Annotated in this window: 96 protein-coding genes (2 of these 96 cut by a window edge); 53 read left to right on the top strand and 43 right to left on the bottom strand. The window is 71.2% G+C overall.

The annotated features are described in order from the left end of the window. Positions 1-629: the 3' end of an ATP-binding protein gene (locus tag ACIQWG_RS32940; RefSeq protein WP_404102318.1), read on the top strand. It extends 1,828 nt beyond the left edge of the window; 629 of the gene's 2,457 nt are visible here — the last part of the coding sequence; its start codon lies off the left edge, out of view; its stop codon occupies positions 627-629. Between the two features lie 3 nt (positions 630-632). On the opposite strand, the gene ACIQWG_RS32935 is transcribed toward ACIQWG_RS32940, so the two are convergent. Then, the gene (locus ACIQWG_RS32935) at positions 633-1,187 is read right to left on the bottom strand and encodes a hypothetical protein (RefSeq protein WP_404102317.1); all 555 of its coding nucleotides are present in this window, start codon (positions 1,185-1,187) and stop codon (positions 633-635) included. Between the two features lie 245 nt (positions 1,188-1,432). Here ACIQWG_RS32935 and ACIQWG_RS32930 point away from each other — a divergent pair, with 245 nt between their 5' ends. The 7 genes from ACIQWG_RS32930 to ACIQWG_RS32900 all read left to right on the top strand — a co-directional run bounded on the left by ACIQWG_RS32930 (position 1,433) and on the right by ACIQWG_RS32900 (position 11,422). Further along, positions 1,433-3,274 carry an APC family permease gene (locus ACIQWG_RS32930; protein WP_404102315.1) on the top strand — a complete coding sequence of 614 codons (1,842 nt, stop codon included), beginning with the start codon at positions 1,433-1,435 and terminating at the stop codon, positions 3,272-3,274. A gap of 255 nt (positions 3,275-3,529) precedes the next feature. After that, on the top strand, positions 3,530-3,619 hold the full coding sequence (gene kdpF, locus ACIQWG_RS32925) for a K(+)-transporting ATPase subunit F (RefSeq protein WP_404102313.1): 90 nt from the start codon (positions 3,530-3,532) through the stop codon (positions 3,617-3,619). Between the two features lie 7 nt (positions 3,620-3,626). Beyond that, entirely contained in the window at positions 3,627-5,288 is a 1,662-nt protein-coding gene (kdpA, locus tag ACIQWG_RS32920; protein ID WP_404102311.1) for a potassium-transporting ATPase subunit KdpA, read from the top strand. Beyond that, entirely contained in the window at positions 5,288-7,411 is a 2,124-nt protein-coding gene (kdpB, locus tag ACIQWG_RS32915; protein WP_404102309.1) for a potassium-transporting ATPase subunit KdpB, read from the top strand. Before kdpA ends, kdpB begins: the two co-directional genes overlap by 1 nt. Positions 7,412-7,416: 5 nt before the next feature. Then, a complete protein-coding gene (locus tag ACIQWG_RS32910) occupies positions 7,417-8,085 on the top strand; it encodes a potassium-transporting ATPase subunit C (RefSeq protein ID WP_404102307.1) in 669 nt (222 codons plus the stop codon). Positions 8,086-8,194: 109 nt separating this feature from the next. Then, complete coding sequence (locus ACIQWG_RS32905; protein WP_404102305.1) at positions 8,195-8,878, top strand: response regulator; 684 nt, start codon at positions 8,195-8,197, stop codon at positions 8,876-8,878. Between the two features lie 12 nt (positions 8,879-8,890). Beyond that, positions 8,891-11,422, top strand: coding sequence for a DUF4118 domain-containing protein (locus ACIQWG_RS32900; RefSeq protein WP_404102303.1), 2,532 nt, complete (start codon positions 8,891-8,893; stop codon positions 11,420-11,422). 7 nt (positions 11,423-11,429) lie between these two features. Here the strand turns inward: ACIQWG_RS32900 and ACIQWG_RS32895 are convergent, their stop codons facing one another. Both ACIQWG_RS32895 and ACIQWG_RS32890 read right to left on the bottom strand, forming a co-directional pair. Then, on the bottom strand, positions 11,430-11,765 hold the full coding sequence (locus ACIQWG_RS32895; protein ID WP_404102301.1) for a YnfA family protein: 336 nt from the start codon (positions 11,763-11,765) through the stop codon (positions 11,430-11,432). Between the two features lie 75 nt (positions 11,766-11,840). Continuing rightward, positions 11,841-12,851, bottom strand: a complete 1,011-nt coding sequence (locus tag ACIQWG_RS32890) for an Lrp/AsnC family transcriptional regulator (protein WP_404102299.1) — start codon at positions 12,849-12,851, stop codon at positions 11,841-11,843. Between the two features lie 104 nt (positions 12,852-12,955). On the opposite strand from ACIQWG_RS32890, the gene ACIQWG_RS32885 reads away from it, so the two are divergent. Continuing rightward, the gene (locus ACIQWG_RS32885; RefSeq protein WP_404102527.1) at positions 12,956-14,200 is read left to right on the top strand and encodes an amidohydrolase family protein; all 1,245 of its coding nucleotides are present in this window, start codon (positions 12,956-12,958) and stop codon (positions 14,198-14,200) included. A 12-nt stretch (positions 14,201-14,212) separates the two neighbouring features. After that, positions 14,213-15,787, top strand: coding sequence for an AbgT family transporter (locus ACIQWG_RS32880; protein ID WP_404102297.1), 1,575 nt, complete (start codon positions 14,213-14,215; stop codon positions 15,785-15,787). 93 nt (positions 15,788-15,880) lie between these two features. Here ACIQWG_RS32880 and ACIQWG_RS32875 read toward each other — a convergent pair whose 3' ends face one another. The 4 genes from ACIQWG_RS32875 to ACIQWG_RS32860 all read right to left on the bottom strand — a co-directional run bounded on the left by ACIQWG_RS32875 (position 15,881) and on the right by ACIQWG_RS32860 (position 19,555). Further along, on the bottom strand, positions 15,881-17,410 hold the full coding sequence (locus ACIQWG_RS32875) for a helix-turn-helix domain-containing protein (protein WP_404102296.1): 1,530 nt from the start codon (positions 17,408-17,410) through the stop codon (positions 15,881-15,883). 65 nt (positions 17,411-17,475) lie between these two features. Beyond that, positions 17,476-17,673 carry a DUF4236 domain-containing protein gene (locus ACIQWG_RS32870; RefSeq protein ID WP_093747609.1) on the bottom strand — a complete coding sequence of 66 codons (198 nt, stop codon included), beginning with the start codon at positions 17,671-17,673 and terminating at the stop codon, positions 17,476-17,478. Positions 17,674-17,819: 146 nt separating this feature from the next. Further along, the gene (gene argG, locus ACIQWG_RS32865; protein WP_404102294.1) at positions 17,820-19,274 is read right to left on the bottom strand and encodes an argininosuccinate synthase; all 1,455 of its coding nucleotides are present in this window, start codon (positions 19,272-19,274) and stop codon (positions 17,820-17,822) included. A gap of 14 nt (positions 19,275-19,288) precedes the next feature. After that, positions 19,289-19,555, bottom strand: coding sequence for a hypothetical protein (locus tag ACIQWG_RS32860; RefSeq protein ID WP_404102293.1), 267 nt, complete (start codon positions 19,553-19,555; stop codon positions 19,289-19,291). Positions 19,556-19,599: 44 nt separating this feature from the next. Between ACIQWG_RS32860 and ACIQWG_RS32855 the strand changes: the two genes are divergently transcribed. The 4 genes from ACIQWG_RS32855 to ACIQWG_RS32840 all read left to right on the top strand — a co-directional run bounded on the left by ACIQWG_RS32855 (position 19,600) and on the right by ACIQWG_RS32840 (position 23,579). Further along, entirely contained in the window at positions 19,600-20,457 is an 858-nt protein-coding gene (locus tag ACIQWG_RS32855; protein WP_404102291.1) for a hypothetical protein, read from the top strand. After that, the gene (locus ACIQWG_RS32850) at positions 20,454-21,149 is read left to right on the top strand and encodes an alpha/beta hydrolase (protein ID WP_404102290.1); all 696 of its coding nucleotides are present in this window, start codon (positions 20,454-20,456) and stop codon (positions 21,147-21,149) included. Before ACIQWG_RS32855 ends, ACIQWG_RS32850 begins: the two co-directional genes overlap by 4 nt. 64 nt (positions 21,150-21,213) lie before the next feature. Then, a complete protein-coding gene (locus ACIQWG_RS32845; RefSeq protein WP_404102288.1) occupies positions 21,214-22,575 on the top strand; it encodes a carotenoid oxygenase family protein in 1,362 nt (453 codons plus the stop codon). 68 nt (positions 22,576-22,643) lie between these two features. Beyond that, a complete protein-coding gene (locus ACIQWG_RS32840) occupies positions 22,644-23,579 on the top strand; it encodes an RNA polymerase sigma factor (protein ID WP_404102286.1) in 936 nt (311 codons plus the stop codon). 45 nt (positions 23,580-23,624) lie between these two features. Here ACIQWG_RS32840 and ACIQWG_RS32835 read toward each other — a convergent pair whose 3' ends face one another. Both ACIQWG_RS32835 and ACIQWG_RS32830 read right to left on the bottom strand, forming a co-directional pair. Further along, a complete protein-coding gene (locus ACIQWG_RS32835) occupies positions 23,625-24,371 on the bottom strand; it encodes a class I SAM-dependent methyltransferase (RefSeq protein ID WP_404102284.1) in 747 nt (248 codons plus the stop codon). Positions 24,372-24,573: 202 nt separating this feature from the next. Then, positions 24,574-25,308 (bottom strand): dienelactone hydrolase family protein, encoded by a 735-nt coding sequence (locus tag ACIQWG_RS32830; RefSeq protein ID WP_404102283.1) that lies wholly within the window; start codon positions 25,306-25,308, stop codon positions 24,574-24,576. Positions 25,309-25,814: 506 nt separating this feature from the next. Here ACIQWG_RS32830 and acnA point away from each other — a divergent pair. From acnA to ACIQWG_RS32810, 4 genes are all read left to right on the top strand, one after another. Continuing rightward, positions 25,815-28,532 (top strand): aconitate hydratase AcnA, encoded by a 2,718-nt coding sequence (gene acnA / locus ACIQWG_RS32825; RefSeq protein WP_404102282.1) that lies wholly within the window; start codon positions 25,815-25,817, stop codon positions 28,530-28,532. Positions 28,533-28,686: 154 nt separating this feature from the next. Next, positions 28,687-29,409 (top strand): response regulator transcription factor, encoded by a 723-nt coding sequence (locus tag ACIQWG_RS32820; RefSeq protein WP_404102281.1) that lies wholly within the window; start codon positions 28,687-28,689, stop codon positions 29,407-29,409. After that, positions 29,406-30,905, top strand: coding sequence for a sensor histidine kinase (locus ACIQWG_RS32815; protein WP_404102280.1), 1,500 nt, complete (start codon positions 29,406-29,408; stop codon positions 30,903-30,905). The genes ACIQWG_RS32820 and ACIQWG_RS32815 overlap by 4 nt, the downstream gene beginning before the upstream one ends. A 179-nt stretch (positions 30,906-31,084) precedes the next feature. After that, on the top strand, positions 31,085-31,327 hold the full coding sequence (locus ACIQWG_RS32810; RefSeq protein ID WP_404102278.1) for a DUF397 domain-containing protein: 243 nt from the start codon (positions 31,085-31,087) through the stop codon (positions 31,325-31,327). A 267-nt stretch (positions 31,328-31,594) separates the two neighbouring features. Here the strand turns inward: ACIQWG_RS32810 and ACIQWG_RS32805 are convergent, their stop codons facing one another. Both ACIQWG_RS32805 and ACIQWG_RS32800 read right to left on the bottom strand, forming a co-directional pair. Beyond that, positions 31,595-32,023, bottom strand: coding sequence for a hypothetical protein (locus tag ACIQWG_RS32805; protein ID WP_404102276.1), 429 nt, complete (start codon positions 32,021-32,023; stop codon positions 31,595-31,597). 45 nt (positions 32,024-32,068) lie between these two features. Next, positions 32,069-32,929, bottom strand: coding sequence for a helix-turn-helix domain-containing protein (locus ACIQWG_RS32800; RefSeq protein WP_404102275.1), 861 nt, complete (start codon positions 32,927-32,929; stop codon positions 32,069-32,071). A gap of 725 nt (positions 32,930-33,654) precedes the next feature. Between ACIQWG_RS32800 and ACIQWG_RS32795 the strand changes: the two genes are divergently transcribed. Both ACIQWG_RS32795 and ACIQWG_RS32790 read left to right on the top strand, forming a co-directional pair. Then, positions 33,655-34,623, top strand: coding sequence for a lytic polysaccharide monooxygenase (locus ACIQWG_RS32795; RefSeq protein WP_404102273.1), 969 nt, complete (start codon positions 33,655-33,657; stop codon positions 34,621-34,623). Positions 34,624-35,007: 384 nt separating this feature from the next. Then, positions 35,008-38,277, top strand: coding sequence for a GH92 family glycosyl hydrolase (locus ACIQWG_RS32790; protein ID WP_404102271.1), 3,270 nt, complete (start codon positions 35,008-35,010; stop codon positions 38,275-38,277). Positions 38,278-38,358: 81 nt separating this feature from the next. On the opposite strand, the gene ACIQWG_RS32785 is transcribed toward ACIQWG_RS32790, so the two are convergent. Continuing rightward, on the bottom strand, positions 38,359-42,159 hold the full coding sequence (locus ACIQWG_RS32785; RefSeq protein WP_404102270.1) for a GH92 family glycosyl hydrolase: 3,801 nt from the start codon (positions 42,157-42,159) through the stop codon (positions 38,359-38,361). Between the two features lie 353 nt (positions 42,160-42,512). On the opposite strand from ACIQWG_RS32785, the gene ngcE reads away from it, so the two are divergent. The 9 genes from ngcE to ACIQWG_RS32740 all read left to right on the top strand — a co-directional run bounded on the left by ngcE (position 42,513) and on the right by ACIQWG_RS32740 (position 54,629). Then, complete coding sequence (gene ngcE / locus ACIQWG_RS32780; RefSeq protein WP_404102269.1) at positions 42,513-43,976, top strand: N-acetylglucosamine/diacetylchitobiose ABC transporter substrate-binding protein; 1,464 nt, start codon at positions 42,513-42,515, stop codon at positions 43,974-43,976. A 58-nt stretch (positions 43,977-44,034) separates the two neighbouring features. After that, positions 44,035-44,961: a carbohydrate ABC transporter permease gene (locus ACIQWG_RS32775; RefSeq protein ID WP_404102267.1), complete on the top strand. Its 927-nt coding sequence runs from the start codon at positions 44,035-44,037 to the stop codon at positions 44,959-44,961. Between the two features lie 3 nt (positions 44,962-44,964). Beyond that, positions 44,965-45,888, top strand: a complete 924-nt coding sequence (locus ACIQWG_RS32770; RefSeq protein WP_404102266.1) for a carbohydrate ABC transporter permease — start codon at positions 44,965-44,967, stop codon at positions 45,886-45,888. Between the two features lie 217 nt (positions 45,889-46,105). Continuing rightward, positions 46,106-47,305 carry an ROK family protein gene (locus tag ACIQWG_RS32765; protein WP_404102525.1) on the top strand — a complete coding sequence of 400 codons (1,200 nt, stop codon included), beginning with the start codon at positions 46,106-46,108 and terminating at the stop codon, positions 47,303-47,305. Positions 47,306-47,438: 133 nt separating this feature from the next. After that, positions 47,439-48,542, top strand: coding sequence for a sugar ABC transporter substrate-binding protein (locus ACIQWG_RS32760; RefSeq protein WP_404102524.1), 1,104 nt, complete (start codon positions 47,439-47,441; stop codon positions 48,540-48,542). 184 nt (positions 48,543-48,726) lie between these two features. Next, positions 48,727-49,518 carry an ATP-binding cassette domain-containing protein gene (locus ACIQWG_RS32755; protein WP_404102265.1) on the top strand — a complete coding sequence of 264 codons (792 nt, stop codon included), beginning with the start codon at positions 48,727-48,729 and terminating at the stop codon, positions 49,516-49,518. Continuing rightward, a complete protein-coding gene (locus ACIQWG_RS32750) occupies positions 49,515-50,807 on the top strand; it encodes a sugar ABC transporter permease (RefSeq protein WP_404102263.1) in 1,293 nt (430 codons plus the stop codon). Before ACIQWG_RS32755 ends, ACIQWG_RS32750 begins: the two co-directional genes overlap by 4 nt. 230 nt (positions 50,808-51,037) lie before the next feature. Beyond that, positions 51,038-52,960 (top strand): 1-deoxy-D-xylulose-5-phosphate synthase, encoded by a 1,923-nt coding sequence (gene dxs, locus ACIQWG_RS32745; RefSeq protein ID WP_404102262.1) that lies wholly within the window; start codon positions 51,038-51,040, stop codon positions 52,958-52,960. Between the two features lie 145 nt (positions 52,961-53,105). Beyond that, a complete protein-coding gene (locus ACIQWG_RS32740; protein WP_404102260.1) occupies positions 53,106-54,629 on the top strand; it encodes an amino acid permease in 1,524 nt (507 codons plus the stop codon). A gap of 37 nt (positions 54,630-54,666) precedes the next feature. Here ACIQWG_RS32740 and ACIQWG_RS32735 read toward each other — a convergent pair whose 3' ends face one another. Together ACIQWG_RS32735 and ACIQWG_RS32730 are read right to left on the bottom strand one after the other, a co-directional pair. After that, positions 54,667-55,038, bottom strand: a complete 372-nt coding sequence (locus ACIQWG_RS32735) for an NTP pyrophosphohydrolase (protein ID WP_404102258.1) — start codon at positions 55,036-55,038, stop codon at positions 54,667-54,669. 19 nt (positions 55,039-55,057) lie between these two features. Continuing rightward, complete coding sequence (locus tag ACIQWG_RS32730) at positions 55,058-55,948, bottom strand: NAD(P)-dependent oxidoreductase (protein ID WP_404102256.1); 891 nt, start codon at positions 55,946-55,948, stop codon at positions 55,058-55,060. A 206-nt stretch (positions 55,949-56,154) separates the two neighbouring features. On the opposite strand from ACIQWG_RS32730, the gene ACIQWG_RS32725 reads away from it, so the two are divergent. Next, positions 56,155-57,171: a hypothetical protein gene (locus ACIQWG_RS32725; protein WP_404102254.1), complete on the top strand. Its 1,017-nt coding sequence runs from the start codon at positions 56,155-56,157 to the stop codon at positions 57,169-57,171. A gap of 52 nt (positions 57,172-57,223) precedes the next feature. Beyond that, positions 57,224-57,610 carry a hypothetical protein gene (locus ACIQWG_RS32720; protein ID WP_404102252.1) on the top strand — a complete coding sequence of 129 codons (387 nt, stop codon included), beginning with the start codon at positions 57,224-57,226 and terminating at the stop codon, positions 57,608-57,610. Positions 57,611-57,667: 57 nt separating this feature from the next. On the opposite strand, the gene ACIQWG_RS32715 is transcribed toward ACIQWG_RS32720, so the two are convergent. From ACIQWG_RS32715 to ACIQWG_RS32695, 5 genes are all read right to left on the bottom strand, one after another. Then, on the bottom strand, positions 57,668-59,797 hold the full coding sequence (locus tag ACIQWG_RS32715; RefSeq protein ID WP_404102250.1) for a 3-hydroxyacyl-CoA dehydrogenase NAD-binding domain-containing protein: 2,130 nt from the start codon (positions 59,795-59,797) through the stop codon (positions 57,668-57,670). Next, positions 59,794-61,014 carry a thiolase family protein gene (locus tag ACIQWG_RS32710; RefSeq protein ID WP_404102249.1) on the bottom strand — a complete coding sequence of 407 codons (1,221 nt, stop codon included), beginning with the start codon at positions 61,012-61,014 and terminating at the stop codon, positions 59,794-59,796. Before ACIQWG_RS32710 ends, ACIQWG_RS32715 begins: the two co-directional genes overlap by 4 nt. Positions 61,015-61,256: 242 nt before the next feature. Next, positions 61,257-62,537 carry an HRDC domain-containing protein gene (locus ACIQWG_RS32705; RefSeq protein ID WP_404102247.1) on the bottom strand — a complete coding sequence of 427 codons (1,281 nt, stop codon included), beginning with the start codon at positions 62,535-62,537 and terminating at the stop codon, positions 61,257-61,259. 187 nt (positions 62,538-62,724) lie between these two features. Further along, on the bottom strand, positions 62,725-63,387 hold the full coding sequence (locus tag ACIQWG_RS32700) for a response regulator transcription factor (RefSeq protein WP_003997051.1): 663 nt from the start codon (positions 63,385-63,387) through the stop codon (positions 62,725-62,727). Between the two features lie 228 nt (positions 63,388-63,615). Next, positions 63,616-64,251 carry a DUF3000 domain-containing protein gene (locus ACIQWG_RS32695; protein ID WP_404102245.1) on the bottom strand — a complete coding sequence of 212 codons (636 nt, stop codon included), beginning with the start codon at positions 64,249-64,251 and terminating at the stop codon, positions 63,616-63,618. Positions 64,252-64,397: 146 nt separating this feature from the next. Between ACIQWG_RS32695 and hemE the strand changes: the two genes are divergently transcribed. Next, positions 64,398-65,453: a uroporphyrinogen decarboxylase gene (gene hemE, locus ACIQWG_RS32690; protein WP_404102244.1), complete on the top strand. Its 1,056-nt coding sequence runs from the start codon at positions 64,398-64,400 to the stop codon at positions 65,451-65,453. Between the two features lie 7 nt (positions 65,454-65,460). Here the strand turns inward: hemE and ACIQWG_RS32685 are convergent, their stop codons facing one another. Further along, the gene (locus tag ACIQWG_RS32685; protein WP_404102242.1) at positions 65,461-66,285 is read right to left on the bottom strand and encodes a rhomboid family intramembrane serine protease; all 825 of its coding nucleotides are present in this window, start codon (positions 66,283-66,285) and stop codon (positions 65,461-65,463) included. A 125-nt stretch (positions 66,286-66,410) separates the two neighbouring features. On the opposite strand from ACIQWG_RS32685, the gene ACIQWG_RS32680 reads away from it, so the two are divergent. Next, positions 66,411-66,740 carry a hypothetical protein gene (locus ACIQWG_RS32680; protein ID WP_404102240.1) on the top strand — a complete coding sequence of 110 codons (330 nt, stop codon included), beginning with the start codon at positions 66,411-66,413 and terminating at the stop codon, positions 66,738-66,740. Positions 66,741-66,751: 11 nt separating this feature from the next. Here ACIQWG_RS32680 and ACIQWG_RS32675 read toward each other — a convergent pair whose 3' ends face one another. Both ACIQWG_RS32675 and ACIQWG_RS32670 read right to left on the bottom strand, forming a co-directional pair. Continuing rightward, positions 66,752-68,158, bottom strand: coding sequence for an FAD-dependent oxidoreductase (locus ACIQWG_RS32675; RefSeq protein ID WP_404102238.1), 1,407 nt, complete (start codon positions 68,156-68,158; stop codon positions 66,752-66,754). Between the two features lie 27 nt (positions 68,159-68,185). After that, positions 68,186-69,196, bottom strand: a complete 1,011-nt coding sequence (locus ACIQWG_RS32670) for a DUF4349 domain-containing protein (protein ID WP_404102236.1) — start codon at positions 69,194-69,196, stop codon at positions 68,186-68,188. Between the two features lie 160 nt (positions 69,197-69,356). Between ACIQWG_RS32670 and hemG the strand changes: the two genes are divergently transcribed. Then, positions 69,357-70,820: a protoporphyrinogen oxidase gene (gene hemG / locus ACIQWG_RS32665; RefSeq protein WP_404102234.1), complete on the top strand. Its 1,464-nt coding sequence runs from the start codon at positions 69,357-69,359 to the stop codon at positions 70,818-70,820. 4 nt (positions 70,821-70,824) lie between these two features. Next, positions 70,825-71,556 carry a hydrogen peroxide-dependent heme synthase gene (gene hemQ, locus ACIQWG_RS32660; RefSeq protein WP_404102232.1) on the top strand — a complete coding sequence of 244 codons (732 nt, stop codon included), beginning with the start codon at positions 70,825-70,827 and terminating at the stop codon, positions 71,554-71,556. Positions 71,557-71,634: 78 nt separating this feature from the next. Here hemQ and ACIQWG_RS32655 read toward each other — a convergent pair whose 3' ends face one another. The 5 genes from ACIQWG_RS32655 to ACIQWG_RS32635 form a co-directional block, all read right to left on the bottom strand. Next, the gene (locus ACIQWG_RS32655; protein ID WP_404102230.1) at positions 71,635-73,281 is read right to left on the bottom strand and encodes an alpha/beta hydrolase; all 1,647 of its coding nucleotides are present in this window, start codon (positions 73,279-73,281) and stop codon (positions 71,635-71,637) included. 97 nt (positions 73,282-73,378) lie between these two features. Next, positions 73,379-74,164: a TIGR04222 domain-containing membrane protein gene (locus tag ACIQWG_RS32650; RefSeq protein WP_404102228.1), complete on the bottom strand. Its 786-nt coding sequence runs from the start codon at positions 74,162-74,164 to the stop codon at positions 73,379-73,381. A 101-nt stretch (positions 74,165-74,265) separates the two neighbouring features. Next, entirely contained in the window at positions 74,266-75,060 is a 795-nt protein-coding gene (locus ACIQWG_RS32645; RefSeq protein ID WP_404102227.1) for a DUF4142 domain-containing protein, read from the bottom strand. A gap of 272 nt (positions 75,061-75,332) precedes the next feature. Continuing rightward, positions 75,333-76,700: a DUF692 domain-containing protein gene (locus ACIQWG_RS32640; protein WP_404102225.1), complete on the bottom strand. Its 1,368-nt coding sequence runs from the start codon at positions 76,698-76,700 to the stop codon at positions 75,333-75,335. A gap of 342 nt (positions 76,701-77,042) precedes the next feature. Then, entirely contained in the window at positions 77,043-77,774 is a 732-nt protein-coding gene (locus ACIQWG_RS32635) for an aminoacyl-tRNA hydrolase (protein WP_404102223.1), read from the bottom strand. A gap of 81 nt (positions 77,775-77,855) precedes the next feature. Here ACIQWG_RS32635 and ACIQWG_RS32630 point away from each other — a divergent pair, with 81 nt between their 5' ends. Continuing rightward, positions 77,856-78,728 (top strand): ATP-binding cassette domain-containing protein, encoded by an 873-nt coding sequence (locus tag ACIQWG_RS32630; RefSeq protein ID WP_404102221.1) that lies wholly within the window; start codon positions 77,856-77,858, stop codon positions 78,726-78,728. Continuing rightward, positions 78,725-79,396 (top strand): ABC transporter, encoded by a 672-nt coding sequence (locus ACIQWG_RS32625; RefSeq protein ID WP_404102219.1) that lies wholly within the window; start codon positions 78,725-78,727, stop codon positions 79,394-79,396. Before ACIQWG_RS32630 ends, ACIQWG_RS32625 begins: the two co-directional genes overlap by 4 nt. Here ACIQWG_RS32625 and ACIQWG_RS32620 read toward each other — a convergent pair. The 9 genes from ACIQWG_RS32620 to zapE form a co-directional block, all read right to left on the bottom strand. Continuing rightward, on the bottom strand, positions 79,388-79,567 hold the full coding sequence (locus ACIQWG_RS32620) for a hypothetical protein (protein ID WP_404102217.1): 180 nt from the start codon (positions 79,565-79,567) through the stop codon (positions 79,388-79,390). The genes ACIQWG_RS32625 and ACIQWG_RS32620 overlap by 9 nt on opposite strands. A 19-nt stretch (positions 79,568-79,586) precedes the next feature. After that, a complete protein-coding gene (locus ACIQWG_RS32615; protein WP_404102215.1) occupies positions 79,587-80,447 on the bottom strand; it encodes a polysaccharide deacetylase family protein in 861 nt (286 codons plus the stop codon). Positions 80,448-80,557: 110 nt separating this feature from the next. Beyond that, positions 80,558-81,997 (bottom strand): protein kinase, encoded by a 1,440-nt coding sequence (locus ACIQWG_RS32610; protein ID WP_404102213.1) that lies wholly within the window; start codon positions 81,995-81,997, stop codon positions 80,558-80,560. Between the two features lie 63 nt (positions 81,998-82,060). Then, complete coding sequence (locus ACIQWG_RS32605; protein ID WP_404102212.1) at positions 82,061-83,464, bottom strand: PhoX family protein; 1,404 nt, start codon at positions 83,462-83,464, stop codon at positions 82,061-82,063. A 90-nt stretch (positions 83,465-83,554) separates the two neighbouring features. Then, positions 83,555-84,487, bottom strand: coding sequence for a slipin family protein (locus ACIQWG_RS32600; RefSeq protein ID WP_404102210.1), 933 nt, complete (start codon positions 84,485-84,487; stop codon positions 83,555-83,557). Between the two features lie 136 nt (positions 84,488-84,623). Next, the gene (locus ACIQWG_RS32595) at positions 84,624-86,081 is read right to left on the bottom strand and encodes a SulP family inorganic anion transporter (RefSeq protein WP_404102208.1); all 1,458 of its coding nucleotides are present in this window, start codon (positions 86,079-86,081) and stop codon (positions 84,624-84,626) included. Positions 86,082-86,086: 5 nt separating this feature from the next. After that, complete coding sequence (locus ACIQWG_RS32590; RefSeq protein ID WP_404102206.1) at positions 86,087-86,665, bottom strand: carbonic anhydrase; 579 nt, start codon at positions 86,663-86,665, stop codon at positions 86,087-86,089. Between the two features lie 75 nt (positions 86,666-86,740). Then, positions 86,741-87,145 (bottom strand): hypothetical protein, encoded by a 405-nt coding sequence (locus tag ACIQWG_RS32585; RefSeq protein WP_404102204.1) that lies wholly within the window; start codon positions 87,143-87,145, stop codon positions 86,741-86,743. 175 nt (positions 87,146-87,320) lie between these two features. Beyond that, entirely contained in the window at positions 87,321-88,430 is a 1,110-nt protein-coding gene (gene zapE / locus ACIQWG_RS32580) for a cell division protein ZapE (protein WP_404102203.1), read from the bottom strand. 37 nt (positions 88,431-88,467) lie between these two features. Here zapE and ACIQWG_RS32575 point away from each other — a divergent pair, with 37 nt between their 5' ends. From ACIQWG_RS32575 to ACIQWG_RS32555, 5 genes are all read left to right on the top strand, one after another. Then, positions 88,468-89,352, top strand: a complete 885-nt coding sequence (locus ACIQWG_RS32575) for a pyrimidine reductase family protein (RefSeq protein WP_404102201.1) — start codon at positions 88,468-88,470, stop codon at positions 89,350-89,352. A 149-nt stretch (positions 89,353-89,501) separates the two neighbouring features. Beyond that, positions 89,502-89,975, top strand: a complete 474-nt coding sequence (locus ACIQWG_RS32570; RefSeq protein ID WP_404102200.1) for an indole-3-glycerol phosphate synthase — start codon at positions 89,502-89,504, stop codon at positions 89,973-89,975. Positions 89,976-90,115: 140 nt separating this feature from the next. Beyond that, entirely contained in the window at positions 90,116-91,498 is a 1,383-nt protein-coding gene (gene murC / locus ACIQWG_RS32565; protein ID WP_404102198.1) for a UDP-N-acetylmuramate--L-alanine ligase, read from the top strand. An 18-nt stretch (positions 91,499-91,516) separates the two neighbouring features. Beyond that, the gene (gene msrB / locus ACIQWG_RS32560) at positions 91,517-91,924 is read left to right on the top strand and encodes a peptide-methionine (R)-S-oxide reductase MsrB (RefSeq protein WP_404102196.1); all 408 of its coding nucleotides are present in this window, start codon (positions 91,517-91,519) and stop codon (positions 91,922-91,924) included. A gap of 134 nt (positions 91,925-92,058) precedes the next feature. Then, entirely contained in the window at positions 92,059-92,805 is a 747-nt protein-coding gene (locus ACIQWG_RS32555) for a PP2C family protein-serine/threonine phosphatase (RefSeq protein ID WP_404102194.1), read from the top strand. Positions 92,806-92,829: 24 nt separating this feature from the next. Here ACIQWG_RS32555 and ACIQWG_RS32550 read toward each other — a convergent pair whose 3' ends face one another. Further along, positions 92,830-93,846 (bottom strand): YbhN family protein, encoded by a 1,017-nt coding sequence (locus tag ACIQWG_RS32550; protein ID WP_404102192.1) that lies wholly within the window; start codon positions 93,844-93,846, stop codon positions 92,830-92,832. A gap of 246 nt (positions 93,847-94,092) precedes the next feature. On the opposite strand from ACIQWG_RS32550, the gene ACIQWG_RS32545 reads away from it, so the two are divergent. The 3 genes from ACIQWG_RS32545 to ACIQWG_RS32535 all read left to right on the top strand — a co-directional run bounded on the left by ACIQWG_RS32545 (position 94,093) and on the right by ACIQWG_RS32535 (position 97,755). After that, positions 94,093-95,118, top strand: coding sequence for an ABC transporter substrate-binding protein (locus ACIQWG_RS32545; RefSeq protein ID WP_404102191.1), 1,026 nt, complete (start codon positions 94,093-94,095; stop codon positions 95,116-95,118). Positions 95,119-95,199: 81 nt separating this feature from the next. Beyond that, positions 95,200-96,687 carry a glycoside hydrolase family 3 N-terminal domain-containing protein gene (locus tag ACIQWG_RS32540; protein WP_404102189.1) on the top strand — a complete coding sequence of 496 codons (1,488 nt, stop codon included), beginning with the start codon at positions 95,200-95,202 and terminating at the stop codon, positions 96,685-96,687. Positions 96,688-96,726: 39 nt separating this feature from the next. Next, positions 96,727-97,755, top strand: a complete 1,029-nt coding sequence (locus tag ACIQWG_RS32535; protein ID WP_404102187.1) for an N-acetylglucosamine kinase — start codon at positions 96,727-96,729, stop codon at positions 97,753-97,755. Positions 97,756-97,967: 212 nt separating this feature from the next. Here the strand turns inward: ACIQWG_RS32535 and ACIQWG_RS32530 are convergent, their stop codons facing one another. Further along, positions 97,968-98,849, bottom strand: coding sequence for a MurR/RpiR family transcriptional regulator (locus ACIQWG_RS32530; RefSeq protein ID WP_404102186.1), 882 nt, complete (start codon positions 98,847-98,849; stop codon positions 97,968-97,970). A 194-nt stretch (positions 98,850-99,043) separates the two neighbouring features. Here ACIQWG_RS32530 and ACIQWG_RS32525 point away from each other — a divergent pair, with 194 nt between their 5' ends. Continuing rightward, positions 99,044-99,808 (top strand): sugar isomerase domain-containing protein, encoded by a 765-nt coding sequence (locus tag ACIQWG_RS32525; protein ID WP_404102184.1) that lies wholly within the window; start codon positions 99,044-99,046, stop codon positions 99,806-99,808. A 78-nt stretch (positions 99,809-99,886) separates the two neighbouring features. Then, entirely contained in the window at positions 99,887-100,468 is a 582-nt protein-coding gene (locus tag ACIQWG_RS32520) for a hypothetical protein (RefSeq protein WP_404102182.1), read from the top strand. Between the two features lie 88 nt (positions 100,469-100,556). Here ACIQWG_RS32520 and ACIQWG_RS32515 read toward each other — a convergent pair whose 3' ends face one another. The 4 genes from ACIQWG_RS32515 to ligA form a co-directional block, all read right to left on the bottom strand. Beyond that, positions 100,557-101,306 (bottom strand): DUF4142 domain-containing protein, encoded by a 750-nt coding sequence (locus ACIQWG_RS32515; RefSeq protein ID WP_404102180.1) that lies wholly within the window; start codon positions 101,304-101,306, stop codon positions 100,557-100,559. A 151-nt stretch (positions 101,307-101,457) separates the two neighbouring features. Then, positions 101,458-101,607 carry a hypothetical protein gene (locus tag ACIQWG_RS32510; RefSeq protein ID WP_404102178.1) on the bottom strand — a complete coding sequence of 50 codons (150 nt, stop codon included), beginning with the start codon at positions 101,605-101,607 and terminating at the stop codon, positions 101,458-101,460. 81 nt (positions 101,608-101,688) lie between these two features. Then, positions 101,689-102,837 (bottom strand): alpha/beta hydrolase family protein, encoded by a 1,149-nt coding sequence (locus tag ACIQWG_RS32505; protein ID WP_404102176.1) that lies wholly within the window; start codon positions 102,835-102,837, stop codon positions 101,689-101,691. A gap of 38 nt (positions 102,838-102,875) precedes the next feature. Next, a complete protein-coding gene (gene ligA / locus ACIQWG_RS32500) occupies positions 102,876-104,960 on the bottom strand; it encodes an NAD-dependent DNA ligase LigA (RefSeq protein WP_404102174.1) in 2,085 nt (694 codons plus the stop codon). A gap of 204 nt (positions 104,961-105,164) precedes the next feature. Between ligA and ACIQWG_RS32495 the strand changes: the two genes are divergently transcribed. Next, a complete protein-coding gene (locus ACIQWG_RS32495) occupies positions 105,165-108,293 on the top strand; it encodes a SpoIIE family protein phosphatase (protein ID WP_404102522.1) in 3,129 nt (1,042 codons plus the stop codon). Positions 108,294-108,311: 18 nt separating this feature from the next. Here ACIQWG_RS32495 and ACIQWG_RS32490 read toward each other — a convergent pair whose 3' ends face one another. Beyond that, positions 108,312-109,799 (bottom strand): alpha/beta hydrolase, encoded by a 1,488-nt coding sequence (locus ACIQWG_RS32490; RefSeq protein WP_404102173.1) that lies wholly within the window; start codon positions 109,797-109,799, stop codon positions 108,312-108,314. A gap of 142 nt (positions 109,800-109,941) precedes the next feature. On the opposite strand from ACIQWG_RS32490, the gene ACIQWG_RS32485 reads away from it, so the two are divergent. The 5 genes in view from ACIQWG_RS32485 to ACIQWG_RS32465 are tightly spaced (each overlapping or abutting the next) and all read left to right on the top strand, a layout consistent with a single transcriptional unit that may run on beyond the window. Beyond that, entirely contained in the window at positions 109,942-111,198 is a 1,257-nt protein-coding gene (locus ACIQWG_RS32485) for an ATP-grasp domain-containing protein (protein WP_404102171.1), read from the top strand. Next, entirely contained in the window at positions 111,195-112,031 is an 837-nt protein-coding gene (locus ACIQWG_RS32480; protein ID WP_404102170.1) for a Rossmann-like domain-containing protein, read from the top strand. The genes ACIQWG_RS32485 and ACIQWG_RS32480 overlap by 4 nt, the downstream gene beginning before the upstream one ends. Continuing rightward, positions 112,028-113,104 carry a PLP-dependent cysteine synthase family protein gene (locus ACIQWG_RS32475; protein WP_404102168.1) on the top strand — a complete coding sequence of 359 codons (1,077 nt, stop codon included), beginning with the start codon at positions 112,028-112,030 and terminating at the stop codon, positions 113,102-113,104. Before ACIQWG_RS32480 ends, ACIQWG_RS32475 begins: the two co-directional genes overlap by 4 nt. Continuing rightward, positions 113,101-114,138, top strand: a complete 1,038-nt coding sequence (locus tag ACIQWG_RS32470) for a dipeptide epimerase (RefSeq protein ID WP_404102166.1) — start codon at positions 113,101-113,103, stop codon at positions 114,136-114,138. The genes ACIQWG_RS32475 and ACIQWG_RS32470 overlap by 4 nt, the downstream gene beginning before the upstream one ends. Then, positions 114,122-114,796 carry the 5' portion of an MFS transporter gene (locus tag ACIQWG_RS32465; protein ID WP_404102165.1) on the top strand. It continues 516 nt past the right edge of the window, so 675 of the gene's 1,191 nt are visible here — the first part of the coding sequence; it begins with the start codon at positions 114,122-114,124; its stop codon lies off the right edge, out of view. The genes ACIQWG_RS32470 and ACIQWG_RS32465 overlap by 17 nt, the downstream gene beginning before the upstream one ends.

Raw genomic sequence — 114,796 nt, 5'->3', positions numbered from 1 at the left:
GACACGACCTGCGTACCCCGCTCGCCGCCGGATGGGCCGCCGTCACCTCGCTGCGCAGCCGCGATGTCGCCTTCTCCGACGAGGACCGGGCCGAACTCCTCGCCACCGCCGACGAGTCCATGGCCAAGCTGAACCGACTGGTGGAGAACCTTCTCGACCTCAGCCGACTGGAGGCGGGAGCACTCAGCCTCAACCTGCGGGGCACCTCCTTGGAGGAGGTGCTGCCCATGGCTCTGGCGGACGTCACCGGCGTGGAGGTGGCGGACGTGGAGAAGATCCCCGCCGTGCTGGCCGACCCGCCGCTGCTGGAACGGGTCATCGCGAACCTGGTCGGCAACGCCGCCCGCCACACCCCGCCCGGCAAGCGGGTACTGGTCACCGCCAGCGCCCTGTCGGGCCGGGTGGAGCTGCGGGTGGTCGACCGCGGGCCCGGTCTGCCGGCCGACGGCCGCGAGCGGCTCTTCGAGCCCTTCCAGCGGCTCGGCGACACCGACAACACCACCGGCCTGGGCCTCGGGCTGGCGCTCGCCCGCGGACTCACCGAGGCCATGAACGGCACCCTCACCCCGGAGGACACCCCCGGCGGCGGTCTCACGATGGTCGTGTCGCTGCCGACGAACGGGGGCTGACGCTCACTGCATCCCGGAGGCCCGGAACACGGCCCGGGCGATCTCACCGTCCAGGCGTCGCAGGACGGCCCTGCCGCACCGCAACGAGCCGTCGGCCGCCGCCTTCCGCGCCCCCGGTGCCAGGTGCCCCCACAGCTGTGGATTGCGCACCAGGACGTCCGGGTCGATCTCGACGCGGCCGCCCAGCGAGTCCCGCAGCACCAGCCGCCGGGAGACTCCGTCCAGGCAACGGATCGAGACCAACAGGTCGGTCCGCACCCGGTGTTCACGCACCAGCCGCCGCGAGGTCAGCCAGTTCCCGCCCGCGCACACCCGGGCGGGACACAGCACCACCAGCAGCAGCCCGGCGAGCGCGAACCACAGCGCGGCACGCCACGGGGTGATCCGGCCGGCGCCCCAGTCCACCAGGAGGAGCGCCACGAGCAGCAGGCCGGCACAGCGGACCGCGCTCCACAGCTCCCGCGCCCGGTCGCGGTCGTTCGTCGCCGCACCGGAACCGCCAGGGTCCTCGGCACGCGCGTCGAGGGTTCTTCTGCGCACGTCGTCACGGCGTCCCATGGCGCCGACGGTAGTGACCCGGGGATGCCGGTCCGGTCCGGGTTGACGCGGCTCTTACGCAGGCCCGACGTTTCCTTGCCGCCGGGCCCGCGCGGGCGCGCCGCGGTCGCCCGCGTCACACGCCCGTCAAAGTTCCGTCAAGGCAGGGCCGCCGGGCGCGAAGAAGCCGCAAGGAACAGCCGTATGCGGCGAGGACGGACAGAACCTGGGTGCTCCGCGAACACCGCCCGAAGGAGCACCCTTTCATGTCCGTTCTGACCGCCGAGCCGGACGCCGTCCCCGCCGGCGAAGAGCCGCCCGATACCGGTGAACGCCACCGGCTGACCGCGGTCACCGGCCTCGCCGCGCTGTCGCTGGACGCCATGGCGTCGGTGGCCTACGGCCCCGAGGCGATCGTCCTGGTCCTGGCCGCCGCCGGCGCCCACGGCCTCGGCTTCACCCTGCCGGTGACCCTGGCCATCGCCGCCCTGCTGGCGGTGCTGGTCGCCTCGTACCGGCAGGTCATCGCGGCCTTCCCGGACGGCGGCGGCTCCTACGCCGTCGCGAGGAAGCACCTGGGTGCGCGCACCAGCCTCGTGGCCGCCGCCTCGCTCGTCCTGGACTACGTCCTGAACGTCGCCGTCGCCGTCACGGCCGGCGTGGCCGCCCTGACCTCGGCCTTCCCGGCCCTCTACGACGACCGGCTGTGGCTGTGCCTGGCCGCGCTCGCCCTGGTCACCGCCGTCAACCTGCGCGGCATCGTGGAGTCGGCGAAGGCGTTCATCGTGCCGACCGTGGTGTTCGTAGGCTCCATCTTCGTGCTGATCGTCGTCGGGCTGTTCCGGTCCGAGCCGGTCAGCACCGCCACCGCCGCCGGCCACGCCTCGGTCCTCGCCGACAACGCCACCACCGTGGGCGCCCTGTTGCTGCTGAAGGCCTTCGCCGCCGGCTGTTCGGCCCTCACCGGCGTCGAGGCCATCGCCAACGCCGTCCCGTCCTTCCGCGCCCCGCGTGCCCGGCGCGCCCAGCGCGCGGAGGTCGCCCTCGGCGCCGCCCTCGGTGTGATGCTGATCGGCCTGTCGGTGCTGATCTCCCGCTTCCACCTCCAGCCGGTCGAGGGCGTCACCGTCCTCGCCCAGCTCGCGGACGCCTCGCTCGGCCACAACTGGGCTTTCTACGTCATCCAGTTCGCGACCGTGATCCTGCTGGCCCTGTCCGCGAACACCTCCTTCGGCGGCCTCCCCGTACTGCTGAAACTGCTGGCCCGCGACAACTACCTGCCGCACGTCTTCGCGCTGAAGGCCGACCGTCAGGTGCACCGGCACGGCGTCCTCGCCCTGGCCGCCGCCTCGGCCGCGCTGCTGGTCTTCTCCGGCGGCGACACCAACACCCTGGTGCCGCTGTTCGCCATCGGCGTCTTCGTCGGCTTCACCGTCGCGCAGGTGGGCATGGTCCGGCACTGGCGCCTCGAGCGCGGTCCCCGATGGCGCGGCAAGGCGCTGCTCAACGGGTCCGGTGCCCTGCTCACCGGCGTCGCCGCCGTCGTCGTCACCGCGACCAAGTTCGCCGAGGGCGCCTGGCTGATCGTGATCGCCCTGCCCCTGCTCGTCCTGGCCTTCGAGACCGTGCACCGGGCCTACACCCGGATCGGCGAGCGCCTCGGCCTCGGCCGGGTCCCCGAGCATCCGCACCGCGACCGCTCGGTCGTGATCGTGCCCGTCTCCTCGATCTCCCGCCTGACCTCCGAGGCACTGACCGCCGCCACCTCCCTCGGCGACGAGGTCCGCGCCGTGACCGTCTGCTACCCCGACGCCGAGGACCGGGCCGCCCTGCACGCGCTGGAGCTGGCCTGGACGGAGTGGGACCCCGGGGTGCCGCTGGTCCGGCTGAACTGCGAGCGGCGCTCGCTGGGCCGCCCCATCGCCGACTACGTCCGTGAGGTGGCCGCCGCCGAACCGGGGGCGCGGGTCACCGTGCTGATCCCGGAGGCCGAGCCCGAGCGGCTGTGGCAGCGGCTGCTCCAGAACCAGCGGGGCGCGGTCGTCGCGCACGCCGTACGCCGGGAGACGGACGCGGTGATCTGCCGGCTCCGTTTCCGGCTGCTGTGAGCCGGCTCACCATCCGCTCCAGCGCCTCACCAGTGGCACGGATCACGTGCCGTATGAGTCCCGTCAAAGGCGTCAGCGCCGCCGTTAGAGGGCCGTCAAGGGCGGCCTTTTCCGGCCGAACAGGCGCTTTCCTCGAATCGTCCGCTTACCTCGAACCTCACTCCAGGAGTCAGCGATGGCCGATCTGGCCTTCGTCGTCGTCATCATCGCGGGTTTCGCGCTGGTGGCTCTCGCCGCCAAGGGGGTGACGAAGCTGTGACCGCCGAGACCATCGTCGGCCTCGTCGTGGCCGTCACCCTGCTGGGCTATCTCGTCCTCGCCCTGATCTTCCCGGAGAGGTTCTGAGACATCCATGGGTCCCGTCCTCGCAGGCGTGCTCCAGCTGCTCGCGCTCATAGCGGCGCTGGCGCTCGCCTACATCCCCCTCGGCAACTACATGGCCAAGGTCTACTCCTCCGACAAGCACTGGCGGGTCGAGAAGTGGATCTACAAGGGCATCGGTGCCAACCCCGACACCGAGATGCGCTGGCCCGCCTATCTGCGCGGCGTCCTCGCCTTCTCCGTGATCGGCGTCCTGTTCCTCTACGCCCTCCAGCGGCTCCAGGGCGTGCTGCCCGGCTCGCTGGGCTTCTCCGCGATCGACGCGGACCAGGCGTTCAACACCGCCGTGTCGTTCGTGACGAACACCAACTGGCAGTCGTACTACGGCGAGCAGGCCATGGGCCACGTCGTGCAGACCGCCGGTCTGGCCGTGCAGAACTTCGTCTCCGCCGCCGTCGGCATCGCCGTCGCGGTGGCGCTGGTGCGCGGCTTCGCCCGCTCGCGCACCGGTGAGCTGGGCAACTTCTGGGCCGACCTGGTGCGCGGTGTCGTCCGCATCCTGGTCCCGCTGGCCGCGATCGCCGCGGTCGTCCTGGTGGCCGCCGGTGCCATCCAGAACTTCTCCGGCATTCACGAGGTCGGCCAGTTCATGGGCGGCCACCAGCAGTGGAACGGCGGCGCGGTCGCCTCGCAGGAGGCCATCAAGGAGCTGGGCACCAACGGCGGCGGCTACTTCAACGCCAACAGCGCCCACCCCTTCGAGAACCCCACCCCGTTCTCGAACCTCTTCGAGATCTTCCTGATCCTGGTCATCCCGTTCGCGCTGACCCGCACGTTCGGCGTCATGGTCGGCTCGGTGAAGCAGGGTTACGCGATCCTCGCGACCATGGCCGTCATCTGGCTGGGCTTCGTCGCCCTGATGATGTGGACCGAGTTCGCCCACCACGGACCGGCGTTCGACATCGCCGGCGGGGCGTACGAGGGCAAGGAGACCCGCTTCGGGATCGGCGGCTCGTCGATCTTCGCGACCTCGACCACCCTCACCTCGACCGGTGCGGTGAACTCCTTCCACTCCTCCTTCACCGGTCTCGGCGGCGGCGTCACCCTGCTCGGCATGATGCTGGGCGAGATCGCGCCCGGCGGCGTGGGCTCCGGCCTGTACGGCATGCTGATCATGGCGATCATCGCGGTGTTCATCGCCGGTCTGATGGTCGGCCGCACGCCCGAGTACCTGGGCAAGAAGATCGGCTCCCGCGAGATCAAGCTGGCGGCCTGCTACATCCTGGTCACCCCGGCGCTGGTACTGATCTTCACCGCCTTCGCCATGGCGCTGCCGACCCCGCTGAACTCCCTGACCAACAGTGGGGCGCACGGATTCTCCGAGATCCTGTACGCCTACACGTCCGCGTCCAACAACAACGGCTCGGCGTTCGCCGGTCTGAACGCGGACACCCAGTGGTTCAACAGCACGCTGGGCCTGGCCATGCTGCTCGGCCGATTCATTCCGATGATCTTCGTGTTGGCCCTGGCCGGCTCGCTCGCCGAGCAGAGGCCCGTGCCGGCCACCGCGGGAACGCTGCGCACCGACAAGCCCCTGTACACGGGTCTGCTCGTCGGCACGATCATCATCATCACCGGTCTGACGTACTTCCCGGCCCTCGCGCTCGGGCCGCTGGCCGAGGGGCTGGCGTGATGACCACTCGCACAGAGAAGCAAGAGGACTCCATGTCCACAGCCACTCCGACCCGGGCGCCGCACAGCGACGTACCCACCGCGCACAAGTCCGCCGAAGGCCGTGTCGGCGCGGGCCTCTTCGACCCGAAGCAGCTGGTCAAGTCGCTGCCGGAGGCCTTCCGCAAGCTCGACCCGCGGGTGATGGTCAAGTCCCCCGTGATGTTCGTGGTGTGGATCGGCTCCATCCTGACCACCGCCTTCTCCTTCAAGGACCCGGGCGACTGGTTCGGCTGGACCATCAGCGCCTGGCTGTGGCTGACGGTGATCTTCGCCAACCTGGCGGAGGCCGTCGCCGAGGGCCGCGGCAAGGCGCAGGCCGACACGCTGCGCAAGGCCAAGACGGACACGGTCGCCCGCAAGGTCGACGGGACCGTCGTCGCCGGTACCGACTTGAAGATCGGCGACCTGGTCGTCTGTGAAGCGGGCGACATCATCCCCGGTGACGGCGACGTCATCGAGGGCGTGGCCTCCGTGGACGAGTCGGCGATCACCGGTGAGTCCGCTCCCGTCATCCGCGAGTCCGGCGGCGACCGCTCGGCCGTCACCGGTGGCACGAAGGTGCTCTCCGACCGCATCGTCATCAAGATCACGACGAAGCCCGGCGAGACCTTCATCGACCGGATGATCAACCTGGTCGAGGGCGCCGCCCGGCAGAAGACGCCGAACGAGATCGCGCTCAACATCCTGCTCGCCTCGCTGACGATCGTCTTCCTGCTGGCCTGCGCCACGCTCCCGCCGCTGGCGGACTACGCGGGCACGCATCTGACGATGGTCGTGCTGGTCGCCCTGCTGGTCTGTCTGATTCCGACGACCATCGGCGCCCTGCTCTCCGCGATCGGCATCGCGGGCATGGACCGTCTGGTGCAGCGCAACGTCCTCGCCATGTCGGGCCGCGCGGTCGAGGCCGCCGGTGACGTCTCCACGCTGCTGCTCGACAAGACCGGCACCATCACCCTCGGCAACCGCCAGGCCGCCGAGTTCGTACCGGTGCGCGGGACGACCGAGGCCCAGGTGGCCGACGCCGCCCAGCTGTCGTCGCTGGCCGACGAGACGCCCGAGGGCCGCTCCGTCGTCGTACTCGCGAAGGAGAAGTACGGCCTGCGCGAGCGCCACCAGGGCGAGTTGACCGGCGCCGAGTGGATCGCCTTCACCGCCCAGACGCGGATGTCGGGCGTCGACGTCGACGGCCGCAGGATCCGCAAGGGCGCCGCCGGTTCGGTCATCGCCTGGGTCCGGGAGCAGGGCGGCACGGTCGCCGACGACGCGGACACCCTCTCCAACCGCATCTCCGAGTCCGGCGGTACGCCGCTGCTCGTCGCGGTGGAGGACGCGCAGGGTGCGCGCGTCCTGGGCGTCATCCACCTCAAGGACGTCGTCAAGGACGGCATGCGGGAGCGGTTCGAGGAACTGCGCCGCATGGGCATCAAGACCGTCATGATCACGGGTGACAACCCGCTGACCGCCAAGGCGATCGCCGAGGAGGCGGGCGTCGACGACTTCCTCGCGGAGGCGACTCCCGAGGACAAGATGGCGCTCATCAAGCGGGAGCAGGCCGGCGGCAAGCTGGTCGCGATGACCGGTGACGGCACCAACGACGCGCCCGCGCTCGCGCAGGCGGACGTCGGTGTGGCGATGAACACCGGTACGTCGGCCGCCAAGGAGGCCGGCAACATGGTCGACCTCGACTCCAACCCGACCAAGCTCATCGAGATCGTCGAGATCGGCAAGCAACTCCTCATCACCCGGGGCGCGTTGACCACGTTCTCCATCGCCAACGACGTCGCGAAGTACTTCGCGATCATCCCGGCGCTGTTCGCGGTCGTCTACCCGGGCCTGGACAAGCTCAACATCATGAACCTGTCCTCGCCGGACTCCGCGATCCTGTCCGCGGTCATCTTCAACGCGCTGATCATCGTCGCGCTGGTGCCGCTGTCCCTGAAGGGTGTGCGGTACCGGCCGGTGAGCGCCGACAAGCTGCTGCGGCGCAACCTCACCGTCTACGGACTCGGCGGTCTGATCGCCCCGTTCATCGGCATCAAGCTCATCGACATGCTCATCTCCCTCATCCCCGGAATCGGCTGATCGCCATGAACAACTCCGTATCGAACACCGCCCGGTTGCTCGGGGCGGGCCTGCGCGCCCTCCTCGTGCTGACCCTGGTGACCGGCGTCATCTACCCGCTGGTGATCACCGGCATCGCGCAGGGTCTGTTCAGCGGCAAGGCGAACGGCTCCGAGATCAAGGCGGACGGCAAGGTCGTCGGGTCGTCCCTGATCGGGCAGTCCTACAACCTTCCGCTGAAGAAGGGCGAGGAGACTCCGACACCCGACCTGAAGTGGTTCCAGGGCCGCCCGCAGAACGGTCTCGGCACCAACGGCGTCAACACCCAGTACTCGCTCATCCTGTCCGGCGCGACCAACCGGTCCGGCGACAACGAAGAGCTCATCCAGTGGGTGAAGGACGCCAAGGCCGCCGTCATCAAGGACAACTCGACGGCTGACCACAAGGTCAAGCCGGTCGACGTGCCCGCCGACGCGGTGACGTCGTCCGGCTCCGGTCTGGACCCGGACATCTCCCCGCAGTACGCGGAACTCCAGGTCAACCGGGTCGCCGAGAAGAACGGCCTGCCCGTCGCCCAGGTGCAGAAGCTGGTCGACGAGCACACCGAGGGCCGCACGCTCGGCTTCATGGGCGAGCCCCGGGTGAACGTCCTCGAACTCAACATCGCGCTCAAGGACCTCGCGGCGAAGAGCTGATGGCGTTACGCGAACCGTGCGGGAGTCGGCGGCCGGAGACATCCGGTGCCGCCGACTCCCGCCGCCATCGGACCAGTTGCCCAGATGCTGGGCAGGAAGGCGTACACCCATGACCCGGGTGCTCGTGGTGGAGGACGACCCGCAGCTCGTACGGGCTCTGGTCATCAACCTGGAGGCACGTCACTACGGCGTCGACGCCGCCCCCGACGGGGCCACGGCCCTGCGGCTCGCGGCGGCGCGTCAGCCCGACGTGGTCCTGCTCGACCTCGGCCTGCCCGACATGGACGGCGTCGACATCATCAAGGGTCTGCGCGGCTGGAGCCGGGTGCCGATCCTGGTCCTGTCCGCCCGTCAGGCGTCGGACGAGAAGGTGGTCGCGCTGGACGCCGGCGCCGACGACTACGTCACCAAGCCGTTCAGCATGAACGAACTGCTCGCCCGGTTGCGGGCCGCGGTCCGCCGGACCGAGGACACCCCGCTCGCCCCCGAGACCACGCTGGTCGAGACGGGGGACTTCAGCATCGACCTGCTCGCCAAGAAGGTGGTCCGGCACGGGCGGGATGTGCGGCTGACCCCGACCGAGTGGCATCTGCTGGAGATCCTGGTGACCAGCCCGGGCCGGCTGATCAGCCAGAAACACCTCCTCCATGAGGTCTGGGGCGTCTCGCAGAGCAGCAAGACCAACTACCTGCGGGTCTACATGGCCCAGCTGCGCCGCAAGCTGGAGCAGGACCCCTCCCACCCCCGCTATCTGATCACCGAGCCCGGTATGGGCTACCGCTTCGAAGCCTGACCGAGGGACGACATGGGACGCGGCAAGCTCAGGATCTACCTCGGCGCGGCACCGGGCGTCGGCAAGACGTACGCGATGCTGTCGGAGGCGCACCGCCGGATCGAGCGGGGCACCGACTGCGTCGTCGCGTTCGTGGAACATCACCACCGGCCGCGTACCGAGGTGATGCTGCACGGCCTGGAACAGGTGCCACGCAGGGAGATCGCCTACCGGGGCGGCACGTTCACCGAGATGGACGTGGACGCCGTCCTGCGCCGCGCCCCAAGGGTCGCCCTGGTCGACGAGCTGGCCCACACCAACGTGCCCGGCTCCCGTAACACCAAGCGCTGGCAGGACGTGGAGGAGCTGCTGGCGGCCGGCATCGACGTCATATCGACCGTCAACATCCAGCACCTGGAGTCGCTGGGCGACGTGGTCGAGTCCATCACCGGCGTACGGCAGCGCGAGACCGTCCCCGACGAGGTCGTGCGCCGTGCCGACCAGATCGAGCTGGTCGACATGTCGCCACAGGCGCTGCGCCGCCGTATGGCGCACGGGAACATCTACCGGCCGGACAAGGTCGACGCGGCCCTGTCCAACTACTTCCGGCCGGGCAACCTCACCGCCCTGCGCGAACTGGCGCTGCTGTGGGTGGCCGACCGGGTCGACGCCTATCTGACCGAGTACCGCAGTGAGCACCGGGTGTCGGCCATCTGGGGTTCGCGCGAGCGGATCGTGGTCGGGCTGACCGGCGGCCCCGAGGGACGCACCCTGATACGGCGTGCGGCACGGCTCGCCGAGAAGGGCGCCGGAGGCGAGGTGCTCGCCGTCTACATCTCCCGCAGCGACGGTCTGAGCGCCGCCTCCCCGAAGGAACTCGCGGACCAGCGCACCCTGGTGGAGGACCTGGGCGGCACCTTCCACCAGGTCGTCGGCGACGACGTACCGGCCGCCCTGCTCGACTTCGCCCGCGGGGTGAACGCCACCCAGATCGTCCTCGGCGTCTCCCGGCGCAGAAGCTGGCAGTACGTCTTCGGACCCGGCGTCGGCGCCACCGTCGCCCGCGAGTCCGGTCCCGACCTCGACGTGCACCTCATCACGCACGACGAGGTGGGCAAGGGCCGCGGGCTGCCGGTGGCGCGCGGCGCCCGCCTCGGACGGTCCCGGGTCATCTGGGGCTGGCTCGTCGGTGTGCTCGGCCCCGCCCTGCTCACCTGGCTCCTCACCGGCGTCACCGCCGAGGTCGGCCTCGCCAACGACATGCTGCTCTTCCTGACCCTGACGGTGGCGGCGGCACTGCTCGGCGGGCTCTTCCCGGCGCTGGCCTCCGCGGTGGTCGGTTCCCTGCTGCTCAACTGGTTCTTCACGCCGCCCGTCCACACCCTGACGATCGCCGACCCGAAGAACATCGTCGCCATCGCGATCTTCGTCGGGGTCGCCGTGTCCGTGGCCTCGGTCGTGGACCTCGCGGCCCGGCGCACCCACCAGGCGGCCCGGCTGCGGGCCGAGTCGGAGATCCTGTCCTTCCTCGCCGGGAACGTGTTGCGCGGCGAGACCGGCCTGGAGGACCTGCTGGAACGGGTCCGCGAGACCTTCGGCATGGAGTCGGTGGCCCTCCTGGAGCGGACCGGTGAGACGGACCCCTGGACCTGCGCCGGCAGCGTGGGACCCCGGCCCGCCGACACCCCCGAGGACGCGGACGTCGACGTACCCGTCGGCGACCACCTGGCCCTGTCCCTGCGCGGCCGGGTGCTGCCGGCCGCGGACCGCAGGGTGCTGGCCGCGTTCGCCGCGCAGGCCGCCGTGGTCCTGGACCGGCAGCGGCTGCGCCGCGAGGCGGGCCGCGCGAAGGAACTGGCCGAGGGCAACCGCATCCGTACGGCGCTGCTGGCCGCCGTCAGCCACGACCTGCGCACTCCGCTGGCCGGCATCAAGGCGGCCGTCACCTCGCTGCGTTCCGACGACGTCGAGTGGTCCGAGGAGGACCAGGCGGAACTGCTGGCCGCCATCGAGGAGGGCGCCGACCGGCTCGACCACCTGGTCGGCAATCTGCTGGACATGTCCAGACTCCAGACCGGGACCGTCACGCCCATCATCCGCGAGACCGACCTCGACGAGGTCGTGCCGATGGCGCTCGGCGGGGTCCCCGAGGACAGCGTGGACCTCGAAATCCCCGAGACGCTGCCCATGGTGCACGTCGACCGGGGGCTGCTGGAGCGGGCCGTCGCCAACGTGGTCGAGAACGCCGTCAAGTACAGCCCGCCGGGCGAGCGGGTCCTGGTCGCCGCGAGTGCCATCGCCGACCGCGTCGAGGTACGGGTCGTCGACCGCGGACCCGGCGTCCCGGACGACGCCAAGGACCGCATCTTCGAGCCCTTCCAGCGCTACGGCGACTCACCGCGCGGCACCGGCGTCGGCCTGGGTCTGGCGGTGGCCCGCGGTTTCGCGGAGGCCATCGGCGGCACCCTTGCGGCCGAGGACACGCCTGGCGGGGGCCTGACGATGGTGCTGGCGGTACGGACGGCACCGGACCGGCAGGACTTGCCCACTCCGGTTCCGGGCTGAGGCGTCCTCAGCCGCCGCGGGGCGCGTACATGATCACGGCCATTCCGGCGAGGCAGACCAGCGCGCCGATCACGTCGTAGCGGTCGGGGCGGTAGCCGTCGGCGACCACGCCCCAGGCGATGGACCCGGCGACGAAGATCCCGCCGTAGGCGGCGAGGATGCGGCCGAAGTTGTCGTCGGTCTGGAAGGTGGCCACCACCCCGTACAGCCCGAGAGCGATGACCCCGGCGCCGACCCAGATCCAGCCCTTGTGCTCACGGATGCCCTGCCAGACCAGCCAGGCACCGCCGATCTCGAACAGGGCGGCGACGGCGAACAGGGCCACGGAACGCGCGACGGTCATGATCGGTGAGCGTACAGGCGGGCGGGGCCCGTCCTCCTGAGCGGCTGCCCACCCGCCCCTACCCGCCCCCGCCCGTCAGTCGAGCCGCTCCAGCGGCACCGCCGCCACGCTGTGCCCGCGTCGGTCCAGGACACGGCCGACGTTCTTGTCCGTGCGCAGCACCACCGCGCGGTCGCCGACCCGGAACCCGAGGTCGGCCATCTCGTGCTCCAGGTGCGCTTCCAGACGGTGCACGTCCTGGACGCCGCGCAGCCACACGTCGAGGATCAGATTGTGCGGACCGGCGGTGACGGTGCACAGCCGCAGCTCCGGCAGGGTCCGCAGCGCCGCCTCCGCCGCCTGGAGATGCTCCGCCGGTACGGAGGCGAAGTAGACGGCGGTGACGGGCCAGCCGGTGAGCGGGCGGGCGAGACTGCAACGCAGCACCAGCCGGCCGGAGCCCAGCAGCAGGCCCAGCCTGCGGCGGGCGGTGGCCACGCTGGTGCCGGTGCGCTCGGCCAGTTCGCTGAGCGGCATCCGGCCGTCCTCGCCGAGCGCGACCATGATGCGCCGGTCCAGCGGACGCATCGGCTCGGCGGGCACGGGCGGCCGCTCCGGCGGGTGCAGCCGCGCGCGCTGCTCCGCCGAGAGACTGCGCAGCCGCCACCGGCTCCCCTCGAACGGCGCGTCCGTGATCACGTGCGAGCGCGTCGAGCGGACCCCGGGGCAGTGGGCGATGCGGTCACCGATGTAGTCGGCGAGTTCGTCGAGGCTGTACGCCCACACGATCGCCAGGATGTCCCGGGCGCCAGAGGTCTGCTTCACGCTCAGCGTGGCGATGTCGCCGGCGAGGATCTCGGCGACCCGCGTGGCCCGCGCGGCGGCGGTCACGATCTCGACCTGCGCCATCACCCGCCCGTCGGTCGCCGGTGCCATATGGCCGCTCACCCAGGCGGCCCCGCTGTCGGAGAGCCGCTTCCAGCGACGGGCGACGGTGACCGCGTCCACGCCGAGCACCCGGCCCACCAGCGACCAGGGCGCGCGGGGCTGGATCTGGAGCGCGTTGACGATCGCCAGATCCAGCTCGCTGAGTTCCTGATCCTGCATTTCGAGCACTCCGGTGAACGAATCCTGCAATCCGGCGCCCGTGCTGCCGTCGGACTTGAGGCTACCGCGACATCCGACCAGCACGAGGAGCGGTAGCAGTGGCCCTGAAGATCATCAACGCCCGGATCGTCGACGGCACCGGCCGCGCGCCCGTGCCCGACGGTGTGGTCGTCACGGACGAGCACGGTGACCTCGTCCACGCCGGCCGCGCCGAGGACGCCCCGCCGACCGCGCCCGACATCGACGTACTGGACGCGGCGGGCCGTACCGTCCTGCCCGGCTTCATCGACTGCCATGTGCACCTCGGCGCCGAGAACGGCAGGGCGCTGTCCGAGCGCTTCGCCATGGACGACACCGTCGAGACCTTCCGCACCGCCCGCCGCCTGCGCCGCACCCTCGACGCCGGCATCACCACCGCCCGCGACCTCGGCGGCCTGCCCGCCGGCTTCCGGGTCGCGGTCGCCGAGGGCCTGATCGAGGGCCCCCGCCTGCACACCGCGATCCGCGTGATCGGCCACACCGGCGGCCACGCCGACTTCACCACCCCCTCCGGCATCGACACCAGCGGCGGCGTCGGCGAGATCGCGGACAACCCCTACGAGGTGCGCAAGGCCGTACGGCGGCTGCTGCGCGAGGGCGCCGACGTCATCAAGCTCTGCGCGACCGGCGGCATGGGCAGCCCCCACGACCAGCCCGAGGACGAGGGGCTGACGGAGGAGGAGATCCGCACGGTCGTCGACGAGGTGCGCCGCCACGGCGGACGGCCGGTGGCCGCGCACGCCCAGGGCACCGCGGGCATCCTCAACGCGATCCGCGGCGGCGTCACCAGCATCGAGCACGGCTACGGCCTCGACGCCGAGGCACGTGAACTGGCGGGGGAGCGCGGCGTGTTCGTCGTCCCGACCCTCTCCACGGTCTTCGACGGCATCGACAAGGCGACCATGGCGCCGTACCACTACGAAAAGAAGACGCGCTGGTCCGGCATCACCAAGGAGAACATCTCCGCCGCCATCGCGCACGGGCTGCGGATCGCGATGGGCACCGACGCCGCGATCAGCCCGCACGGCCGGAACCTGCGCGAACTGCTGCACCTCGTCTCCCTGGGGATGTCCCCGGCGGACGCGATCGCCGCCGGCACCCGGGTCGCCGCCGAACTGCTCGGGCTCAGCGAGCGGATCGGCACCCTGGAACCCGGCAAGGCCGCGGACCTCGTCGTGTGCGAGGGCGATCCGCTGGCCGACATCTCCGTGCTCGCCGACCCCGCGCACATCCGCTGCGTGGTCCAGCAAGGCGTCGTACGCAAGAACACCCTCACGCGACAGACCGAGCCCACCGACGGCACCGACTGAGAGGCGCCCGCCATGCAGGACACCCTCGCATCGCCCTCCCCGACGAAGGGCGACGGCGGATACGGCAGCGGCCGGCTCGACCGGCTGATGGCCGCACTGGAGCGCCTGGGCAACCGGCTCTGGCACCCCTTCTACCTCTTCACCGCCCTCTTCGCCCTCCTCGCCGTCGTCTCCACGGCACTGGCCTGGGCGGACGTCGGGGTGACGGTGCCCGGCAGCGATGAACACCTCCAGGTCCACGGGCTGCTCACCGGGGACGGCATCAGCTGGTTCCTGGAGAACGCGCTCACCAACTTCACCGGCTTCCCGCCCCTGGGCACGGTCCTGCTGATGATGATGGCCGTCGGGGTCGCCGAGCGGACCGGACTGCTGGAGACGGCGGTCCGGGCGACCGTCGCCAAGGCGCCCGCGTGGCTGCTGCCGTACGTGGTGGCGTTCGTGGCCTGCCAAGGCCATGTGATGAGCGACATCGCGGTCCTGGTGATCCCGCCGCTGGCCGCGCTGGTGTTCAAGGCCGCCGGACGGCACCCCGTGGCCGGCCTGATCGGCGCCTTCGCCTGTGTGTGCGCGGGCTACGCCTCCGGCTTCACGGTCGGCGCCCTCGACGCGCTGTACGCGGGCATCACCGAGAAGGTCGCGGCGGTACTGCCGGCCGGACAGGACGTGCCCACCCACCTCCTCGTCAACTACTTCTTCACCGCCTCGGCCAGCGTGGTGCTCGCCCTGATCGGCGGCTTCCTGACGGCCCGGGTGCTGGAGCCGCGGCTGCCCGCTCCGGTCACGGAGGGCTCGACCGACGACTCCTCCGAGGAGTCCGCCGCGATCGGCCCGGAGCAGCGGCGCGGACTGCGGTGGGCCACGGCGGCGGTCGCCGTGTACGCCACCGTCGTGCTGGTCACCTGGCTGCTGCCCGGCAGTCCGCTCCAGGGCGAGGGCGGCGCGCTCGTGCCGTCACCGGCGCTCAGCGGCATCGTGCCGCTGCTGTTCGGCGCCTTCGTCATCGCGGGCACGGTGTACGGGGTGAAGGCCCGCACGGTGACGCATCGCAACGACATCCCGAGGATGATGGGCGAATCCGTCACCTCGATGTCCGGCTACATCGTGCTGATCCTCGTCATCGCGCAGTTCATCGCGGTCTTCACCTGGTCCAACCTCGGCACCCTGCTCGCCGTGGAGGGCGCGGAGCTGCTGAAGTCCGCGGGGCTGACCGGCTTCACCGCGCTGGTGCTCTTCGTCCTGGTGGTCAGCGTGCTGAACGTGCTGATCACCTCGGGTTCGGCGCTGTGGTCCCTGATGGCCCCGGTCTTCGTACCGACCTTCATGCTCATCGGGATGTCCCCGGCCCTGACCCTCGCGGCCTTCCGGATCGCGGACTCCGCGACCCAGATGATCTCCCCGCTCAACCCTTACCTGTTCCTCAGCCTCGCCCTGATGCGCCGCTACGAACCCGGCGCGCAACTGGGCACGTTGATGTCCCGGCTGGCGATCTACGTCCTGCCGTTCATCGGGGCATGGCTGGCCGTGCTCGGCATCTTCTACGCCTTCGACCTGCCGCTCGGGCCCGGGGCCGGGATCCATCTGCCCTGACCGTCGGGGCGGCCTTCACCCCCAGACGCAGCCGCCGCACCCCACTTGCCCCGCAAGCAGCGGGTCACACAGGGGTGCGGCGGCATGCGGTCATCAGATGTCGCGGAAGATCTCGATCTGCGCGCCGATCGTGTTCAGCCGCTCCGCGAGATCCTCGTAACCCCGGTTGATGACATACACGTTCCGCAGCACGGACGTCCCCTCCGCCGCCATCATCGCCAGCAGCACGACCACGGCGGGCCGCAGCGCGGGCGGGCACATCATCTCGGCGGCCCGCCAGCGGGTCGGGCCCTCGACCAGGACGCGGTGCGGGTCCAGCAACTGAAGGCGTCCGCCGAGGCGGTTGAGGTCGGTCAGGTAGATCGCGCGGTTGTCGTAGACCCAGTCGTGGATGAGGGTCTTGCCGGAGGCGACGGCCGCGATGGCCGCGAAGAACGGGACGTTGTCGATGTTCAGGCCGGGGAACGGCATCGGGTGGATCTTGTCGATCGGCGCCTCCAGCTTGGAGGGCCGGACGGTGAGGTCCACCAGCCGGGTGCGGCCGTTGTCCGCGAAGTACTCGCGTGTGCGGTCGTGGTCGAGGCCCATCTCTTCCAGGACCGCCAGTTCGATCTCCAGGAACTCGATGGGGACACGACGCACCGTCAGTTCCGACTCCGTCACCACGGCGGCGGCCAGCAGGCTCATCGCCTCGACCGGGTCCTCGGAGGGGGAGTAGTCGACGTCGACGTCGATGGTCGGCACACCGTGGACGGTGAGCGTCGTCGTGCCGATGCCCTCCACCCGCACTCCGAGCGTCTCCAGGAAGAAGCACAGGTCCTGGACCATGTAGTTGGAGGACGCGTTGCGGATGACCGTGACGCCGTCGTGCCGCGCGGCGGCCAGCAGCGCGTTCTCGGTCACGGTGTCGCCGCGCTCGGTCAGCACGATCGGCCGGCCGGCGCGCACCGTACGGTCGACCGTGGCGTGGTACTGCCCCTCGGTCGCCGCCACTTCGAGGCCGAACCGGCGCAGCGCGATCATGTGCGGCTCGATGGTCCGGGTGCCCAGGTCGCAGCCGCCGGCATACGGCAGCTTGAAGCGGTCCATCCGGTGCAGCAGCGGACCGAGGAACATGATGATCGAGCGGGTGCGGACGGCCGCCTCGGCGTCGATGGCGTCCATGTCCAGCTCGGAGGGCGGCACGATCTCCAGGTCGACGCCGTCGTTGATCCAACGGGTGCGCACGCCGATGGAGTTGAGCACCTCCAGAAGGCGGTACACCTCTTCGATCCGGGCGACCCGGCGCAGCACTGTGCGCCCCTTGTTGAGCAGTGAGGCGCACAGCAGTGCCACGCAGGCGTTCTTGCTGGTCTTGACGTCGATCGAACCGGACAGTCGACGTCCGCCGACGACCCTCAGATGCATCGGCCCGGCGTACCCCAGCGACACGATCTCGCTGTCCAGGGCTTCACCGATTCGGGCGATCATCTCAAGGCTGATGTTCTGGTTGCCGCGCTCGATGCGATTGACGGCGCTCTGGGAGGTGCCGAGCGCCTCGGCCAGCTGCGTCTGTGTCCAGCCACGGTGTTGCCGGGCGTCACGGATGAGCTTGCCGATGCGTACGAGGTAGTCGTCTGCCATGAGGTTGAGGCTATCTCAGATATGAGATGGCACATTCCCAGGGGGGCCGTTCGGGTGACGTGCCGTCAACGCCGCCTGGCGGTACGGGTGCGGCGCCACCCGAAAGGTCCGGGCAAATCCATCGATGTCGTACGACGTCCGGTGCTGCTGTGGGTGTGTCGCGGACCGTTCCTGCCGCCCGTGGTGATGGACCAGGAGCGACGGTTGATGTTCAGGCGCACACCGGGCAAAATGCGAAAACTCTTACGAAATGTCAGGGGCATGGATGCCTCCTCCTTCCGGAGTCAAGTGCGTATCCCTCGGTTACCCCGACTCGGCGAACTGATGACATGTCGAAAAACCGGAAGGGCCGGCCCGACGCGGTGAGCGTCGGGCCGGCCCTTCCGGTGGTCCGTCCCCTGTCGGTCGGTCAGTCCGTGCCGGACTCCATCGCGGCCCGGTCCAGCGCGGCGTCCTCCTCCGAGACCTCACCGCGCGAGGCGATGGCCTCGGCACCGCCCTCCGGCAGCTCCGGCATGGTGCCGATCAGCCCGGTGGCGGCGGCCTGCGAGGCGCCGATGGTGGGGCTGCCCGTGCCGATCAGGCCGAGGCCGACGTACTGCTCCAGCTTGGCGCGCGAGTCGGCGATGTCGAGGTTGCGCATGGTGAGCTGGCCGATCCGGTCGACCGGGCCGAAGGCCGAGTCCTCGGTGCGCTCCATCGACAGCTTGTCCGGGTGGTAGCTGAAGGCCGGGCCGGTCGTGTCGAGGATCGAGTAGTCCTCGCCGCGCCGCAGCCGGAGCGTGACCTCGCCGGTGACGGCGGCGCCCACCCAGCGCTGGAGCGACTCCCGGATCATCAGCGCCTGCGGGTCCAGCCACCGGCCCTCGTACATCAGGCGGCCGAGGCGCCGGCCCTCGGTGTGGTACTGGGCGAGGGTGTCCTCGTTGTGGATCGCGTTGACCAGGCGCTCGTACGCGGCGTGCAGCAGCGCCATGCCCGGCGCCTCGTAGATGCCGCGGCTCTTGGCCTCGATGATCCGGTTCTCGATCTGGTCCGACATGCCGAGGCCGTGCCGGCCGCCGATGGCGTTGGCCTCCATCACCAGGTCGACGGCGGAGGCGAACTCCTTGCCGTTGACGGTGACCGGGCGGCCCTGCTCGAAGCCGATCGTCACGTCCTCGGCGGGAATCTCGACGGACGGGTCCCAGAACCGCACGCCCATGATGGGCTCCACGGTCTCGACGCCGGTGCCCAGGTGCTCCAGGGTCTTGGCCTCGTGGGTGGCGCCCCAGATGTTGGCGTCCGTGGAGTACGCCTTCTCGGTGCTGTCGCGGTAGGGCAGGCCGTGCGCGACCAGCCACTCCGACATCTCCTTGCGGCCGCCGAGCTCGGTCACGAAGTCCGCGTCCAGCCAGGGCTTGTAGATCCGCAGGTTCGGGTTGGCGAGCAGGCCGTAGCGGTAGAACCGCTCGATGTCGTTGCCCTTGAAGGTCGAGCCGTCGCCCCAGATCTGGACGTTGTCCTCGAGCATCGCGCGCACCAGCAGCGTGCCGGTGACGGCGCGACCCAGCGGCGTGGTGTTGAAGTACGCCCGCCCGCCGGAGCGGATGTGGAACGCACCGCAGGTCAGCGCGGCCAGCCCCTCCTCGACCAGGGCGGCACGGCAGTCGACCAGACGCGCGACCTCGGCGCCGTAGGTCTTCGCACGGCCGGGCACCGAGGCGATGTCGGGCTCGTCGTACTGGCCGATGTCGGCGGTGTAGGTGCACGGGACGGCACCCTTGTCGCGCATCCAGGCGACCGCGACCGAGGTGTCGAGACCGCCCGAGAAGGCGATGCCGACGCGTTCGCCGGTGGGGAGGGAGGTGAGGACCTTGGACATAGGAAGAGTATGCATCATCTCGCATGGTCATGCAATGCCGCATGGTCATGCAATGGGGGTCCGGTCACGCCCCCGGCACCCCTCGTCGTGGCCGTCGCCTCGTCCCGGGTGGTACCGAGCGGCAGTGCCTTGCCCTCCAGCGCGCCGTCCGCCAGGGCCGGCCGCAGGTCGCGGGGCACGCCGGGACCGCCGAGCACCACGCGGCCGGCGGCAACGCCACCTGCGTCTACCGGTTCGACCACCGGCCCGCCGAGGACGAGCGCGCCCTGGGTGCCACCCACTGCCCTTCCTCTTCAACGCCCTCGACGCCTACTGGGGCAGCCCGGTGCTGGGCACGCCCACCGGCGCCGAGCGAACCCTGGGGCGCGCGTTCGCGAGCGCCGTCGCCGAGTTCGTCACCACCGGATCGGTGCGCGACCGGCTGCCGTGCGCACCCGCCACGGCCGCCCGGATCCGGCACGGCCGCGCGAGCCGGACCAGCGCCAAATGTGACGACCGTCACATGCGCGGCCTCGAACTTCGGCGCTCGCCGTGCATCCAGTCGGCAACGGTCACCAAGCGTCCCCGGAGCGACAGCATGGCTTATCTACGCGGATTCATCCCCTGGATCGTGGCGGGCGTCGTCACGTCCTTCGACTGGCGCTGGGGCGCCCTCGGCGGACTCGTCTCGGGGCTGTTGCTCCTGGTGCTCGAACGCCGCCGCGGGGTCGGCCTCGACGCCCTGATCCTGGAGATCAGCAGCGTCGTGTACTTCGCCGTGATCGCCGTCGTGGCCGTCACCAGGCCGCACTCGGTCCTGGCGGACCACGTCGACGTCGTCTCCTTCGCCTGGCTCGCCGCCACCGCCTGGGGGACGCTGGCCATCCGCCGCCCCTTCACGGTGGGCATCGCCAAGCGGCAGACACCCCGTGAATACTGGGAAATGCCGGAATTCATCCGGGTCAACAACCACATCACCAGCGCCTGGGGCGCCGGTTTCACCTTCATCGCGGTGAGCCTGGCCGTCCTCGGGGCGGTGGACGCTCCGCTCTGGGCAGGCATCACCGCCCGCGTCGCCGGCCTCGTCGCCCCCGCCGCTTTCACGAAGGTCTATCCCGCCCGCGCCCAGGCCCGTCTGTCGGCCGCCCCGGCGCCCCTCGCGGCCGTACCGCAGCAATCACCCGAAGGAGCTGACGCACCATGACCACCGAACCAAGGAATGTCGTCCTCGTCCATGGCGGATTCGTCGACGGATCGGGCTGGAAGGGCGTCTACGACCATCTGAAGGCCGACGGCCTGAACGTCACCGTCGTCCAGAACCCCACCCTCTCCCTCGCGGGCGACGTCGCCGCCACCAGGATGGTCCTCGACGCCCAGGACGGACCCACCGTGCTCGTCGGGCACTCCTACGGCGGCGCGGTGATCTCCGAGGCGGGCAACCACGAGAAGGTGGCGGCCCTCGTGTACATCGCGGCGTTCGCGCCCGACAAGGACGAGTCCGTGAACACCCTCATCGCCGACCCGCCGCCCGGGGCGCCCGTTCCGCCGATCCTGCCGCCCGTCGAGGGGTTCCTGTTCCTGGACCGGGAGAAGTTCGCCGACTCCTTCGCCGGGGACCTGCCCGCCGCCGAGGCCCGGTTCCTCGCGGACTCCCAGGTGCCGTGGGGTGTGGACGCCCTGGGCGGGACGGTCACCGAGCCCGCCTGGCGCAGCCGGCCGAGCCACTACCTGGTCGCCACCGACGACCGCATGATCCCGCCCCCGGCGCAGCGCGCCATGGCCGAGCGGGCCGGCGCGACGGTCACCGAGACCGCCGGCAGTCACGCCGTCTACGTGTCCAAGCCCGGTGAGGTCGCCGCCCTCATCAAGCGCGCCGCCGCGGGAGCCGGTGCGTGAAGCCAAGCCACGGTGGGTCCCGTGACATGCGCGGGGCCCACCGGGGCCGGACCAGGAAGGCAGCATGACCGACGAGAAGACTCCTCCCGGCTACCTGCGGGGCCGCTTCGCTCCGGTACCCGACGAGCACACCGCCGCCGACCTCACCGTGCGGGGCGCCCTGCCACCCGAGTTGGACGGCCGCTATCTGCGCAACGGCCCCAATCCGCTGCCCGGCGAGGACAAGGGGCACTGGTTCACCGGCCCCGGCATGCTCCACGGCATCCGGCTGCGCGCCGGCCGCGCCGAGTGGTACCGCAACCGGTGGATCCGGACGCGGGAGCTGGAGGGGCATCCGTTCATCCGCGCGGACCTCACCGTCGATCTGACCGCGACCCCCGCCAACACCCACGTGATCCGGCACGCGGGAGTCGTGCTGGCCCTGTGCGAGGTCGGGCTTCCGCACTGGGTCACCCCCGCGCTGGGGACCGTCGGGCCGTACGACTTCTCCGGACGGCTGACCACCGCGATGACCGCGCACCCGAAGGAGGACCCGGTCACCGGCGAACTGCACCTGTTCGGGACCGGGTTCGCCGAGCCGTACCTCACCTACCACCGGGTCACCGCGGCGGGCGACCTGCTCGACAGCCGGCCGGTCGAGGTGCCGGGCCCGACGATGATGCACGACTTCGCCATCACCGAGCACCACATCGTCTGGCTGGACCTGCCCGCCGTCTTCGACCCCGGCCTCGCCGGCCGCGGCGGAATGCCCTACCGGTGGGACGACGGGTACGGCGCCCGGCTCGGGATCATGCCCCGGACGCCGGGCAGCACGGCCGTGCGCTGGTACGACGTCGATCCCTGTTACGTCTTCCACGTCGGCAACGCCCACGAGGACGGACAGGGGCGGATCGTGCTGGACGCGGTGCGCTACGACCGCGACGGATTCCGGCGCAGCTGGTCGGACATCGGCGGGTCCACGGCACCGGGCGCCCCGGCCGGGCCGCGCGAGGAGGACGGCCGCACGGCGCCCTCCGTCCTGCACCGCTGGACCCTGGACCCGGTCTCGGGACACGTCACCGAAACCCAACTGGACGACCGCGCGGCCGAGTTCCCCACCCACAACGAGGACCTCACCGGGCGCCCCCACCGCTACCTGTACACCGTCTCCGACGCCGGCATCACCAAGTACGACCTCGCGCGGCACACGACCCGGACCCACGAGACGCCCGGCGGCCGCCACGCCGGCGAGGCGGTCTTCGTGCCGGCGGCGGACGGCACCGGCGAGGACGAGGGCTGGCTCCTCTCGCTGGTCTCGGACGACACCGGCGCTGCCGGGGAACTGCTCGTCCTGGACGCCGCGCGGCTCTCCGTCCAGGCCGTGGTGGAACTGCCCCACCCGGTACCGGCCGGATTCCACGGAAGCTGGCTGCCGGAGCTGCGGTGAGCGAGGCATCATGCGGTACGGGACCGGCACGTCCGGTTCGTGACACGTCGCCACGGAGGCGTACAGACATGGCACCCCTCAGCCCGCCCACGGACGAGGAACTCACCCGCAGGGCCCAGGCCGGCGAGACCGGAGCCCTCGGGCTGCTGCTGGCCCGCCACCAGGCGCCGATGCGCGCGGTGGCGCTGAGCCTGCTCGGCTACGGTCCCGACGCGGAGGACGCGGTGCAGGACGCCGCGCTGACCGCGCTGCGGCGCATCGGCGACGTACGGGATCCCTCGGCGGTCGGAGCGTGGCTGCGAGCCGTCGTGCGCAACTCCGCCCGTATGCGGCTGCGCGCCAAACGGGAGACGCCGGGCCTCGACGGCCTCGATCACCTGCACCTGCGCGACCAGGCGCCCTCGCACCCGGAGTGGATCGTCGAGCAGCACGCGATGCGTGACTGGATCTGGGACGCGATGGAGGAACTGCCGGAACAGCTCCGGCTGGTGCTGATGCTGCGGCACTTCAGCGGCATCACGTCCTATCAGGAGATCGCCGCAGTCTGCGAGGTCCCGGTCGGCACGGTACGCAGCCGGCTCAACCAGGCCAGGGCGAAGCTGGCCCAGGTCCTGCTGGCGACCGCCGCGCAGGCACACGACGACGCCCACGCCGTCACCGAGGACAGCAGGCAGGAGGCTCTGGTGACGCTGGAGGGCGCCTTTCGCGGCTGTCTCCCCGGCGACATCGCCGAGCTGTGGCCGGCCGAAGCCGAACTGCTGGGCACGCTCAGCGAGCCGGGCGAACGCATCCATCCCAACACGGCCATGCGCCGGAACCGGGAGAAGGGCGTGACCCAGCATCTGCGCCATGTGGTGGCCAGCCGTGACATCACCATCTGGGAGATGGACGTCACCAACCCGCCCGGAATCCCCAACCCGTGCCCGCCGACGCTCGCCTGGCTGATGTTCCGGCGGAACAGAAGGGTCAGGACACTCCGGGTGATCTTCCCCGAACCGGCCTGACGGGGAGCGTCCTGGCACCGGTGCCGGTCGGTGTCCCCCGACGCGTCAACGAATGGCGACGGCCAGGCTGACCACGTATCGCTCCTCCACGGTCCCGTCCGGGAAGGAGCGGGCGAGCACGTCACGCTCCTCGGCCAGGAACGCCTTGGTGGCCTCTTCCCCGAGCATCAGGAAGTCGGAGTAGCTGGCGAGGTTCGCGAGATGCGTGTCGAGCGGGACGCTCCTGGTCCAGGACACCTGCCGCCGCGCGAAATCGAGTTCGGGCGGCAGCCTGCGGAAACGGGCCAGAGAGTCGCGCTCGCTCTCCTCGGCGCCGAAGAGCCGGCGCAGGCGGGCATCCTGTTCGGCGATCCAGGGGACGGTGCCGTCCGAGTCGTTCCACCAGAGGGCGAGTGCGCCGCCCGGGCGCAGTACGCGCAGGGCCTCGGGGACGGACTTGCGGGGCTCGGTCCAGTGCCACGCCTGGGCGTAGGTGAGGATGTCGATGGAGCCGGAGGCCAGCGGCAGGTGATCGCCGTCCCCGAGCACGAGAGGGGCCCCGGGCAGCCCGACGCGGAACTGGGCGGCCATCCCGGCCCCGGGCTCGACCGCGATGACCCGCGCACCACGCTCCTGGAGGAGAGCGGTCGCCAGCCCGGTGCCGGCGCCGATGTCCGCGACGCGCGAGCCGGCCAAGGGACGAGCGGCGAGCTCCTCGACGGCATCGAGGAGCGCGGGCGGATACGAGGGGCGGTTGGCCGCATAGGAGGCGGCGGCCTGGTCGAACGAGCGCGCCTGCGAAGTGATCGTCATACGCCCATCCTCAGCCGCCCCGGGCGAAAAGGGCCAGCGCTTCCCGTCACTTGGCCACCGACCCGACCGCCGGGAGGCCGGCGACAGAGCGCAACAGGTGTCCCAGCGTTCGGTGGCCGCGCGGGCCGGGCGGGTCGGTCATGTCGACATCGCTGCGGCCCGCCCAGCCGTCTGCTTCAGGCGCGGTTTCCCAGCCTCAGCTTCAGTCGTCGGCCAGTGTGCGGTCGAGGAGAGGCAGCAGTCGGTCCCAATGGCGCTGCGATCCGGCGGGGTCGAAGGCGTCGGTGTCGGACATGGTGAACCCGTGGACGGTGCCCGGGTAGATCTCGGAGGTGTAGCCGACACCCCCGTCGTCCAGGACCCGGTTGAGCTCGCCCAGCGCCTCGGGCGTCAGGTCGCTCTCGGCGTGGCCGAAGTGGACCTCGGCGGTGAGGCCGGCGAGAGCATCGGTGCCGGCCGCGCCCACGGGACCGTGGAATGCGGCGACGGCGGCCACCTGCCCGGGGTGGGCCGAGGCGGTGCGCACCGCCAGGAGGCCGCCGATGCAGTAGCCGGTCACCGCGACCGGTCCGGCGGCGACCTCGGGCTGGGCGGTGAGGAACTCGAGGTAGGCGTCGGCGTCGCGCAGGACACGTTCGACGGTGTGCGCCTCGATCAACGGCATCAGCTGGGCCATGAGTTCGGGCCGGGCCGCTTCTCCGATGTGCTCGGGAAGGCCGATCACCGGTGCCGGGCCGTGCCGGTAGAAGAGGTTCGGGACGAGCACGTAGTACCCGTGCCCGGCCAACTCGCGGGCCATCTCCCGCAGCACCGGCCGGATGCCGAAACCGTCCGCGTACATCAGCACCCCTGGGTGCCGCCGGCCCTGGTCGGGGAAGGCGGCGAAGGCGTCGGCCCGGCCGTCCGCGGTGGAAATCCGGAGCGTCTTGGTGGGCATGGTTTCTCCTGTCGTGGTTGATGTGCGGAGCCTGTGATCAACACGACGGAGGCGGAGCCCGCGCGGAAGCGCACGGTGCTCGATCGAACAGCGTGCCCGTTTCGGCCCGTAGGGCGCTCAGGAGAGCACCGGGTCACCGATCCGTGAGTGGCGCGATGCCGTCCCGGTTTTCATAGCCGCACAGCGTAACGGCATAGGCGCCGTGGGTGCCGCCGGCGCGATCCCCAGTGCGATCACCCCCACGACTGGGTTCACTGAGACGGAAGGCGAACGACTGGGTGCGCCGAGTAGGCGTCTCGAACGAATGAGGGCGCTCAAGGGAGGCCGGGCATGACCATCCCGGCCTCATGTACTAGAGTTATCTCGACATCGAGATATCTGCCGAGGTGCAACCGCAGCCGCCACCCGGTAAGGGTTACCTAACTTAGCCTTACCTTAGCGGATCGGCCAAGTAGCCGTGGCGGCAGGATCGTGGTGGTACGCGCACATCAATGAAGGAGACTGTCGTGTCGGCGAACAGCTTCGACGCCCGCGCCACGCTGAGCGTGGGCGACGAGTCGTACGAGATCTTCCGGCTGGACAAGGTGGAGGGCTCGGCCCGCCTGCCGTACAGCCTCAAGGTTCTCCTGGAGAACCTCCTCCGCACCGAGGACGGCGCGAACATCACCGCCGACCACATCCGCGCCCTCGGCAGCTGGGACTCCCAGGCCCAGCCGTCGCAGGAGATCCAGTTCACGCCGGCCCGCGTGATCATGCAGGACTTCACCGGCGTGCCCTGTGTCGTGGACCTCGCGACCATGCGTGAGGCCGTGAAGGAGCTCGGCGGCGACGCGGCGAAGATCAACCCGCTCGCCCCGGCCGAGCTGGTCATCGACCACTCCGTGATCGCGGACAAGTTCGGCACCCACGAGGCGTTCTCGCAGAACGTCGAGCTGGAGTACGGCCGCAACAAGGAGCGCTACCAGTTCCTGCGCTGGGGCCAGACCGCCTTCGACGAGTTCAAGGTCGTCCCGCCCGGCACCGGCATCGTGCACCAGGTGAACATCGAGCACCTGGCGCGCACGGTCATGGTCCGCAACGGCCAGGCCTACCCCGACACCCTCGTCGGCACCGACTCGCACACCACCATGGTCAACGGCCTCGGCGTCCTCGGCTGGGGCGTCGGCGGCATCGAGGCCGAGGCCGCGATGCTCGGCCAGCCGGTCTCCATGCTCATCCCGCGCGTCGTCGGCTTCAAGCTGACCGGTGAGCTCCAGCCCGGCACCACCGCCACCGACCTCGTGCTGACCATCACCGAGATGCTCCGCAAGCACGGCGTCGTCGGCAAGTTCGTCGAGTTCTACGGCGAGGGCGTCGCCGCCACCTCCCTGGCCAACCGCGCCACCATCGGCAACATGTCGCCGGAGTTCGGTTCCACCGCCGCGATCTTCCCGATCGACGACGAGACCCTGAACTACCTCAAGCTGACCGGCCGTTCCGAGCAGCAGGTCGCGCTCGTCGAGGCGTACGCCAAGGAGCAGGGCCTCTGGCTGGACCCGGCCGCCGAGCCGGACTTCTCCGAGAAGCTGGAGCTGGACCTGTCGACGGTCGTCCCGTCGATCGCCGGCCCGAAGCGCCCGCAGGACCGTATCGTCCTCGCCAACGCCGCCCAGCAGTTCTCCCAGGACGTCCTCAACTACGTCGACAGCGTCGACGAGTCCGGCAAGGAGTCCTTCCCGGCCTCCGACGCCCCGGCCGTCGCCCCGAACGGCACCCCGTCCAACCCGGTCACCGTGACCGCCCCCGACGGCTCGACGTACGAGATCGACCACGGCGCGGTCACCGTCGCGGCCATCACGTCCTGCACCAACACCTCGAACCCGTACGTCATGGTCGCCGCCGCGCTCGTCGCGAAGAAGGCCGTGGAGAAGGGCCTGACCCGCAAGCCCTGGGTCAAGACCACCCTCGCCCCGGGTTCGAAGGTCGTCACCGACTACTTCGACAAGGCGGGCCTGACCCCGTACCTCGACAAGGTCGGCTTCAACCTCGTCGGCTACGGCTGCACCACCTGCATCGGCAACTCCGGCCCGCTGCCGGAGGAGGTCTCCAAGGCCGTCAACGACCACGACCTCGCGGTCACCTCGGTCCTCTCCGGCAACCGGAACTTCGAGGGCCGTATCAACCCCGACGTCAAGATGAACTACCTGGCCTCCCCGCCGCTGGTCGTCGCGTACGCCATCGCGGGCTCCATGAAGGTGGACATCACCAGGGACGCGCTCGGCGCCGACCAGGACGGCAACCCGGTCTTCCTGAAGGACATCTGGCCCTCCGAGGCCGAGGTCAACGACGTCGTGGCGAACGCCATCGGCGAGGACATGTTCTCCAAGTCCTACTCCGACGTCTTCGCGGGCGACGCCCAGTGGCAGGCCCTGCCGATCCCGACCGGCAACACCTTCGAGTGGGACGCGGAGTCGACCTACGTCCGCAAGCCCCCGTACTTCGAGGGCATGACGATGGAGACCACCCCGGTCTCCGACATCGCCGACGCCCGCGTCCTGGCCAAGCTGGGCGACTCGGTCACCACCGACCACATCTCGCCCGCAGGCGCCATCAAGGCCGACACCCCGGCCGGCAAGTACCTCACCGAGCACGGTGTGGAGCGTCGTGACTTCAACTCCTACGGCTCGCGCCGAGGCAACCACGAGGTCATGATCCGCGGCACGTTCGCCAACATCCGCCTGCGCAACCAGATCGCGCCGAGCACCGAGGGCGGCTACACCCGCGACTTCACCCAGGCCGACGGCCCGGTGTCGTTCATCTACGACGCCTCGCAGAACTACCAGGCCGCCGGCACCCCGCTGGTCATCCTGGGCGGCAAGGAGTACGGCTCCGGCTCGTCCCGCGACTGGGCGGCCAAGGGCACGGCCCTGCTCGGCGTCAAGGCCGTCATCACCGAGTCGTACGAGCGTATCCACCGCTCGAACCTCATCGGCATGGGCGTCCTGCCGCTCCAGTTCCCCGCGGGCCAGTCGGCCGACTCGCTCGGCCTGACCGGCGAGGAGACCTTCTCCATCACGGGCATCACCGAGCTGAACGAGGGCACCACCCCGAGCACGGTGAAGGTCACCACCGACACCGGTGTCGAGTTCGACGCGGTCGTCCGCATCGACACCCCCGGTGAGGCCGACTACTACCGCAACGGCGGCATCATGCAGTACGTGCTGCGCAACCTGATCCGCAAGTAAGCGGCACGGCACGGCGTTCGAGGGCCGCATCCCCGGTGACGGGGGTGCGGCCCTTCGCCGTTCCCGGGCCGGAAAGCCCCAGAAAACCCCAGGTCATCACCCACCCTCAGGTGGAGCACAGGATTCCCTCAGCGGCCCGGGACACGATCGGGACATGACCGCCACCGCTGGGTTTCGAACCGGACGCGTCCGTGTGCTCGTCGTCGACGACGAGCCCGCGCTCACCGACGTGCTCTGCGCGGCCGTGGAGGAGGCGGGCTGGCGCGCCTACCCGGCCCTCGACGGCCGCAGCGCGCTGACGATAGCCCGCGGCTGCCCACCGCATGCCGTCGTGCTCGACGGGATGCTGCCCGACCTGGACGGCCTCCAGGTGCTGCGCCGGCTGCGCCACGACGACCCGGAGCTGCCCGTCCTCATGCTCACCGCCCGTGACGCCCTGGAGCACCGGCTCGACGGGCTCGGCGCGGGCGCCGACGACTACGTCACCAAGCCGTTCTCCCTGGAGGAGGTCGTGGCGCGGCTGCGCGGACTGCTGCGCCGGGCCGGGTCCGAGCGACCCCGCACCGACGAGCCCGTCCACGTCCTCGGCGACCTCGTGCTCGCCGAGACCAGCCGCGAGGTGCACCGCGCCGGCGTGCCGATCCCGCTCACCGCCAAGGAGTTCGACCTGCTCGGCCTGATGATGGCCCACCCACGGCAGGTGCTCAGCAAGACGCAGATCCTCGACCACGTGTGGAGCGGTTCCTTCGGCGGAGGCAACCTCGTCGAGGTCTACATCTCCAGCTTGCGCCGCAAGCTCGACAAGGGCCGGGCACCGATGATCCACACCGTGCGCGGCCTCGGCTACACCATCAGGCCGACGGAGCACAGCAGATGAGGACGACCCGAGGGCGCCTTCGCTCCCTGCGCACCCGCCTGCTCGTCTTCATCGGCGTCACGCTCGTCGCCGTGTGCGCGGTGATGGCCCTCACCACCGTCCTCGTCCAACGCGCCTATCTGCTCGGCAACCTGGACGACCGGGTCGAGAACGCCGCCGAGCGCAGCCTGGGCGGCGCACGGCTGCACCCCGAGCTGACGGCCGACCTCAGCTTCCTGATGGAGAGCGGCCACCCGACCGGCATGCTCGCCGCCCGCCTCGACGACGACGGCGGCGTTCTCGCGGCCGAGCTGGTCGGCGAGGACACCGCACCGCGCGCCCTCACCGAAGCCCAACGGGCCGCGCTGGCCGGCGTCCGCACGGCCGGCGGCATGCACACCACGACGATCCCTGGCGTCGGCACCTACCGCGTCACCGTCGCCGAGAGCGGCGGGGTGCGCGTTCTGGCCGGCCTCCCGATGGACGACGTACAGCACATGATCAGCGGCATGGTGATGGTCGAGGCGGCCGTCGCCGTGACGGGTCTCGCCGTGGCGGGCGGCATCTGCGCGGTCGTCATACGACGCCAGCTGCGCCCCCTCGGCCGGGTCGCCGCCACCGCCGCCGAGGTCTCCCGCGTACCGCTGGACCGCGGCGAGGTCACCGGCCTCACCCGTGTCCCGGCCGGGGACACCGACCCCGCCAGCGAGGCCGGCCAGGTCGGCGCCGCGCTCAACCGGATGATCGACCACGTCGAGTCCTCGCTCACCGCCCGCCAGCGCACCGAGGAACGCATGCGCCGCTTCCTCGCCGACGCCAGCCATGAACTGCGTACACCGCTCGCCTCGATCGCGGGCTACGCCGAGCTCATGAACCGGGGGACCGACCGCATCGAGCCGGTACTGGCCTGGCGCCGGGTCTCCGCGGAGTCCGCGCGCATGACGGGCCTGGTCGAGGATCTGCTGCTGCTGGCCCGGCTCGACGAGGGCAGGCCCCTGCACGCCGCCGAGGTGGACATGGCGGCGCTCGTCGCGGAGGCGGTCTGGGACGCGCGGGCCGCCGGCACCGGACACGACTGGCAGCTCGAACTCCAGCTGGACAGGACCCCGTTGCTCCTGGGCGACGAGGCCCGGCTCCACCAGGTGGTGGCCAACCTGCTGGCCAACGCGCGCGTGCACACGCCCGCGGGGACGCGGGTCGTGGCGGTCGTGGAGGCGAGGGACGACTGGTGCGTCGTACGCGTCCGGGACGACGGGCCCGGGATTGCGCCGGCGCTGCTGCCGACGGTGTTCGACCGTTTCACGCGCGCCGACTCGTCCCGTACCCGAAGCGCTCCGCACGACGGCGGATCCGGGTTGGGCCTCGCCATCGTGGCGGCGATCGTGGCGGCCCACGGGGGGCGCGTCGAGGTGCGGAGCGAGCCGGGGCGCACCGAGTTCACCGTCGCCCTGCCCGCGCCGGTCGGAGATCGGTCATCTGCCCGGCGCACGGAACTCATCCCCATGAACTCGCCGTGAAACCACGGAACTTGAGCCAACCGACAAACAATCCGGTTCCTCGAGGGCTAACTTGGGCAAGCAGTCGTTGGGCCAACTGGCATGCGGAAACCGTGTCATGGCTCGGGCGCCGTACGCGGTTCCCAGCCCTGACGTAGGGGTATTCGTCTGCGGTAGTGCACAACCGTCCACTAACATGGATGGGCACCGTCCAGGCGCATCGGGGGAGCAGGGGGGCTGAGGTGGTGCATAAGGGGAAACCCTTGTGGCGCAAGAGCAGCCTGTGCGGCAACGAGAACGAATGCGTGGAGGTGGCCGTGGGGGAGGGCAGAGTGTTCACGCGTGACTCCAAGGAGCCGCGCCGCGCGCCTCTGCGTTTCACCAGCCCTGCCTGGACGGAGTTCCTCCATGCGTTGACGCAGGGGGAGCTGGACGGTCCGTGACGTTCGTGACAGCCATCGGCGGTAGGTAGGGGGCCTCTATGGGTGCCGAGGCATCTGCATTTCAGCACTCGGGGAAGGGCGAAGGAAAGCGGTCCGTGATCTTGGGCGGAGCCGTCACCTTCTCGCTCGGCGCAGGTGCGCTGGCGACGGTGAGCGCCGCTCTCGCGTCCCTGCTCGTCGACAGCGTACTCGCCAAGCGGATTCTCTGGGTGGTCGTGGCCCTCGCCGTGGCCGTCGGCGCGGGACTGTGGCGGGCCGGCTGTGCCGCTATGACGTCCCGACCTGATTCTGATCGTCTTCCGCAGGATTCGAGGACGAGTTCGCCGCGGTAGCGCCCGCGGTCCGGCCGCGCGCCGCGAGCCGCTTCCTCCACCACCGGGACACCAGGCCGGTGACTCCGGACGCTCCCAGGAGCGTGACGGCGATCGTGCCGATCCGCGCCCAGGGGAACCTGAGCTCGCCGGCCGCCTGGACCAGGATGAGTACCGCCGCGGCCAGCACGACCAGCGCGACGAGGCCGAGCAGTCCGATGCGGGTCACGAGCTTCAGCTTCATGGCGCCACGAGCGTTCTCTATCTCTATGAGGTTCTTCGTCTGCGCCGGGTCCTGTATGGCCTGCGCCTTGACGTCATCGTCGTTCAGGCCGGATGCCCCGAGTACGCTTTGCAGGCCCTGCCATATCGACCTGAAGACCACGTTGGTCCTCCCCCTGGCTCCATCACCAGAAAAGGCACCGCAGATCTAGCGGGCCGCGAGGTCTTGCATGATGCGACCGATGAGGTCGAGGGACTCGGTGCCGCCGAGGGCCAGCTCCATGAGCGTCTGAAAGCACTCCTGGTAACGGGCCAGCAGCTCCAGGTCCTCGCCGCCGGTCATACTGCCCGCGGCGTGCTCCAGATACAGCAGATCGTCGTCGTCGGAGAAGCCCAACAGGACGAAGCTGCCGAGTGTGCTGTAGTGCGCCCCGGCCTCGAAGGGCAGTACACGCACGGTGATTCGGTCCTGCGCGCCGAAGTCGAGCAGTTGCTGCAACTGCTCGGTCAGCACGTCCCTTCCGCCGACCTGCCGCCGCACCGCCGCCTCGTCGAGGACGAACGTCGCGTCGGGTGAGGCGGCACCGCCGAACATCCTCGTCTGCCGCTCCATCCTCAAGTCCACGACCCGCTCGGTCCGTTCGGGACTCAGACCGCGCGGTGCGAGGAGCGCCTCGGCGTATCGGCGGGTCTGTAGATGCCCGGGAACGACGATGGGGTGATACGTCTGAAGGGACGTCGCCGCGCTCTCGTAGCCCAGGTACTGGGCGAACTGGGGCGTCACCACCTCGTGATACCGGGACCACCAGCTGGGCCCCTTGCTGCCCCGGGCCGCCTCCTCCAACTGGTGCACCGAGTCCGGGTCGTCGATGTCGTACAGAGCCAGCAGCGCCCGCAGATCACTCACGGACACGCTGACGGTTCCGGTCTCCACCCGGATGAGCTTGGACTGCGACCACTCCACCCGCTCGGCGGCCTGACGCTGGGTCAGTCCCGTGCGCTCACGCGCCTGCCGCAAGGCGAGGCGCAGCTTGCGCCGGTTGAGGCTGGGGTCCACGGGGGGTGTCATCGCCGCTCCTTCGTCTGTGCGCGCCTACCCTGGTTCCGGTCGGCCATGCACAGAAGGTTCCTAGCTCTTTGCACCCTTCATTATGCATAGGCCCAAAGGGATAGAGCTGAATGCCGTTGGCTGATCGCGGGCGACCGCACCGGCGATGTGCGGCGGGGCAGTCGAAGAGCTCACTCCGCTGCACCCCTGTCACGACCCCCACGCATCACAGGAACGTCCGGGCCGCCTTCTGTGCTCCGAGAAAACGCTCTGCGGTTCCATGCCGCGGATGCAAGGGGGGCTCAACGGGCGCACGAAACGGAGACCCGGCGCATTGTTCCGCGCCCGGCGCATCATGCCCGGCGCACACGTGGGCGGGCCGTCGACGCCGCCCTCCCGCGTCCAGGCGTTTACAACCCCGCCGCACAGCGCTACCTTCCGCAACAGACGGGGTGGGAGCGCTCCCATCTCACGGCGGACCGGAACCCGCCGCCGAGCCCGGAACGCTCCCGCCCCGCGCACCCCCACACAGACGGCACCCACGCAGCCCGTACGCGAAGGGATGACACTGATCTGTCATGAGCCTGACAAAATCATCGGCAACGCCGACAGTACCGACGACGCCGACACCGCCAAGCACCACCACACCACCCCCACCCCGCCGATTAACCCTCCCCACCCCCACCAGAGCCCTCCTCCTCATCCTGTTCTCCCTGCTGGCAACCATCCCCGCCACAGCCCTCGTCATGACCACGGGCGGCGAGGCGGAAGCCCACGGCACCCCGATGAAGCCCGGCAGCCGCACCTTCCTCTGCTGGCAGGACGGCCTCACCGACACCGGCGAGATCAAGCCCGTCAACCCGGCCTGTAGAACGGCCCAACAGGTCAGCGGCACGACGCCGTTCTACAACTGGTTCTCCGTGCTGCGCTCCGACGGCGCCGGCCGCACCCGCGGCTTCGTCCCCGACGGTGAGCTCTGTAGCGGCGGCAACACCAACTTCACCGGCTTCGACACACCCAGCGGCGACTGGCCGCTCACCCACCTCACCTCGGGCGCGACCGTCGACTTCTCCTACAACGCCTGGGCCGCGCACCCGGGTTGGTTCCACGTCTACCTCACCAAGGACGGGTTCGACCCGACCAAGACCCTGACCTGGGCCGACATGGAGGAACAGCCCTTCCTCTCGGTCGACCACCCGCCCCTGAACGGCTCCCCGGGCACGGTCGAGGCCAACTACTCCTGGACCGGACAGCTTCCGGCGAACAAGTCGGGCCGGCACATCGTCTACATGGTCTGGCAGCGCTCGGACAGCGCCGAGACCTTCTACTCCTGCTCCGACATCGTCTTCGACGGCGGCAACGGCGAGGTCACCGGCATCAAGGAGCCCGGCACACCGACCGACCCGGTGCCCGGCGTGTGCACGGCCACCCGTCGCACGACCGGCGGCTGGTCCGGGGGATATCAGTCCGAGGTGACCGTCACCAACAGCGGCGACATCCCGATGCTCGGCTGGATGGTCGACTGGACGCTTCCTGCCGGGCAGAAGATCGAGAGCCTCTGGAGCGGCAACGCGACCTACAACGGCCAGGACGTGATGGTCCACAACGCCGACTGGAACGGCTCCCTCGACCCGGGGGAGAGCGCCACATTCGGATACGTCGTGTCCGGCTCCGGCGGCGACGATACGACGACCCTGCCCTGCCGAGTGGGCTGAACCGCGGCTCGGGGCGGACCCGGTGGGCGTGAGCCACCGTCCACCGGGTCCGCGAGCCGGACGGGCCCGAGGGGGGGGAAGTGGGACCGTCCGGTTGATCAGTGGCTTGTGCGAGGTCGCGGTGCGACAACGTTGTCGAGTGTGTGCCGCATGACTCTACCGCTTCAACCGACAACGATGTCAAGCCAGTTGGGCGTCAAGTGAGCCGCCGATATCCGGCGGATTCCGTCCAGCTCGGCCGATCGACTGCGCCCATCCGGGCGACCACGCCGCGTGTGCCCCATCGGAACGCACCCTTCCGTGGTACCGCTGGCACACGCTACTGTCCCTGCGGCTTGTGCGACCTGTGGTGCGCGACCCGTCCGAAGGAGGAGGGGCCGCGTCATGCGCTTCCGTCCCATGTCCCTGTTGCTGGCCGCCGTGCTCGCGGCCGGCGGCACCACCCCCGCCCTCGCGGCACCGACAGCACCCCCGGACCTGGTCGAGGACCCGACGTCGTACGTCGATCCGCTGATCGGGACCAAGAACGACGGCAATGTCTTCCCGGGTGCCGTCACCCCGTTCGGCATGCTCTCCTTCAGCCCCGAGAACACCCGCGGCGACGCCACCCGCACGGCCGCGCCCGGCGGTTACCACTACGACGCCACCCGCGTCCGCGGCTTCAGCCTGACCCACATGTCCGGCACCGGGTGCGCCGGCGGCAGCGGAGACATCCCCTTCTTCCCGTACGCCGGTGAGGTCACCTCGTCGCCCGCGAGCGACACTAAGGACGCCGTCTACGCCTCCGACTTCAGCCACGCCGACGAGAGGGCCGAGCCCGGCCGCTACCAGGTCAAGCTCGCCTCCGGAGTCTCCGCCGACCTCACCGCGACCACCCGCACCGGCTCGGCCCGCTTCACCTACCCCGCCGACAAGCCCGCCTCGCTGCTCGTCAGGACCGCCAACTCCGAGGTGGGCTCGACCGATTCGGCGGTACGGATCGATCCCGCGAAGCGGACGATCTCCGGGTTCGTGACCTCCGGGAACTTCTGCGGGTACCTCGATCCGGAGGGCCGACGCGCCTACTACACCGTGCACTTCACGGCCCGCTTCGACCGCGCCTTCAAGGCGACCGGCACCTGGCAGAACGACAGGCTGGACCCGGGCTCGACCTCTGCGTCCGGCGGTACCGGCGGCTTCGCCAACGGTGGCCGCCCCGTGGCGGGCAAGGGCGCCGGCGGCTACGTCGAGTTCGCGCCCGGCACCGGACCGGTGAACGTCAAGGTCGGCATCTCGTACGTCAGCCAGGCCGGCGCCGAGGCCAACCTCGCCGCGGAGAACCCGCCGCACCGCACCTTCGACGCCGTGCGGGACGCCGCCCGCCGGGCCTGGCGCGAACGCCTCTCAGCCGTCCGGGTCGGCGGCGGCACCGACGCCGAGCGCACCACCTTCTACACCGCGCTCTACCACTCCCTCCTGCACCCGAACGTCATCAGCGACGTCGACCGCAGATACCGCGGTCCGGACGGGGAGGCGCACAGCGTCGGGCGCGGCCACCGGGCCCAGTACGGCACCTTCTCCGGCTGGGACGTCTACCGCGACCAGGTCCAGCTGCTCACCCTCCTCGACCCCCGCGTCGGCTCGGACATCGCCCAGTCCCTGTACGAGATCGCGGAGCAGAACGGCGGTGTCTGGGACCGCTGGCTGCACGGCGCGAGCGGCACCCACGTCATGAACGGCGACCCCTCACCCATCGCCCTGGCCGGTATCCGGGCCTTCGGCGGGACGGACTTCGACCTGCGGGGCGCGCTGGCCTCGCTGGTCGAGGCGGCCACCGTACCCACCGACAAGGACCTGTCACCGGCCGGGAAGCCGGTGCTGTCCGTGGGGCAACGCCCCTCGCTGGACAAGTACTTGAAGCACCACTACATGCCGTCCGTGTCGAACGCCTGGGGCGGTGCCGCCGAGACCCTGGAGATGTCCGGCGCCGACTTCGCCCTCTCCCAGCTCGCCACCGCAGCGGGGCGGAAGGACACGGCGGCCGCCTTCGCGCACCGCGCCCAGTGGTGGCAGAACAACTTCAACATCGCCGCCACCGACGCCGGGGGCTACATCGCCAACCGCAAGGCGGACGGCAGCTGGGTCACCGGTTTCACCCCGGCCACCGGCAACGGGTTCGTGGAGGGTACGGCGGCCCAGTACACCTGGATGGTCCAGCACAACCCGGCGGGACTCTTCGCCGCCATGGGCGGCCGTGACGCCGCCGTGAAGCGCCTCGACGCCTTCTTCCACGACGGGGACGGCGCCTGGGCGTTCACCGGCAGCGGCGGCGACAAGTCCGAGATGGACAACGAGCCGTCCATCAACGTGCCCTATCTGTACGCCTACGCGGGCGCCCCCTACAAGACGCAGGAGACGGTCCGGGCGGCGATGGGCGAGCTGTGGTCCACCGAGCCCGGCGGCATCCCCGGCAACGACGACCTCGGCGCCATGTCGTCCTGGTACGTCTTCTCCGCCCTGGGCATGTACCCCCAGGTCCCCTCGCGCGCCGAACTGGTCCTCGCCTCACCGCTGTTCCCGCGCATCGAGATCGACCGGCCCGGCGGCAACGACATCTCCGTGCGCGCGGAGGGAGCGGCCGCCGACGCGCCGTACATCCACGCCCTCAAGGTCAACGGCCACAGCAGTGACCGCGCTTGGCTCCCGGCGTCCTTCGTGCGGGACGGCGGACGGCTGGACTACACCCTCTCCGGGACGCCCGCCGCTGCCTGGGGAGCGGCCGAGGCGCCGCCGTCCTTCCGCGCGGGCGAGCAGCCGTACCAGATCGGCGTGGGCCCGACCACGGCGACCGTCGCGCCGGGCGGGAGCGCCGAGGTCGGCATCCGTGCCCTGTCGATGAGCGGGGGAGCGGGCCCCGAGGTGCGCTTCCGGGTCGGCACGCCCGACGGGATCACCGCCACGCCCGCCGAGGGCACGGTGACCGACGGCTCGCAGGAGATCACGCTGAGCACGGCGGCGGGTACGCCCCAGGGCTTCTACGACGTTCCGGTCACCGTGACCTCGGGCGACAGCTCGTACGTACAGCCGGTGTCCCTGACCGTCGCGGCGCCGGGCACACTGCTCGCCGCCTACGACAACACCGGGATCTCCGACGACGCCGGGGACCACGACGAGGCCGACTACGACGGCGGTGGCTGGAGCTACTCCCGTCAGGCCCTCGCCGGCGCCGGTCTCGTGCCGGGCGGGCAGGGCACGACGGGTGGTGGTCTGACCTTCACCTGGCCCGGCTCGCCGAGCGGCCGCCCGGACAATGTCTCGGCCGCCGGGCAGACCGTCGAACTGGCCGAACCCGCACGGACGTTGTCCTTCCTCGGCAGCGGCGTCAACGGCAACCAGCAGTCCAAGGCCACCGTCACCTACACCGACGGCGGCACCGAGGCGATCGACCTCGCCCTCACCGACTGGACCGTCGGCGGCGGCGCCGGCACCGTGCAGTACGGCAACGAGGTCGTCGCCCGGGCGGCGTACCGCAACGTGGCGGGCGCGGACCGGGATCCCGTCGACACCTACGTCTTCGCCACCACGCCGTTCACGGCGCCGGCCGGCAGGACCATCGCGCGGGTGAAGCTGCCGGACGACACCGACCTGCACGTGTTCACGCTCGCCGTGGGCTGAGTCCGACCGTTCTTGCGACCGGTGGTCGAACCGAGGGCAGGTGGGGGCCGCGAGCGACCCCCACCTGCCCCATGCGCCTGCTCAGGAGAGCAGTTCGATCTCCGAGACCACCGCCTCGCCGTCGAGCACCAGACGGTACTTGCCGTACGTACCCGTCGACCCCACGGAGAACGCCCGTGTCTGCCGGTCCCAGGCGAAGGACTGCCCGGAGCGCTCGTCGAGGGTCCGCCAGGTGGTGCCGTCCTTCGAGCCCTGGAGCTTCCAGCCGGTCGGCGCCTTCGTGTGGTCCGACGGCGAGGTCAGGGTGTACTGCACCGCCCTGGTGCCCTCGGACACCGGCAGATCCACCGTGGTGACGCTCTCCTGGGTCGCCGAGGTGTTGTCGAACAACGCCCCCTCACCCCTCAGCACGTCCGCCCGAGGCGTCGGCACCTTGTCGTCCTCGGTGATCGACACGGGCGCCGCGTTCTTTCCGGTGCCCCAGGACGAGGGCCGCGATCCCATGTCGAACTCCAGGACCCCGCCCTTCGCGAGCCGCGAGTGGGGGAGCGAAGTCGCCTTCCAGGGAACGCCGTTGACCTTCAGGCCCTGGACGTACACATTGCGGGCACTGTTCTTCGGCGCCTTGACGACGAGCTCCCTGCCGTTCTCCAGGTGGACCGTCGCCTTGGTGAACAACGGCGATCCGATGGCGTACTCGCCACTGCCCATCACGAGCGGGTAGAAGCCCAGCGCGGAGAACAGGAACCACGCCGACTGCTCGCCGTTGTCCTCGTCGCCGTGGTAGCCCTGCCCGATCTCGCTGCCGGTGTACAGCCGGGACAGCACCTCACGCACGCTCTTCTGCGTCTTCCACGGCTGTCCGGCCGCGTCGTACATGTAGAGGGCGTGGTGGGCGACCTGGTTGGAGTGCCCGTACATGCCCATCCGGACGTCCCGCGCCTCCGTCATCTCATGGATGACACCGGGGTACGAGCCGATGAAGTCCGGTGAGGCCGTCTCGGGGGTGCTCAGATACTCGTCGAGCTTGTCCGCGAGCCCGCCCCGGCCGCCGTAGAGATTGGCGAGGCCGCGGCTGTCCTGCGGGGCGGTGAAGGCGTAGCCCCAGCCGTTCGTCTCGGTGTAGTCGTAGCCCCACACGCGAGGGTCGTACTTCGAGGACTCGACGCGCCAGTCGCCCTTCGCGTCCCGGCCCTGGAAGAAGCCGGCCTCGGAGTCGAACAGGTTGACGTAGTCCTGGGCGCGGTTCAGGAAGTACGCCGACTCCTCCTTGTACCGCTTCTCGCCCGTCTTCTTGTACAGCGCCTGGCCCATGCGGGCGATGCCGTAGTCGTTGAGGTAGCCCTCCAGCGCCCATGACAGGCCCTCGTGCGTGTCGGTGCTGGTGTAGCCGAGGAAGGGGGAGGTCTCCATCCCCTTGCGGCCCACGCCGGACGACGGGGGCACCACGGTCGCGTTCTTCACGGCCGCGTCGTACGCCGACCTCGCGTCGAAGTCGACACCCTTGACGTAGGCGTCGGCGAACGCGACGTCCGACGAGGTGCCGGTCATCAGGTCCGCGTAGCCGGGGGAGGACCAGCGCGAGGTCCAGCCGCCGTCCTTGTACTGCTGCACGAACCCGTCGACCATCTCGCCGGCCTGCGAGGGCGTCAGGAACGAGTACGCCGGCCAAGTGGTCCGGTACGTGTCCCAGAAGCCGTTGTTGACGTACACCTTGCCGTCGACGATCTTCGCGCCGGTGTGCGTCGGGGTGTCCGGGTTCGGCATCGGCGAGAACGGAGAGGCGTACTGGTGCTTCGAACCGACCTTCTCGAAGCCGGAGTTGGGGTACAGGTACAGCCGGTACAGGCTGGAGTACAGCGTGGTCAGCTGGTCCGGCGTGGCGCCCTCGACCTCGACCTTGCCGAGCAGCCTGTCCCACTGGCGCTGCGCCCGGTTCTTCACCGTGTCGAAGGAGGTGCCGTCCGGGACCTCCTGGCGCAGGTTGTCCTTGGCCTGGTCGACGCTGATCAGGGAGGTGGCGATGCGCAGGGTGACGGTCTTGTTCTCGGGCTTGAACCGCAGGAAGCCCTTGACCCCGCTGGACGCCCCGTCCTCCACCGGCGCGTCGAACACGCCGTACACGAACAGCCGGGTCGCGCCTGTCGACAGCCCCGACTTCACGTCGGAGTAGCCGGTGAACGTGCCGGTCTCCTTGTCGAGCGTCAGCCCCGCCTGATCGGTGACGTTGTCGAACAGCACGCTCGCGTCGTCGCCGGGGTAGGTGAAGCGCAGGACGGCCGCGTGGTCGGTCGGCGTCATCTCCGCCTTGAGACCGTTCTCGAACCGCACCCCGTAGTAGTACGGCCGTGCCGTCTCGTTCTCGTGCCGGAAGGCTAGCTGCCGCGCTTCACGGCCCAGCTCGGGCGTGCCCGACGCGGCGGACGGCATCACCTGGAAGGTCTGCCGGTCGCCCATCCAGGGGCTGGGCTCATGGCTGGCGCTGAACGCCTGGATCGTCGGCAGGTTGTCGGCGTTGTTGGACCGCGCGTAGTCGTAGAGCCAGCTCAGCGAGCCCGCGTTGGTCACCGGCGTCCAGAAGTTGAAGCCGTGCGGAACCGCCGTCGCGGGGAAGTTGTTGCCGCGCGAGAAGCCGCCGCTGGAGTTGGTGCCGCGGGTGGTCAGCGCGTAGTCCGACAGATGCGCCTTCGGCTTCTCCCGCGGTACGGCCTTCAGCGCCACGTCGTCCAGCCAGCCCCGGAACTTCGCCGGGCCCTTGGGGGAGTCGTACGCCACCAGGATCCGGTCGACGGTCTTGCCGGCCGCGACCGACCCGATCCGCGAGGCCACGTTGTTCCACTGGTTGACGTACAGGATCTTGGCGGCCCCCTGCCCCTGCGGGGTCAGCGGGAAGCCGTGCGTGTCGGTCGCCCTGAGATCGCTCAGATACGTCCCGTCCGTGAAGGCGAGGTCGACGGAGACGTTCGTGGCGTCGTAGTCGCGGTCGCCGTCCGCCATCGACGGGAAGATCCGGTACGACAGCTGTGTGTCGCGCCCGACCGCCACATCGACGTCGAAGACCTTGTTGTACGAGTACGCCCGTCCGTCGGAGGTGTGCCGTCCGGCGTAGCGCAGCGCGCGCTTGCCGGTGAAGCCGGCGCCCGACTTCGCGGTCGGCGACCCGCTGGGGCCGCGGTCCACGAGCGAGAGCATGTCCTGGGGGACCGGGTCGGCGCCGCCGCCCTTGGAGAACTGGACGTCGGCGAGCTGGAGTATGTCGCCGCCGTTGTTCTTGGTGATGTCGAGCCGGAAGTGCCGGTACTCGGCCGGACCGGCGATCTCGTACGTCTTCGTCTGGAACGGCTCCGAGAAGGACTCCCCGGTGCGGGTGTCCACAGTGGTCCAGTTCGTGCCGTCGGTGGAGCCCTGAAGGGTCCAGTCCCGAGGGTTGCGTTCGTCGTGGTCGTTGGCCGACGTGAGCGCGTAGGTGACCACCTTCACCGGCGTGGCGAGGTCGAACTCCACCCAGCCGGTGGGGGCGAACGTCAGCCACTTGGTGCTCGGCTCGACGTCGACGAGGTTCTCCTTCACCTCGCGGGCGCCGGTGTTCTCGCCGCTCGCCCGGACATCCGTGACCTGGTCGGTCACATTGCCCGGGATGCCGGTGCTGTAGCCGCCGTCCACACCCGAGGTGCGTTTGCCGCCGTCCGGGGCCGTGTCGACGGTATTGAGCCACTCGGGTGCCGGGTCGTCCGCCTCGAACGAGGAGGCGAACTCACGGTCGGCCGCCGCGGGCGCCTGCGGCAGGGCGACGACCACCCCCTGCGAACCCAGTGCCAAAGCAAAGGCGGCCGCCGACACGACCGCCGTTCCACCCCATCTGTGCCGAGCTCTTCGCTGCATAAGCCGGTACCCTCCCTGCGCACGGGACAACGTTGTCAACTTCGCTGCGCAAGGACCAGTTGTGGCTCAAGTGCTAAGTCTTGTCAAGGGTGTTGGCTGTGGCATTCGGGGCTTATGTCGCGGATTTTTCGGGCAAGCCGCGCACAGGGCACTCATATTTCCGGGAGGTCTCAACTCGGAAAAGACCATTGGCCAACCTTGCATTCGATCTTGCTCCGCTGGCGGGAAGTGGACTATACCTGTCGGCACTTCACATGATTCGGCACTTCCTGCACGACCCCAGCTTGACCCGATCGCGGTGCCGGGAGGATCCGGTTCACCGCCTGAGTCCTGGAGAAGGCGAGGACTTGAGCATGGGATCCACTTCCGCCCAGAATCCTGAGAACAACGGCTCCGCACGTGTCGGACGCCGCGATCTGATCAAGCGGTCCGCCGCGCTCGGCCTGATCTCCGTGCCCACGATGAGCTTCCTTTCCGCGTGCGCGAGCGGCGGGGGCGGCGGCAACGGGGACAAGGCCAAAGAGGGCAAGAAGACCGCGAAGAACCCGCTCGGTGTCAACGACACCGCGCAGATGGAGTTCGTGCTGTTTGATGGCGGCTTCGGCAAGGAGTACGCCGAGGACGCCGTGAAGATCTACGAGAAGAACTTCCCCGAGGTGACGGTGAAGTTCTCCGCCACCCAGAAGATCCAGTCCACCCTCCAGCCCCGCTTCAACCAGGGCACCCCGCCGGACCTCATCGACAACTCCGGCGCCGAGCAGATGGACATGGGCGTCCTGGTCGGCAAGGACCAGCTCGCCGACCTCACGCCGCTGCTGGACGCCCCGTCCTACGACGACCCGAACAAGAAGGTCCGCGACACGCTGCGGCCCGGCATCGTCGAGATGGGTCAGTTCGACGGCGAGAAGGTCTGGATCATGTACTACGCCTACACCGTGTACGGCGTCTGGTACTCCCAGAAGGCCCTGGACTCGCTCGACGAGCAGTACCCCGAGACCTGGGACCAGATGCTCGCGGTCTGCGAGAAGGCCAAGAAGAAGGGCATGGCGGGCTGGACGTACGCGGGCAAGTACCCGTACTACCTCCCCTTCTCGCTCTACCCGATGATCGGCAAGGTCGGCGGGGTCGAGGTCCTCGACGCCATCGACAACCTGGAGCCGAACGCCTGGAAGCACCCGGCGGTCAAGGCCAGCTTCGAGGCCTACTACGAGCTCTACAAGAAGGGTTACGTCCTCAAGGGCACCCCCGGCCTGGACCACATCCAGTCGCAGACCGCCTGGGCCCAGGGCAAGGCGCTGTTCATCCCGAACGGCTCCTGGGTGGAGAACGAGTCGGCGAACGTCATCCCGGACGACTTCGACCTCGCCGTCTCGGCGCCGACCGGCATCGACAGCTCCGACAAAATGCCCTTCGGCACCATCTGGGCCTCCGGCGGTGAGCCGTTCATCGTCCCGGCCAAGGCGAAGAACACCGCGGGCGGCATGGAGCAGCTGCGCATCATGCTGAGCGAGGCGAGCTCGAAGAACTTCACCAGCAAGGTCAAGTCGCTGACCGCGTACAACGGCGGCACCGACGGCATCACGCTCACCCCGGGTCTCAAGTCCGGTGTCGCGGCGCTGGAGAAGGCCGGCCAGAACGTGGTGAACCCGCGGCTCCAGGACTGGTACGTGCAGCTCCAGAAGGAGAAGATCGGTGTCTCCGGTCTCGGCGAGATGATGGCCGGACGCCTCACCCCGGCCGAGGCCATCAAGAAGATCCAGGGCTTCGCCGACGAGGCCGCCAAGGATTCGTCGATCAAGCACTACAAGCACCAGTAGGTCCGATGAGGACCCGTCACCAGCGGCTGCATCCGCGCGCAGATCGGGGTCGATAGCAATGCAGCACGGCAAGTACAAGTTCATCGTGGGGTTCCTCGCGGTGCCCCTGGGGCTGTACGCGCTCTTCGTCGTCTGGCCGTTCATCCAGTCCATCTACTACTCGTTCACGGACTGGACCGGGCTCAGCCCCGAATTCAAGATGGTCGGCTTCGACAACTACGAGAGAATGCTCGACGACGACATCTTCTGGAAGTCGTTGCAGCACAGCCTGCTGTTCGCGTTGCTGCTGCCGCTGGTGACACTCAGTTTCGCGCTGTTCCTCGCCTTCATGATCAACGTCGGCGGGCGGCGCAGAAAAGGCGGCCCGGCGATCACCGGTGTCCGCGGGTCCTCCTTCTACAAGATCGTCTATTTCTTCCCGCAGGTGCTGTCGATCGCGATCGTCGCGCTGCTGTTCGCCTTCGCGTACAACCCGGACAGCGGCGCGATCAACTCGATCCTGCGCGGGATCGGGCTCGACAGCGTCCAGCCCCTGTGGCTGGGCGACCCCAACCTCGCGCTGTGGGCCGTGATGGGAGTGATCGTCTGGTCCACGGTCGGCTTCTTCGTGGTCCTGTTCTCCGCCGGTATGGCCTCCATCCCGGCGGACCTGTACGAGGCCGCGCTGCTCGACGGAGCCGGCCGCGCCAGCACGTTCTTCCGGATCACCCTGCCGCTGCTGTGGGACACCGTGCAGTCCGGCTGGGTCTACATGGGCATCCTCGCCCTAGGCGCCGAGTCCTTCGCGGTCGTACACATCATGACGACCGGACCCGGTGGCCCGGACTACTCGACCACGGTCATGGTCCTGTACGTGTACCAGAAAGCGTTCCGTGACGGTCAGGCCGCCTACGCCACCACGATCGGTGTGGCCCTGCTCGTCGTCACGCTGGCCTTCGCCGCGCTCGTCATGCGGCTCGGGCGGCGCGAGCGGCTGGAGTACTGACAGATGAAGACGACCGAGACCACCGCTCCCGTACCGGCCGAGTCCGGGATGCCGATCACCAAGACCGGGGTGCCGGACCGGGCGTCGGCCAAGGAGAAGAAAGAGGGCACCGTCCTCAACGTCTTCTCCCACGGCGTCCTCGTCATCTGGGCCTTCATGGTGGCCATGCCGCTGCTGTGGGCGGTGATGACGTCCTTCAAGGACGACGCCTCCATCTTCGGCTCGCCCTGGTCGCTGCCGGACAAACTGCACTTCTCGAACTGGTCGCGGGCCTGGACCCAGGCCAATATGAGCGACTACTTCCTGAACACCATCCTGGTGGTGGGGGGTTCGCTGATCGGCACCCTGGTGCTGGGTTCGATGGCGGCCTATGTGCTCGCCCGGTTCGACTTCCCGGGCAACCGCTTCATCTACTTCCTGTTCATCGGCGGCATGAGCTTCCCGATCATGCTGGCGCTGGTCCCGCTCTTCTACGTCGTGAACAACATGGGACTGCTCAACACGATCCACGGGCTGATCCTGGTCTACATCGCGTACTCGCTGCCGTTCACCGTGTTCTTCCTCACGGCGTTCTTCCGCACGCTGCCGACATCGGTGGCCGAGGCGGCCTTCGTCGACGGCGCCTCGCACAGCCGTACGTTCTTCCAGATCATGCTTCCGATGGCCAAGCCGGGACTGATCAGCGTCGGCATCTTCAACTTCCTGGGCCAGTGGAACCAGTACATGCTGCCCACGGTCCTCAACACCGATCCCGACAAGCGCGTCCTCACCCAGGGCCTGGTCCAGCTGGCCGTCAGCCAGGGCTACAAGGGGGATTGGTCCGGTCTCTTCGCCGGTCTGGTGATGGCGATGCTGCCGGTGCTCGCGGCCTACATCATCTTCCAGCGGCAGGTGGTGGCGGGGCTGACGGCGGGAGCTCTGAAGTAGTCCGGGGCCGCCCTGTGAAGTGAGCCGGACGTAGCGCTCCGAAACCGCTCGCGTGCACGCCGTTCCCCTCCCTGGGAGCGGCGTGCACAGGTGTGTGCACGTACCCGGATCCGGTTCAACCTCTTGACGGGAGGCAACCCGAACGGCTCAGCTTAGAGTTCACTAGTTGGACACGAACGGGGCCTCATCGATGCGGTCCCGCGCGCAGGAGGTCGTCGTGGAGACTCCGGGGTCGCAGTCGTCGCTGCACCGAGCCAACCTGGAGCGGGTCGTGCGGGCCGTACGGCTGGCCGGTTCCCTCACCCAGGCGGAGATCGCGAGGACCACCGGTCTGTCCGCGGCGACGGTCTCCAATATCGTCCGCGAGCTCAAGGACGGCGGAACGGTCGAGGTCACGCCCACGTCGGCGGGTGGCCGCCGGGCCCGCAGCGTCTCGCTGAGCGGGGACGCCGGCATCGTCATAGGGGTGGACTTCGGCCATGCGCATCTGCGCGTCGCGGTCGGGAACCTGGCCCACCAGGTGCTGGCCGAGGAGTCCGAGCCGCTGGATGTGGACGCCTCCTCGACCCAGGGCTTCGACCGGGCCGAACAGCTGGTCAACCGGCTGATCGCGGCGACCGGCGTCGACCGTTCCAAGATCGCCGGGGTGGGCCTGGGTGTCCCCGGCCCGATCGACGTCGAGTCCGGCACCCTCGGCTCGACCGCCATCCTGCCGGGCTGGACCGGCACCAAGCCCGCCGAGGAGCTGCGCGACCGGCTCGGCGTGCCCGTCCACGTGGACAACGACGCAAACCTCGGCGCCCTGGGGGAGCTGGTCTGGGGCAGCGGGCGGGGGGTGCGGGACCTGGCGTACATCAAGGTCGCGAGCGGTGTCGGCGCCGGTCTGGTGATCAACGGGAAGATCTACCGCGGCCCCGGCGGCACCGCGGGAGAAATCGGTCATATTACTCTTGATGAATCCGGCCCGGTCTGCCGCTGTGGAAACCGCGGCTGCCTGGAGACCTTCGCGGCCGCGCGCTATGTGCTCCCGCTGCTCCAGTCCAGCCATGGCACCGATCTGACCATGGAGGGCGTCGTACGGCTGGCCAGGGACGGAGACCCGGGCTGCCGTCGGGTGATCGCCGACGTCGGCCGTCACATCGGCAGTGGAGTCGCCAATCTCTGCAACCTGCTGAACCCGAGCCGCGTGGTCCTGGGCGGTGATCTCGCCGAGGCCGGTGAGCTGGTCCTCGGGCCGATCCGGGAGTCCGTCGGCCGCTACGCCATCCCCAGTGCGGCGCGGCAACTGTCCGTTCTCCCCGGGGCGCTTGGCGGCCGCGCCGAGGTGCTCGGAGCACTCGCGCTCGCGCTCAGCGAGATGGGTGATTCGACCCTTTTGGACAGCACTTTGCACGCGGCTGCGCCTGCCTTCACTTAGAGAACGGATGGCACCGTTGCCAACCCGTTAAGGATTTACTTCTTGACGTCGCACGTGCGGCCGAGTTGACTTCCAGCCACCTCGGCCGCAACGTCGCGGCCTCGTCAGGGAGGTTTCTGAAGTGAACACGCGTATGCGTCGCGCCGCCGTTGCCATTGCCGCCGGTGCGATGGCCGTCTCGCTGGCTGCCTGCGGCAGCGCCGAGGAAGCGGGCGGCGACAACGACTCCACCGCTTCCGCCGCCAAGGGCGACGACATCAAGGTCGGTCTCCTGCTCCCGGAGAACCAGACCGCTCGCTACGAGAAGTTCGACCGGCCTCTGATCGAGAAGAAGATCAAGGAGCTGACGAACAACAAGGCGACGATCGACTACAACAACGCCAAGCAGGACGCCAACCTCCAGGCGCAGCAGGTCGACACGATGATCACCAACAAGGTCGACGTACTGATCCTGGACGCCGTCGACGCCAAGGCGATCAAGAACTCCGTGCAGAAGGCCGTCGACGCCGGCATCAAGGTCGTCGCCTACGACCGCCTGGCCGAGGGCCCGATCAGCGCCTACACGTCCTTCGACAACGTCCAGGTCGGCAAGACCCAGGGCGAGGCCCTGCTGACGGCGCTGGGCGACAAGGCCACCAAGTCCACCAAGGTCGTCATGATCAACGGCTCGGTGACCGACCCCAACGCCGCCATGTTCAAGGAGGGCGCGCACTCCGCCCTCGACGGCAAGGTCACCATCGCCAAGGAGTACGACACCAAGGAGTGGAAGCCGGAGAACGCCAACTCCGAGATGGAGGCCGCGATCTCGGCCGTCGGCAAGAACAACATCGCCGGCGTCTACTCCGCCAACGACGGCATGGCCGGCGGTATCATCACCGCCCTCAAGGCCGCCGGTATCGCCGACATCCCGGTCACCGGTCAGGACGCCGAACTGGCCGCCGTGCAGCGCATCGTCGCCGGCGAGCAGTACATGAGCGTCTACAAGCCCTACGCCCCCGAGGCCGACGCCGCCGCCGAGATGGCCGTCGCGCTCGCCCAGGGCAAGTCGATCGACTCCATCGCCAAGGACAAGGTCGACAGCGGCAGCGAGAAGGGCATCCCGTCCGTCCTCGTCGACGTCACCTCGCTGACGAAGGACAACATCAACGACACCGTCATCAAGGACGGCGTCTACACCGCCGACGAGATCTGCACCGGCAAGTACAAGGCCGCGTGCACCGAGCTCAAGATCGGCTAGGCAGCCCCAGGTCCCTTTGAACACGCGGGAGTTCGACCTCGAACTCCCGCACGGGACAGGACTGCACAAGACTCCTCCGGCGCCCCGCGTATACGTCAGCCCCGCAAGCTCGGCGCGGGGCGCCGGACGGAACCCCCCAACTTTTCTCTGCACAACCCTTCCGCCGGGTCAGGCGGCGAAGGAGATGGTTCACGTGTCCGCTACGCCCGTGCTGGCGTTGCGCGGGGTCTCCAAGCGGTTCGGTGCCGTTCAGGCGCTCACCGACGTAGAGCTTGAGGTCCACGCCGGTGAAGTGGTCGCCCTGGTGGGCGACAACGGCGCCGGAAAGTCCACGCTGGTCAAGACGATCGCCGGCGTGCACCCCATCGATGAGGGCGTCATCGAATGGGACGGCAAGTCCGTCTCGATCAACCGGCCGCACGACGCACAGAGCCTGGGCATCGCGACGGTGTACCAGGACCTCGCGCTGTGCGACAACATCGACGTCGTCGGCAACCTCTTCCTGGGCCGCGAGCTGAAGAAGCGCGGCGTCCTCGACGAGGTCGAGATGGAGCGCCGCTCGCGCGAGCTGCTCCAGACCCTGTCGATCCGCATCCCCAGCGTGCGTATCCCGATCGCCTCGCTCTCCGGCGGTCAGCGCCAGACCGTGGCCATCGCCCGCTCCATGCTCGGCGAGCCCAAGCTGGTCATCCTCGACGAGCCCACCGCCGCCCTCGGCGTCGAGCAGACCGCCCAGGTCCTCGACCTCGTCGAGCGACTGCGCGAACGCGGCCACGCCGTGATCCTCATCAGCCACAACATGGCCGACGTGAAGGCCGTCGCGGACAAGGTCGCGGTACTGCGCCTCGGCCGCAACAACGGCGTCTTCGAGGTCAAGACGACCTCGCAGGAGGAGATCATCTCCGCCATCACCGGCGCCACCGAGAACGCCGTGACCCGCCGTGCGGCGCGCACGAACGGGGAGGCTTCCCAGTGAGCATCGACAAGACCTCCGCGACGGCGCAGGACCACGAGGTGCTGAACACCGAGGCCGCCTCGGCCGCGGTCACCGCGGTCGACCCCCGCCTGCTGGTGCAGGAGCAGGGCCTGGCCGGCTACGTCACCGAGTTCCGGCGCAAGCTGAAGGCCGGTGAGCTCGGCTCCCTGCCGGTCATCCTCGGCCTGGTCGCCATCTGCGTCATCTTCCAGAGCCTGAACTCCGCCTTCCTGTCCGCGCAGAACATCAGTGACATCACCGTCACGATGGTCGGCACGGGCATGATCTCCGTCGGCATCGTCTTCGTGCTGCTGCTCGGCGAGATCGACCTGTCCGTCGGCTCGGTCAGTGGCGCGTCCAGCGCCATCGCGGCCGTCCTCGCGGTGAACCAGGGCTGGCCCGAGTGGGCGGCCGTGCTCATCGCCGTGGCGGCGGGCGCCGTCATCGGCGCGGCACACGGCTTCTTCTTCGCGGTGCTCGGCGCTCCGGCGTTCGCCGTCACACTGGCCGGTCTGCTGTTCTGGCTCGGCTTCATGCTTCAGACGCTGGGCGAGAACGGCACGATCAACCTCGACAGCGACGGCCTGATCGGCAAGCTGACGACGTACTTCTTCACGGACGTGGCGGCCGCGTACGGCCTGGCGGCCGTGGTGACCGCGGTGTTCTTCATCACCTCGTTCCTGGGCAACCGCCGCCGTGAGGCCGCGGGCATCCCGTTCCGGCCGATGAGCGACACCATCCTGCGCACGGTGCTGCTGGGTGTCGTCTCCTTCGCCGCGGCGGTCATGTACAACCAGTACAAGGGCCTGCCGCTGGCCACGGTGATCTTCCTGGTGTTCCTGGTCGCCACGGACTTCGTGCTGCGGCGTACCTCGTACGGCCGCAAGATCTTCGCCCTCGGCGGCAGCGTCGAGGCCTCGCGTCGTGCGGGCATCAACGTCACCGCGGTGCGGATCTCCGTGTTCGCCATCTCCGGTGGCTTCGCCGCCATCGGCGGTCTCTTCCTGGCCTCGAAGATCGCGTCGGCCAACCAGAGCGCCGGTACCGGTGACCTGCTGATGAACGCCATCGCGGCGGCCGTCATCGGTGGTACGTCGCTGTTCGGTGGACGTGGACGTACCTGGAACGCGCTGCTCGGTGTGCTGGTGATCGTGTCGATCCAGTACGGGCTCCAGCTGGAGTCGATCGCCGAGCCGGTGAAGTACATGATCACCGCTGGTGTTCTGCTCACGACCGTCGTGATCGACTCGATCACCCGGAAGACGCAGAAGACCGCGGGTCGCGCGTAGCGCGGGACGCAGTAGCGCCGTAGGGGCGCGGGTGAACTGGCGGGTGCCGGTCCTGGTGGGCCGGTCGCGCAGTTCCCCGCGTCCCTTTGCCGCGTTGTAGCACGGGGCGTCACTGGGTAGAGCCGAATGCGTGATGTACGTCCCCGGGGCCGGGAACCTTCCGCCCGAGCGGAACATTAGACTCGACAAGCCCGGCAACAGCTCGACAGCTCTACTGCAAGGAGGCACGGGTGCCGCTGCTGACCCGCATCACGGGACCGCGCGATCTGGACCGGCTCAGCCCTGAGCAGCTGGACCAGCTGGCCGAGGAGATCCGGACGTTTCTCGTCGAGGCGGTTTCCAAGACCGGCGGCCACCTCGGCCCCAACCTCGGTGTGGTGGAGCTGACCATCGCCCTGCACCGGGTCTTCGACTCGCCGAAGGACAAGGTGCTCTGGGACACGGGCCACCAGTCCTACGTCCACAAGCTGCTCACCGGCCGCCAGGACTTCAGCAAGCTGAAGAAGAAGGGCGGCCTGTCGGGCTACCCCTCGCAGGCCGAGTCCGAGCACGACGTCATCGAGAACTCGCACGCCTCGACCGTCCTCGGCTGGGCCGACGGCCTCGCGAAGGCCAACCAGCTGCGCAAACGCGACGACCATGTCGTGGCGGTCATCGGTGACGGCGCGCTGACCGGCGGCATGGCCTGGGAGGCGCTGAACAACATCGCCGAGGCCAAGGACCGCCCCCTGGTCATCGTCGTCAACGACAACGAGCGGTCGTACGCGCCCACCATCGGCGGCCTCGCGAACCACCTGGCGACGCTGCGCACCACCGACGGATACGAGCGCTTCCTCACCCGCACCAAGGAGATCCTCGACCGCACCCCGGTCGTCGGCAAGCCGCTCTACGAGACCCTGCACGGCGCCAAGAAGGGCCTGAAGGACTTCATCGCGCCGCAGGGCATGTTCGAGGACCTCGGCCTCAAGTACGTCGGCCCGATCGACGGACACGACATCGTGGCCCTGGAGTCCGCGCTCGCCCGCGCCAAGCGCTTCGGCGGCCCGGTCATCGTGCACTGCCTCACCGAGAAGGGCCGCGGCTACCAGCCCGCCCTCCAGGACGAGGCCGACCGCTTCCACGGCATCGGCCCGATCCACCCCGACACCGGCCTTCCCATCAAGGCCTCGGGCGCCGACTGGACCTCGGTCTTCGGCGACGAGATGGTCGAGCTCGGCCGGGAGCGCGACGACATCGTGGCCATCACGGCGGCGATGCTCCAGCCGGTCGGCCTGAAGAAGTTCGCGGACACCTTCCCGGACCGCATCTACGACGTCGGCATCGCCGAGCAGCACGGCGCCGTGTCCGCGGCGGGCCTCGCAACGGGTGGTCTGCACCCCGTCTTCGCCGTCTACGCCACCTTCCTCAACCGCGCCTTCGACCAGGTCCTCATGGACGTGGCCCTGCACAAGTGCGGCGTCACCTTCGTGCTCGACCGGGCCGGCGTCACCGGCACCGACGGCGCCTCGCACAACGGCATGTGGGACATGTCGATCCTCCAGGTCGTCCCCGGCCTCAGGCTCGCCGCCCCGCGCGACGCCGACCAGGTGCGCGCGCAGTTGCGCGAGGCCGTCCAGGTCAAGGACGCCCCGACCGTCGTCCGCTTCTCCAAGGGCGCCGTCGGCCCCGCCGTACCCGCCGTGGGCCGGGTGGGCGGCATGGACGTCCTGCGCGAGCCGGGTACGGACACGCCGGACGTGCTGCTGGTCTCCGTGGGTGCCCTGGCTCCCATGTGCCTGGAGATCGCCGGCCTGCTGGACAAGCAGGGCATTTCCACCACCGTTGTCGACCCGCGCTGGGTCAAGCCCGTCGACGAGGCCATGGCCCCGCTCGCCGAGCGGCACCGCGTGGTCGTCACCGTCGAGGACAACTCCCGTGTCGGCGGCGTCGGATCGGCGGTCGCCCAGGCCCTGCGCGACGCGGGCGTCGACGTCCCGCTGCGTGACTTCGGCATCCCGCCGCGCTTCCTGGACCACGCCTCCCGCGCCGAGGTTCTGGCCGAGATCGGGCTGACCGCGCCCGACATCGCCCGTCAGGTCACCGGTCTGGTCTCCAAGCTGGACGGCCGGTTCGACCGTGCCGAGGTCGACTCGGTGGAGCCCGCGCGCGACTGACCCCCGCAGACGGCCGGATGGGCCGGTTTCACCACCATCAAGGGTGGTGAAACCGGCCCATCTGTGTGAATCAAGCCACGCCGGGGCAGGCGTATCACGCCCCCTCTCGATCATGTCGAGGACGACAAGCGTGGGAGGTAAGACCGTGAGCAGCACACTCTTCCGGACGAAGAGAGTCGAGCAGTCCATCCTCGATACCGAGGAGCCAGAGCACGCGCTCAAGAAGTCCTTGTCCGCGCTGGATCTGACCGTCTTCGGCGTCGGCGTCATCATCGGCACCGGCATCTTCGTGCTGACCGGCACCGTCGCGAAGGACAACGCCGGGCCCGCGGTGGCCCTGGCGTTCGTGGTGTCCGGCGTCGTCTGCGCGCTGGCCGCCCTCTGCTACGCCGAGTTCGCGTCCACGGTCCCGGTCGCCGGGTCCGCGTACACCTTCTCGTACGCCTCCCTCGGCGAACTGCCCGCCTGGATCATCGGCTGGGACCTGGTCCTGGAGTTCGCGCTCGGTACGGCGGTGGTGGCGGTCGGCTGGTCCGGCTACATCCAGTCGCTCATGGACAACGCGGGCTGGACCATGCCTGACGCCCTGGGCAGTCGGGAGGGTGCCGACGCCTTCGGCTTCGACATCCTGGCCGCCGCGCTGGTCCTCATCCTCACCTTCATCCTCGTACTCGGCATGAAGCTGTCCGCGCGGATCACCTCCCTGGTCGTCGCCATCAAGCTGGCCGTCGTCCTGACCGTGATCATCGCCGGCGCCTTCCTGATCGACGGCGACAACTACGACCCGTTCATCCCGAAGAGCCAGACGGTCGACGCCGGCAGCAGTCTCGACGCCCCGCTGATCCAGCTGATGTTCGGCTGGGCGCCCTCCAACTACGGCGTGATGGGCATCTTCACCGCCGCCTCGGTCGTGTTCTTCGCCTTCATCGGCTTCGACGTCGTCGCGACGGCCGCCGAGGAGACCAAGAACCCGCAGCGGGACATGCCCCGCGGCATCATCGGTTCGCTGGTCATCTGCACGACGCTGTACGTCGCCGTATCGATCGTCGTCACGGGCATGCAGCACTACACCAAGCTGTCCGTGGACGCCCCGCTCGCCGACGCCTTCAAGGACACCGGGCATCCCTGGTTCTCGGGCTTCATCAGCTTCGGCGCCGCGGTCGGCCTGACGACGGTCTGCATGATCCTGCTCCTCGGTCAGACCCGCGTGTTCTTCGCGATGAGCCGCGACGGACTGCTGCCGCGCTTCTTCTCCCACGTCCACCCGCGGTTCAAGACCCCGCACCGGCCGACCATCCTGCTCGGCGTGATCATCGCGGTCCTGGCCGGCTTCACCCCGCTGACCGAACTCGCCGCCCTGGTGAACATCGGCACACTGTTCGCCTTCGTGGTCGTGGCGATCGGCGTGATCATCCTCCGCAAGACCCGCCCCGACCTGCACCGGGCCTTCCGCACCCCGTGGGTGCCGTTCATCCCGATCCTGTCGGTCTGCGCCTCGCTGTGGCTGATGATCAACCTGCCCGCCGAGACCTGGGTCCGCTTCGCCATCTGGATGGCCGTGGGCTTCGTCGTGTACTTCCTCTACGGCCGCTCCCACAGCCGCCTCGGCCGGCACGAGGAGACGACCGAGGCCGAGGTCGAGAAGGGCGACGGCGGAGCGACCGCGTAGCCCGATCCGACGGCCCGGGGCCGCGTACGGCAGCCGGCTACGGCCGGACCGTACGCGGCCCCGCCACGTCGGCCCCCAACTCCGTCACGCGCCGACGCAGTTCCCGGTCGGCGGTCACCACCAGACACCGCCGCCCGCCGGCCCCGGCGACCAGCTCGACCATGTGGTCGTCCCCGCTCCCGGCGGCGGACTCCACCCGCACCCCCGGCACGCTCTCCACGCCCCGGGCGGCCCCCTCCACCACGAGCACCAGTTCCACGGGCCCCAGGTGCCCCGGCACCCCGTCCGCCGCCAAGCGGTCCCGCAGCCGCTCCGCGGCCCCCCGCCGGTCCCGCCACCACCCGTCGGGCACCGACCCGACCACATTCGCGGCGTCGACGATCACGAGCAGAGGGACGTCATCGTTCATGCGGCAAGGGTCGCACGCCTCAGCCGGCGTCCCCTTCGGAGAAGCTCGCGAAGTACGCCGCCGCCATGTCCTCGTCGCCGTGTCCGAGTCGGGCGGCGCGTTCGAAGCGTTCTGCGCCGGCTTCGGCGACGTCGAGGCGGACGCCGTGGCGTTCGCCGGCCGCGACGATGAGCCGTGCGTCCTTCGCTGCCGTGCCGACGGCGAAGGCGGCCGGTGACAGTCCGCCCTTCAGGACCAGTTCCGCTTTGGCCCGCAGGTAGCCCATGTCGAGCGGTCCGCCGTCGATCACCTCGAAGAACCGCTGCGGGTCGACCTCGAGGGCCTTGGACAGCGCCAGCACCTCACCCACCGCGTTCGTCACCGCGAGCACCCAGCTGTTGGCGACCAGCTTCAGGCGGGTCGCGCTGCCCGCCGCGCCGTCCTCGCCGGTCCACACCGTGCGGGCGCCGACGGCGTCGAACACCGGCGTCACCGTCTGACGGCCCTCGACCGGCCCCGCCGCCAGCACGGTCAGCTGACCTGCCTCGGCCGGCTGCCGGGTGCCCAGCACGGGGGCGTCGTAGAAGACGAGGCCGTACTCGTCGGCGAAGGCGGCCAGGTCGGCGATGGAGTCGATGCCCGCGGTCGTCGACTGCACCCAGAGGGCACCGGAGCCCAGCGCGGGCGCCGCCTCACCCATCACGTCCAGGGTCGCCGGACCGTCGTACAGCATGGTCAGGACGACATCGGCGCCCCGGACCGCCTCGGCGGGCGTGTCGGCCACGAAGGCGCCGTCGGCGGCCAGCGGCTCGGCCTTGGCCCGGGTGCGGTTCCAGGCGCGGACGGCGTGTCCGGCCTTCACCAGGTTGCGGGCCATCGCGGCGCCCATGATGCCGGTGCCCAGGACGCTCACGGTGAGCTTGTCGGTCATGACGTCGACTTCCTGTTCTCGTGCGGAGGTTGTTGGTCCGGGTTTGGCCGAGATCATGCTGTCACGCGTGCGTGGGTTTCGGCATGCCCGAACCCGGCGGGACGGAAAACGGTGAAATGGGGCCCATATCCCCGGCATTCCCCTGCCGTGCGTCAAGAAGCGGGGGTGGGCCACGAGGACAGGTGCGCCCCGCATATGGTGATCCGGTGAACGGCGACTGGCTCATCCGCGGCCGTGACGGCCGCCTCAGCGTCTATCTGCCGACCGAGGACGCCGTCCTGTGCCGGGCGGAACTCGGACCCGGCGGCCCCTGGGAACCCCCGCGCAAGGTCGGCGGCGACCAAAAGCTGCGCCCCGGCCCCGCGGTCGGCCAGGGCGCCGACGACTACGCCCATCTGGCCGCCTGGCGCCCGACCAGGGAGGGCGAGGCGGGTCTGGTGCACTCCACGCACTTCCGGCCGCGTCTGGCCCCGCTGGACTGGATGTCCATCGGCCACCCGGACAAGACCGGCGACCGCACCGGTACGCCCGCCGTCACGGTGGACGCGCAGGGCCGGGCCCATGTCTTCGTCCGCAACCGGGTGGGCGGTGTCAGCATGCGCGGCCAGAAGGAGGTGGGCGGCTGGGGCCCGTGGCGCGACCTCAAGGGGGCCGAGGTCGACGACCGACTGGCCGCGGTGACGGGGGAGTCGGGCCGCGTCGAGCTCTACGCGGCCGTCCCCGGCGCCCTGCTGCACTGGCAGCAGGAGAAGCCGGGCAGCGTCCCGGTCCTGGAGGAGGCGATGGAGACGCCCGTCCGCGCGGGCACCCTGCACGCCCTGGCCACCTCCGCCGAGCACACCACCCTCTTCTACGCCGACGACTCCGGCGACCTGTGCGCCTGGCGCCCCGGCACCAAGCCGGTGACCCTGCTGACCTCCGCCGGCCCCGGCCCGGTCACGGCGATCCGCTGCGAACTCGACGGCCACGACTGCACCTTGCTCGCCCAGCGCTCGGCGAGCGGCCGCGTCGCCTTCGCCGCGTACCCGACGGAGCAGGAGTCGGCGGGCGCCTGGTGGACCGAGTCGGGCCCGCAACTGCCACTGGACGCGACGGTCGCGCTCGCCCTGGACGAGGACCAGCGAGTGGTCGCGGCCGCGCTCTCCCCGTCGACCGGGCAACTGCTGGTCACGCGACGCAAGGAGGAGCCGGGGCTGGCGCTGGAGGCATGGCGGGAGGTCTGAGCGCTCGTAATCGGCAGGACAGTTCCGGCACCCCTGCGCCAGGATGACCGTCATGGACACGGAAAGCCTGGTCGAGGTCTGGCGGCGGATCCTGGCGCCCTCCGGGACCTCTTGGGTGCTCTTCGAGCACGGGACGTGCGTGGTGCTGAAGGAGCCCGCGGGGGACCTCGCGGGACAGGCGTCGGGGATTCTCGGCGAGTTCGGCCCGGTACGGGTGGGCTCGTCCGCCGGTGACTTCAACGTGCTCACGCTCAAGGACGACCTGGGCTGGCTGGTCACCGGCCATCACCCGGACGTCGTCACCTACGTCGCCCCCGACGAGCCCGTCGATCCGTCGCACCTGACCATCGGCATCCACGGTCGCGGCAAACGCCATCAGGACGGCACACAGCTCCAGATCGCCCATGTCGAGGACCGACGCCCGGCCGCCGACCGATGACGGCGGTGCCCCGCACACCAACAGGCATGCGGGGCACCGCCGTTCAGCGCGTAACGCCTACGCGGGGACGCTGGCCACTCCCGGCGCCAGGAACTTCTTGCCGTTCACGCGCTCCGAGACACCCTCGCTGTCCAGGTACGGCGTGATGCCGCCCAGGTGGAAGGGCCAGCCGGCGCCCGTGATCAGGCAGAGGTCGATGTCCTGGGCCTCGGCGACGACGCCCTCGTCGAGCATCAGGCCGATCTCCTGGGCCACCGCGTCCAGGACACGGTCGCGGACCTGCTCCTCGGTGAGGGCCACATCGCCCTGCTTCAGCAGCGCCGCGACCTCCGGGTCCAGCTCCGGCTTCCCGCTGTCGTAGACGTAGAAGCCGCGCTTGCCCGCCTTGACGACGGCCGCGAGGTTCGGGGAGACCGTGAAGCGGTCCGGGAAGGCCCGGTTGAGGGTCTCCGAGACGTGCAGGCCGATGGCCGGGCCGACCAGCTCCAGCAGGACCAGCGGGGACATCGGAAGGCCGAGCGGCTCGATCGCCTTCTCGGCGACCGCGACCGGCGTGCCCTCGTCGATGACGTTCTGGATCTCGCCCATGAAGCGGGTCAGGATGCGGTTCACGACGAACGCCGGGGCGTCCTTCGTCAGCACCGCGGTCTTCTTCAGCTTCTTGGCGACGGCGAAGGCCGTGGCCAGCGAGGCGTCGTCGGTCTTCTCGCCGCGGACGATCTCCAGGAGGGGGAGGACGGCCACCGGGTTGAAGAAGTGGAAGCCCACGACCCGCTCGGGGTTCTTCAGCTTCGACGCCATCTCGGAGACCGAGAGGGACGAGGTGTTCGTGGCGAAGATCGCGTGCGCCGGGGCGACCGCCTCGACCTCCGCGAACACCTGCTGCTTGACACCGATCTCCTCGAACACGGCCTCGATGACGAAGTCCGCGTCCGCGAAGCCCTCGGCCTTGTCCAGCACACCGCTGACCAGGGCCTTGAGGCGGTTGGCCTTGTCCTGGTTGATACGGCCCTTGCCGAGCAGCTTCTCGATCTCGGCGTGGACGTAGCCCACACCCTTGTCGACGCGCTCCTGGTCGATGTCCGTGAGGACGACCGGGACCTCCAGGCGGCGCAGGAAGAGCAGCGCCAGCTGCGAGGCCATCAGGCCCGCGCCGACCACGCCGACCTTGGTGACCGGGCGCGCCAAGTTCTTGTCCGGCGCGCCGGCCGGGCGCTTGCCGCGCTTCTGCACCAGGTTGAAGGCGTAGATACCGGCGCGCAGTTCACCACCCATGATCAGGTCGGCGAGCGCCTTGTCCTCGGCGTCGTAGCCCTGCTGGAGGTCGCCGTTCTTGGCCTCGGCGATGATGTCGAGGGCGCGGTAGGCGGCCGGAGCGGCGCCGTGCACCTTCGAGTCGGCGATGAAGCGGCCCTTGGCGACGGCCTGGTCCCAGGCCTCACCGCGGTCGATCGCCGGACGCTCGACGACGATCTCGCCCTTGAGGACGGACGCCGTCCACAGAAGCGACTGCTCCAGGAAGTCGGCACCCTCGAAGATCGCGTCGGCGATGCCGAGCTCGTAGACCTGCGAGCCCTTGAGCTGCTTGTTCTGGTTGAGGCTGTTCTCGATGATCACCGAGACGGCCTTCTCGGCGCCGATCAGGTTCGGCAGGATCGTGCAGCCGCCCCAGCCGGGGACCAGGCCGAGGAAGACCTCGGGGAGCGAGAACGCCGGGAGCGCCGCCGAGACGGTCCGGTACTTGCAGTGCAGACCGACCTCGACGCCACCGCCCATCGCGGCGCCGTTGTAGTACGCGAAGGTCGGGACCGCGATACCGGCGAGGCGCTTGAAGACCTCGTGGCCGCCCTTGCCGATGGCGAGCGCGTCCTTGTGCTCCTTGAGGAGCTCGACGCCCTTGAGGTCGGCGCCGACGGCGAAGATGAACGGCTTGCCGGTGATGCCGACGCCGACGATGTCGCCGGCCGCGGCCTCCGCCTCGACCTGGTCGATGGCGGTGTCGAGGTTCGCCAGCGACTGCGGGCCGAAGGTGGTCGGCTTGGTGTGGTCGAAGCCGTTGTCCAGCGTGATGAGCGCGAAGCGCCCGGCGCCGAACGGCAGGTCGAGGTGGCGTACGTGCGCGGACGTCACGACCTCGTCGGGGAACAGCTCGGCCGCACCCTTCAAAAGCTCAGCGGTGGTGCTCACTTGCTGCCTCCGTCGAAGTTCGGGTTCTCCCAGATGACCGTCGCGCCCATGCCGAAGCCGACGCACATGGTCGTCAGGCCGTAGCGGACCTCCGGCTGCTCCTCGAACTGGCGGGCCAGCTGCGTCATCAGGCGGACGCCGGAGGAGGCGAGCGGGTGGCCGTAGGCGATGGCGCCGCCGTACTGGTTGACGCGCGCGTCGTCGTCGGCGATGCCGTAGTGCTCGAGGAAGGCCAGGACCTGGACGGCGAAGGCCTCGTTGATCTCGAACAGACCGATGTCGGAGATGCTCAGCCCGGCCTGGGCGAGGGCCTTCTCCGTGGCCGGGATCGGGCCGTAGCCCATGACCTCCGGCTCCACACCCGCGAAGGAGTAGGAGACCAGACGCATCTTCACCGGGAGGTCGTTCTCGCGGGCGAAGTCCTCGGACGCGATGAGCGAGGCGGTGGCACCGTCGTTGAGACCGGCGGCGTTGCCCGCGGTCACGCGGCCGTGGACGCGGAACGGCGTCTTGAGACCGGTCAGGTTCTCGATCGTCGTGCCCGGGCGCATCGGCTCGTCGGCGGTGACCAGACCCCAGCCCGTCTCACCGGCCTCGGCGTTCGTCCGGCGCACCGAGATCGGCACCAGGTCCTGCTGGATCTTGCCGTTGGCGTACGCCTTGGCGGCCTTCTCCTGCGAGCGCACGGCGTACTCGTCGGCGCGCTGCTTGGTGATGGTCGGGTACCGGTCGTGCAGGTTCTCGGCGGTCATACCCATGAAGAGGGCGGACTCGTCGACCAGCTTCTCGCTCACGAACCGCGGGTTCGGGTCCACGCCCTCACCCATGGGGTGACGGCCCATGTGCTCGACACCACCGGCGATGGCGATGTCGTACGCACCGAAGGCGACCGAACCGGCGACCGAGGTGACTGCGGTCAGGGCGCCGGCGCACATACGGTCGATGGAGTAGCCGGGCACCGACTGCGGGAGGCCCGCGAGGATGCCGGCCGTGCGGCCGATGGTGAGGCCCTGGTCACCGATCTGCGTGGTCGCGGCGATGGCGACCTCGTCGATCTTCTTCGGGTCGAGACCGGGGTTGCGGCGCAGCAGCTCCCGGATCGCCTTGACGACAAGGTCGTCGGCACGGGTCTCGTGGTAGATGCCCTTCGGGCCCGCCTTGCCGAACGGGGTGCGGACGCCGTCGACGAAGACGACGTCCCTGACGGTACGAGGCACGATGGCTCTCCTCCAGAGGTGCGGGATCTGCACTGCTGCGCTGCGCAAGCGCTGAGCGCGCGCTCAGGCTCATGCTACTTATGAGTAACGTAGCTGCACAGTCCTGGAAGGGGGAGCGGCGAAGGTCACATCCCCAGAGGTCCTCTCCATGCCGTCAGAGGATCTTGGCGTGATCTCGACCTCGGTGCTTCACTTCAGGAGCCCCGCCGGCGCCCACGGGGAACGACCTCGGCCGGCCGCTGCTAGGCGGACAGAGCAGCGACCAGCACCGGCGTGACCTGCTCGACCTGCCAGGCCCGGGCCCCGTGACCGGCCAGCGCCTCCGCGATCGACTCGGCGTCGGCGACCTTCGGCGGCTCCCAGCAGACCCGCCGCACGGTGTCCGGAGTGATCAGGTTCTCCTGAGGCATGTTGAGCTGCTCGGCCAGCGCGGACACGGCGGCCCGGGCCGCGGCGAGCCGGGCCGCGGCGGCCGGGTCCTTGTCGGCCCACGCCCGCGGCGGCGGCGGTCCCGTGACGGGCTGCCCCGGCGCCGGCAACTGCGACTCGGTCAGGGCCTTCGCGCGATCCACCGCGGCCTGCCACTGTTCCAGCTGCCGCCGTCCCATCCGATGTCCGAACCCGTTCAGCGCGGCCAGGGCGTGCACATTGGCCGGCAGCGCGAGCGCGGCCTCCACGATGGCGGCGTCACTGAGCACCTTGCCCGGCGACACGTCCCGTTTCTGCGCGATCCGGTCCCGCGTCTGCCACAGCTCCCGGACCACACCGAGCTGGCGGCGCCTGCGCACCTTGTGCATGCCGGAGGTGCGCCGCCAGGGGTCCTTGCGCGGCTCGGCGGGCGGCGCGGTCGCGATCGCGTCGAACTCCTGCCGCGCCCACTCCAGCTTCCCCTGCCGGTCCAGCTCCTTCTCCAGCGCGTCGCGCAGGTCGACGAGCAGCTCGACGTCCAGCGCGGCGTACCGCAGCCAGGGCTCGGGCAGCGGCCGGGTCGACCAGTCGACGGCCGAGTGGCCCTTCTCCAGGACGAACCCGAGCACGCCCTCGACCATCGCGCCGAGGCCGACTCTGGGGAACCCGGCGAGCCGCCCGGCCAGCTCGGTGTCGAACAGCCGTGTCGGCACCATGCCTATCTCGCGCAGACAGGGCAGGTCCTGGGTGGCGGCGTGCAGCACCCACTCCACTCCGGACAGCGCCTCGCCGAGGCCGGACAGATCGGGACAGGCCACGGGGTCGATCAGCGCGGACCCCGCGCCCGCGCGGCGCAGCTGCACCAGATAGGCGCGTTGGCCGTAGCGGTAGCCGGACGCGCGTTCGGCGTCGACGGCGACGGGGCCCGAGCCCGCGGCGAAGGCGGAAATCACCTCGGCGAGCGCGGCCTCGTCGGCGATCACGGGCGGAATGCCCTCACGGGGTTCGAGCAAAGGGATCGGCGCCTCCGTAACAGAAGATCCGTCGTCTTCCGGAGGGGCGCCTCCGGTGGTTCGCAGTGAGCTGTCTGCTGCGGTTTCTTGGGCGTCGGTCACATGTCAAGGGTATCTGTGTATGGACGGCGCCCGCCGATGGAACGTTCCGTCGGCGGGCGCCTGGGGGTCGTAAACCAGTCAGTCAAGTGAGGGATCCGGCTCACGAGGGGTGTGGGACGAGGGCGGGACCAGCGGCCGATCCCGTTCACGTCAGTGAATGATCAAGTGGGGAAGCGGTCGGGCGGGGTCAGTGGATGATGCCGGTCCGCAGGGCCACGGCGACCATACCGGCGCGGTCACCGGTGCCGAGCTTGCGGGCGATGCGGGCGAGGTGGCTCTTGACGGTCAGGGCGGACAAGCCCATCGATACGCCGATCGCCTTGTTCGACTGGCCCTCCGCCACCAGCCGCAGCACCTCGACCTCGCGACCGGACAGCTCGCGGTAGCCGCCCGGGTGGCTCGGGGCACCCGGGTGGCGACGGTGCATACGGGCGGCGGCGGCGCCGATGGGAGCGGCACCGGGCCGGGTGGGGAGCCCGACGTTGGTGCGGGTGCCGGTGACGACATAGCCCTTCACTCCGCCGGCGAGGGCGTTGCGCACGGCGCCGATGTCGTCGGCCGCGGACAGGGCGAGGCCGTTGGGCCACCCCGCCGCGCGGGTCTCGGACAGGAGGGTGAGGCCGGAGCCGTCGGGCAGGTGGACGTCGGCGACGCAGATGTCGCGGGGGTTGCCGATGCGGGGACGAGCCTCCGCGATGGACGAGGCCTCGATGACGTCGCGCACACCGAGCGCCCACAGATGACGGGTGACGGTGGAGCGGACGCGGGGATCGGCCACGACCACCATGGCGGTCGGCTTGTTCGGGCGGTAGGCGACCAGGCTTGCGGGCTGCTCGAGGAGAACGGACACCAGGCCTCCTGGGTGCGGGGACGACTTCAAGGTCACAGTCGTCTTCGGCACCAAACCTCTGGCCCTTTAGGGAAAGATCACGATTTAGTGAGTAACAATCAGGGCAATTCAGACACCTGGTCGATCGCTCGGCGAGTGATTCGCTTCGATCAGGTCTCGTTCCTGACCGAAAGTGGCCGTATCGACAAAGTGACGGTCAAGCAGGTGGCCGTCCGGGGGCAGTGGTGATCAACGGGACTGCGGGTCGCGGCGCTGCGGCAGCGTCACCACCGACGCGTCCCCCGGGCCCGCCGGCGGCAGCCCGGCGATCTGGGCCAGCAGATCGCACCAGGACGCCAGATGGGCCGCGGTGTCCGGGACGCCGCCCAGCCCCTCACGCGGGGTCCAGGAGGCCCGGATCTCGATCTGCGAGGCCGCCGGACGCTCGGACAGACCGCCGAAGTAGTGGGAACTGGCACGCGTGACGGTGCCGCTGGGTTCGCCGTACGACAGCCCGCGCGCCTGGAACGCGCCGGTCAGCCAGGACCAGCACACCTCCGGCAGCAGCGGATCCGCGGCCATCTCCGGCTCCAGCTCCGCGCGCACCAGCGTCACCATCCGGAACGCGCCCCGCCAGGCGTCGTGGCCCGCCGGGTCGTGCAGCAGCACCAGACGGCCGTCGGCCAGATCCTGGCCGCCGTCGACGACCGCCGCCTCCAGCGCGTACGCGTACGGGGCCAGGCGCTGGGGCGCCTTGGTCTGCTCGACCTCGATCTGCGGCCGCAGCCGGGCGGCGCGCAGCGCCTCGACAGCGGCCCGGAACGCCGCCGGAGCCGTACTCTGCGCATGCCGGTCCCCCTCCCCGGCCTCCTTCGCGTCGTCCATTCCGCCAGTACCGTCAGACAGTCTTCCCTGAGCCGCAGCCATGCCGGGAAGATTAAGGGGAACGGGCGCTTCGCGCAGGGAGGGACACCCGGACAACACGGCGACCCCGGCACGGGGCCCGTCGGGACCGTGCGAGACTTGCCCCCGTGAGTGCCAACCAGACGCCGCCGTCAGCCACGTACGAATCCGCCTTCCTCAAGGCGTGCAGGCGCGAGCCCGTGCCGCACACGCCGGTGTGGTTCATGCGGCAGGCCGGGCGCTCACTGCCGGAGTACCGCAAGGTGCGCCAGGGCATCGCCATGCTCGACTCCTGCATGCGGCCCGAGCTGGTCACCGAGATCACGCTCCAGCCGGTGCGCAGGCACGACGTGGACGCGGCGATCTACTTCAGCGACATCGTCGTCCCGCTCAAGGCCATCGGCATCGACCTCGACATCAAGCCCGGCGTCGGCCCGGTCGTCGAGCAGCCGATCCGCACCCGCGCCGACCTGGCCCAGTTGCGCGACCTGACCCCCGAGGACGTCTCGTACGTCACCGAGGCGATCGGCCTGCTCACCGCCGAGCTCGGGGCCACCCCGCTCATCGGATTCGCCGGCGCGCCTTTCACCCTCGCGAGCTACCTCGTCGAGGGCGGTCCGTCGCGCACGTACGAGAACGCCAAGGCGATGATGTACGGCGACCCGGAGCTCTGGGCCGACCTGCTCGACCGGCTGGCCGACATCACCGCGGCCTTCCTGAAGGTGCAGATCGAGGCCGGCGCCTCCGCGGTCCAGCTCTTCGACTCCTGGGCGGGCGCCCTGGCCCCCGCCGACTACCGGCGCTCGGTGATGCCGGCCTCCGCGAAGGTCTTCGACGCGGTCGCCGGGTACGGCGTCCCGCGCATCCACTTCGGCGTCGGCACCGGCGAGTTGCTGGGGCTCATGGGTGAGGCCGGCGCGGACGTCGTCGGCGTCGACTGGCGCGTCCCGCTCGACGAGGCGGCCCGCCGGGTCGGCCCCGGCAAGGCGCTCCAGGGCAACCTCGACCCGACCGTCCTGTTCGCCACCCCCGAAGCGGTGGAGACCAAGACCCGCGAGGTGCTCGACGCCGCGGCCGGTCTCGAAGGCCATGTCTTCAACCTCGGCCACGGCGTGATGCCGTCCACCGACCCGGACGCCCTGACCCGGCTCGTCGAGTACGTCCACACGCAGACGGCTCGGTAGGCAGCGCTCACCACGTCTGGCGGGGCCGCGCCCGCCTGCCGAACAGCAGGCCCCGCGGCTCCGGTGGCGGTGGCGTCCCCGGCTTGAGCGGCCAGGCCAGCAGCATGCCGGCGAGGAAGCCGACGATGTGCGCCGCGTACGCCACGGTGCCCGCCTCCGAGACGCCCTCGCCGGACGAGTACACCGCCTGGAGCACGAACCAGAATCCGAGCACCATCCAGGCGGGCAGCCTGAGCGGCAGGAAGATCAGGAACGGCACCAGCACCCACACCCTGGCCTTCGGATACAGCACGAGATAGGCGCCCAGTACGCCGGCGATGGCCCCGGAGGCGCCGATCAGCGGATCGGCGGAGTCGTCGTTGAGGTACGCGAAGCCGTAGGACGCCGCGTAGCCGCAGACGACGTAGAAGAGGAAGTACCGCACATGTCCCATGCGGTCCTCGATGTTGTTGCCGAAGATCAGCAGGAAGAGCATGTTGCCCAGCAGGTGCAGCCAGCCGCCGTGCAGGAACATCGCCGTGAAGACGGACAGCGCCGGGGACTTGTCGTAGCCGGGCGGGCCGATCACACAGCCGGGGCCGTTCGGGCCGACGGCCACCTCGCCGGTGGGGACCACGCCCGGGAGCTGGTCGTGGATCAACTCCCTCGGCACCGCCGCGTAGTGGTCCAGGAACGCGTGCAGATGGCACAGCTGGGCGAGGTTGCTCTCGCCGGCCACGGAGCCGGCTATGCCGGGCGTGAACAGGAAGACGAGCACGTTCGCCGCGATCAGCGCGTATGTCACCCAGGGGGTGCGGCGCACCGGGTTCACGTCATGGACGGGGATGACCACGAAAGGTTTCTGCCCCGGATCCGTGCGGCGAATCGGTGAACGTGGCCGTGGCCGCGTGCGTATGTCTCGGCAACCGCCCGCGGCACGGGGAAGGCGGGTCGCGGGGTCTACGTGAGGAACAGGCGATGAACGACCGAGTTACTCCTCCGATTCACGCGTTGCCCGACGGCGAGGCCGAGATCGCCGTGGTGGTGCGGCTGCCGTGGGAGGACGTGGCCCGGCTGGGCCAGGAGGCCGGACGGCTCGCTTCGCAGATGCAGCGGCCGGTGACGCTGGACGAGGCGGTGAGCCACAGGCTGCGCTCCCCGCGGTCCGCCGCGCATGCGAAGCCGGCGGGGGAGCAGCCCGCCGCCGCGATGCCGCCGAGTGTGAGTGCGTCCGTTTCCTCGCTGCCGTCGCGGCCGCCTGCCGAGCAGGCTCGGCAGGCCATCGAGAGGATCAACGGGTCCGCCTAGTCACCGGCCCCTCAAGTGGCCTGGTGCACCGCCTTGGACGCCTTGCGGGCCGCCACCAGGACCGGGTCCCACACCGGTGAGAACGGGGGCGCGTATCCCAGGTCCAGGGACGTCATCTGTTCCACCGTCATACCGGCCGTCAGCGCCACCGCCGCGATGTCCACCCGCTTTCCCGCGCCCTCCCGACCGACGATCTGTACGCCCAGCAGCCGTCCTGTGCGGCGTTCGGCGAGCATCTTGACCGTCATGAGGGAGGTGTTCGGGTAGTAGCCCGCGCGGCTCGTGGACTCGATCGTGACCGTGACGTACCGCAGACCGGCCCTGTGCGCGTCCTTCTCGCGCAGGCCCGTGCGGGCGATCTCCAGGTCGCAGACCTTGCTGACGGCGGTGCCGACCACGCCGGGGAACGTGGCGTAGCCGCCGGCGACGTTGGAGCCGATGACCTGTCCGTGCTTGTTGGCGTGGGTGCCGAGCGGGACATGACGCTCGCGGCCGGAGACCACGTCCAGGACCTCGACGCAGTCGCCGCCGGCCCAGATGTTCTCGTGGCCGCGTACGCGCATGGCGAGATCGGTCAGCAGGCCGCCGTGGTCGCCGAGCGGGAGGCCGGCCGCTCGCGCCAGCGCGGTCTCCGGGCGGACTCCGATGCCCAGGATCACCACGTCCGCCGGGTACTCGGCGTCCTGCGTGGCCACCGCGCGGACCCGGCCGTCCTCGCCCGTGAGGATCTTGGTGACCTCGGCATCGTTCACCATGGTGATGCCCAGACCCTCCATCGCCTCGTGCACCAGGCGGCCCATGTCGGGGTCCAGCGTCGACATCGGCTCGCTGCCGCGGTTGACGACCGTCACCTCATAGCCCCGGTTGATCAGCGCCTCGGCCATCTCCACGCCGATGTAGCCGGCGCCGACGACCACCGCGCGGTGGCCGCGCGTGCGGGTCAGCGTGTCGATCAGGGCCTGGCCGTCGTCGAGGGTCTGCACGCCGTGCACGCCCGGGGCGTCGGCTCCCGGCATGTCGGGGCGGATCGGGCGGGCGCCGGTCGCGATCACGAGCTTGTCGTACGACGTCCAGGACTCGGCCCCGGAATCGACGTCACGCGCGCGTACCCGGCCCCCGGCCACGTCGATCTCGGTGACCTCCGTGCGCATGCGCAGATCGATGTCCCGCGCCCGGTGCTCCTCGGCCGTACGGGCGATCAGCCGGTCGCGCTCGGGCACCTGGCCGCCCACCCAGTACGGGATGCCGCAGGCCGAGTAGGAGGTGAAGTGGCCGCGCTCGAACGCCACGATCTCCAGCTGATCGGCGCCCCTGAGCCGCCGTGCCTGCGACGCCGCGGACATTCCCGCGGCGTCGCCACCGATCACGACCAGCCGCTCCCGCTCACCCGACACACCGCTCTGCGCGCTCATGTTCATGTGAACACGCTACGGGGGCCGGGCATTTCAGTCCCGCTCGCCGCCCTGCTCGCCCTCCGCGCGCGCGGGCCGCGGCACGGGGTGGGCCGCCGGCAGCGGACCCGCCGGGGCGGTCGCGGTCGCCGGGCGGCCGGGCAGCCGGGGGCGCAGGACCTTCAGCCACAGCAGCACGATCAGCGCGGCCACGACGGCGAACGGCAGCACGGCGCCGAACGCCACGGCGATCCAGCGGAGCATCGTGACGAACGCGTTCCAGCCACCCGCGAGCGCGTCCACGAAGCCGGGGTCGTCGTCCTTCACGGCCCGCTTCACCGGCGTCTCCGACAGGGAGAGGGTGATGGTGGCGAGGCTGGTGCGGTCCTTCAGGGACGCCTGCTGGGCCAGCAGCGCCTCCAGGTTCGCCTGGCGGCTGCTCAACTCGCCCTCCAGCGTCACCACATCGCTCAGCTGGGTCGCCCGGTCCATCAGCTCGCGTATCCGGGCCACGCTGGCGCGCTGCGACGTGATGCGGCTCTCCACGTCCACGACCTGGTCGGTGACGTCCTGCGCCTTGGCGTCCCGCTCGATCAGCTTGCCCGCGCCCTCCAGTTCGGTGAGGACCTCGGCGTACCGGTCGACGGGCACCCGCAGCACGACACGGGTGCGCTCGTGGCCGTCGCCGTCGCGGGTCGTGGTCTCGTTGCCGACGTAGCCGCCCGCGTCCTCGGTGGCGGTGCGGGCCTCGTCGAGGGCCTTCGGTACGTCCTTGACCTGCACGGTCAGGGAGGCCGTGCGGATGATGTGGGTCGCGGGGACCTTGACCGGCGTGGCGGCCTTGTGGTCGGCGGCACCGCCGGGGGCGCCCTCTCCCGAGCTCGCCTGGGGGTTGGCGAGTGCCGCCTCGTCGCGGGCGGCGCTGCCGCTGTCGCCCCCCGAGTCGCCCGCGCCGCTGCACCCGGTCAGCGCGAGGGCGGTGGCCAGCAGGAGGCCGGCCAGGGCCTGGGCAGGCCGTACGGATCGTGCCGGTCGTTCGGACCGTGCTGATCGTCCTGTGCGCATGTGGGCGTACCCCCGAGGGTCGTCGTGACGGCTGATGTCACTTCGACGCCCCGGCCCCGCGGAACGTTGGCGGGAAACGGTCCCGATGCGGTCACGGTCGGGACTCGTGCCGGACACCGGCCGCGAGGGCGTTGTCAGAGGGGTCTGAGAGGCTGGGGACATGCGCGAAGTGGAGACTCGTAAGGGCACGGGCGGCCATGTCGTCGTCATCGGCGGCGGGATCGCCGGGCTGGCGGCCGCCCACCGGTTGCTGGCCGTCGGCAGGGACGTGACCGTCCTGGAGGCCTCCGACCGGGTCGGCGGCAAGCTGCTGCCCGGCGAGATCGCGGGCGTGCGCGTGGACCTCGGCGCCGAGTCGATGCTGGCCCGCCGCCCCGAGGCGGTCGCCCTCGCCCGCGAGGTCGGCCTCGGCGAGCGCCTCCAGCCGCCCGCCACCGCGAGCGCGTCGATCTGGACCCGCGGCGCCCTGCGCCCCATGCCCAAGGGCCATGTCATGGGCGTCCCCGGCACCGCCGCCGCCCTGTCCGGTGTGCTGTCGGACGAGGGCCTGGCCCGCATCGAGCGGGACGCCGACCTGCCCCGGACCGAGGTCGGGGACGACGTGGCGGTCGGTGCGTACGTGGCGGCACGCCTCGGCCGCGAGGTCGTCGACCGCCTGGTCGAGCCCCTGCTCGGCGGTGTCTACGCGGGCGACGCGTACCGCATCTCGATGCGCTCGGCCGTCCCGCAGCTCTACCAGGCCGCGAAGACCCACGACTCGCTCACCGAAGCGGTCCGCGAGATCCAGGCCAAGGCGGTGGCCAACCGGCAGACCGGGCCGGTGTTCATGGGCATCGAGGGCGGGGTGGGCCGACTCCCGCTCGCCGTCGCGCAGTCGGTGCGCGCGCGGGGCGGCGAGATCGTGACCGGGGCGCCGGTGACGGAGCTGCGCCGCGAGGCGTCCGGCGGCTGGCGCGTCGCCGCCGGTGACCGGGTGCTGCGCGCCGACGCGGTCGTCGTCGCCGTACCGGCCCCGGCCGCCGCTGCCCTGCTGCGCGCCGAGGCCCCCGGGGCCGCCGCCGAGCTGGACGGCGTCGAGTACGCCTCCATGGCGCTGATCACCCTCGCCTACCGCCGGGCCGGCACCGACCTCCCAGAAGGCAGCGGCTTCCTGGTGCCGCCGGTCGACGGGCGCACCATCAAGGCGTCGACGTTCGCCTCCCACAAGTGGGGCTGGATCGCCGACGAGGACCCGGACACGCTCGTCCTGCGCACCTCCGTCGGGCGGTACGGCGAGACGGAGATCCTGGGCCGCGACGACGACCACCTCATCGAGGTCTCCCGCCGGGACCTGAAGGCGGCGACCGGCCTGGACGCCACCCCGCTGGAGACCCGCGTCACCCGCTGGACCGACGGCCTGCCCCAGTACCCGGTCGGCCACCACGCGCGCGTGGCCCGCGTGCGCGAACAGGTCGCCGAGGTGCTGGGTCTCGCGGTGTGCGGGGCGCAGTACGACGGCGTGGGCATCCCGGCGTGCATCGCGAGCGCGTACGCCGCCGTCGACCAGCTCGAAGGCGATCCGCGCGGTGTGCAGGAGCTCACCGCCAACCCGGTGCAGAGTCTGCACGGCGGAGCGGGAGAATAAGGGCATGAGTGACGACGCCTCCACCACCGAGTCCGGCAGGATCCCGAACAAGGGCAAGCTGGCCAAGGACCTCAACGAGGTCATCCGCTACACCCTCTGGTCCGTCTTCAAGCTGAAGGACGTCCTCCCCGAGGACCGCACGGGCTACGCCGACGAGGTCCAGGAGCTGTTCGACCAGCTCGCCGCCAAGGACGTGACGATCCGCGGCACCTACGACGTCTCCGGCCTGCGCGCCGACGCCGACGTCATGATCTGGTGGCACGCGGAGACCGCCGACCAGCTCCAGGAGGCGTACAACCTCTTCCGCCGCACCCGGCTCGGTCGCGCGCTCGAACCGGTCTGGTCGAACATGGCGCTGCACCGCCCCGCCGAGTTCAACCGCTCGCACATCCCGGCGTTCCTCGCCGACGAGACGCCGCGCAACTACGTCAGCGTCTACCCCTTCGTGCGCTCCTACGACTGGTACCTGCTGCCCGACGAGGACCGCCGCCGCATGCTCGCCGACCACGGCAAGATGGCCCGCGGCTACCCGGACGTCCGCGCCAACACGGTCGCCTCGTTCTCGCTGGGCGACTACGAGTGGATCCTCGCCTTCGAGGCCGACGAGCTCTACCGCATCGTCGACCTCATGCGTCACCTGCGCGCCTCCGAGGCCCGGATGCACGTCCGCGAGGAGGTGCCGTTCTACACCGGCCGCCGCAAGACGGTGCCCGAGCTGATCGCCGGCCTCGCCTAGACCCCGGCACGACGAGGCCCCGCTCCCTGCCGTGGGGAGCGGGGCCTCGCGGTGCCGCGCGGCGTTGGGCGCGGCCGGCTACGGACGGGCCGCCGGCTCGTGGCGGTCCCGTTGGTGGGGCGTCGGCTTCTTCACCTTGCGCTCGGTCGCACGCTCCGGCTTGGGCTCGGGGTGGCCCTCGCAGGCCGACCGGCGCTCCGGCAGCCGGCCCTCCAGCAGATACGCGTCGACATGGCCGTTGACGCAGGCGTTCGGGCCGTAGGCGATGCCGTGCGTGCCGGCGTCCCGCTCGGTCACCAGCACCGAGCCCGCGAGGCGCCGGTGCATCTCCAGCGCTCCCTCGTAGGGCGTCGCGGCATCCCGCTCGGCCGCCAGGATCAGCGTCGGCGGCAGCTCACCCGGGCCGGTGCGTACGTCGACGGGCTTCTGCCGGGGCGCCTGCCAGTAGGCGCAGGGCAGGTTCATCCACGCGTTGTCCCAGGTCTCGAACGGCGCCACGCGCGCGAGCCGGGTGTTGTCCCGGTCCCAGACCGCCCAGTCCGTCGGCCAGGGCGCGTCGTTGCACTCCACGGCCGTGTAGACCGCGTTGGTGTTCTCCTCCTCGGCCGCCGCCTCCGTCACCGGCGCGGCCAGCTCGACCAGCGGCTTGGAGTCGCCCTTCAGATACGCCGCCAGCGCCCGTGCCCGCGACGGCCAGTGGTCGTCGTAGTAACCGGCCTGGAGAAACGCCTCCTGCAACTGCCCCGGCCCGATCTTCCCGCCCGCCGGCTTCGTGGCCAGCCGTGCCCGCGCCTTCTCGTAGTTGCGCAGCACCTCGTCGGCGGTGATGCCGAGCCCGTACACGTCGTCGTGCTCGGCGACCCACTCCCGGAAGTCCGTCCAGCGGCCCTCGAACGCGGCGGACTGGGCGAGGTTGTTGTGATACCAGATCTGCTTCGGGTCCGGGTTCACCGCCGAGTCGAACACCATCCGCCGCACGTGCTGCGGGAAGAGGTGCGCGTAGAGCGCGCCGAAGTAGGTGCCGTACGACGCGCCCATGAACGTCAGCTTCGACTGGCCCAGCGCGGCCCGCAGGACGTCCAGGTCACGGGCGTTGTTCAGGGAGTTGTAGTGCCGCAGCGCGCTCCCGGCGCGCTCGGCGCAGCCGCGCGCGTATGCCTTCGCGTGGGCGATGCGTTCCTTCTTGTACGCCTCCGAGGGATACGTCGGCGCCATCGAGGGCCCCTTGAAGTACTGCTTGGGGTCCTGGCAGGACAGCGGGGCGGACGGCCCCACTCCGCGCGGGGCGTAGCCGACGAGGTCGTACGCCGCCGCCAGCCGCTTCCACGCCGGGATGACGCCGATCAGCGGGAAGTGCAGCCCCGAGGCGCCCGGTCCGCCCGGGTTGTAGACCAGGGCGCCCTGGCCCGGCACCCGGCGCTTGCTGTTGTGCGGGTCCTTGTGGGTGGCCCGGGCCCGGCTGACCAGGAGCCGGATCTGCTTTCCGTCGGGACGGGCGTAGTCGAGCGGCACGGACACCGTGCCGCACCGGACGTGCGCCGGCAGTCCCTGGTTCTTGGGGCAGCGGCCGAAGTCGATCCCGGCCGCCTTGGCACGCGCGACGGCCACCGTCGTGCCGTGCCGCTCGTCCGCACCCGGGGCGGCACCGGCGGTGCCGGCCGGGGCCAGGGAGAGGGTGGACAGGAGCATGGCCCCCGCGGCCGTGTAGAGGGCGGCAGCTCTCATCGCGTATCCCTTCGATGCACGCCAGCAACAAAAGGGATATTTCGTTCGTCTGTTGATGAAGGCAAGCACCACCCGGCCGGTGTCGCCGCAATGCCCCCTATGCGTCACCGCGGTGCGGCTCGCGGTGTGCGAAGGCCGCGCGCAGGTCCGGCTCGCCGATCGCGCGGACACCTCGTACGGCGACACATGTGAGATACGTACGGTCGTCCTCGCCCCCTGCGCGCCGGACCAGGCCGCTCAACAGCCGCTGCCCGGCGGGGGAGGCCCACCGGGTGTACGGGTGGATCTCGATGCGGGCTATGGCGAGGCAGCTCAGTGTGAGCACGAGGGGGAGCGCGAACCAGAGCGCGATCAGATGCGCCGGCATCTCCGAAGGGGCCGGCGACAGCAGGGCGATCGCGCCGAGCACCACCACGACGACCGCCGCGAGCCGCACTTGACGGATCGCGGCACCCGTTCCGCTCCGCTCCCCTTCGGGCACGGCGAGGCCCGCGCTGACCAGACGGTCGGCGAGGCTGCCCACGGCGTCGGCGGCGGCCGTGGCGTCCCGCACGGGCGCGATCCGGGACTGGCCCTCCGGCCCGATGGCCCCTATCACCGAGCGCTCCATCTCGTCCCGGCCGCGCGGGTCGACGACCGTCGCCCAGCCGGTGTGCGCGAGCAGCAGCCGCCGCTGCCGGGCCATCGAGACCAGGGTCAGATCGGCGACCCGCCGGGGGCCGCCGGACAGGAACGCGGCCTCGTACAGCGTCAGATCGTGGTCCCGGGCCGCGGTCGCCTCTTTCACGTCCATGGCCGCGGTGTGTACGGCGGCGAGACACAGCCGCGTGCACGCCGTGCCGGCGACGGCCCAGGCCAGCAGCAGGAGAAGGACCCAGAACATGCCGCGTTTCTATGCCAAAGGCTCCGTGCAACGCCATGCCTTGTTCACAATCCGGACCGACAGTTGCCGGGATGTGACGTTCCGGATCGGGGTCCGGGGCGTCAGGAGCCCTCCGTGTCCTCCGGGCGCGGGCGCGGGCTCGTGGCGGCCGGCGGCAGGGTGTACGTCGGCGGCGGCGGCGGGGTCACGGGGACGGCCGGAGCGGGGTCGGTGGTCGGACCCGGCGGGGCGGGCGGCGGGGTGAGCGGTGGCGTGCTGTCGGCGACCATGTCCCGGGCCAGTGCGTCGTAGTCGACGTAACCGGTGGCCTCCAGGACCGTGATGTGGTCCAGCACGGTGGTGTTGGCGTCGTCGGCGAGTTTGCGGACGAGGGAGTTGCGGGTGCCGGCCCGGACCTGCGCGACGACGGAGAACACCTTGCCGTGCGCCAGCCGCAGGATGTTGGCGAACTGGCGGTCGTACTCGACGCTCTGGGCCCCGTCCAGGGTCCTCAGCCACGCCTGCTGCTGCTCGGTGGGCTCGTTGGGCAGCGTGAGGCTGAGCTTGGCGGCGACGTCGCGCACCCGCTCGTCCAGGAACATGTGCCCCTCGATGAGGTGCTCACCGGCGGTCCGTACGGCCGGCGTGGTCCCCTTCTGCCGGGCCTGCTGACCGGCGGGCAGTTCCCACAGGCCCGCCAGCCGGACCTTGGTGACGAAGTCACGGTCGAGGGCGGACAGCGGCCCGTATCCGGTGGAGACGGTCTCGGCGTCGAGCGCGGCCAGACCCGTCCCGGACCGGTCGGCGTACGACCAGATCGGGAAGATCATCGCCAGCAGCGTCGCCGTCAGGCCGGTGATGATGAGTCCGGTGCCGCTGAAGATGCCTCGGCCGTTGATCGGGGGTCGCGATCGCATGGTGCCTCCTGTTGCGGCACCGCACGTTAGTGCGCTTCGGGGATGGGGTTGGCATATTACTTCGGCTTCTACGCCAACCGCCGTACAGGAGCGAATGGTTGCAACCGGGGTGGTTACGGGCGAATAGGGAGCGACAGCGAGTGGCTTACCGGCCCAAACGCGGGGGAAACGGGCGCGCAGGCCGCGTCGAGGGCCGGGGTGTTAGCCCCGGCACACTCGTGGCGGGCGTCCCCGTCCACCCCGGGGGTCGCAGTCGACGTAGCCGGCGTGGCTCACCGGCGCAGCAGGACCCGGCGCGTGGCGTGCGCCAGCCGGATCCCCGGCCGCCGGGACCGCGGCTTCGGCCCCGACCGCTCCAGCCACCACTCCCGCAACTCCGCCCGCGTCCGCACGTCCTGGCAGCGGTCCTCGGCCAGCAGATACCCGGCGAAGTCCAGCGCGTCGCGCCGGTAGCCGCCGGTCATCGGGTGCCCGTGGGCGTAGCCGAGGAAGGCCCGCCGGTACCCGTCCCCGAGGATCACCGGCAGTTCGGGCGCGACCTTCGCGACGACGTCCGCCCGCTTCCCGGCGAGCGCCCGCGCCTGCACCCCGAGCCGCACCCGGTCGAACCCCTCCGGCACGGGTGTCCCGGCGACCAGCGCGGAGAGCAGGGCGGCCTGCGCGAGGCCGAGACGCTGGCGGGCGGGGCCGACGGGCTCGGCCGGGGGAGCGGGGGCGGCCTGCGAGGCGCGGTCGGCTTCGACATCACGCGCGGCGGCGTCTTGAGGGGAGGCTTGCCGCGTCGGGGACGTCGGCCGGGCGGCCCCGCGCTCGGCGCCCCCCTTCTCCAACGCCGTCCGGATCGATCCCAACTCCCGCTCCAGCTCACCCGGTTCGGGGAAGTTCTCGTCCCGCTCCAGCAGGACGCCGGGCGGGGACACCCGGGAGGCGAGGTCCGTCAGGATGTCGAGGACCGGCTGGGGGACGGGGTGGGCGTGGCTGTCGTGCCAGACCCCGTCGCGTTCGAAGCCGCCCGCGACATGGACGTACGCGATGGCCTCCAGCGGCAGCTCGGCGAGCGCCTTGGCGGGGTCCTCGCCCCGGTTGACGTGGTTGGTGTGCAGGTTGGCCACATCGATGAGCAGCCGTACGCCCGTCCGGTCGGCGAGTTCGTACAGGAACTGCCCCTCGGTCATCTCCTCGCCCGGCCACGAGATGAGCGCGGCGATGTTCTCCACGGCGAGCGGCACGGGGAGCGCGTCCTGGGCGACACGGACGTTCTCGCACAGCACGTCGAGGGAGTCCCGGGTACGCGGAACCGGCAGGAGGTGCCCCGCCTCCAGCAGCGGGGACGCCGTCAGCGGGCCGCCCGCGCGGACGAACGCGATGTGCTCGGTGACGAGCGGCGCACCCAGTGCCGCCACCCGCTCGGCGAGCGCGGCCAGCCGCCCGGCGTCGGGGCGCTCCGCACCGCCCAGGCCCAGCGAGACGCCGTGCGGGATCACCGTGACGCCGCGCTCGCGCAGCCGTACCAGGGATTCCGGCAGGTGTCCGGGGCAGACGTTCTCGGCGACGGCCTCGACCCAGTCGATGCCCGGCATGCGCTCCACGGCGTCCGCGATCTCCGGACGCCACCCGATCCCCGTGCCCAGTCGCTCCATCGTCCCCGTCCCCTCCTCGGCCTCTTCCGTACCCGCTTGTCCCGTCTCCTCGGACGTGCCGGACGTGACGGGGGTATGGCCCCACGGGCACGGCCCGAACCTCTCCCGGGCCACCTTCAGAGCAACATTTGAGGTTGAGCCCTGCGGCCCGGGACCCGCACTCCCGCCACACAGGGTCGTACGGGCGGGACGCCTGCGATGTTCAAACGCCGGGCGTCCGCCGCGGTGTCGGGTGGTCGGCGGCGGGGCTGTGGGAGCCCCGTGCGGTCTCGGTGAACCCGGTGTCCTGCACGCACGGGGGCCCGCGTTCCGCCACCGGTCCGTGCAGCGCGTCCCCGGCCGTCAGCCGTGTGTCGTCCGCCGCAGCGCCGGATGGTCCGCCACGACCGTGCTCGAGCCCGGCGCGATCTCCGTGAACCCCGCGTCCCGGACCAACGGCAGGCCGGCGCTGGTCAGGTCATCCCACCGCCCCGGCTCCGCCGTCCGTACCGACAGCGGGAAGCCCGCCTCGCGCCAGGCGGTCCGTTCCTGGGACGACAGCTCCCACCAGGCGAGCTGCGCCGCGTGACCGGTCTGGGCCATCGCCTTGCCCGCCGACATGTCGAGGTCGGGGTTGAGCCAGAGGACCGGCGCCGACGGGTCGGCGGCCACGGGCGGTTCCGGGTCGTCGAGGTCGGTGCCGGACACCTGAAGCTTGGCCAGTTCCTTGGGCCAGCCGTCCAGCGGCACCGGCGGGAAGACCCGTACCTCGGCCGACTTCCCGGTGACGGTGATCCCGGGCAGCTCCCCGGCCCGCCGCCACTCGGCCCCGCGGGCCCGCCGCACGACCTTGCGGATCCGGGCGTCCTGCCAGTCGCGCATGGCCTCCGCCCACTCGCCGTCACCGACGGACCGCTCGTCGCTGAGGATCGTCAGCACGGCTCGGGCGGACGTCTCCAGGGCGTCGGTGCGGGCCGGGGGAGCGCTCCGCTCGATCCGGACGACCAGGGGCAGCACGAACTGCGGTGCCTCGTCGCGCGCGCTGCGTTCCGACCGGAAGGGACTGTCACCGGCAGACGTCGAATCATGGCTCACGTCGGTCAACCTTAAGGGGCGCGGGGAACCGCCTGATCTGCCCCCACCTGGCCGCGGTCGCGGTACGAGAGTATGACCCTCATGCAACGCGATCTTCGTCTGGACAACGTGGGCCGCCGCTACGGCCTACGCGGCCCATGGGTCTTACGCGGCGTCCACCTCACCGTGCCCCCCGGCACCCTCATCCGCATAGAAGGCCCCAACGGCACCGGCAAGTCCACCCTGCTGCGTCTGCTCGCCCGCATAGACGCCCCCTCGGAGGGCCGGGTCACCGGCCGCCCCCGCACCGCGTACGTTCCCGAACGCTTCCCCACCGCCCTCCCCTTCACCGCCCTCGGCTACCTGACCCACCTCGGCACCGTGCACGGCCTGTCCCGGCCCGCCGCAGGGAGGGCCGCCCTGGAGTGGCTCGACCGCTTCGGCGCCGCCTCCTACGCCCGCACCCCCATGGCCCAGCTGTCCAAGGGCAGCAGTCAGAAGGTCGCTGTCGTGCAGGCCCTGCTCGCCGAACCGGAGCTGCTCGTCCTGGACGAGGCGTGGACCGGCCTCGACACCGACGCCCGAGCGGAACTGGAGCGGGCCGTCGCCGAACGCACCGCCGACGGCACCGCCGTGGTCTTCGTGGACCACGACCCGCGCCGCCTGGCGGGGGCGCCCGACGCGACGTACACCGTGCGCGACGGCGCACTCGACCTCCGTACCGACCGACCGACGGCGGCGCCCACCGGCCCGTGCGTGATCGTCGTCGCCCAGGGGGCGCGGGGCGGAGCACTGCCCGCCGACGCGGCCCGAACGGTCGTCGCGGCCGAGGAACCCGCACCGGGCACCCACCGACTCACCGTGCCCGCCTCCCACTCCGACATCCTGCTGCGCGCCCTGCTGACCGCCCGGCCGCCCTGGCACGTGGTGAGCGTGAGCGAGCAGACCGACCCCGACCACGAGAGCCGCCGATGACCGCCCTGCTCCGCTACCAGGCCGCCCTGCTCGCCCGCTCGCAGCGCTGGCTGCCGCCGTTCATCCTGTACGCCGCGTTCCTCGCCGTCGGGGTGCAGGGCGGCCAGCCGATCCTGGACTCGCTCGGCTACGCCGCCGCGGCCCTGCTGCCCGTCGCCGCCTGGCTGGTGCGGATCTGTGTCACCAACGAACCGCCCGCAGCCCGCAGTTGTGTCGCCGCGGCGGCCGGACCGGGGCGCGCGCACCTCGCCGCGCTGCTGGTGGCGCTGGCCGGCTCGGCGGCCCTGGGCACGGTCGCGACCGTCCTGGTGACGCTGATCAGTGATCCGGCGAGCGCCGACCACCAGGCGCGGGTCCCCCGGTTGCCGGCGGGCTCGGCGGGGCTGCTCGCCGCACTGGCCTGCGCCCTGCTGGGCACGGCCGTCGGCGCCCTCACGACCTGGCCGGTGCTGCGCTCGACCGGCCGGGCGATCCCGGCGATGCTGCTCGCGGCTCTGCTGGCGGTCGTCCTGACCGGCTCACCGGCGCAGGCGGCGGTCAGCGGTCTGGTCACCGGCTCCCGCTCGGGCACGGTCCCCCTGCCGGTGCTCCCATTGGCGGCAGCGGCCCTGCTCACGGCGGTCGCGACCGCCGTGGCCTGTGTGCTCACGTCCCGCCGGTCACCCTGAGCAGGCGGTGCGCTCGGCCTCCCGCCACTCGCAGACCGGGCAGAGCGTGATCCCCTTGTACGACTCCGGGTACTCCGTCGCGTCCCGGCACAGCACGCACTCCGCATACGGTGGCCCGTCCGCCTTGGGCGGCTTCACCACGTCGACGATCGTGCAGTAGTCCTCGCTCATACCCTCCAGCGTAGGACGCTCACCGCCGTACGCCCCCGGCCGCGATCAGCTCCGACACCTTCACGAACCGGAAGCCCTCCGCGCGCAGCTTCGGCACCACGCTGCGGACCACCCGCTCGGTCGTCGGAGCGGCGCTGCGCGTGCAGTGCAGCACGACCACGGACCCGGGCCGCACCTCGTCCAGCACCCCCTGGGTGACCGCGCGGGCGTCCGTGGCGAACGCGTCCCCGCTCACCACGTCCCACTGCACGGCCGTGACACCGACCGCGGTCAGCGCCTCCAGCGCCCGCCGGTCGTAGCACCCGCCCGGGAAGCGGAAGTACGGCATCGCATCACGCACCCCGACCTTCCGGAACACCGCGTACGCCCGCTCCACGTCCGCCCGCATCCGCTCCTCGCCGATGGTCGGCAGCCCGTAGCAGTCGTCGGTGAAGGCGTAGTGGCTGTAGGAGTGGTTGGCGACCTCGAAGAGCCGGTCCCGCCCGATGGACCGGGCCTGCCGTGGATACTCCTCCGCCCATCGCCCGGTCATGAACACGGTGGCGGGCACCTTCAGCTCCCGCAGCGCCGCGATCAGCCCCGGGTTGTCGAACCGTTCGCCCCGCGCCGCCCGCGGCCCCTGATCGGCCGTCATATCGGCGTCGAAGGTCAGCGCGACGGTCTTCGCCCCGGTCCGCCGGCCGTACTCGAAGACAGGGGTCCTGCCCGCCGGGCCGGGCGCGAGCGTCGGCGGACGGGCCGAGGGCGATACGGCGGCGGTGGCGCTGGGGGCCGGGAGCGGGGCGCGGGTCGCCTCCCCGGTCGTCGTACACGCGGCGAGCGCGCTCAGCGCCGCACCCAGGGCGCAGACCGCCGTGACGCGGCGTACAAGAGTGATCACCGCATGAAGATATGAGGATCAGATCGGCATTTCGGTAGGCCGATGGGTGTGCCGGGTGCAGGTCACCCGCCCGGCGGGGCGCCCGCCGCGTCCGCCCGGGCGGGCCCCGTTCAGCCCTTCCGGGTGCAGGAACCCGACGGCTTGGCGGCCGGCGGCCGGCACTGGAGATCGAACTCGGTGGGGTCCTTGCTCAGGTAGCGGCCCATGCAGGTGTTCACCGTCGTCCGGCCGCGCTTGGCACAGAACTTCAGGGCGGCGCGGCCGTCGGCGAAGGGGCCGGGGGCGTAGAAGACCCAGTAGCCGCCGCGCAGGGACGCGTAGTCGTCGCTGCGCAGGACCTTGGCGCCCGGGATGGACCGGCGGATCGTGGAGAGCCTGCTGTCCCGGTTGGCGGTGCCCGCGGTGACGGGCTCGGAGTGCAGCTGGGCGATCCACCGGCCGGCCGGCGCGGGGGCCTCCGGAGTCGGCCGCGGCTTCGCCGGGGTGGGCTTCGAGGTGGTGGCCGCCGTGTGCGGCGTGGCGCGGGCCTTGGCGTCGCCGTTGTCGTCGCCGGGGCGCAGGGCGAGGAACAGCGCCGACGCCGTGGCGAGCACCAGGGCCGCCGTCGCGGCCAGTACGAGGGGCGTGCGGCGGCGGGATCCGCCCGCCCGCGGGGCCGTGGGGTGCGGGGTCTGGACCCGGGTGGGCGTGGGTGTCGGGTGCGGGGACACGGTGGTCACCGTCGGCTGGACGGCCCAGTGCGGTGCTGTCCCCGACTCCACCTGTGCCAGCATCGCGTCCAGCCGGGCCGCGTCCGGACGGGCCGCCGGATCCCGGACCAGCAGGGCTTCGAGCACCGGGGTGAGCGGACCCGAGCGGGTCGGCGCGGGGAGCGGGTCGTCGAGTACGGCGGCCAGGGTGGCGAGCGTGGTCGGGCGGCGCAGTGGGCTGACGCCCTCCACGCAGACGTACAGGACCACGCCCAGCGACCAGAGGTCGGCGGCCGGACCGTCGCCGTGGCCCCGGATCCGCTCCGGAGCCATGAACTCGGGCGACCCGACGAACTCACCCGTCGCCGTGAGGCCGGTCGTGCCCTGGAGAGCGGCGATGCCGAAGTCGGTGAGGACGGCGTCGCCGTCGGGGCGCAGCAGGATGTTGGCGGGCTTGACGTCCCGGTGCTGGATGCCCGCCGCGTGCGCGGCCCGCAGCGCCGCCAGCAGCTGACGGCCGAGCCGGGCCGCCGCGGCCGGGGTGAACGGGCCGTCGTCCAGCCGCCGTTGCAGCGAGACGCCCGGCACCAGCTCCATCACGATCCAGGGATGCGGTTCGGCGGCCACGATCTGATGGATCGTCACCACGTGCGGATGGCTGAGCCTGGCCAGCGCCCGCGCCTCCCGCATCACCCGCTCGCGCACCATGCCGACCGTGTCCGCGTCGGACCGCACCGCCTTGAGCGCGACCTCGCGGTCGAGCACCGTGTCGCGGGCGCGCCACACGGTGCCCATTCCTCCGCTGCCGAGCCGGTCCACCAGCTCGAAACGGCCGTCGACGAGATCCCCCGGTGCGTTCATGCCGCAAAGGTTAGAGGACGCTCGGAGAGCAGGGACCGCCGGTCGGGGGCGGTGCGGAGGCCGCTATCGGTGCCAGGGGCCCGTCACTGCGAACGTGGTGCCCGGTGTGTAGCAGTTGACGTACATCGTCCCGCCGTCGGGCGAGAAGGTGACCCCGGCGAACTCGCCCCACTCCGGCTCCTGCTCGGTGCCGAGGTTCTGGGCGTTGCGGGCCATCGCGTACACCTCGCCGTGCCGGGTCACGCCGAAGACGTGCTGGGCGCCGTTGCCGTCCTCGCAGACCATGAGGCCGCCGCCGGGGGCGAGGCAGATGTTGTCGGGGGACTCGCCGGGCAGCTGTACGTCCGTGCCGGGGCCGAAGACGATCACCAGGGTGAGCCGGCGCGCCGCGGGGTCGTAGCGCCAGATCTGGCCGTAGTGGTCGGCCGCCGAGCCCTCCGCGCTGCGGGCGAAGGACGAGACGAAGTACACGCTGTGGCCGCCCCAGTAGCAGCCCTCCAGCTTCTGAGCGTGTGTGATGCCCTTCGGGCCGAAGTCCTGGAGGCGGACGGGGGTTCGGACGGCGAGCGGGTCCGGTACGTCCGCCCACTCGATCTTCTCGAAGGTGGTGCCCGGCTCCTGGATCGTCGAGAGGTCCGGTACGCCCGGCACACGCATCGCCTGGAGGCGGCCGCCCGCGCGCAGGGTGCCCAGGCCGCCGTGCGGCTGATGCGGCAGGAAGCGGTAGAAGAGGCCGAAGGGCTTGAGGAAGGCGTCCTCGGTTTCGTAGACGACACCGCTGCGTGGGTCCACCGCGATCGCCTCGTGCTGGAAGCGGCCCATCGCGGTCAGCGGAACCGCCCCGGAGCGGTACGGGTCCGCCGGGTCGACCTCGAAGATGAAGCCGTGGTCCTTGGTGTACCCGTTGGTGCCCGCCCGGTCCTCGGTCTCCTCGCAGGTCAGCCAGGTGCCCCAAGGGGTGGGCCCGCCCGCGCAGTTGACCGCCGTACCGGCGATGGCGACGCGTTCGGACAGGACGTGGTCGTGCCGGTCGAGGGTCAGGGCCGTACAGCCGCCCTTGCCGGCCGGGTCGTACGTCAGGCCCGTGACCGTCGGGACGGGGACCTTGGCGTCGGCGCGGTTCTCGTGGTTGCGGACCAGGTGGACCCGGCCGTGCCGGCCCGGCAGGGCCGTCATGCCGTCGTGGTTGGACGGGACCGGGCCCTCACCGGAGCGCAGCCGGTCGCCCTCGCGGGAGAGGACCCGGTAGCGGAAACCTTCCGGCAAATCGAGCAGACCGTCGGGGTCCGGCACGAGCGGGCCGTATCCCGTGTGACCCAGGTTCTGTGCGGCGGCGGTGCCCGCGAAGAGTTCGGTGAGATTTCCGGCGAAGGCGATCGAGACACCCAACGCCCCGGTGCGGGCGAGAAACTGACGGCGTTTCGTGGAGCCGGACGCGGAAGCGCCGACGGGCGCGTTTTCGGACATGGGGCAGCCTTCCTGTTGGCGGACAGGAACTTTGACCCCGCTGTGTCTATCACCTGGCGCGAGCCACTGGAACCACGCGCGTAGCACGTGTCACTTCCCCGACGCGTCCTCGATGATGTCCTCGATCGTCCGCTCGACCTCCCGCTCGGGCGGCGGCTCGATCTCGCGCTCGGCCGGGGGCTCGACGGCCCTCTCTTCGCCCGGGTCGGCGGGGCTCTCCACGTCGTGCGCCGCGTAGCGCCGCGGGGGCTGCCCCTCGTGCTCCTCGCCGCCCCTCTCCAGGAAGCGCAGCAGCTCCACCGGGATCGGCAGAACCAGCGTGGAGTTCTTCTCCGCGGCCACCGCCATCACCGTTTGCAGGAGACGCAGCTGGAGCGCGGAGGGGGTGTCCTCCATCTGATGGGCGGCCTCGGCCAGCTTCCTGGAGGCCTGGAGCTCGGCGTCCGCGTTGATGATGCGGGCGCGCCGCTCGCGGTCGGCCTCGGCCTGCCGGGCCATGGAGCGCTTCATCGACTCCGGCAGCGACACGTCCTTGATCTCGACACGGTCCACCTGCACGCCCCAGCCGATGGCAGGGCTGTCGATCATCAGTTCCAGACCCTGGTTCAGCTTCTCGCGGTTGGAGAGCAGGTCGTCCAGATCGCTCTTGCCGATGATCGAGCGCAGGGACGTCTGGGCCATCTGCGAGACCGCGTACTTGTAGTCCTCGACCTTGATGAGCGCACTCGCCGGCTCGATCACCTTGAAGTACACGACCGCGTCCACGCGCACCGTCACGTTGTCGCGGGTGATGCCCTCCTGGGCCGGCACCGGCATCGTGACGATCTGCATGTTGACCTTGTGCAGCCGGTCCACGATCGGAACGATCAACGTGAACCCGGGTGCCCGCACCTCCCCGGCCAGCCGTCCGAGCCGGAGCACCACCCCGCGCTCGTACTGTTTGACGACCCGCGCCGCCGCAGCGACGTACACGGCGCCCGCGGCAGCCACTCCCGCGACGATGCCCAGAACTTCCTCGACCATGCCGACCTCCTCACCGAGAGGTCCGATCCGTACGCTCCTGTAACGGTATGCCCAGTAAAGATATGTCTGACCCCTGGTCCAGGGCCATCGACGGCCCCGGACCAGGGATCAAGCCTCAGCAGGCGTCATACGCCGGTCAGGGCGCCGTGACCCGCACCGGTTCGGTGCCCGCGGAGCTGTGGCGCTCGGCCCAGTTCTCCAGGGCCGTACGGCAGGCGTGGTCGAGGTGGTGCAGCCCGGACAGGTTCAGCTCCACCGGGCGGTCCTGGGGCAGGGCCTCCAGGCTGTCCAGGATCTTCGGCAGCCTCAGGAAGGTCGCGTTGCCCGTCAGGTGCGCCTGGATGGGTCCCGCGCCCTTGTCGACGATCTCCAGCTTCAGGTGCGAGGCCTCCCAGGCGGTCTTGGCGACCGACAGGGCCAGACCGATCAGCACGCCCTCGAACATGTTCACCGCGACGATCGACACGGCGGTCACGACGAGGATCAGTGCCTCGCCCCGGTGGCCCCGCCACAGGGAGACGATCCCGCGGAAGGGGATCAGCTTGAAGCCCGCGTGGACCAGGATGCCCGCGAGCGCGGGAATCGGGATCAGGGCCAGCGCGGCGGGCAGCAGCGCCGCGAACAGCAGCAGCCACACGCCGTGCAGCACCCGGGACGCCTTGGTCTTCGCGCCCGCCTGGACGTTGGCGGAGCTGCGCACGATGACCGCGGTCATCGGCAGCGCGCCGAGCACACCGCACACGGTGTTGCCCGCGCCCTGCGCCATCAGCTCCTGGTCGTACCGGGTGCGCGGCCCGTCGTGCAGCCGGTCCACGGCCGCCGCGCTGAACAGCGACTCGGCCGACGCGATGAGCGTGAAGGCGACGATCGTGGCGAGCACGCCGACGTCCGCGAGCTCGCCGAAGGCATCCGCACCAGGGGGCTGGATCGCGCCCAGCAGGCCCTTGACCTCGACGGTGGCGACCGGCAGGGAGAAGAGCACGGCGACCAGCGTCGCCAGGCCGACCGCCGCGAGCGGACCGGGCACGGCGCGCACCCGGCGCGGCAGCCGCTTCCACAGCACCAGGACGGCGATGGTGCCGGCGCCCAGTGCGATCGAGGCCAGCGCCTCGGTGTCCCCGGCGGCCTGGGCGAGCGCGCCGGGCAGCCCGGCTATCTTCTCCAGACCGGAGGCGGGCGCCTTGGCGTCCGCGAGCGCGTAGAGCTGTCCGGCGATGAGCACCAGGCCGATACCGGCCAGCATGCCCTCGACGACGGAGACCGAGATGGCCCGGAACCAGCGCCCGAGCCTCAGGGCGCCCATGAGGAGCTGGAGCAGGCCCGTGGCGAGCACCAGCACACCGAGGACCGGCAGCCCGAACTCCTGGACGGCCTCGAAGACCAGCACCGTCAGACCGGCCGCGGGCCCGGAGACCTGAAGGCTGCTGCCGCGCATCAGGCCGGTGACGATGCCGCCGACTATGCCGGTGACGAGTCCGAGCTCGGCCGGCACTCCGGAGGCGACGGCGACACCGACGCACAACGGCAGCGCGACCAGGAAGACGACCAACGAGGCGGCGAAGTCCTGCCGTATGTGGGGGAATTTGGTCATCATGCCGATCACAGCGCCTCGAACGCGTCGGTCTCGGCGCTGTGGGCGCGCACGGCACCCTTGTGCACCTCGTAGTACCAGGCGTGCAAGGTGAGTTGACGCTCCTTCAGCTTCTTCTCGATGAACGGGTACGAGCGCAGCCTCAGCAGCTGCGTCAGCACGTGGGCCTGGACGCCTTCGGCGACCTCCGGGTCCTCGGCGGCGCCGGTCGGGCGCGGGTCGGCCTGCGCGAGCCAGTCGCGCACGGCGGGCACGGCGTCGAGGTCGTCGCCGCGCACCAGCGCGCCGACGGCTCCGCAGTGGGAGTGGCCGCAGACCACGATGTCGCTGACGCCGAGGACCTCCACGGCGTACTCGATCGTGGCCGCCTCGCTCGTGGGGTGTGCGCAGGCGTACGGCGGGACGATGTTGCCCGCGGTGCGCAGCTCGAAGAGCTCGCCGGGGCGGGCGCCCGTGATCAGTGCCGGTACGACCCGGGAGTCGGAGCAGGTGATGAACAGGACCTGCGGGGACTGTCCTTCGGCCAGTTCGGCGAACTCCTCAGGGCGCTGTCCGAACATACGGGCGTTGTCGATGAGGGGCTGCATGTGGTGACTCCTCCTGGCGCGCCTCAGTGGCGCGTCGGGGTTTACATGACAGGGGTGGGGGGACTGCTCTGCTGCTCAGCAGCGGAAGATCTGAAGCCCCGCCGGAGTGTGGGACGTCGAGGGTCTCGACGTGCGCTCGTGCGCGGCGCCGGCTTCGGCCGGCCGGTGCGCGGACGCGGAGTCCCGGATGAGCAACGGTCGGTCGGGTGCCTGTGTCCCGGAGTCGGCGAAGCGCAGTTGGTCACGGGTGCGCAGGGGACCGGTCGGATCCCCGTCACCGGACGGGACGCAGTGGCGTGACGTGAGGGTTTCGTCGCGCAGTGCCTTCCCGGAAAGCTTGATTCCGGGTTGGGCCTTGGCCTCTGCCTGACTCGCTGTGTATGCGTGTGCGAAGGTCGCGCCGGGTGCGAAGAACTGGAGGGCGAGCAGGATGGCGACGAGGATCGAAATCGGGGTCCGGACCGTCGTACCTCGCAACATGCGCCCCCCTCCAGTCAGTCCACACCTCATGCACTCGCCAACACTTGGTCAACCGTTGGTCAAGAAGCACGTTAACCGAGCAACGTTGTTTGCAGGGTTAACTTAACGTTTCGAGCTGAAGAGAGCCTGAAATGCGAGGGTGGCTTGGCTTGAACCACCCCTTGACCAGGGGGAGTTACTGGGTTACCAGGCCCTTGGCGTCGCGGGCCAGCGCGGTGAGTCGCGAGATGGCGCGGAAGTACTTCTTGCGGTAGCCGCCCTTGAGCATGTCCTCGCTGAACAGCTGGTCGAACGGCAGTCCGGAGGCCAGGACCGGGACTTCGCGGTCGTAGAGCCGGTCCGCGAGCACGACGAGCCGCAGGGCCGTCGACTGGTCGGGAATCGGCTGGACGTCGGTGAGGCACACCGCGTTCAGGCCGTCCGCCAGCGCGCCGTACCGGCTGGGGTGGACGCGGGCCAGGTGCTCCAGCAGGTGCGGGAAGTCGTCGAGCGAGGCGCCCTCGGTGGCGTACGCCGCCTTGGTCACCTGTTCGTCGGAGTACGGCGCCGGCGCCTCGGGCAGGCCGCGGTGGCGGTAGTCCTCGCCGTCGATGCGCAGGGCGCGGAAGTGGGCCGACAGGCCCTGGATCTCGCGCAGGAAGTCGGCCGCCGCGAAGCGGCCCTCGCCGAGCTTGCCGGGCAGCGTGTTGGAGGTGGCGGCGAGCGCGACGCCCGCGTCGACCAGCTTGCCGAGCAGCGTGGAGACGAGGACGGTGTCGCCCGGGTCGTCCAGCTCGAACTCGTCGATGCACAGCAGCCGGTGGCCGGACAGGGTCTGCACCGTCTGCTGGAAGCCCAGGGCGCCGACGAGGTTGGTCAGCTCGACGAACGTGCCGAACGCCTTGAGTGACGGCTCGGCCGGGGTGGCGTGCCAGAGGGAGGCGAGCAGATGGGTCTTGCCGACGCCGTAGCCGCCGTCGAGGTAGACCCCGCGGGGGCCCGCCGGGGTCTTGGGGGCCTTGGACCTGCCGAACCCGAGGAAGCCGCGCTTGGCCTTTCCGGCGCCGCTGGCGTGCGCGCCGCCGAGCCCGGCCGCGAAGCCCTCCAGGACGCGGACCGCCTCGGTCTGGCTGGGCTGGTTCGGGTCCGGGATGTAGGTGCTGAAGCGGACCGAGTCGAAGCGCGGCGGCGGCACCATCTCGGCGACCAGCCGGTCCGCCGGGACGTGCGGCTCACGGGCGCACAGGGAGAGCGGACTCGCTTCGGCTATCGGGCTCCGCCCGGAGGCGGCGGTGGAGGACGACACGGGTCACCATGCTACGGGCCGTGCCACACTCCATGACATGCGACGCCTGTTCCCTGTGATCGACGAGACAGCAGCGAGTGCCTCCGGCGGTTCGGCCGGGGACGGAGGGGGTGGAGCGGCCGCAGGGGGGCTTGTGGCGGGCACGTCCACCCGGCGCTCGGACGCCGGCCTCTCCGGCGGCGATGCGGCCGACCGGGAGTGGAGCCTCGCCGAGCTCGCCGCCGCCTACGCCTATCCCGAGCCCGGTGCCGGTGAGCGGCGGCCCTGGCTGCGGGCCAACATGGTGTCGACGCTGGACGGGGCGGCCCAGCACGACGGACGTTCGCAGCCCATCTCCAGCGCGGCCGACATGCGTGTCTTCGGCACCCTGCGGGGGCTGGCGGACGTGGTGCTCGTCGGTGCCGAAACGGTACGCCGGGAGGGGTACCGTCCGGCACGCGCGCGTGCCGAGTTCGCCGAGGCGCGGGAGGCGGCCGGGCAGGGGGCCGCGCCGGCCGTGGCGGTGGTCAGCGCGAGCCTGGAGCTGGACTTCGACCTGCCGCTGTTCACCTCGCCGTCCGTGCCCACCCTGGTCCTGACCGGCGCCGCCGCGGCCCCCGACCGGATCGCCGCCGCGGAGAAGGCGGGCGCCCGGGTGGTGATCGCCGGTGACGGTGTCGGCGTGGACCCGGTCCGTGCCGTGCAGGGCCTGGCCGAACTCGGACACACCCGGCTGCTCACCGAGGGCGGGCCGCGGCTGCTCGGCCAGCTCGTGGCGTCCGGCGTGCTCGACGAGCTCTGTCTGACGGTGTCCCCGATGCTCACCGCCGGCGACGCCCAGCGCATCGCCGGCGGGCCCTCGGTGACGGTCCCGAAACGGTTCGAGCTGGTGTCCCTGCTGGAGGAGGAGGGCTTTCTGTTCAGCCGGTACCGGCGGACGTGAGGTTAGGCGGCTTCGGAAATGGGTTCTATGAATGCCGTGGCCCCGAAACGGCGGAATCCTCCGTTCCGTTTAGCTTCCGCCGGGCACACTAAGACTCGCATTCCCCGTGCGCGCACGGGGCAGGATGGTTTCCGCAGAAGGGGCGCCCGGTGTTCACAAGCGTTTTGATGATCGAGAAGGCCCTGACGTCCGCCGACGTGGAGTTCGTCACCACCTTGCACGGTGACGAGGCGGTCGCCTTCCATGTGCTGCTCCAGCCCCGCGGCGAGCAGGCCGACACGTTGCTGCGCGCCATCGACGACATCGCCCTCGGCGAACTGGACGAGGCGGTCCGGGAGGGCAAGACCCCGGAGGGCCAGGAGGCGCTGAGCACGGGGGAGCGGGCGCTGGAGGTGTCCCTGACCGCGCTGCGCACGGCCGGCAAGCGGGCGGAGGGGCGGCTGCTGGAGAACCATCCGCTGGACGCGCTGCGGGCCGTGGTCGACGAGGTCGGGGCGGACGAGGTGATCGTGCTGACCGATCCCCACTACGTGGAGGAGTTCTTCCACCGGGACTGGGCCTCACGGGCCCGGCACAAGGTGGGGGTGCCGGTGCTGAAGCTGTTCTCGCACAGCAAGGCATAGGGGCCCCTCGGGGCAGCTCCCTGGGGGTCGGGCGGTTCGTCGGGCGCGGGGCACGGCCCCCGCGTCCCCTGCGCGGGGCGCGGCCGCGCACCCAATAGGCTGGGGCCTCACCGTCGTATCGCACCTCTGGGAGAACACACATGGCACCCGGCATTCCCACCGCCATGGACCGACCGCACTTCATCGGCATCGGCGGGGCCGGGATGTCGGGGATCGCGAAGATTCTCGCGCAGCGTGGGGCCAAGGTGGCCGGCAGTGACGCCAGGGAGTCGGCGACCGCCGAGGCGCTGCGGGCGCTAGGCGTGACGGTGCACATCGGGCACGCGGCGGAGCACCTCGCCGACGACGCCAGCTGTGTCGTGGTCTCGTCGGCGATCCGGCAGGACAACCCCGAGCTGGCCCGCGCCGCCGAGCTCGGCATCCCCGTGGTGCACCGCTCCGACGCGCTCGCCGCGCTGATGGGCGGGCTGCGTCCGATCGCCGTCGCCGGCACGCACGGCAAGACGACCACCACGTCGATGCTGGCCGTCTCCCTGACCGAGCTGGGCCTGGAGCCGTCGTACGCCATCGGCGGTGACCTGGACGCCCCCGGCTCGAACGCCCTGCACGGCGACGGCGACATCTTCGTGGCCGAGGCGGATGAATCGGACCGCAGCTTCCACAAGTACGCCCCCGACGTCGCGATCGTCCTGAACGTGGAGCTCGACCACCACGCCAACTACGCCTCGATGGACGAGATCTACGAGTCCTTCGTGACGTTCGCCGACCGCATCACCGAGGGCGGCACGCTGGTGATCTCGGCGGACCAGGACGGGGCGCGGGAGCTGACCCGACGGGTCGCCGGAACCGTCCGGACGGTGACGTACGGCGAGGCCGAGGACGCCGACGTACGGGTGCTGTCGATCGTGGCGCAGGGGCTGAAGAGCCAGGTCACCGTCCTCCTCGACGGCCAGGAGCTCACCTTCGCGGTCTCGGTCCCCGGCCGGCACTACGCCCTCAACGCGGTGGCCGCCCTCGCGGCGGGCGCCGCCCTGGGCGTCCCGGCCACCGAGCTGGCCCCGGCCGTCGCCGCCTACACGGGCGTCAAGCGACGGCTCCAGCTCAAGGGCGAGGCCTCCGGCGTCCAGGTCATCGACTCCTACGCGCACCACCCGACCGAGATGACCGCCGACCTGGAGGCTATGCGCGACGCCGCCGGGGACGCCCGGATCGTGGTCGTCTACCAGCCCCACCTGTTCTCCCGCACCCAGGAGCTGGGCAAGGAGATGGGCGACGCCCTCGCGCTGGCGGACGCCTCGCTGGTCCTGGACATCTACCCGGCCCGCGAGGACCCGATCCCCGGCATCACCAGCGAGCTGGTCATCGAGGCGGGCCGGGCGGCCGGCGCCGAGGTGACGGCGGTCCACGACAAGAGCGAGGTGCCCTCGCTGGTCGCGGGAATGACAAGGCCCGGTGATCTCGTTCTCACCATGGGCGCGGGCGATGTCACCGACCTCGGCCCGCTCATCCTGGACCGCCTGTGAAGTGAGGGGTAGACACTCATGTCGTACGACGTCGAAAAGCCGGACGAGCAGTGGCGCGCGGAGCTGACCCCGGCCGAGTACGCCGTCCTCCGCCAGGCCGGCACGGAACCCGCGTTCACCGGTGAGTACACCGACACCAAGACCACGGGCGTCTACTCCTGCCGCGCGTGCGGCGCCGAGCTGTTCACCTCCACCACGAAGTTCGAGTCGCACTGCGGCTGGCCGTCCTTCTACGACCCGAAGGACACCGACGCGGTGGAGCTGATCGAGGACCGCTCGCACGGGATGGTCCGCACCGAGGTGCGGTGTTCCCGCTGCGGCTCGCATCTCGGGCACGTCTTCGAGGGCGAGGGGTATGCGACACCGACCGATCAGCGGTACTGCATCAACAGCATCTCGCTGCGGTTGACGCCCGAGGAGGGCTGACCTTCAGGAGCGGGGCGGCCTCGGGGCCGCCCCGCTCTGTCGTGGCTGGCACGGGGGATGCCGGTGTTCCTAGACTCGTAGACGGGGCGCCGGCCTCGGCGGTCCGTCCGGCGACGGGAAGGCGGTGGCGCCTGATGTCCTACGTCGCGGTGAGTGCGATCAGTCATCCCGGGCTGTTGCGTGAGCGGAACGAGGACAGCCTGGTCGTGGGGCCGTGGACGCTGTGCGGCACCGTGACCGAGAACCCGCAGACCCTGGTCTTTCCGCTCGGTACGCCGCTGGCCGTCGCCGTGGCCGACGGGCTCGGCGGGCATCCCGGGGGCGATGTGGCCAGTTCCCTGGTCGCGCGCCGGATCGCGGGGCTCGGGCCGGCCATGAGCAGCGAGGTCGCCGTGCGGGAGGCCGTGAACGCCTGCAACCTCGCCGTGTACCAGGCGGCGGGCGGCGAGGAGGAGAGCGAGCTGTCCGGCATGGGGACGACGATCGCCGGTGTCGTCGCGCTGCCCGAGTCGCTGCTGGTGTTCAACGTCGGCGACAGCCAGGTCTTCGCGGCCACCGACGACGGGCTGCGCCAGCTGAGCGTCGACGACAGCCCGCCGCATCCGCCCGGCCGCTCCACCACCCTCGTCACCCAGTGCCTCGGCGGCTCGCTCACCTACCGCGCCGTCGCCCCCCATGTGAGCGCCGAGCCCCTGTCGCCCGGCGACCGCTTCCTCATCTGCTCGGACGGTCTGACGGACCCGCTCACCACGGACGTACTGGACGAGATCCTGCGCGAGCACGAGGACGGCCGGGCGGCCTACGAGCTGTGGAAGGCCGCCATCGAGGCGGGCGGGCCCGACAACATCACGGTCGCGGTGGTGCGGGTCGGCGAGGAGTGAGCGGCGGGAGCCGGCCTTCGTCTGCTAGAGGATCTTGCGCTGGACCATGATCGAGAGCACCAGCGCGCCGGGCAGCAGCGGCACCCAGACCGTCAGGACGCGGTAGCCGATGACGGTGGCCGCGGCCAGGCCCATCGGCGCGCCGAAGGTGACCATCGTGAAGACCAGGGCGGCGTCCACCGGGCCGATGCCGCCGGGCGCGGGCACGGCGCCGACGGCGGTGCTGGCGAGGAGGAGGGCCAGCGTCACCTGCGTCCACGACAGTGGCAGGCCGAGTGCGAAGCCGACCGAGGCGATCACGCTCGCCTGGAGCAGGGGAGTGGCGACGGCCCCGCCCCAGAGGGCGAGGATCCGGCTGGGCCGGGTGTGCAGGATCCGGGCGTCGGTCAGGGCGGTGCGGACGAAGCCGAGGAGGGGGCGGCGCAGCGGCCGTACGGTCGTCACCAGCACGGTGGCCGTGACGAGGACCGCCACCACGCCGGCGGCCACCAGGAGCAACGTCCGCCGGTCGGGGACGAGTTCGCCGAGGTGCAGCAGCTCGGGGAAGGCTATGAGGAAGCCGAGCAGCACGGCCGTCTTCGCGATCGGCTTGACCAGCGAGTACAGGGCGAGTGAGGCGGTGCCCCGGGCCAGGGGTATGCCCTGGCCCTGGAGGAAGCGCAGGGTGACGGCGTGGGCGCCGATGCTCGCCGGCAGCACGTGGTTGGCGGCGCCGGCCGCGAACTGCGACGCGAGCAGCAGGCCGGGCGGCAGCCGGTCCGGTATCGACCCCTGGCGGACGAGCGCGGCGACGACCCAGCCCATGCAGGTGAAGAAGAGACCGGCCAGCAGCCACCAGGGGTCGGCGGCGGCGAGCCGGGCGGCGCCGTCGCGCACCGTGTGCCAGTCGGCCGCCGCCCACGCTCCGATCAGCAGGAGCGGAAGCAGCGTCAGCACATGGCGGACGAGGCGTGCGGGGGCGTAGGGGGAGCGGGCGGGAGCGGCGGGGACGGGGCAGGCGGGCAGCGGTCCGGGGAGATCGCTGAGCGGGAGCGAGGACACGGCGCGGTCGTCCTTCCGCGTCGCACCGCGCGGACGCGGGGCGGACGGCTAGAGGGCGAGGGCAGGAGGGGACGACGAGAACGTGCCCGTCCGTCATGACGGCATGGTGTCCGGAAGCCGACGGGGTGTCGGCGGGCGGGCGACGTGACCGGGGGTGTTCGCCGCGCGTGCCGCGGCCCGGAGCTGTCGGGTGGCGCGATTGTTAGGTTAGGCTGCCCTAAATTGTCATCCTGGGGGAGTCCGATCATGGCGCCAGTCCGGTCCCGAGTCCTGTCCCGTCGTCGTCTGCTCACCGCCGGCGGCGCGATCGGTCTCGGCTCGCTGCTCGCGGCCTGCGGCGGTGACGGCGGAGGGGACGCCGAGGGCGGGGGCGGCGGTGGGCACTGGTCCTTCAAGGACGACCGGGGGCGCACCGTCACGCTCGACGAGGCACCCGGGACGCTCGTCGCGTTCGTCAGCACCGCGGCCGCGCTCCACGACTACGGCATCGAGTGCGACGGGGTCTTCGGGCCCACCGAGCCGGTCGACGGCAAGCCCAATCCACAGGCCGGCGACCTGGACGTGGCGAAGCTGACGAGCCTCGGCACGGACTGGGGGCAGTTCAGCGTCGAGAAGTACGCGGCGCTCGACCCCGACCTGCTGATCAGCAACATGTTCCCGGCGCCCGACCTCTGGTACGTCCCGCAGGAGAGCCGCAAGAAGATCGAGGCGCTCGCCCCCAGCGTCGGGATCAGCGTCGCCCGCACCTCGCTGCTGAACCCGCTCAAGCGCACCGCCGAACTCGCCGCGGCCCTCGGCGCCGACCTGGACGCCGAGCGCGTGACCGACGCGCGGGCCCGCTTCGACGCGGCCGTGGAGACCCTGCGCGCGGCCGCCGCGGCCGGCATGGGGCTGAAGGTCATGGCCGTCACGGGCGACAACGACCAGTTCTACGTGGCCGTCCCCGACTCCTACTGCGACCTGAACTTCTTCAAGGACCTCGGCATCGAGTTCGTCGAGGGTGAGAAGTCCGACGAGTGGGGCTTCTGGGAGTTCCTGAGCTGGGAGAACGCCGACAAGTACCCCGCCGACCTGATCATGGTCGACAACCGCACGAGCGCCATGAGCCCCGAGCAGCTCGCCGCCAAGGCGACCTGGCGGCAGCTGCCCGCTGTCGAGGCGGGCCAGACCGTACCCTGGGCGATGGAGGAGCGGTACAGCTACGCCGGATACGCGCCCGTGCTGGAACAGCTCGCGGACGCCGTGAAGAAGGCGAAGAAGCTGTCCGCGTGAGAACGGTCCACATGATGAGCTGCTGAATCAGTCATCCATCGGAAGGTTGACTTTCGGCTGATCGAGCCGGAGCATGCCGGGGTGAGCCACTTCGAGCACACGTCTGTCGGGTCGACCGCCCTGCCGGCCGACCTGGACGAAGCCGCGCACCGTTGCCTCGTCGCCGGATTCGACGGCGCCACGACCGTCCCGGACCCGCTCAAGGAGCTCGTCGACCGCGGCCTCGGCGGCGTCATCCTCTACACCCGCAACGTCCGCGACGCCGAGCAGGTGCGCCGTCTCACGGACGAACTGCGCGCGATACGCCCCGACCTCCTCGTCGCCATCGACAACGAGGGCGGCGGCATCGGTCACCTGGTCGCCGCCGGCGCCCCCGACATCCCCGGCCCCTACGCCCTCGGCGTCGTCGACGACCCGAACCTCACCGCCCGCTGCGCCGACGCGCTCGCCGCGCACCTGGCCGGCCTCGGCATCACCGCCGCCTACGCCCCCGTCGCCGACCTCCAGCGCCGGCCGGACAACCCGATCGTGCGCACCCGTTCCTTCGGCGCCGACCCCGAGCTCGCCGCCCGCCATCTGCGCGCCTGGATCACCGCGACCGAGGCCCGCGGCATCGCGTCCTGCGCCAAGCACTTCCCCGGCCACGGCGGAACCGTCACCGACAGCCACTTCGGCATCGCGGTCGACCCACGGCCGTACGACGCACTGCGCGCCGACCTCGAACCGTTCCGCGCGGCCGTCGACGCCGGGGTGCCGATGCTGATGAGCGCCCATGTGGTCTTCCCGGCGCTCGACCCCAACCGGCCCGCCACCCTCAGCCGGCGCATCCTGGGCGATCTGCTCCGCCACGACCTCGGCTTCGACGGCGTGCTCGTCGGCGACGCGCTGGAGATGAAGGCCATCGCCGACGAGTACGGCGAGGCGGCCGGCGCGCGTATCGCGCTCGCCTCGGGCGCGGACCAGGTGATCGTCGCCGTCGGCGACCTGAACGTCACCCTGGAGTGCCGGGACTCCGTGCTCGACGCGCTGCGCACCGGAGTCCTGCCGGAGGAGCGGATCCAGGAGGCCGCGGGGCGGGTGCGCAGGCTCGCCGGGCGGTACGCGACGCCCCCGGCATCCGACCGGACCGGCTGGGACACGGACGCCGGGATCGAAGCCGCGCGCCGAGCCGTACGGAGCCGGGGCATGCCGCCCACCGTGCGCGGGGCCCATGTGGTCGACCTGTTCCCGCCGCCGCACCCCGGGCTCAACTGGGGCGGCGAGGACCTGCTCAACGAGGTGCGCGTCGCCGATCCGACGGCGACGGGCACGGCGGTGACCGGTGAGTGCGCCGACCCGGACTCCCTCGTCGAGGGGATCGTGCGCCGCTGCGGTGCCGCCCCGCTGGTCGTGGCCACCTGCGACGCCGGGCTGCACCCTTGGCAGGTACGGCTGCGGGACGCCCTGTTGGCCCGGCGGCCGGACGCGGTACGGGTGGACACGGGACTGCCGGAGGGCGGCGTGCTGTGCTCGTACGGGCGAGGGCGGGTCAATCTGCGCGCCGTGGCGGAGGCGCTGGCCGGCGTCTGACGGGGTTGCGCCGGCCGCTGCCGGGCGTATGCAGGGGAGATGGACTCGAACCGGATCCCACCCGGCCCCGCTCCGGCGGCCTACGTCGTCGGCCTGGACGCCGGCGGCACCCGCACCCGCGCCGTCCTCGCGCGCCTCAGCGACGGTGAACCCGAGGGCGAGGGCGTCTCCGGGCCCGGCAACGCGCTGACCGTCCCGCTGCCCGACCTCACCGAGCACCTCACCGAGGCCCTCGCGCACGCCGTGCCGGAAGGGCCGCGCGGCCGGGTGGTGGCCGTGGCGGGCGGGTTCGCCGGCGCCTCGCGGACCGCGCCGGACGAGCCGGGGCGGACGAAGGCGCATGCCGCGCTGACCGTCGCGCTGTGCCGGCTGGGCATCGACGCCGGCTCGATCGAGATCCACAGCGACATCGAGGCCGCGTTCGCCTCCGCGCCCGGCAGCCCCGCCGACGGACTCGCCCTGGTGGCCGGCACCGGCGCGGTGGCGGTGCGCGTCACCGGCCGCGAGTGCGCGGCCACCGCCGGCGGCGACGGCTGGCTGCTCGGCGACGACGGCGGCGGCTTCTGGATCGGGCGTGAGGCGGTCCGGGCCGCGCTGCGCATGGCGGACGGCAGGGGCGGGCCGACGGCGCTGGGCGGGTGCGTCGGGCGGGCGTTGCAGGTACCCGAGGACGTCCTGCCGCCGGCCGCGCCAGACCCGTGCGGCACCGCCTCCTGGAGCCGGGCCCGGCGCGAGGCCTACCGCATGCGGGTGCTGCCCGCCGTCATGGACCGCCCGCCCGTCGAACTGGCCCTCCTCGCACCGCTGGTCGCCGAAGCGGCCCGGCAAGGGGACTCCGTCGCGGCGCGCATCCTCGACACGGCCGCGGATCACCTCGTCGCGACGGTCCGCGCCCTGGACCCCCGCCCCGGCGAGCGAATCGTCGTGACCGGTGGCCTGCTCGGTCCGGACGGCCCGCTCACCGACCTCCTCGCCGCCCGACTGCGCGCTCTCGGACTCGGGCTCGATCAGGTGGCGGACGGCTGCCGGGGTGCCGTTGTCCTGGCTCGCCTCGGCTGTGACCGGTGAGAGCGGGTGCGGCGGGCTTTCCCTGTGTGTTGCCCTCGGCGAGCGGATGGTCGTGACCGGTGGTTTGCTCGGTCCGGACGGCGCGGCAGCCGTCCCTGTGGCCGCCGGACTGCGCGCTCTGGGGCTCGCCCTTGACCAGGTGACGGACGGCTGCCGGGGTGCCGTTGTCCTGGCCCGCCTCGGTCATGGCCGGTGAGCGTGGCACGAGGGGTTCAGCGGGTGCGGCGGGGCTTCACGGCGTGTTGCGGGAGGATGTGGTCGGTCAGGGCCAGCGAGGCGCTCGCGCGCTGGTAGGTGAGCTGGGCGACGCGGACGTAGAGGCAGTCGATCAGCACCAGGACCGAGTGCCGGCCGCCGATGCCGGTGAGGAAGCTGGTCTCCGAGGCGGTCGAGATGAGCCGGATGTCGGCGGCCCTGGCGAGCGGTGAGCGCGGGTCCGAGGTGAGCGCCACGGTCGTCGCCCCGCGCTCCTTGGCGAGCTCCAGCGGCTCCACCGTCTCCCGGGTCGCCCCGGAGTGCGAGATGCCGATGGCCACGTCCGCCGGAGTGAGCAGGGCGGCGGAGGTGGCGGCGGCGTGCACCTCGGTCCAGCCGCGCACCGCGCAGCCGATGCGGAACAGCCGTGTCTCGGTCTCCTGGGCCACGGCCCCGCTGCCGCCGACGCCGTACACATCGATCCGGCGGGCCCGCGCCGCCGCCTGAGCGGCCCGCTCGATCGCGTCGAGGTCGATGCGGTCGACGGTCTGCTGCACCGCGCGCAGATCCGTGCTGCCCACGACCTGCACGACCCGCTCCAGGGAGTCGTCGGGGGAGATGTCCGGGCCGATCTCGGCGGTGCCCCAGTCGGAGGCCTGGCCGCGGCCGCGCTCCTGGGCCAGCTCGATCAGCAGATGCTGGTAGGAGTCGAGGCCGATGGCACGGCAGAAGCGGGTCACCGTCGCCTGGGAGGTGCCGGTGCGGCGGCCCAGCTCGGCGGCCGAACAGTGGGTGACGGCCGCCGGATCCTCCAGGATCAGCTCGCCGACCTTCCGCAGGGAGCCGGCCAGCCGGGGCAGTTCGGTGCGGATCAGTGCGGTGACGTCGGTCGGGGGCATGAGGGAGAAGGTAGCAGCCACCGGGTTGCGCGCCTGTTGAATGCCAGGACCGAAAGCGGCTGGAGGTGGGACGTCTGGGTGGCGGGCGGAAGCAGGATCGGGGGACGGCCCGTTGCCCGCACCGGTCGGCTGTGATTCGATGATTCATCCACGCGGTCGTACAGGGTGGTTTCATCCAACGCAGGGAGTTGCGTGTGTCCGACGAGTCCGTCAGCGCCTGGCGCTTCGCGCGCGAGAGCATGGCCGTCCTCGACCGCCTGACCGAGTCCGCCCGTGCCGACGTGGCCCGCGCCGCCGGACTGATCGCCGACTGCGTACGCGCGGACGGCGTGATCCAGGCCTTCGGCACCGGCCACTCCCAGGCGCTCGTCCTCGAACTCGCCGGCCGGGCCGGTGGGTTGGTGCCGACGAACCGCCTGAGCATCGCCGATCTCGTCCTGTACGGCGGCGAGCCCCCGAGCGCCCTGGACGATCCGCTGCTGGAGCGCCGGGCCGGGGTCGCCGCCCGGATCTACGAACTGGCCGACCCGCGCCCCCAGGACCTCTTCGTCGTGATCTCCAACTCCGGCGTCAACAACGTCATCGTGGAGATGGCCCTCCAGGCCAGGGAGCACGGTCACCGTGTCCTCGCCATCACCTCCCTCGCGCACACCCGCGCCGTCCCCGCCGGGCACCCGAGCGGCAGGAAGCTCGCCGACCTCGCGGACGTCGTCCTCGACAACGCCGCCCCGCGCGGCGACGCGCTGATGGAACTGCCGGGCGGCGGCGCGGTGTGCGCGCTGTCCACCCTGACCGGCGTCCTGCTGGTCCAGATGGCCGTCGCGGAGGCCTCCGCCCTGCTCCTCGCCGCCGGGGAGCGGCCGCCCGTGTATGTGTCCGCCAATGTGCCGGGCGGATTCGAGGGCAACCTGGAGCTGGAGAAGCGGTACGCCGGACGGATCCGGCGCACCGCGAGCTGATCGCTCCGCGCGAGCGGCACGCGGGCGCCTGCGGGCGCACACTGGAAGGGTGCTGTCGGTGCTCAAGGGGGTGTCGGCATGGCTGCGTCGGAGTGTCAGAGGGTGCGGCTGTGGAGGTGGCGACGCAATCCGCTGAGGCGGCGCTGCGACGTCATCGAGGCCTGGGTCGTGCTGTGCGGATGGCTGTTCGCGCTGAGCGGCGCCGTGTTCGGCGGTCTCGCCGCGGCGGACGCGGTGGTGCGGTCGGCGGAGCAGCAACGGGCCGAGAGCCACAAGGTGACGGCCGTACTGGTGAAGGACGCCGAGGATCCCGGGCCCGCCCGCGTGACCTCCGACCATCTGGTCTGGTCCACCGTCCGCTGGACCGACCCGAACGGCGTGGTCCGCACGGACGACGCACGCGTGCCGCCCAAGACGAAGGCGGGCGGCAAGGTCGCGGTGTGGACGGACCACACCGGCGTCCTGCCCAAGCAGCCGCTGTCCGAGACCGAGATCCTGCTGCACTCCGTCGCGGGCGGCGTCCTGGCCGGCGCCGGCGCCGCCGGGGTCGTGCTCGGCTCCGCCTGGGTGGTACGGCTGGGGATGGAGCGGCGGCGCCTGGAGCAGTGGGCCGCGGAGTGGGAGCGGCTGGACACGCCGTGGGGGTGGAAGACCGGCTGACGGCCCCACGACCTGCGAAGCGGTGGGACCGCGTGGGCTCACAGGCCCCGGAGCGACTCCGGGGCCGTAGTCGTTCGACCCTCGGCCGTCACTTGACGTCCGCGCTCGGCAACGCCGACGGGGACGCGGTGTTCAGGTCCTCCAGGCCCTTCGGGATGGCCAGCGTCAGAACCGGCGAGCCCGGCTGGGGCGCGGGCGGGGTCATCTGCTCCTTGGGGAGCTTCGGCGGCGTGGTCTGCTGGAAGTTGTTCGCGTCGAAGTTCACCATGCCCGTCTTCTCCAGGACCGTCATGTGGTCGAGCACGGTGTCGTTCGCGAGGTCCGCCAGCTGACGGACCAGGGTGTTCTGCGTGGTGCCCCGGATCTTCGCGATCGCCGGGAAGATCTGCCCGTGCGTCACCCGCATGATCGCGACACCGGTGGCGTCGAACTCCTTGCCCGTCTTGGAGTCCACCGTCGCCACGAACTGCTGCTGCTGCGGGCTGGCCTGGTTGGGCAGCGTGATGTTCAGCTCGGACGCGAGCTTGCGGCAGGCGAGGTCGAGGCGGGCGTGTCCGACGACCAGGTGTTCGCCGGCCTCCTTCATCTCCGGGGTGGTCCCGCGCTGCATCGCCATCATGCCCAGCGGGTGCTCCCACAGGCCGGCGGCGCGGACCTTGACCACGAAGTCCCGGTCGGCCTCGGTCAGCGGCCCGTACTGGGTGTTGGCGATGACGCGGTCCTGGTTGGCAGAAGTGGTCTCCACGCCCACCATGGCGGGGTAGGCGAGGGCGGAGAGGGTGAGGACGAGGGCGCCTCCCACGAAGACGGTGCCTACCATGCGGCGTGAGATGGGCATCGTGTCTCCTGACGTGAACGGCTCGGTACCCCCTGAGGTACGGATGCGACGCGGGAAACAATCATCGCCGGGGGAAAAAATTTGCGGCCCGCGGTGCGTCGTCCGTCACAACCCACCGCGAAGGGCGCGTACGGCGGCCGCCGTTCGGCCGCTACGCCGCCACCAGGCCGGTCACCCGACGTACGTACTCGGTCGGGTGCGTGACGTGCGGGATGTGTCCGGCGCCTTCGAGGGCTCCACGAACTGCCCGTGCCTCGGCGAGTGTTTCACCGGCCCGCAGCCGGTCCACGACGGCTGCCATCCGCCGCCCGCCGCCACCTCGTGGAAGAGCTCGACGCCGTTCACCACGACCTGTGCCATGTCCGTTCTCTCCTGCGGTCGGTCAGCGCAGGTTGCGTTCGAAGAACGTCATCGTGGCGTCCATCGAGTCCGGCCAACGCGGGCCGAAGGTGTGCCCCTCGCCGCGGTACGTCCGCAGCACCACGTCCTTGCCGGCCGCCTCGAACGCGGCGACGGTCTCCCTGGTCCAGGCCAGCGGGCAGGTGTCGTCGGCGGTGCCGTGGTGGATCAGCAGGGGTTCGGTGGCCCGGTCGGCGTAGGTGATCGGTGAGACCTGCCGCCAGAACTCGGGGTTCTCCTCCGGCGTCCCGTGCGCGTCCTCGATCTGCTCCACCAGCGGGTCGCCCTCGGGCCGCTGGAAGTGGTCGATGTTCTCCTCCGGGCGCGAGCTGACCGGCGCGAACACGACGGCCGCGTCGACCAGCCCCGGCGCAACGACCAGCGCGTTGTACACCACCCCGCCGCCCATCGACCGCCCCAGCAGTCCGATCCGCTCGTCGTCGACGTCCGGGCGGGCGGCTGAGCGCAGGGCGAGTACGGCCCCGATCACGTCCTCGGTGTAGCCGAGACGCAGGTTGACGTCGTTGTCGGGGTCGTCGTCGGAGCCCGCGTGGTTGCGGTAGTCCGTGTGCAGGACGACATAGCCGTTGCGGGCGAGGAGGTCCTGCTCGCGGGGCATGCCACGGCCGGTGGTGTAGACATCCGGGTCGATGTAGCCGTGCGCCAGGACCAGCGCCGGGAACGGGCCCCTGCCCCTGGGGACGTTCATGATCCCCGAGATCGTCAGGCCGTCGGACCGGTAGGTGACGGCGTACTGCGTGTAGGCGTCGGTACGGGCACGTACCGCACCGAGGCGCAGGTCCGAGCCCCGGTGCTCGCTCCGCATCAGGGCCGGGAGGGAGACCGGGTCGGCCGGCGTGGGGGTGGACGAGGCCGAGGCTGTCGTGGCGGGGGCTCCGCCGTCGGCCGGGGCCGAGGTGGACGGGGTGCGCGGGGGAGCGGTGGCCGCGCCGTCGGCTCCGGTGCAGCCGAGGGCGGCCACCAGCGTCAGGGCGGCGGCGAGACCGGTGAGGGCCCGAGGTGACCGCATGGGGTCGAGTATGGCGCGGATCGGCGGGGCCGGCCCCTGGGGTGTTCGGCCGTACGTCGCGGCGGCGGTGGCGGCCGCGCACATCCGGTGCAGCGCGGCCACGCACATCCGGTACGGCGCGGTCGCGGCGTCGGCACGGCTCAGTCGAGCCAGTCGGCCACGAGAAGAGCGAACTCGTCGGGTGTGGTGACGCGGATGCCGAGCTCTTCGGCCTTGGCGCGTTTGGAGCCGGCGGCCTCTCCGGCAACCACGAGGCTCGTCCTCTTGGACACGCTGGAGGAGGAGCGGCCGCCGGCCCGTTCGACGAGTTCGTTCACCTGGTTGCGGCTGAGCTTCTCCAGCGGACCGGTCATGGCGCCGGTCACCACCACGGTCATCCCGGTGAGCGGGAGGCCGGCCGGGGCGTCGGTCACGGCGGGTTCGGTGCCGGTGACGTCCGCGGGTGTGAAGGTGGCGCCCGGTTCGGTCATGTTGACCCCGGCGGCGGCCATCTTGTCGATCAGCCCGGCGAGTTCGGCGAGCTCGGCGACGATGCTCGGCGCCTTCTCGGCTCCGATGCCCTCGACCTGCTGCAACTGGTCGGCGTCGGCGGCACGGATGTTGTCCATGGTGGCGAAGTACCGGGCGATACGGCGGGACATGGAGCGGCCGGTGCCACGGATGCCGAGGGCGCACAGCACCCGCGACAGAGGGCGTGTCCGGGCCGTGGCGAGGGCGGCCAGGAGGTTGTCCGTGCTGGTCTCACCCATCCGTTCCAGTCCGAGGAGCTGCTCGCGGGTCAGCGTGAAGAGGTCGGCGAGATCCGCGACCAGGCCGGCCTCGACGAGCTGCACGACGCGGGTGGCGCCCAGTCCCTCGATGTCGAGCTGGTCGCGGCCGGCGGCGTAGGAGAGGGAGGCGACCAGGTGGCAGTTGCGTCCCTGCTCGCACCGCCAGCGCTCCTGGGTGGCGTCGATGGCCGAGCCGCAGCGCGGACACGCCTCGGGGAAGGCGATCGGTCTCTCGTCGCCGGTGCGCAGCTGGGCGACCGGGGCCTCGATGCGCGGAATGACGTCACCGGCGCGGTGGACCATCACATGGTCGCCGAGCCGCAGGTCGCGCCGGGTGATGTCGGACGGGTTGTGGAGCGTGGCGTAGGTGATGGTGGAGCCGTCGATCTCGACCGGCTCCAGGACGCCGCGAGGGGCGATGATGCCGGTGCGGCCGACATTCCACTCGACCTCCAGCAGCCGGGTGATCTTCTCCACGGCGGGCAGCTTGTAGGCGATCGCCCAGCGCGGGGCCCGCGATCCGGATCCGGCCGCCCGCTGGTCGGCGGCGAGGTCGGCCTTGACGACGATCCCGTCGATCCCGAACGGCAGCTCGGCACGGAGCGCGGCTATCTCCCGCACCCGGGTCAGCACCTCGTCCGGGGTGGCGGCGGTGACCCCGGGCACCGCGGTGGCGGCCGTGGTGTGCACGCCCAACTTCCCGGCCAGGGCCATGAGTTCGCTGTGCGCGAGGCCGTCCAGCCGTGCGGCCAGGGCAGCGTCGGTGTCGGGCAGCGGGAGCAGGCCGTACCCGAAGAAGGTCATCGGGACCGAGTAGGCGCGGTCCTTGGCCCGCAGGGTGCCCGCGGCCGCGTTGCGGGGGTTGGCGAACGGCTGCCCGCCGTGCGCGGTGCGCACCTCGTTGGCGTGCTCGAACTGCGCGCCGGTCATCAGGACTTCGCCGCGCACCTCCACGCTGACCGGCTCCGCCAGGGTCTCCGGCAGGCCCTCGATGGTCCTCATCGCGTGCGAGACGTCCTCCCCGGCCGTCCCGTCACCGCGCGTGATCAGCCGGGTGAGCCGCCCCTGTGTGTAGCGGGCCGCGATGGCGAGACCGTCGAGCTTCGCCTCGACGCTGTACCGCTGCGACTCGTGCCCGATCCGGCGGGCCAGCGAGGCCGTCCACGCCGTGAACTGCTCGGCCGAGAACACGTTGTCCAGGCTCAGCATCGGGACCGTGTGCGGCACATCGCCCTCGACGGCGCCGCCGGCGACCTTCCCGGTCGGCGACTCGGCGAGCACCTGATCGGGATGGCCGGCCTCCCAGGCGGCGATCCCCCGCACCAGCCGGTCGTAGGTGTCGTCGTCCAGCGGGGACGTGCCGTCGGTGTAGTAGGCCGCCGCGGCCCGCACGACGTCCCCGACCGCCTGCGCGTAGCCGGCGGCGTCCACGATTTGCGCAACTGATGTCGTCATGGCCGTCATCCTGCCTGCCACCACTGACAACGCCGCCGTGACCGGCCTCGGACCCGGACGGTACGACCGGCGCTGCGCCTCCCGCCGCCGAGGCGATCCGTTGTGATGCCCGTCACGTAGGGATTAGGGTGATACCGCTTGAGAAGCCCGCCGGGCCGTGGGCCGAGCGGCGGCGCGCGACCGGGTCGGCTTCGCGTGAGGGAAGTGGTCCCGTTGTCCGTCGCCTGGGACGACATCGGCGGTCTTGTCGATGCCCACGAGAGATTCCTCGCCGGCTCACTGGTCGAGTCGGACGTCCGGGACTCCGTGCTCGACTCCTGGAAGCGCTGCCGCTCGGTAGGGCTCCAGCCGCATCGACTGCTGGTTCCGTACACCGAGGGCCTCACCCTGGACGACCGGTTCCTGCGCGCCGCCCGCCCGGTCCTGACCGACCTGGGCGAATCCCTCGCCGGCGTGAGCATGGTGATCGCGGTCTGCGACGGACAGGGCCGCATGGTCCACCGGCTCGGCGGCGACCGGCGGCTGAGCGAGCGGCTCGACGCCGTGCAGTTCGCTCCCGGCTACGACGCCTCGGAGCCGGTGGTCGGCACCAACGGCGTCGGCACCGCCCTCGCCGAGCGCGGCCCCGTCTACATCGCCGGCCGCGAGCACTTCGCCGACTGCCTCCAGCCCTTCGCCTGCGCGGGAGCGCCCGTCCGGGACCCGCTCAGCGGACGCATCGAGGCCGTCGTCGACCTCACCTGTCTGCGCGACCAGGGCGACCCCGTCATGGTCCGGATGGTCCGGGAGGCCGCCCGGGGCATCGAGGCCCGGCTGCTGGAGCAGGCCGGCCGACGCGAACGCGCCCTCCTCGCCGCGTACCGGCGCGCCGACGGCCTGGCGCGGGGCTGGCCGAGGCAGCCCGAGGAGCCGCGGTCCGACCGTGCCGACGGCGCTGTGGACCGGATCGACATGGCAGTGCTGCGTGAGAAGGCCGAGGAACTCATCGCCGCCCCGCACCGCACCTTCGACGAGGTCACGCTGCCCAGCGGCCGGACCGCCACGCTGCTGCTCCGCGAGGTCAGGGGCGCGGCGGGGGAGAGCGGCGTCGCCGTCGAGGTCAGGGTGGCCGGCGGCCCTCGCCTCCGCCATGTCGGGCCGGCCCCCTCGCCGGACGGGGCGGCGGCGAAAGGACCGAAAGGACGGGAGTCGGAGGGCCCGGCGGCTCCCACCGCGGCCGGAGCCGGAGCCGGAGCCGGCGCCGCGTGGCCCGTCGTCTCCCCGACGGAGCCGCCGACCGCACCGAAGCCGGACGGGGCGGGCGGCCCCACCGCGGGCGCCGATGCCTCCCCGTCCAGTCGGCCCGTCGTCTCCCCGACGGAGCCGCCGACCGCACCGAAGCCGGACGGCGCGGGCGGCCCCACCGCGGGCGCCGATGCCTCCCCGTCCAGTCGGCCCGTCGTACCCCCGACGGAGCCGCCGACCGCACCGAAGCCGCCCGTCGCCGCCGGCCCCGACGCGTCCCCGTCCCGTCGGCCCGTCCAGCCACCCCCCGACGACGTCACCGCCGTACCCCGGCCACTTCCCGCGACCCACCCGCACCCCGACGGCGAACCCGCCGGTGCCGAAGGCTGGCTGTTGCTGATCGGGGAGCCCGGGGTCGGGCGGCTGGCGGTGCTGGCGCGGCGGCGGCTGGAGTTGCTGCACGACGCGAGCGTGCGGATCGGCACCACGCTGGACGTCACCCGCACCGCCGAGGAACTCGCCGAGGTGACCGTCCCCCGGTTCGCCGACTTCGTCGCCGTCGACCTGCCCGACTCGGTGCTGCGCGGCGAGGAGCCGGAGGCACTCGGCGGCCGGACCGCGCTGCGCCGGGTCGCCATCCGGGCCGTACGCGCGCAGCCGCACAACCTCTACGAGGTCGGCGACAGCGTCGAGTACGTCCCCTCCACGCCGCAGGCCCGCTCCCTGGAGACCAGGCAGTCCGTGATGGAACCCGTCCTGACGGAGGCCGCCGGGTGGATCGCGCAGGACCCGGAGCGGCTGCGACCCGTGCTCTCCGCGGGCATCCACTCCCTGATCACCGTGCCGCTGCGGGCCCGCGGCACGACCCTCGGCGTGGTCAGCTTCTACCGCTCCCTACAGCCCGCGTCCTTCGAGGACGACGACCTCTCCCTCGCCCAGGAGGTGGTCGGCCGCGCGGCGATCTGCATCGACAACGCCCGCCGCTACACCCGTGAGCACAACACCGCCCTCGCCCTGCAACGCAGCCTGCTGCCGCGGGGCCGCTCCGAGCAGAGTGCCGTCGAGGTCGCCTACCGCTATCTGCCCGCCCAGGCCGGCGTCGGCGGCGACTGGTTCGACGTCATCCCGCTGTCCGGCGCCCGGGTCGCGCTGGTCGTCGGCGACGTCGTCGGGCACGGTCTGCTTGCCGCCGCGACGATGGGCCGGCTGCGCACCGCCGTGCACAACTTCTGCTCCCTGGACCTGTCGCCCGACGACCTCCTCACCCACCTCGACGACCTGGTCGGCCGGCTGGACAGGGGCGAGGGCTGGGCGGCGGAGAACAGCCCGGACTCCGGCATCGTCGGAGCCACCTGTCTGTACGCCGTCTACGATCCGGTGTCCCGGCGCTGCACCCTCACCCGCGCCGGGCACCCCCAGCCCGCCGTGGTCGCCCCCGACGGCACGGTCGAGTTCGTCGACCTGCCTTCCGGCCCGCCCCTCGGCCTGGGCGGGATGCCGTTCGAGACGGTCGAGCTGGAGCTGGCCGAGGGCAGCCGGCTGGTGCTCTACACCGACGGTCTGGTCGAGGACCGGCACCGTGACATCGACGCCGGGCTCGACAAGCTCCGTGCCGTGCTGGCCGGCGACACCGGGTCGCCCGAGGAGACCTGTGACGCCGTTCTCGACGCCCTGCTCCCGGCCCGCCCCGGCGACGACGTGGCGCTGCTCGTCGCCCGCACCCACACCCTGACCACCGACCGGGTGGCCCAGTGGGAGCTGCCCTGCGACCCGGCGGTCGTCTCCCGGGCACGCGTGGCGGTCACCGACCAGCTCGCCGCCTGGGGCCTCGACCACCTGGCCTTCACCACCGAACTGATCGCCAGCGAACTCGTCACCAACGCCATCCGGCACGCCACCGGCGGCCCCGTCCAGCTCCGTCTGCTCCGCGACCGCGCCCTGATCTGCGAGGTCTCCGACGGCAGCGGCACCTCGCCCCGGCTGCGCCAGGCCCGCAGCACGGACGAGGGCGGCCGCGGGCTGTTCCTCGTCGCCCAGCTCACCGAGCGCTGGGGCACCCGCCACACACCCGACGGCAAGATCATCTGGACCGAGCAGCCGCTCCCGTGAAGCCGGCCCCGCCGACCGTCACGGCACCTGCGGCAGCCCCGGCCCGGCACACCGTACATCCGTCTCCGGGACCACCCCGTCGACGAGATACGCCGCCACCGTGCCGTCCACGCACCCGTTCCCCCGGCTGGCGAACACGCCGTGCGAGTAGTCGTCTTCGAGGACCACCAGCCGGGAACCGGGCAGCACCTCCCGCAGTCGTCGGGCCCCCTCGATGGGCGTCACCGGGTCGTGCGCGGACGCCACCAGCAGGGCCGGCGGCGCGGCCGGACTGCCCAGCGGTGTACGGCGATCGGGGCGGTGGTGCCAGTAGGCGCAGGTCGTGGCCTCCAGGCCGGTCAGGACCGGCTGCGCGTCCAGCCGGCGTATGCGGCGGATGTCCGCGACGATCTCGCCCGGCGCCGGACCCGGCCCGTCCGCGCACTTCACGATCCGGTTGGCGGCCTCGTAGTTGCGGGACTCAGGGCCGTCGAAGGCGGAGGCGGGGCGCAGCGCGTCCACGCTCCCGTCCGTCAAGAATGCGCGCAGCCCGTCGGCCAGGCCCGCCCAGCGTTCGGTGCGGCCGAGGGCCCGGTAGACGGCACGGTCGAACTCCGCCGGGCCGAAGTCGCCGGCCGCACGGGCCGTGAGCCCCTGCCGCACCCGCAGATACGACCGCCTCACGGCCTCCCCGTCACCGCCGAGCCCGAAGCGGTTCGCGTGTGCGGCGGTCCAGGAGAAGAAGGTGTCGCGGGCGCGCAGCAGCGCCCGGCTCTGGATCACGTCGAAGTCGTACCAGTCCCACGGCCCGACCACGCTGTCCAGGACCATGCGGTCCACCCGGTGCGGGAACCGTGCCGTGTAGGCCGCGCCCAGGTAACTGCCGTACGAGACACCGAGGAAGCTCATGCGCGGCTCGCCCAGGGCGGCGCGGATCGCGTCCATGTCGTACGCCGTCTGCTCGGTGGACAGGTGCGGCAGCGGCCGGGTGCCCGCGCCGGCCGCGCAGTCGTCGGCCATGTGCCGCTGTGCGCTCAGATAGCGCTGCTCGGCGCGAGGGCCGACCGGCACCGGGTCCGTGCCCGGTGTGGTGAACAGGCCGCCCATCGTGCCGCAGTCGACCGGCGCGCTGTGGCCCACGCCGCGCGGGTCGAAGCCGATGACGTCGTACGAACGCCGCACGCTCGCCGGGAGTTTGGCTCGCTTGGTCACCGCGTAGGGGAGCCCGGAGCCGCCTGGGCCGCCGGGGTTCACCAGCAGGATGCCGCGTCGCTCGGCGGGGGTGCCGGAGGCGGGGACGCGGGAGACGGCGATCTCGATGCGCGGGCCGGACGGGTCGCGCCGGTCGAGCGGGACGGTGAGGTGCCCGCACTCCACGCGGTCCGGTGCGGGCGGGCTCGGTACGGACTCCGGGCAGGCGCCGAAGGTGAGCGAGGCCGCGGCTCGGGCGGAGGCGGTGGCGGGGAGCAGGGTGGCTGCGGCGGTCAGGGCGCACAGCAGCGCGGTGGCGCGTGCCGGTAGGGACATGGTCTCTCCAGGGCGGGTGGGAACGGGGTAGCAAATGAAAATGATTATCGATAGCGTGTGCCAGTCAAGTCCGGCACCCCTCCCGCCGAGGGGCGATCCGGGCTGCCCCGACGGCTGAATCCAAGGCGTGAAAAGGAGAGTTGTGGCTCATCTGCTGGTGGTCGAGAGCTGGGTCGGATCGATGAGCAGGCTGCTGCCACGCGCCATCCGCGAGGGTGGGCACGAGTTCACCTTCCTCACCCGTGACCTGCATCACTATCTACGCTCGGCGCCCGAGGGGACGGCGCATCCGCTGCTCGGCGCGCGCAATGTGATCACCGCCGACACCAATGACGTCGCCGCGCTGCTGCCCGAGGTGGAGCGGCTGCACTCGGTGCTGGCCTTCGACGCGGTGATCACCTCCTGCGACTACTACCTGCCGGTCGTGGCCCGGCTCGCCGCGCGCCTCGGGCTGCCCGGGCCGGGCCCCGAGGCGGTGGAGAACGCCTGCCGCAAGGACGCCACCCGCCGTGTCCTCGCCGGCGCGGGCCTGCCCGGACCGCGCTTCGCGGTGCACGAGGAGTGGGCCGCCCTCGCGCGAGCCGCGAAGGACATCGGCTATCCGCTGGTCGCCAAGCCCGTCGACCTGTGCGCGGGCATGTATGTGCGCCGCGTCGACGACGAGGCCGAACTCGCCGGACTCGTAAGGGAGTTGGCCGCCTTCCCGGTCAACGCCCGTGGGCAGCGGCGCACCCCGGCCGTCCTTCTCGAGGAACTCCTCGACGGCCCCGAGGTCAGCGTCGAGACCGTGTCCCACGCGGGCGCGGTGCACGTCGTCGGCGTCACGGACAAGAGCGTCGGCGGTGCGCCCGCCTTCGTCGAGACCGGCCACATGTTCCCGGCCGCCCTGCCCCACGCCGACCTGGAGGCCGCCGAGCAGACCGCGCTCGGCGCGCTCAAGGCGCTCGGGCTGACCGACGCGGTCGTGGCGCACACCGAGATCAAGCTGACCTCCGCCGGACCGCGGGTCGTCGAGGTCAACCCACGGCCCGCCGGCAACCGCATCACCGAACTCGTCCGCCATGTCACCGGTATCGACCTCGCCGCCGCCTTCGTGGACGTCGCCCTCGGCCGGGAGCCGGACCTCAGGCCCACGGACACCGGGCTGCGCAGCGCCGCCATCGGCTTTCTCGTCCCCGACCGCACGGGCACCCTCGAAGCGCTCGACGCCGGGCGACTCGCGGACCAGGCAGATGTGTTGGAGGTCCAGCTCGCCGAGCCCGGCAAGGCCGTGACGGCGGCGGGCAGCAACAACGAGTACCTGGGCCACCTCATGGCCGGCGACCCCGACGGGCCCGGCGCCCGCGACCGGGTGGAGCGCCTGCTGACCGGGCTGCGCGCGGAGCTGGTGATCCGATGACCGCCGTACGAGCCGCCCCCTGCCGGACCTACGACGATCTCATCGCCCGTGCCCGCGCGGGCGACCTCGGCCCCGACCCCCGCACGCTGCGCGTCGCCGTCGCCTTCACCACCCGGCAGGCCGTACGGCACCACGGGCGCGGCACCGGCTACCGCAACGAGGTGCTCAGCCTGCGCCTCGCCGAGTCCGTCGGGTCGTGCGCCGTCGAGCCCGGCGAACTGCCCGACAGCGCGCTGGACGACTGCGCGGGCGTCGACGTGGCCCGGCTCCTCGACCATCCGCTGCCCGCCGTGCGGGTGGCCGCCCTCGACGCCTACCTGATGCACCTCGCCCCGCACACGCCGGAGCACGGAGCCCAGCCCGTCACCCTGTGCGCCGGGTCGTCGCTGGAGAAGTCCCGGGCCCGGGCCGCGGCCGTGGTCGAGCTGCTGGACGTGCCGGCCGGCAGCCGGGTGCTGGTCGTCGGCGTCGTCAACTCCCTGCTGGAAGCACTGCGTTCGCGCGGTCTGCGCTATGTGCCGTGCGACCTCAAGGGCGGAGTCACCGAGTGGGGTGAGCCGGTCGTCACCGACGCGCTCGCCGCCGCCGGGAGCTGTGACGCGCTGCTGGTGTCCGGGATGACCCTGGGCAACGGCACCTTCGAACCACTGCGTGAGCACGCGCTGCGGCACGGCAGCCGGCTGGTGATGTTCGCGCAGACCGGCAGCGCCGTGCTGCCCCGCTTCCTGGGCCACGGAGTGAGCGCGGTGTGCGCCGAGCCCTACCCCTTCTTCTGGCTCGACGGCGGGCCCGGCGTCGTCCACCGCTACCGCGATTCCGGAGGCGGACGATGACCGTGACCGCCGTACGCCCCACCGCCCGGCCGGAGTTGCTCGACCTGCTCGGCCGCACCCCGGTCGTCCGGGTCACGGCCGAGCTGCCGTACGCGCACCCCGGATTCTGGGCGAAGCTCGAAGGGCTCGCGGCGGGCGGAATGAAGGCGCGGGCCGCCGTGGCGATGCTGCTCGGCGCTCGCGAGCGCGGTGAACTGCGCCCCGGCGCCCCGGTCGTGGAGTCCACCTCCGGCACGCTCGGCATCGGGCTCGCCTTCGCCGGACAGACGCTCGGGCATCCCGTCGTGTTGGTCGGCGACAGCGAACTGGAGCCGTCCATGCGGCAGTTGCTGCGGGCCCACGGCGTCCACCTGGAGATCGTGGACCGTCCCGCAGCGCAGGGCGGCTGGCAGGCAGCCCGGCTCGCCAGGCTGCGTCAGCTGCTCGCCGAACTTCCCGGCGCGTACTGGCCCGACCAGTACAACAACCCCGACAACAGGGCCGGTTACGCGTCCCTGGCCGCCGAACTCGGCGCCCAGCTCCACCACCTGGACATCCTGGTGTGCAGCGTCGGCACCGGCGGCCACAGCGCCGGAGTCATCGGCCCGCTGCGCCGCCACTGGCCGGCGCTCCGGCTGATCGGTGTCGACGCCACCGGCTCGACGATCTTCGGCCAGCCCGCCCGCCCCCGCCTGATGCGCGGCCTCGGCAGCAGCATCCACCCGCGCAACGTCGCCTACGACGCCTTCGACGAGGTGCACTGGATCGGCCCCGCCGAGGCCGTGGACAGCTGCCGCCGGCTCGCCCGGGGCAGCTTCGTCAGCGGCGGCTGGAGCACGGGTGCCGTGGCACGGGTCGCCGCCTGGGCGGCCCGCGTGCACCCGGGCGCGGTCGTCGCCACCGTCTTCCCCGACGGCCCGCACCGTTACCTCGGCACCGTCTACGACGACGACTTCCTCACCGCCCACGGCCTCGACCTCACCGACGCCGCCACCCGGCCCGTGGAGATCCCGCACCCGTACGCCGCCGAGGCGAGCGGATGGGTGCGGTGCACACGGGTCGCCGATCCGCTCTCACCGGAAAGGACACCGTGAAGGTCCATCTGCGCACCGTGCGTCTCGCCCTCACCGAGCCGTTGCGCATCTCCCGATCCACCATGACCGCCCGAGACGCCGTGTGGCTGAGCGTCGAGCACGAGGGGGTCACCGGCCACGGCGAGGCCGTCAGCAGCGTGTACTACGGGCTCGACGCCGACACCCTCGGACGGCTGATCGCGGCCGTCGGGCTGGAACGGTTCGCCGGTCCCGAGGCCGCCCTTGAGGCCCTGCCCGCCCGTGCCGTACCGCCCGCCGTCACCGCCGCCGTCGAGTCCGCGCTCCTCGACCTCGTCGGCCGGCGCGCGGGCGTCCCCGTCCACCGCCTGCTGGGCGCCGCGGCAGCTCCCGTGGCCGCCACCGCACGCACCATCGGCATCACCTCGCCCGTCCGCGCCGCCGCCGAGGCGCGCGGGCTGGCCGCGAGCGGCTTCCAGGTCCTCAAGGTCAAGGCGGGCACCCCCGACCCCGAGGACGACGTCGAACGCGTACGGGTCATCCGCGACGCCGCGCCCCGGGTCCGGCTGCTCCTCGACCCCAACGGCGCCTGGAGCCCGCCCCGGGCGCGGGCCCTGCTGCCCCGGTTCGCCGACCTCGGTGTCGAGGCCGTCGAGCAGCCCCTCGCGCCCGGCGACCCGGAAGCGCTCGCCGCCCTCGCCGAGAAGTCGCCGCTGCCGGTCATCGCCGACGAGGACGCGGTGAGCGCCGAGGACGTACGGCGGCTGGCCGGGCGCGTCCACGGCGTCAACGTCAAGCTCGCCAAGTGCGGCGGCGTCCGCGCGGCCCTGCGCATCGCCGAGTCGCTGGAAGGCAGCGGCACCGAGCTGATGCTGGGCTGCCTCACCGCCAGCACCCTGGGCATCGCCCCAGCCGTCCAGCTCGCCGACCGCGCCCGCTGGGTCGACCTCGACGGACACCTGCTGCTCGCCCACGACCCCTGGCGTGGGATCGGCGGGGCCGACGGCTTCGTACGCACCAGTGCCCTGCCCGGTCTGGGAATCGAGGAGGTGACGGCCCATGAGGACGTGGCGTGAGATGCGCGCCTTCCCGTTCGTCGTCCAGCTCCTGCTCGTCAACCAGCTCGGCGTCAACACCGGCTTCTACCTGCTCGTCCCCTATCTGGCCACCCACCTCGGCGAGAACCTGGGGCTGTCGGCGGCGGTCGTCGGGATCGTGCTCGGCGTGCGCAACCTCAGCCAGCAGGGCCTGTTCATCATCGGCGGCTCGGCAGCCGACCGGCTCGGGGCGCGGGGCGTGATCATCGCCGGGTGCACGCTGCGGACCGTCGGGTTCGCGCTGTTCGCGCTGGGGGACGGACTGCCGGTGCTGCTTGCCGCGTCCGTGCTCAGCGGGCTGGCCGGAGCCCTGTTCAACCCGGCCGTGCGGGCCTGTCTCGCGCAGGAGGCGGGGGAGCGCAAGGCGGAGGCGTTCGCGCTGTTCAACGTGTTCGCCACGACCGGCGCGCTCATCGGGCCGCTGCTCGGCAGCGCCCTGCTCCTCGTCGACTTCCGTACGTCCGCGCTGACCGCCGCCGGGATCTTCGCGGTGCTCACCGTGGCACAGGCCCTGGTCCTGCCCGCGCGCAAGGTCGAGCCGACCGGGAACGGAGTGCTCGGGGACTGGCGGGAGGTGCTGGGCAACCGGGCCTTCCTGGCCTTCGCGCTCGCCATGGTCGGCATGTTCACCCTGGAG

The organism is Streptomyces sp. NPDC098781 (assembly GCF_044759995.1).
GTDB lineage: Bacteria > Actinomycetota > Actinomycetes > Streptomycetales > Streptomycetaceae > Streptomyces.
The sequence above is the reverse complement of the archived record's forward strand: the minus strand, read 5'-3'. Positions and strand labels throughout refer to the sequence as shown.

What these genes read in the sequence shown, in the direction of transcription:
- ACIQWG_RS32575 (WP_404102201.1), top strand. Translation starts at nt 88,468, where the DNA reads ATGCGACGCCTGTTCCCTGTGATCGACGAGACAGCAGCGAGTGCCTCC.
- ACIQWG_RS32775 (WP_404102267.1), top strand. Translation starts at nt 44,035, where the DNA reads ATGCAGCACGGCAAGTACAAGTTCATCGTGGGGTTCCTCGCGGTGCCC.
- ACIQWG_RS32695 (WP_404102245.1), bottom strand. Translation starts at nt 64,251, where the DNA reads ATGGACGACGCGAAGGAGGCCGGGGAGGGGGACCGGCATGCGCAGAGT.
- ACIQWG_RS32795 (WP_404102273.1), top strand. Translation starts at nt 33,655, where the DNA reads ATGACCACGGGCGGCGAGGCGGAAGCCCACGGCACCCCGATGAAGCCC.
- ACIQWG_RS32735 (WP_404102258.1), bottom strand. Translation starts at nt 55,038, where the DNA reads ATGAACGATGACGTCCCTCTGCTCGTGATCGTCGACGCCGCGAATGTG.
- ACIQWG_RS32670 (WP_404102236.1), bottom strand. Translation starts at nt 69,196, where the DNA reads ATGCGCACAGGACGATCAGCACGGTCCGAACGACCGGCACGATCCGTA.
- ACIQWG_RS32845 (WP_404102288.1), top strand. Translation starts at nt 21,214, where the DNA reads ATGACCGACGAGAAGACTCCTCCCGGCTACCTGCGGGGCCGCTTCGCT.
- ACIQWG_RS32595 (WP_404102208.1), bottom strand. Translation starts at nt 86,081, where the DNA reads ATGATGACCAAATTCCCCCACATACGGCAGGACTTCGCCGCCTCGTTG.
- ACIQWG_RS32605 (WP_404102212.1), bottom strand. Translation starts at nt 83,464, where the DNA reads ATGTCCGAAAACGCGCCCGTCGGCGCTTCCGCGTCCGGCTCCACGAAA.
- ACIQWG_RS32655 (WP_404102230.1), bottom strand. Translation starts at nt 73,281, where the DNA reads ATGAGAGCTGCCGCCCTCTACACGGCCGCGGGGGCCATGCTCCTGTCC.
- ACIQWG_RS32820 (WP_404102281.1), top strand. Translation starts at nt 28,687, where the DNA reads ATGACCGCCACCGCTGGGTTTCGAACCGGACGCGTCCGTGTGCTCGTC.
- ACIQWG_RS32785 (WP_404102270.1), bottom strand. Translation starts at nt 42,159, where the DNA reads ATGCAGCGAAGAGCTCGGCACAGATGGGGTGGAACGGCGGTCGTGTCG.
- ACIQWG_RS32510 (WP_404102178.1), bottom strand. Translation starts at nt 101,607, where the DNA reads ATGGCAGCCGTCGTGGACCGGCTGCGGGCCGGTGAAACACTCGCCGAG.
- ACIQWG_RS32480 (WP_404102170.1), top strand. Translation starts at nt 111,195, where the DNA reads ATGACCGCCGTACGAGCCGCCCCCTGCCGGACCTACGACGATCTCATC.
- ACIQWG_RS32645 (WP_404102227.1), bottom strand. Translation starts at nt 75,060, where the DNA reads ATGCGATCGCGACCCCCGATCAACGGCCGAGGCATCTTCAGCGGCACC.
- ACIQWG_RS32535 (WP_404102187.1), top strand. Translation starts at nt 96,727, where the DNA reads ATGGACTCGAACCGGATCCCACCCGGCCCCGCTCCGGCGGCCTACGTC.
- ACIQWG_RS32545 (WP_404102191.1), top strand. Translation starts at nt 94,093, where the DNA reads ATGGCGCCAGTCCGGTCCCGAGTCCTGTCCCGTCGTCGTCTGCTCACC.
- ACIQWG_RS32760 (WP_404102524.1), top strand. Translation starts at nt 47,439, where the DNA reads ATGCGTCGCGCCGCCGTTGCCATTGCCGCCGGTGCGATGGCCGTCTCG.
- murC (WP_404102198.1), top strand. Translation starts at nt 90,116, where the DNA reads ATGGCACCCGGCATTCCCACCGCCATGGACCGACCGCACTTCATCGGC.
- ACIQWG_RS32730 (WP_404102256.1), bottom strand. Translation starts at nt 55,948, where the DNA reads ATGACCGACAAGCTCACCGTGAGCGTCCTGGGCACCGGCATCATGGGC.
- ACIQWG_RS32720 (WP_404102252.1), top strand. Translation starts at nt 57,224, where the DNA reads ATGGACACGGAAAGCCTGGTCGAGGTCTGGCGGCGGATCCTGGCGCCC.
- ACIQWG_RS32870 (WP_093747609.1), bottom strand. Translation starts at nt 17,673, where the DNA reads ATGCCCCTGACATTTCGTAAGAGTTTTCGCATTTTGCCCGGTGTGCGC.
- ACIQWG_RS32675 (WP_404102238.1), bottom strand. Translation starts at nt 68,158, where the DNA reads ATGAACATGAGCGCGCAGAGCGGTGTGTCGGGTGAGCGGGAGCGGCTG.
- ACIQWG_RS32520 (WP_404102182.1), top strand. Translation starts at nt 99,887, where the DNA reads ATGGCTGCGTCGGAGTGTCAGAGGGTGCGGCTGTGGAGGTGGCGACGC.
- ACIQWG_RS32910 (WP_404102307.1), top strand. Translation starts at nt 7,417, where the DNA reads ATGAACAACTCCGTATCGAACACCGCCCGGTTGCTCGGGGCGGGCCTG.
- ACIQWG_RS32755 (WP_404102265.1), top strand. Translation starts at nt 48,727, where the DNA reads ATGGTTCACGTGTCCGCTACGCCCGTGCTGGCGTTGCGCGGGGTCTCC.
- ACIQWG_RS32630 (WP_404102221.1), top strand. Translation starts at nt 77,856, where the DNA reads ATGCAACGCGATCTTCGTCTGGACAACGTGGGCCGCCGCTACGGCCTA.
- ACIQWG_RS32850 (WP_404102290.1), top strand. Translation starts at nt 20,454, where the DNA reads ATGACCACCGAACCAAGGAATGTCGTCCTCGTCCATGGCGGATTCGTC.
- ACIQWG_RS32790 (WP_404102271.1), top strand. Translation starts at nt 35,008, where the DNA reads ATGCGCTTCCGTCCCATGTCCCTGTTGCTGGCCGCCGTGCTCGCGGCC.
- ACIQWG_RS32810 (WP_404102278.1), top strand. Translation starts at nt 31,085, where the DNA reads ATGGGCACCGTCCAGGCGCATCGGGGGAGCAGGGGGGCTGAGGTGGTG.
- ACIQWG_RS32930 (WP_404102315.1), top strand. Translation starts at nt 1,433, where the DNA reads ATGTCCGTTCTGACCGCCGAGCCGGACGCCGTCCCCGCCGGCGAAGAG.
- ACIQWG_RS32875 (WP_404102296.1), bottom strand. Translation starts at nt 17,410, where the DNA reads ATGGCAGACGACTACCTCGTACGCATCGGCAAGCTCATCCGTGACGCC.
- ACIQWG_RS32900 (WP_404102303.1), top strand. Translation starts at nt 8,891, where the DNA reads ATGGGACGCGGCAAGCTCAGGATCTACCTCGGCGCGGCACCGGGCGTC.
- ACIQWG_RS32530 (WP_404102186.1), bottom strand. Translation starts at nt 98,849, where the DNA reads ATGCCCCCGACCGACGTCACCGCACTGATCCGCACCGAACTGCCCCGG.
- ACIQWG_RS32680 (WP_404102240.1), top strand. Translation starts at nt 66,411, where the DNA reads ATGAACGACCGAGTTACTCCTCCGATTCACGCGTTGCCCGACGGCGAG.
- ACIQWG_RS32475 (WP_404102168.1), top strand. Translation starts at nt 112,028, where the DNA reads ATGACCGTGACCGCCGTACGCCCCACCGCCCGGCCGGAGTTGCTCGAC.
- ACIQWG_RS32770 (WP_404102266.1), top strand. Translation starts at nt 44,965, where the DNA reads ATGAAGACGACCGAGACCACCGCTCCCGTACCGGCCGAGTCCGGGATG.
- ACIQWG_RS32640 (WP_404102225.1), bottom strand. Translation starts at nt 76,700, where the DNA reads ATGGAGCGACTGGGCACGGGGATCGGGTGGCGTCCGGAGATCGCGGAC.
- ligA (WP_404102174.1), bottom strand. Translation starts at nt 104,960, where the DNA reads ATGACGACATCAGTTGCGCAAATCGTGGACGCCGCCGGCTACGCGCAG.
- ACIQWG_RS32600 (WP_404102210.1), bottom strand. Translation starts at nt 84,487, where the DNA reads ATGGTCGAGGAAGTTCTGGGCATCGTCGCGGGAGTGGCTGCCGCGGGC.
- ACIQWG_RS32895 (WP_404102301.1), bottom strand. Translation starts at nt 11,765, where the DNA reads ATGACCGTCGCGCGTTCCGTGGCCCTGTTCGCCGTCGCCGCCCTGTTC.
- ACIQWG_RS32585 (WP_404102204.1), bottom strand. Translation starts at nt 87,145, where the DNA reads ATGTTGCGAGGTACGACGGTCCGGACCCCGATTTCGATCCTCGTCGCC.
- ACIQWG_RS32890 (WP_404102299.1), bottom strand. Translation starts at nt 12,851, where the DNA reads ATGCAGGATCAGGAACTCAGCGAGCTGGATCTGGCGATCGTCAACGCG.
- ACIQWG_RS32490 (WP_404102173.1), bottom strand. Translation starts at nt 109,799, where the DNA reads ATGTCCCTACCGGCACGCGCCACCGCGCTGCTGTGCGCCCTGACCGCC.
- kdpB (WP_404102309.1), top strand. Translation starts at nt 5,288, where the DNA reads ATGACCACTCGCACAGAGAAGCAAGAGGACTCCATGTCCACAGCCACT.
- ACIQWG_RS32590 (WP_404102206.1), bottom strand. Translation starts at nt 86,665, where the DNA reads ATGCAGCCCCTCATCGACAACGCCCGTATGTTCGGACAGCGCCCTGAG.
- ACIQWG_RS32840 (WP_404102286.1), top strand. Translation starts at nt 22,644, where the DNA reads ATGGCACCCCTCAGCCCGCCCACGGACGAGGAACTCACCCGCAGGGCC.
- hemQ (WP_404102232.1), top strand. Translation starts at nt 70,825, where the DNA reads ATGAGTGACGACGCCTCCACCACCGAGTCCGGCAGGATCCCGAACAAG.
- ACIQWG_RS32515 (WP_404102180.1), bottom strand. Translation starts at nt 101,306, where the DNA reads ATGCCCATCTCACGCCGCATGGTAGGCACCGTCTTCGTGGGAGGCGCC.
- ACIQWG_RS32815 (WP_404102280.1), top strand. Translation starts at nt 29,406, where the DNA reads ATGAGGACGACCCGAGGGCGCCTTCGCTCCCTGCGCACCCGCCTGCTC.
- ACIQWG_RS32620 (WP_404102217.1), bottom strand. Translation starts at nt 79,567, where the DNA reads ATGAGCGAGGACTACTGCACGATCGTCGACGTGGTGAAGCCGCCCAAG.
- ACIQWG_RS32800 (WP_404102275.1), bottom strand. Translation starts at nt 32,929, where the DNA reads ATGACACCCCCCGTGGACCCCAGCCTCAACCGGCGCAAGCTGCGCCTC.
- ACIQWG_RS32835 (WP_404102284.1), bottom strand. Translation starts at nt 24,371, where the DNA reads ATGACGATCACTTCGCAGGCGCGCTCGTTCGACCAGGCCGCCGCCTCC.
- kdpA (WP_404102311.1), top strand. Translation starts at nt 3,627, where the DNA reads ATGGGTCCCGTCCTCGCAGGCGTGCTCCAGCTGCTCGCGCTCATAGCG.
- argG (WP_404102294.1), bottom strand. Translation starts at nt 19,274, where the DNA reads ATGTCCAAGGTCCTCACCTCCCTCCCCACCGGCGAACGCGTCGGCATC.
- ngcE (WP_404102269.1), top strand. Translation starts at nt 42,513, where the DNA reads ATGGGATCCACTTCCGCCCAGAATCCTGAGAACAACGGCTCCGCACGT.
- ACIQWG_RS32555 (WP_404102194.1), top strand. Translation starts at nt 92,059, where the DNA reads ATGTCCTACGTCGCGGTGAGTGCGATCAGTCATCCCGGGCTGTTGCGT.
- ACIQWG_RS32905 (WP_404102305.1), top strand. Translation starts at nt 8,195, where the DNA reads ATGACCCGGGTGCTCGTGGTGGAGGACGACCCGCAGCTCGTACGGGCT.
- ACIQWG_RS32935 (WP_404102317.1), bottom strand. Translation starts at nt 1,187, where the DNA reads ATGGGACGCCGTGACGACGTGCGCAGAAGAACCCTCGACGCGCGTGCC.
- ACIQWG_RS32880 (WP_404102297.1), top strand. Translation starts at nt 14,213, where the DNA reads ATGCAGGACACCCTCGCATCGCCCTCCCCGACGAAGGGCGACGGCGGA.
- ACIQWG_RS32650 (WP_404102228.1), bottom strand. Translation starts at nt 74,164, where the DNA reads ATGTTCTGGGTCCTTCTCCTGCTGCTGGCCTGGGCCGTCGCCGGCACG.
- hemG (WP_404102234.1), top strand. Translation starts at nt 69,357, where the DNA reads ATGCGCGAAGTGGAGACTCGTAAGGGCACGGGCGGCCATGTCGTCGTC.
- ACIQWG_RS32610 (WP_404102213.1), bottom strand. Translation starts at nt 81,997, where the DNA reads ATGAACGCACCGGGGGATCTCGTCGACGGCCGTTTCGAGCTGGTGGAC.
- msrB (WP_404102196.1), top strand. Translation starts at nt 91,517, where the DNA reads ATGTCGTACGACGTCGAAAAGCCGGACGAGCAGTGGCGCGCGGAGCTG.
- ACIQWG_RS32625 (WP_404102219.1), top strand. Translation starts at nt 78,725, where the DNA reads ATGACCGCCCTGCTCCGCTACCAGGCCGCCCTGCTCGCCCGCTCGCAG.
- ACIQWG_RS32830 (WP_404102283.1), bottom strand. Translation starts at nt 25,308, where the DNA reads ATGCCCACCAAGACGCTCCGGATTTCCACCGCGGACGGCCGGGCCGAC.